The sequence below is a fragment of the Haloterrigena alkaliphila genome (genome assembly GCF_017352155.2).
GTDB classification, from domain to species: Archaea; Halobacteriota; Halobacteria; order Halobacteriales; family Natrialbaceae; genus Haloterrigena; species Haloterrigena alkaliphila.
In genome coordinates this window covers 1797104-1909173 of the sequence record NZ_CP071462.1, presented here as the reverse complement: position 1 = coordinate 1909173, position 112070 = coordinate 1797104, and the positions used below count along the sequence as shown (strand labels likewise).

Here is a 112070-nt window from a genome sequence, read left to right as displayed (position 1 = left end):
CGGGTCGATCAGCGTTTCGATGCCGAACTTCTGGCTTCGCTACCTGCTCCTGCTGGTGTGCTTGCTGTGGCTGGGCATGACACCCATCGCTGGGGCTAGGACCCTCAGTTGCCTCGTGACCGGCGGTCCGCTTGGCAGTCGACTCGGCCATATATTAGCGGGACGATCCCATGCCCTCATTCGCGGCGGGACCGGTGGATTCGTTCAAGGGACCGACAGGCGGAGATCCAGAGCCGTCAACGCAGATCTGGAGCACATGCTGTTTCGCTACTTCCGAGTGAATCGCGTCGGTGACTCGCGGATGGGTTCCGAGAGGGTCGGTGTACTTGACGTCGTCGCGGTCAAGTTCGAGTTTCGCCGGAATCTCCTCTTCGGTCGTAGTGGAGGGGGTGATGAAGACGGGGACTACCACGATCCGGTCGTTAGTGGCATTGTAGCGGGCGCACTCGACGGCAGGGTCTTGCACCAGATATGCGGACGTGACCTCCCCGTAGCCGGTCTGGTCGCGGAGTCGGCGTTCGTGATACTCAATTGTCAACCGCTCGTGGGGCATTGAGCTGCTGCCGAGGCCAACCAAGACGAGAGACACGTCGGGACCAGGTTCGAGTTGTTCGGCGGCTCGGTCGGCTATAGCGTCTGTGATCGCCGGATTCTGACCGATCGGCCCACAGAGACAGGCCGCGTCGCTGATTGCGCTCGCCACTCTGGGAACCGTCGTTCTCGTTTCGTTTGTCTCCACCAGACTCATCGGCACGACGAACACTTCCTCGTCGTTGTCGTCAGTCCGACCATCACCGTCAATCGCGGGGTTCTGGGTTTCATCGAACCGTTCAGCCCGAACCGTGTTTGCGATATCCCGCTCCCGCAGTCGGCCAACGTGTGTCTCTATCGTCTTGTTTGACTCTCCCGTCTCTCTTCCGATCACAATTAGTGTTCCATCGATCATTGTTTTCCTCTATCACGCAGACAATCCTCTTTACGTTATCCCAAATCAGATTGTACAAGGACGTCTGCGTCACCCGTTAACAAATATGTTGGGGACTCCGACCGGTCGGAACGCGGTGGTCGGACGCCAGAGGTAGTCCTTTATTCTGGTTCTCAATCGTTTTCGAGTCCAGTCGTGGTGGGCGGACCCTCCGGCGACTTGGTCACACGTGCAGTCTGGTCGAATGTCCTCGTGCCGGCGTTGGCTGACGGGTCAAACAGGTGGACTGCTGCCTGAATAATCGACCACTTGTCGTAGACCCGGCCTCTCTGAGACTTCGGGTCGGTAGTTCGAGCAGTTCCGACCCCAGGCTTCTGCGAAGAACTCGACGATGTAGCGTTACTCTACAGTCAGCCCGCCGTTGACGTCCAGTTTCGAGAGTACCGTCTCGACGTTTTTCGGTTTCACTTGGTCCGCGTGGGAGTGAATGGACTGCTCATCTCCTTACAAAGTCGGAAGTCGAGATCTGATTCGAGTTCCTCAAGTGATCCTACACTCTCATCAGCACTAAATTCTTCGCTAGTATCTATGCGGGCCAGCGTTTAAGAGGAATTTCCATCAAGATATGATGCTGAAATCACAATACTAGTTCAAAGAATCGGCCGATTTTCGCCTATGAAGTGAAATGAAGGAGGGAATACCTTGAAATGTATCAATGGTTCAAAATATCTTGATCATATTTCTAGGGCATCAATCTCTTTAGAAGGCATCGTCTAGTTTCACAGTTTGAGAAACTGTTAAGTCGTAGAGATAATTTGGCAGGCTACTTGCAGATCTGCTCAGGGAGTGCTGAGTGGCGGAATTGATGAATATTTGGAGCGAGAACGGACGACAACGCCCATCAAGGTGTTCGACATCCGTCGTCACAGACTGGTTGTTCGCTTTGAGAGATACAAGTGACTCTTCGCTTGCTCGATATTAACTGCTCTCACAAGCAATCTGGCACTAGGTACATCCGCTGACAGCGTACCAGATCCGCCAAAGACGAAGCTCTCGGAGATCGCTATTAATGAGGTTGTCAAAATCCACGGAAACTGGTCTTGGGTATACACTGCACTCGACTCACAGCTGATTCTCGATATCGCAGTCTTCGGATGGAGGCCCCTGAAGACGATGAACTATCCCCCCATCCGAATTATATTAATATAACTAAAGTAAAAATTACCGATGAGTGGTGGAGAGCATTCCTTTCGCATGGAATCAGCTTGTCTGAATGCAATCCAATCCTATCACGAGATAACTAGTAAATATAAATTAAATCATCAGGATATATCCTCCACGTCAGAAATGCTTTTGTCCCAAGCGTTGGTCGAACTATTATAGGTCGCAACTTGGTCTACTGTTGACGTTAAATAATCAAGTGAATTTTGTGATAACTCATTCAAATCAGCATAAATGTAGGTGAAATCAGACATGGATTGGATCTGTTCGATAATCTCTGTAATCTCGTAACGTGAGAGGTACTTTTCTATAGTAGTTGCATTAACAAAGAAAACGGTATCAATGTGAGATGGTGCTTGAATACTCTCTATTTCTAATCTTAATTCTTCGAATACACCTTTGGTTCCCATATTATCGAAGGAATCTATCCAGCTAATATTGTGAGATACAGATGAATCGCCAGACTGAATAGTAGATGTGATCGAATCATCTGACTTTTCGTCTATTATATACACTTCCCGCCATATCGGTGCATAAGTATTCATCATTTCGAGAAGCTTCTTAGAGACGTCGGTAGAGTTATCTCCTAATAATAAAGCACTCTGTAGATCATCTATAGAGGTACGAATCCAGTATTCTTCCGCCTCATCGGTGGCCATATCTTCTATTTACACTGGTTTCCTAAAAAACCTTTCTGACTGCGAGAACCTGTCTTTGATGCTCTGGAACTATGAGTAATTAACCTACCCCAATACAGTCTCGCATTCAACAAGGCAGCATGATCTCTATTCCCCGAATATTATCTTGGAATAAAGGGTGAACAGAAACAATGGGAGAAGCATTCAGAATTATGTATAACTCCTTAACGTATTCTATATAGCAGGGCTGCCCAAAAATATGATATCCTCATCTGTGACTGGTAGCGACCGAAGAACCACACCTCTACTACCGGTACTTCCCAATCGATCTGAGAGTCGAAGCTAAAGTATTGCCCTAATGAGGGAAATGGTAAATCAAGTGAATTAGATCAATTTTCCCTAACCAGACGGTGTTCTTTCAGACACGGGCATGAAAGATGTAGCAGGAGACGTTATTAGCCAACTCCCAAGGCTTGGGGCCGAGGGCTCGCCCCTCAGTCCCGACCAGGGGCTATTGACATCCTTGCAACATTTAACTAGACCTCCGTCTGGGAGACGTAAGGAGAATGATCAAGCTTCCAGTGACGATACCATCATGGACTGGCAACACCCTCAATCGAGAAAGGTTTGAATCCGACGCGAATTTCCTACTCATGCGGTTAGCGATGACGATCCTCGGCCGTGACCGGTCGAGGATCGATACCATTGATTCGTCGATAACTCCTACCACGGTACTCACGCAAACTAGAACGGTAAACTCTGTCGAATGAGAGCCCAAGACAGGACGACGACGTATTACCGTTACTGTACGGCGAGCCTCGTCTCGAAGGGAAAACCAGTCCCACTGGCGATGACGTATGTCCGCAGCGACGAGAAGGAAGTTGACGCGGTCGAGTGCATTATCAACCGTCTCACCACCTACCCCTTTGAGAGCGCTCTTCTCCTGGCTGATCGGGATTTCTACAATGAGTTCTTCATTCGCCGGTCTCGGAAAATTGTCTCAATAATTACTTCCTAAAAATAAATATTTCTTTGTGAGATAGTTACTCGAGATTGGCAAAATAACATGAAAAACAAGATCGCGAACCAACTACCTGCATTACCGCTCGTTAGAGCTAACGTGTAGATATCAATTGAGGGGTGTTTTTACAACTAGGAATTAAGTTATTACTGAAATGTCTTGTCCCATGATGGTCTAGGAACAACAGACTGAACAGTTATCTTGCTGGGGCAACAAGTTCGGTTATGTACGGTGTCGTCACGAGGAATGAGGATGAGCTCATGTGGCCGGAATTCGATTACGGCTTTTATGAAGTAAAGGACGTGACCGGTCGGACAACCAATCCAGTCGCATCGGGTACGAACATGATATCTTGCTTCGGGGACAACAAAGCGGCTGAGGCGGACCCGTCGCTGGTTCCCGTAAACGACGCCAACGAGTTAGCGACTCGTGACCGCAGTTACTTCGATTGGGACTATATCTGTCCGAGTCGAGACCAATACCAGGAGCAGCTGATCGAAACCATCGATGATGTCGCTAGCGTCAATCCGGATGTTCGTCTCGATGATATTGGCTTCCCACGACGCGAATACTGTCTCTGCGATGTTTGTCAGGAGAAGTTTGCTGAAAGCTCATACGACGACTGGTTCAAGTGGCGTTCGAGCATTATAACGGACTTTGTCGAAACAGCGGTAGAACACATTCCTGGTCGCGTGTATCTGACGCTCTATCCCGACCCGTATCCCGGCCACCTCTACAAACGAACGGGGATCAACGTTGACGCCATTACACCCTACGTAGATGAATTCGTGGTTCCACTCTACGACTTGTCGTACTCGACCACATACTGGCTCGAGATCATCGCCTCCGGGTTTCAGACACGTGTCGACAATCCGGTTAGTATTGAACTCTATGCAGTGAACATCGAGACAGACAACCTCATTCACGCCACAGAAGTAGCCCAGGAATATGCGAAATGCGTCTTCTTTGCGTACGACGCAGAAACCGCCCGAGACACCATTGAAGCAATCAGTCATGAAGACGACACGGCTGAGTAATCTATTCTCGACGACTGATTTCGACTTCAACCTTCGATGTCCTCGTTCGAACATGCGTTGTGTGAGTGTCAGAAGTACATCGGGATCAAGGACTAGGACGGGGCTACCACGGGCCAACCCTGCGGTGCAACCGCAGGGATCCGCCCACGGGAATTTATCAGTGCGATACTATACGGCGTCTCTGACAGGATCTGCTTGGTCAAATCCAGAACTGAGCCAGACCCAAGTTAAGGAGCCCGATAGCGACGCCTTGCAGTCGCGTGTCCTCAACGCTGACGTCGGTGAGGCTGTGAGCTGCCCACCCTGAAGGGTTGGGTAGCCTGTATCTCGCACGGCTATCGGAACATCTCCTTGACCTGGTAGAACCCTCGACGGTCGATAAGCATCTGTAGTGTGCAGGTATTCCTCGTCAACGTGTGTCTGAAGAAGACCTCAATGAATGAAGGTTAATCCAGTTACTTATGGATTGACTCTTAGTCACTTCTCTACGAACGGTTGTATCAGCCTCCGATTATCCCGATCGAGTCCGCCGGAGTCTCTCCTTTATACTGCTCGACGAAACTATCAGGTCATCTTCCTCTGGTTCGAACGCACTAATTCGAACGACACGGATATCAGGGTGCCCATGTTCAGCGAGCGTCGTTTCGAGTTCGTCAACGTCGAAGGGCTGGTCGTGTCCAAGCGTGATGACATCTGGGTCAATCTGGTTTGCTACCTCGAAAATCGATCCTTCAGAACCGAGAAGGGCCTCGTCAACGACTCGGTAATCGGTAAGACAATAGTAAGTCAACCTACGAATTATCTCGCCTTACACCTCAACCGTTACTGGTGGCCTCCGCCCTGCAGCTCAGTAGGTGAATAATGTGGCAATTGCGGGTGAGGGAGATGGACGCCGAGCGCCATTACCCCGTGTGCGAACAGCACGTAGCCGAGGATAACGAACGCGACGCCGAGGACGCGGTGCAGTCGGGCCCTCCGGATCGGATCGAGTGAGCCGAGCGCGGTTCCGTAGAGAAAGACCGCCGGGACGGTCCCGAGACCGAACGCGGCGAGCGCAGCGATGCCGACCGTGGGAGAACCGACAGCGAATACGTAGACGAACGCCGCATACAGCATCGGGCACGGAACGAGGCCGTGAACCAGACCCAGACCGACGATACCCGGCCCGTCGGCGATGCGACCGAGTCGATTCGAGGCATCGTTCACGAGCCGATCTATCGAAAGTCCCGGGATCGGAAGCTTGTGAAGGACGCTTCCATGCCGGCCGACCACGGAACCGATTCCATGGCAGATGATGAGCACACCGAGGACGACGCCGACCGACCCGCGGATCGCATTCGTAACTGATAGCAGTGTCTCCATCGTCAGATAGAGGACGCTACCTAGCGCTCCGAACAGCCCGCCGAGTGTCGCATAACCCGTCGTTCGGCCGATGTTGAACAGACTATGTTGATATATCGCCCGTGTCGAGAGCCGGCCGCTCGAGGGCCCGCGCGACCGCGCGTCGTCGTACATCGAGACGACTGGGCCACACATTCCGATACAATGGGCGCCGCCGAGAACGCCGATCCCGAAGAACAGCGCTAGGTCGACGCGCGCCAGCATCGCCGGTTCGATCATTGCAACACCTCCCGTCTGATGGGACGAAATGTGAACGAAAGCAGTAGCATGTTGTATGAGCAACTGAGAGAGAAGGGCAAGGAACTCCGTTACCACTCGACAGTTGTCGCCAAGGGAGCGCGTCGAGAACGCCACACGGCGGTCGCTCGATAGACGAAACGACGAACAGTAAAAATGGCCTTCGGATGCGGAGAGCGATCGATTGCGATGACGATCCCGTGCCCTCAGTCGTCGGCGGACGAGCAGCCGTCACCGGACGAACAGTCGCCGTCAGGGCTAGTGATGTCGTACTCGGTGTGACACGGTTCAGGCGGGAGCGAGATCGACGGGTTGCTGTCGAGGAATCCCTCGGGTTTGAGATGGAAGCTAGCGATTTCGACCGGCAGGATCGGCCAGTCTTCCGCGCTCGGAACGTGATTGACCCCCTGCGTGTACCAGACCACGAGGTCTTCGTCGACGAGCGATCGATCCTGTTCCGTCCATTCCGGAAGCCCCACCGTGTCGTCGTTGAGGTTCGGATAGTCACCCGCAGCGAACCGTTCGTCCTCGTCGTACGGCGTCACCCAGAAGTTGTTCTGGATGAATCCCGACCGTTCCATGTAACTTGAGGTCGGTTTCATCGGTGCGGAGACGTTGGTGTGGGGCTCGAGTTTGTAGCCGCAGCTGCGCCCGTAGGAGTTTTCGGTCTCGCTGCTGGCGATCCGCCAGTAGCGTCCGCGGAGCGGATCGATGTCCTGACGCGCCTCGTTCTCACGCTCCAGTAACGTCTCCTTCGCCCGGAAGGCGTTCTTCCGGTTGCGCTCGCTGCCCGTTGGTTCGTTGTGGACCTCGTAGGCACGCATCGGGCTGTCGTCGATGTCGAAGTCCAGTCGGAAGTTGAAGAAGTGCTGGTGGATGGGCGCTTTCACCTGCGGCGCAACGAGCGCGTACTGGCCGTACGTGTCTTCGGCGGTCTCGTCGGCCGGAACGACCCCATTCGAGTCGATGCCGGTCAGTCGGACCTCGGCCTCGATACTGCCGTCGGGGTAGAAGTACCAGTAGAACCCGTAGTCGTAGTTGTACACCGTCGCGATAAAGGAGATGACGAGGCGGCGGCGGCGGCGAACCTCGGTGTGGGGTTTGCGCTCATCGGTGTGTTTCCAGAGGATTCCGTCGTCCTCCTCGTGCATACATATCGCGCTCTCGAGGGTTTCAGCCTCGCCCTCGATCGTGTTCATTTCGACGTCGAAGTACTTCATGACGCCGAGGCAGTCACAGCCCTCGGTCAGCCGGTTGGCCATTCGACCGACGTGGTACTCGCCGATGTCGAAGGCGTTCTTCCAAGAGTGGTTCGGATCTGGATCGCCGTACGGCACGGCCATCTCACAGGCGGACGCGCGGTGGAGAACACGGCGCGATTCGTCGCCGTCGTCGAATTTGACGTCGTGGAAGACGAGCCCCTCGCGGGCGGTCCAGTCGACGTGCATTTCCCAGTCGAGCCACTCGACTTTGTTTCCGTCGACCTCCCAGCTGGGGCCGTCCGGCTGAACGACGTCCAGGTGCTCGTAGTCGTCCCGGGTTTCGACCCTGTCGGCCCGGTAGTCCGCGTCCTCGGGCGGGAGCGGACTGTCCGGATGGGGAACGCCGTTGTCCTCGATCTCGACGACTTCCATTTCGTCGAGGTCGACGAACGCGAACAGGCCCTCGATTGGCCGTGCCCGCCCGTTATCGTTCTCGCTCGTTCGGATCCACGAGATCGCTCGACAGAGGCGTTTCCCCTTGTGTTCCTCCGGTTCGAACCCGCTGGCCGCCCAGGGGTCGACCATGACGTGGTCGAAGTTCTCGACGCCGCGCTTGGCCGCCGCCTCCCGCCACTCGGGATCGTTCTTGACGACCTCGCGGGCCTCCTCGATCTCTTCGGGCATCACCGCGGGCTGGGCCTCGGGCAGGTGCTCGTACTCGAGGACGGTGTTCTCGGTAAGCGAAACGGTCCCCTCGTACGTCTCGCCGTCCTCCCTCGCGACGATCGCCGCCTTTCGATCGAACGTGTCTCCGGGTTCGAACTCCTTAACGACGGCCTTGGGCGGCTCTTCGAGCGTGATGTTGTGGTACTGGATCTCGCTGCCGAGATCCGTTTCCGCCTCGAAGATGTCGGCAGCGGTTTCGATTTCCTCGGCAGTGAGTTGGTCGAGTGGATGGTCGACAGATACTGGTTCTCGTTGCTTACTCATGGTTTGATCTGGCCCGACACTGCACATTCAGTGATTGAACGAGCCGACGAATACCTATCTGGGCGATTTTATATTGGAGGTTGTTTACAACTCGGTTGTAGTAAACGATCGGCGATAGTTACGGGGCCAGCCTCGCAGTGGCGAACAGTCGCCGCTGTCGTCGATCACGGCGGTTCGAGGTCCAATGCCCCGATGAGAGCCAGGACGTCCGTGCGACCGATAGAAACAGGTCAATCGTCTCCTACCTGCGCTACGCCGGACTCCGTCGGCGGATCGATGAGCCTCCCCTCTTCCCCGACCTCGTTGACGTGATCGATCGATACAGAGTGGACGCATCGCAGTACAGATAGAATAAGTTATAGGACGGACGCAGACCAAAAGTTCTCGGTAAAAAAGCCCTGCATGACTACGAGACGATTGTCAACCCATGAACCGTATTACAAAACATACGTAGGTTCTGAATTCATATTACAACCATCTAGCATATGTTTCGTGAGCTAAAGGGAAAATAATTCAAGTCATGGACGAGATCGACGTACTCGTATGGAGAACAAGACGTCGATGTACCTCAAGGAGCTCGGATTATCAGAATACGAGGCACACGCATACGCGTGTCTCTTGCAACGCGGTATCTCGACTGCACAAGAGGTCTCCGACGGCGCCGACGTTCCCCAACCGCGAGTGTACGATGCGCTCGACGAACTCGCACAGAAAGGCTTCGTCAACGTCCAGCCGGGTCGGCCGAAAAAGTTCGGACCGGTCGACCCCGATGCCGCGATCGAGCACTTCTGCGAGTTCAAACAGCGCCAGTACGACGAAGAGTTGTCTCGAGTAGAGCGACTCGGCGAGCAACTCACGGACACCCTTGAGGACAGAACGCGACCGGCGGAACGTTCGGAAATCTGCTGGACGTACTCCGATCGCCACCGTATCCTCGAGAAACTCTGCGAGCTCACGACCACGGCGACGTCGGAGATCAGAATGATAACGACGCCCATCAGCTTCGAACGAATTCTCAACCATCACGTGGAGGACCTGGCACAGAAGGCCGAGGAGGGAGTATCGATTCAGGCGGTCATCTCGGACGACGGAACGGTGTCCGGTTCGATCTACGATCGCGCCGAAGAGATCATGGACATCCGACGGGTCGAAACCATCGAGGGTCGGATCTACCTCTACGATAACGGCCACGTGCTAGTTGCGTTCGCCGCCAGCGATACCGACGGCTACGTCGGTATCTCGACCACGAGCGATACGCTATACAAGACGCAATCACAGCTGTTCGATCTCCTCTGGAAGAACGGACGGAAAGCGAGTTACCGGCCTGCCGGGGCCGCACAAACGGGAGACGACGTCGCCTAATGCTCCCCGATTTTCGAGGCCCAATCAGCGCGCTACGACGTGAGGTCCTCGAACTCGCGGACGCCGGCTTCGGCGACATCTCGATCCTGCTCAACGGCACCGCCACTGACACCGATTGCCCCGACGACCTCACCGTCTCGCTCGAGCGGATAGCCACCGCCGAAGATAACCATTCGACCTTCGTTGGTGTTCTGGAGTCCGTACAGTGATTCGCCCGGCCGAGTCGGATCAGCTAACTCGTGTGTCGGCATTTTCAGCGAGGCTGCAGTGAACGCCTTGTTTCGTGAGATATCGACCGACGCGAGCCACGCGTCGTCCATTCGATGTTGCGCGATGAGGTTCCCTTCAGGGTTGACGACCGTGATGACCATGGGATTCGCTATTTCGTCTGCGCGCTGTTCGGCTGCCTCGATAATCGACGTTGCCGTCTCGAGCGTTACTGCTCGTATCGTTTGTTCTGAGTCCATAGTTTGCTCTGGCTCGATCACCTGACGGTCGTCGAGTGAACGAGCCGACGGTCTACTCTTTAACTGGTTTCGTGATGCCGATTGTTTACCATTCGCTCGTAGTAAGCGGTCACAGGAGAGCACGCAAAATGAGCCGCTATTGTATCGCAGTGAGAGCGACGATACCGAGCTGTAGAGGGGACGTCAGTGATCGATTACGTCTCGACGATCGTCGCGACCGCAAACCGTCGACCCCCGCGTCAAATACGAGGCGCCGGACGAGGCGCGTCCGCCGCCGGTACGTTGGCCTGCATTGACCAGTCGACCGGCGGGCCTGTCCCCGCTCGAGTTAGACCGCGTCGATTCCGCTGGCACCGGTCCGGATCTGATGGGCTTCCTCGACGGGCACCACGAAGATCTTGCCGTCGCCCGGTTCGCCGGTCTTCTCGGCGTCGGCGATGGCGTCGACGACGTCGTCGGCAGGAATGTCCGCCACAACGCACTCGACTTTGACCTTCTGGTGTAGATCGACCGTGTACTCCTCGCCGCGCCACTGGCTCTTTTTCACGGGTTGGGAGCCGCGACCCGAGACGTTGGTGACCGTCAGCGAGGGCGCACCGACCTCGGCGAGCGCCCGTTTGACTGCGCCCAGCTTGTCGGGTCGAATGTAGCCGATGATCAATTCGATATCAGTCATCGCCGGTCACCTCACCGCCGGTTCCGGGCGTCCCGTCGGTACTGTCCGGAACGCGACCGGCACCGGTGACATCGTCGACGAAGTTCGACCCGAACTCGGGGTAGGTTTCGACGCCGTGCTCCGAGGCGTCCAGTCCCTCGACCTCCTCCTCGCGGGGGACGCGAGCCCAACCGAGGGCCTTCAGGATCCCGTAGATGACGAGCGTGATCCCGACTGCCCAGACCGCGAGAACGACGACGCCGGCGATCTGGGCGGCGAGTTGCGAGAGCGAGAACGCCGAGGTCGTGTCGACGAAGGGGACGGCGAGGGCGCTGAGGATGCCAGCGGAGCCGTGAACCGGGAAGACCGCACAGACGTCGTCAATACCAACGCGCTCGAGCAGCTCGAATACCAGCGGGACCTGGATACCGGCGATGACGCCGACCACGAGCGTTCCGGTCCAGCTCGCCACCGCTGCGATAGCACAGACGCTAACGAGACCCGCGAGGAGCCCGTTGGCAGTCATGAGCGTGTCGACCTTCCCGTGACGGGCGTAGCCGACGGCAGCGGCGCCGATACTGCCGGCACCCATCACCAGCGCCGTGTTGAGTGCGACCCGACCCACGTATGCGTAGTCTCCGAGCGCTAGTTCGCCGCCGTCGGAGACCTGGAAGACCTCTACCGCGGTCCCGACGTTGAAGCCGTACCACCCGAACGCGAGGATGAGCGTACCGAGAACCGCGTACGGGAGGGAGTGGCCGGGAATGACGTTTGCGGTCCCGTCATCGTTGTACTTGTCGATCCGCGGTCCGATGACGTATGCGGCGGTGAGACCGCAGAAGCCGCCGGTCATGTGGACGATCGCCGCGCCGGCGAAATCCTGAAATCCGAGCTCCGCCAGGAACCCGCCGCCCCAAGTCAGACCCGTCGCGACGGGGTAGATCAGCGCCCCGACGAACACCGTGAACACGAGATAGCCGCCGAGTTGCGCCCGCTCAGCGACGGCGCCCGAAACAATAGACGCGGCCACCATCGAGAATGCCGCGCCGAACAGCCAGTTTGCCCAGACCGTCGACCCACCGTTAATGTAGCTGAACGCGCCGTCTATGCCTCCGCCAGTCGTGAGTCCGGCGACGGCCGCCGAGACACCGGCGCCGATGACGAAGTAGGAAATAACGCCGACGCCCCACGTGAGCACGTTCTTCGTCAGTTGGTTGGCGACGTTCTTCGAGCGGACCTGGCCGGATTCGAGCATGCCGAAGCCCGCGTGCATGAAGAACACGAGGAAGGCCGCGACGAGGACCCACACGAGGTTGACCCCTTCTGCAACGATCTCCGGATCGGTCTGCAGGGGAATATCTAACATTGACTCACCCGGCACGAGCCGGTCAGACGGAGCTGCCTCGCGGACTGTAGTCCGGCTGACGAGGCTACATCGTCACGTACCGTCCAACAACGTGACGCCCGAGGAGTCGGATCAGCGAACGATACGTATCGGCACCAATTTGATGAACATACATCGTGTTCCCGGAGTGATTTGCCAATCATAGTTTTCTAATGCGCCTTTTTATCTGAATATGACGTCATATCCACCCACATATATCGACGGACGTGAGTTATACGCTGGTCACAACTGGTCAGTAGTAAGTGGGCGACCATAGTATTGTGAATAACAGAACCTATTCAGACCCGGTCTGGCCATTCATGGTGTGGATATATTCTAATATCTAAATATACACTCCTTATGTATGAGTTAGGAAAAATACATCAACTACGGTCAAGTACTCATACCGTCTGGAAACAGACCCGTCGATGTATCTCAAGGATCTCGGGTTATCAAAATACGAGGCCCATGCGTACGTGAACCTCTTACAGTGCGGTATCTCTACCGCTCAGGAATTCTCCGACGGCGCTGATGTCCCCCAACCACGCGTGTGCGACGCGCTCGATGAGCTCTCATGGAAGTGATAATCTAGCCGCTTTCAGCGGTAAGTAAAGGTAACTCACCTATCGCTTCATACAGGACTAACCCAGAACACAATGCGAATATTGGCAGTGAAGGGCTTGGTGGTTCAGAACCTGTCCCACGCCCCCACCCCCTTCATTTCTACTGGACAATATTATCCGTATAAGCCCTGTCGCGTCGATTGATACCCCTCCCTAAACTGTAGCCTATCGTTCCTCGAGAGGTCAATATCGTGCTCAGCCAGCAGTTCAAGCATGCGCTCAATATCACATTCATACCACATGGCGAGAAGTCGTACGTTCTTCTGCGCGTAATCATAGTTACGCTCAAGAACCCTCGCATCCAGTGGATCAACTTCAAGCGGACTCATTGGGAGTTGGATTGGTATCGTGTACCATAAAACGCAGGTGTCATACCATATTCAACTCTGCTAAACTGTCTTCTATTGTATCCTGAACTGAGATTGGCCCTCCGTTCAGTTCGCAGCTGTAGTGTTCAGGTGTTCCTCGTCAAGGTGTGTCTGAAGAAGGGTCTCAGGGAATGAAGGTTGATTCAGTTACTCATGAAGTGAGTCAATGGAACGACTTTGCCAGAAGATAGACTTAAGTCTCCAAAGCCAGTTCTCAGGTGATTAGGCTTAGACGAGGTTGATTTGTCTTCTGAGCAATTTAGGAGGCTAAATTCAGGACCGATAATCCAAACGAAGAGACAGTCAAACCGAAGTTCGGATGCGAAGCAATGTTTATCCGCAGTGTCTTCGACAGACGTGGTATGAGCGATATCGAAGGCCAGGTCATCACGGACGTGCGCCGCCTGGCCGCCGATACTCCCGATGAATTAGCGTGGACCGTCGATGTTTACGACGCATCGATCGTTCTTGAACTCGGTGACGGCTCACTGCTTATCCCCGCCAGCGATATGGAAGGGAATTCGCCGGGAGTGTTCTTCGAGAAAGGCGTCGACGCCTGGGAAGATATTAGTGGCTCGCGTATCCGGGAACTGTCCCCGCTATCTCGGGCGGCAATAGAATATCGTGGATGGACGGATCCGTCCGATTACCGGCCGCCCGTGCTCACGCTCGACACCGGGGAGCAGCTCTACCCCGCCTCAGATCCTGAGGGCAATCAGCGGGGTGTTCTGTTCCGAGTGGAGAACGGGGCGGCCTTCATCGTTGATTTCGAATCTGCGGATGGCGAGTGAAGCCATAAAAAGCGGCCTGACAGCGGTTTTTTCCTCGGATCGTCTTTCAGTCTCGCCATAACCATATCAAGCGTGAGACGGCGTCTCAGGCCGGTTACAGCCCGCACTACGATATAGTCGGTGGTTTTACTTTCACTCTGATTAGCCAAGTCTTATGGGAGGTCCGATGTAATGGACGGTATAAGAATGGCATCGAGTAGCGGCAAAGCAGACGATGTCGAATCATCGGACGGGAAGACGTCCGTTTTTGAATATCGAGGCCTTCAGGATATTCAAAAGGAGATTCAGGAGACCTATATTGCTGACGACCGGCCCTGGGTGATTGGTTATAGCGGTGGCAAGGACTCTACCACGGTGCTCCAGCTGATCTGGTATGCAGTCAAGGATCTGCCGGATGAGAAACAGACAAACCCGATCTATGTGATCTCGAGCGATACGCTTGTTGAGACCCCGAAGATTGTCAACCATATTACATCCACCCTCGAGAATATTAACGAGTATGCAGAGAAAGAGGATCTCCCGTTCGAGGCACAAAAGGTCTATCCTGATGTCAGCGACTCGTTCTGGGTGAATCTCCTTGGCCGTGGCTACCCGGCCCCGAACCAGAACTTCCGCTGGTGCACGGACCGGCTAAAAATTGATCCAGCGGACCAGTTTATCCGGGACAAGGTTTCCGACCACGGGGAAGTGATCGTGGTGCTTGGTGCCCGCAAGGCGGAGAGCGCAACCCGTGAACAGGTCATGAACCTGCACAGCATCGAAGGCAGCAACCTATCCCGGCATTCGAAGTTCGCTAGCGCCTACGTCTACACACCGATCGAGGACTGGCTGGTAGACGACGTCTGGACCTATCTACTCCAGAACGAGTGTCCCTGGGGGAAGAACAACCGGGATCTGGCCGCACTGTACCAAGAGGCTGACGACGAGTGTCCCATGGTGATCGACACGAACACGCCGTCCTGCGGAAATAGCCGGTTCGGCTGCTGGACGTGTACCGTCGTCAGTGAGGACAAAGCGATGGAGAACATGGTTGATGGCGGTGAAGACTGGATGAAGCCGTTGCTCGACTACCGGAACCTCCTAAAGGAAACTCAGGACCCGGACAAGAAGCCGATGTACCGCGAGATGAAGGGCCGAAAGCACGGCTATATCCGGGAAAAGAACAACGGCGGGACCGGTGTGATCCCGCGGGCCTACAAGCTTGAGTTCCGGAAGCATCTCCTCCGGAAACTGTTGGAGACGCAGAAGCAGGTGAACGAACTTCGCGGCGACGAGATGGACTACTTGGAGCTCATTCAGGAAGAGGAGCTCCGGGAGATCCGCCGGCTGTGGCGGCAGGAAGAAGCGGACTGGGAGGATTCTGTGCCCCGGATCTACAACGAGGTCATGGACGATGAACTGGAATGGACTAAAGATGATCTGGGGACGTTTACAGAAGAGGAAGCAGCCGTGTTAGAAGACGTATGTGAGGCCCACGATATCCCACCGAAACTCATCAAACGGCTACTTGACACGGAACTGCAGCACCACGGCATGAAACGCCGGGCGGCCATCTACGACAAGATCGATAAGATCTTCCGCGAAGACTGGCGCTCGATCCAGGAGGTCGCAGCCGAGATCGACGGTGAAGAGCCGGAACGGTGGGAATATGACCTTGAATACGAGGATCTCGCATGAAACTCACACGTGTCCTAATCTCTAACTACGGACCCTACGGCGGCGAAAACCCGTTCAACCTGCAGACGACCGACGACCAGCCGATCGTGCTCTTCGGCGGCAAGAACGGTGCGGGGAAAACCTCGTTCTTCACAGCCGTCCAGCTTTGTCTCCACGGACAGAGCGCCTTTGGTAGTCGGACGAGCCGCAGTGAATACGAGAAACACCTGCAAGACTATCTGCATGAATCGAACGGGCATCAGGCAACAGAGGCCGAAATCACCGTCGAATTCGAGTACGGGAACTTCGGGTCTACCGACCACTACACCGTCACCCGGAAATGGCGCGACCGCGGCAAGAGCATCGTTGAGGATCTAACCATTAAACGGAACGGCAGCCAGCTCTCGGACCTGGAAGAAGACCAGTGGGAGGACTTCCTCAAGGAACTTATCCCCCCGGGCATGTCCGAACTCTTCTTCTTCGACGGAGAGAAAATCCAGCAGCTCGCCACCGCCATCGAAAACGGCGACGACTTTCAGGACTCCCTGTACTCCCTCCTCGGGCTCGATCTTGTCGATCGACTTGACACCGACCTCCAGATCTACCAGACCAACAAGCTCGATGAAAGCGGCCACGAAGAAATCGTGGAGAAAATTGAAGAGCTTGATCAGGACATCGAGGAATACCGAAACGAGCAGACAGAGGTCGAGGAACACCTCGCGGAAAAGACCGCACGACTCGAAGAGATTGAAGCCGAAATCGAGCAGAAAGAGACAGAACTATCGCAGGAAGGCGGTGGGTTCGCCAAAAAACGGGACAAGCACAAGGAACGCCGTGCCGAACTGAACGCCACGATCGAATCCCTGGAAGAAGACATTCGGGACCACGTCCGGGGGAGCTATCCGTTCGCTCTGGCACCCGACCTCTGTAACCAGGTCGTTGACCGGCTTGAAATGGAGTCAGAAGCTACGGCCGAGATCGCCGCACAAAACCGAGTAGTGACCGAATTGGACGAGCTCGCGGACGAGGACGAGGTCTGGGACGGTCTCGATGTCTCCGTCGACAAGTCGAAGGATATCGTCCAGACGCTTCAGTCCGAACTGTTCGATCGACTGGCCGATGACCTTCCGGACGAAATCCGGCTTGCCCGCGAGTTCTCGGAACGCCAACGCCAGGAAATGTATACGGTCGCCGACCGGGCACTATCGGAAGTGCCGGATGAACTCAGATCGATCACGGACGAACTCGAACGCGCCACCCGAGAGCGGCAGGACATCGAAGACAAACTGAGCCGGACACCGGAACAGTCCGTGCTCTCCCCGCTCATCAAAGAAATCAACGACCTCACTGAGGAACGCGGCGAACTCACAACTGAGATCGAGCAGCTCGAGAACCGGCTAGAAGAACTCGAGAACTACATCGGTCGACTGGAACAGGAACGGGAGAACAAGATCGAACGGTACGAGGACCTTGACGATGTCTCCGACCGCGCTGACCTCGCCCAGGACGTCCGGAGCGCCGTGCAGGACTACCAGGACAAACTGGCACAGCAGAAGCTCAAACGGCTGGAATCCGTTCTAACCGACCACTACCTCGCCCTGTCGAACAAGAGCCAGTTTTACGACCAGGTTGAAATCGACCCTGACGAGACCACGATCCAGATCAAAACGGTCGGTGGCGAGTCCAAAAACCAGTCCCAACTGTCCGCGGGGGAACGCCAGATCTTTGCCACGGCCATGCTGTGGGCACTGGCCGATATCTCCGACCGGCCACTCCCGTTCATGATCGACACCCCGCTCGGCCGCCTCGACCAAGAGCATCGGGAAAACCTCGTGCGGAACTTCTTCCCGGACGCCTCACACCAGGTCCTGCTCTTCTCCACCGACACCGAGATCACGCAGGAGTTCTACGAAATCTTGGAAGAGGATATCGCCGCCGAGTACCACCTGACCTACGATGAAGAGATGGGGCAGACACATGTTGAACCAGGATACTTCTGGTCCGACGGCCCCGATGACGTACTCCGGAACGACGATATCGAAATCGATACCGACCACCAGATCCAGTTAGAGGGATTCAACAATGAGTAAAGGCGCTGACTTCAATCGTGTGAAACTCGACAAAGGTGTAACAAACTATCTCCAGTACCTGCAGTCCACAACCGGGCTCACACCGAACTACCTGGCACGGGCCGGCCTCTGTTATTCACTGAGCGAGCCACGCCCTCCAAACCCGGAGGAGTACGATACCGACGGGAAAGCGATCAACCGATACACCCTGCTCGGTGAGCACGATCCATTGTATATCGCGATGGTCCGGCAGCGGCTGATCAATGAGGGCCGGGACCCTGACGAGGAGCTGTATGAGCACTTCGTCGCCCACACAAACCGCGGCATCAAAACCCTGAATGGCCGAATAGACAGCCTCGCAGACTTCTACGAGGTCATTCCCGGTGAGTTAAAGCCCGATGAATAGAACAGAGATGATACCATGAGTGAGAACGTTCCGACACCCATCTATCTCGATCACCACGCGTCTACCCCGGTCGACCAACAAGTGCTCGAGGCGATGCAGCCATACCACACGGAGCATTACGGCAACCCGGCGAACGACACCCATCAGGCCGGCCGCGATGCGAAGACCGGCGTCGAAACCGCCGCCACCCAGGTTGCGGACGCCATCGGTGCCCCGAGTACAAAGAACATTATCTTCACCAGTGGGGCGACGGAGTCGGACAATCTTGCCATCCGCGGCCCGGTCGAGCACGCATTGCAGCAAGGGGAAACCCCACATATCATCACCGCGGTCACGGAACACGAAGCTGTACTCGAGCCCTGTGAGGTATTCGAAGCGGACGGAGTTGATATCACCTATCTCCCGGTCGACGAACACGGCCGGGTTGACCCGGACGACGTACGCGCAGCGGTCCAAGAGGAGACCTTGCTGATCTCGATCATGGCTGCGAACAACGAGATCGGCACCGTGGCACCGCTGGCGGAGATCGGGGAGATCGCTGACGAACACGATATCTATTTCCATACTGACGCGGTCCAAGCTCTCGGCTATCTTGAACTCGATGTTGAGGACCTCGGGATCGATCTTATGTCGATCTCCGGGCACAAGATCTACGGCCCGAAAGGTGTCGGGGCACTGTATGTTCGCCGCCCGCACCCGAAAAACGATATCACCCCGCTCATCCGTGGCGGCGGCCACCAGAGCGGGCTGCGGTCCGGTACGCTCAACGTCCCCGGGATCGTCGGCCTCGGGAAAGCCGTGGACCTGGCCGTATCTAACCAGGACGACCGGGTTGCCCACGTGGAAACCCTTCGCGACCGGCTTTGGGACCAGCTAACCGACCGGCTTGATGACCTGGCATTGAACGGGCATCCTGACCACCGGCTGCCGCACAACTTGAACGTGAGTTTCCGTGGTGTCAGCAACTATCTGTTGACACGTGAGTTAAACCAGCACGGGATCATCGCCGCGGCGGGTGCAGCGTGTTCCACCGCAGAAGACGGAGGAACTACCACGGTCGAAACGTCCCACGTGTTAGAAGCAATCACGGACGACGAAGAACGATTGGAATCCGCAGTCCGCTTCGGTCTCGGGAAGGACACAACCGCGGACGAGATTGACTACGTGGCCGACACCATCGCGGACATCGTCCCAAAGAAACGCCGCGTCCAGCTGTGACCACGCTGGAAGGTGTCTCCCCGAGAAGGCTCGTTTCTCGGCATCTCACGACAGCTGTAGAAGGGCCTTGGCTGTGAGAATATGGATGCCGTTTCTCGAACGCGTACTGTCTACGGGACGAACACCCACAGATTTGTGGAAAAATATCTTTCCGTATCAACGGCTGACCGCTATGGCACGGAATTCTGTGAGGCGCTGGACGGTAAGCGTATTTTAGACATTGGCTGTGGCCCCGGGTCAGACCTTGCAACGTTTACGTCCCGAGGGTATGAAGTAGTCGGCCTTGACGTAGTATCGGCGTTTCTCCAAGTCGTAGACAGGAATACATCAGAATCAGCGGTGGTCCAAGGCGATATGCGGCAGATCCCGTTTCAGGATGCCTCGTTCGACGGGGTTTGGAGTTCTGCCTCGTTCCTCCATATTCCCCGGTCAGATGCGATCCCGACTCTCCAAGAATTCCAGCGCATCCTTTGTGACACAGGGGTTATCTTCCTGTCAGCGAAGCGCGCTCCAGCAGACACAGATCCTGTGGACGACCGCTATTTCGAGTATTACGACGCCGACGAGATACGACAAATGCTATCTGCAGCGGGTTTTGGTCAAATAGCGGTTGAAACGGAGTCCATTTGGGTCACTGGCACTGCACGAGCATAGCAATCACAGGTGGCGGCCAATGCCAGTCTCCTCCATTAGGAGTTTCCGGTGTAAGCGAACGTACTGCCGGAGTTAGAGGGTACCGACGTCGCCCGGTGTTCCGATGGCGTCCGTGAACCGCTCCCGCCACAGGTCCTCGGACGCATCTTCAACAAACCGCACGAAGTCGAGGTCGTCATCTGTTTCCTCATCGAACCGTGCGACACCGGCATCCGCGTACCGGAGTACTTCCTCCCAGGCGTCGTCCTCTTCCATTCCTTCCTCGAGCTGGACGACCTTCGTGATGAAATCGATGGTCTGGCGATGCTTGTTGTCGTCGCTGATGTCCTCGACCCGGCGGATGTCCTGGCCGTAGGCAGCATCGGCATCGACCTTTTCGTCGTGGAGGAAGCCGAGGATAGCTCCGAAGCTGAACAGTTCGTACTGGTATTTGAAGAAGTAGTTATCACTTGCGCTGGGTTCTCCGTCACTACCCGTGTCTTCCTCGTCGGCTTCATCATCTGCATCCTCATCGCCACGGGATGCTTCTGCTCGTTCAACGTACCGGATGTAGATGTGTTGCTTGCCGGTTTTGATCATGCGCGTCATGATTCCACCTCCGCGGCGGCCTCCATGACATCCGGGAGTTCCTTGATCGTCGACGAGCTGAGATCGTCATCCCGGATCGTGATCTCGTAGTGGTCGGCGATGAACTCGGCCATCTCCCCGATATCATCTGTAGAGAGTTCGTTCGGCTGGTAGAGGATGATGACCTGATCACTGAACTCGTGGTAGAAGTCAACGAGGTTGGCCTTGTGCTCCGGATCCAGCCGGCCGATCGGTGTATCGATCACGACAGGGGCGTTCCGCGTCGTGTACTTGCTGAGGCCGGCGATGAACGAGTACGCAATAATCTGTGTCTGGCCGGCACTCGGGTCCTGCTCTTCTAAGCTCCGGGTGGCGTTCGGCGTCTTGACCTGCAGTTCATAGTTTTCCGTGATCTCTATTCCTTGGTAGTAGTCCGGCCGGTTTGTTAGTTTGAGGAACGTCTCTGTTGCGTGGTCCTCGACGGACTTTCGGCGGCTTTCGACCAACTCCTCTTTGATGTCTTCGAACGCTTGTTCACAGCGCTCGGCCAGGGTGGATAGTTCCCGGTATCGTTCCGCTTCGCTGTCAGCCTCTTCCATCCCGGCGATCCGGGTCTCCAGTCGTTGTTTCTCACTGGTGAGTTCGCCCTTCCGCTCGCGCTTCTTGTTTAGCGTCCCTTCGAGTTCTTGGATTTCGTTGTTCAGTTGCGTTTCTTTCTCTTTCAGGCCAGCCTTCGCCGCTTGCTCGATCTCATCGATCTGGGACTGGATCTCCTCGATCTCCGCCTGCGTATCTTCAATGTTTTGGCGAAGACGGCGGATCGTCGCCTGGTACTGCTGATACCGATCCAGTTCGGAGGAGACAACAGTATCGACGTTTTGACAAATTTCCATGAGGGCTGTCAGGCGGCGGCGTTGTGGTGAATGAAGTTTCACATACCGCTCGGAGAGCTGCTGGTGCTTCTCGTCGGTCAACGGCTCCCCACAGATACAGGTATCGCGATCATCATCGTTAATGATCTGATGAAGGACTTCGGCTTCCCCGCTGGCACCTTCAATATCATAGTTATCTCGGAACACCTGTCGGCCACGGGCAGCCATGATCGGGCCCAGTTCCCGGCGGAGCTTGTCCCGCTGCTCGATTGTCTCCTGGAGGTCGGTTTCAGCAGCGTGCAACTCCTCTTGAAGGTCTTGTTTCTCCTGGCGAAGTGGCTCCGTGTCTTGGATTTTATCCAGTTCCTGGCGGACCTCGCGGCGGTTGGCTTTCTTCGTCTCAATCTTCTCTTGGATCTCGGCGATCTCGCCTTCGGTATCGTCACCAATCTCGTCGAGTTCGTCCATCACGTCACGAAGTTCTTCCCGTAACGCTTCGACCTCGCTTGCGGTCGATTCAAAATCGGCGTACTCGCGGTCGAAGTTCCGTTTCCGGTCGTTCAGATCGTCGACCGCGTTCTCGATCTCCTGGATGCCGAGCACGGTCTCGATCGATTCACGCACCGTCTCGTCATGGGACTCCTCGAACCGCTGAAGTTCCTCCGCGTCGAAGAGGAAAAACGGGGCGACGTTCTCCGGGAGAATCCGGTTGATAAACCGGCGGTACTCCTGTTCTTTGGCTCCCTGTTCAACAATGTCCCCGTTCGGTCCCCGGACCTCCCGGTACCAGTTCGCTGCCTGCCGGTCATCGGCCGAATCGACCTGGCTGTAGTTGATACCGCGTTCGATCGTGTAGACCTCGTCATCATGGAGGAACGTCATCTCAACCCGGGTGGTTCCTCCTGACTCCTCGGCAGCGGTGCGGTTGATGTGCTCTGTGTACTCGGCCCGGTTTTCCGCTCCGTACAGACAGAACCGGATCGCGGTAAAGAGCGATGTTTTCCCCGTGTCGTTCTTCCCACGGATCAAGATTAGTGGGTGGTCAGCCTCCGTTCGCGGCTTGATCGTTACTTCGCCGTAGTAGGGCCGGAAGTTTTCGATCGTGAGTTCAGTGATTTCCATAGGTCTGCGGTGTTAGTTGTCGACTTCGTCTTCCAGTAACGCCCTGACATCTTTCAGAATTGATCCCCGTCGGTCCATGTTCACGACCTCACGCTCGGCCTCATAGATCTCGAGGAGAAGTTCAGGCGGTAGATTATGTTCCTCAGCCTTTTCCTGGATAAGCGTCCGCAGTTCGTCGTTGGAAACAGAATCTTGCATGTTAGATGTATGCTAGGTGTTTGAAACTCCGTCCATATGTATCCAACTCTTCTGCTAAACGCTGCTCGACCGAATCCTGGTTCTCGGCTGCTTCCATCAGGATTTTTGCCCGTTCGAGTTCCTGCTTGACCAGAGATCGGGCACGCTCGTCGTCCGGCGGAGCGCCTAGCCCTGGGAGGACGAGCATGTCGTAGATCTGCGCCCGGTCCACGGCCTCTGTCTGGCGGAGTACACGTCCACGTCGCTGGATGAACTCCCGCTTGTTCCGGGAGCTCGCGATGATCACGGCGGTCGAACAGTCCGGGACGTCGACGCCTTCGTCGAGACACTTGATCGCCAGCAGATAGTCGAGGAGATCGTGTTCAAACCGGTAGAACGCCTCGGCCTGTTCCTCCTCCCGGTTGGAGATATATACGCCGTAATCGATGTCTGTATGGGCTTCCAGCTGGTGTTCCAATTCCTCGATTTGCTCGGTGTCCTCGCAGAACACCAGGGCCGGCCGCGGATGATCTGTCGACAGGAACGCCTCGAACCGGTCCGGCTTCCGCGCTGCCGTCTTCTTGATATCGGCACGTTCCCGGAGGAGGTGATCCCGCTGGTTGATAACCGACTCGTCCACCCGATCGTTCGAACTGATCTGCGCCGACAGCCGCTCGATCTGCACCGACAGCTCCGCATAATCCTCGAATTCCTGCGGCGTCAATTCACAGATGATCGGATGATACTCGTACTCCGTCAGGTAGCCATTCTCGATCGCCTCCTGCGTCGTAAACCGGAACGGCTCGTGGCCCCCGAAGTAGCTGTAGATCGCGTTCGTCCCTTCCTCGTCCCACTGCCGGTCCGGTGTCGCGGACAAACCGATTCGGCGGCCGGCATCGATGTCGAAGATCGACTGGAAGGTTGGGGCTCCTGCGCGGTGCACCTCGTCGACGATGAGTTGCAGCCGTTCCGGCGGCACGTGCTTCAGGTAGTTCAGAAACGTCTCGCTTGACGCCGTGTGCAGCGTGGTCAGGACCACGGACCGGGGCAGGTCGTGGACCGCGTCCAATGAGCCGACCCGGAACGGGTCGACCAGCGATGTCATGTTCGCCTTCCAGTCCGTGTCCCCGCTACACTCTTGGATATCGATGTCGGACCCGAACACGGACTGGATCTCCTCCTTCCACTGTTGGAGTAGGACTTTGGATGGGACTACCACCACGGTCAGCCGGACGTCCGCCTGGAGCCGGGCCGCACGGAGCGCGGTCAGCGTCTTTCCAGACCCGGTTGCCATAGCGAACAGTCCCTGGTAGTCGTGGTTGCGCCACCACTGGATAGCTTCCTGTTGGTGATCCCAAAGTTCGATTTCGTCTTCATTTTTCATAGTCCGACTACCGTTGGCTCCTTCTTCACTGAAAAACATCTCGAGCGCTGGCAGACCATCGACCGTACCGGGACTGCACTCTTCCAGTCCAGCCTCGATGGCCTCTGGTAGTTCGCGGACTGTCACCATTGGATCATCATTGTCCCATAGCTGCTCGAACGCCTGTTCCTTATTGTCCACACGTGTGGCCTCGCCCGGCTGCCAGCTCCGGAATACGTCGAACGACTCGTAGTTGTCCGTCCACCCGGCAGCGGTTTCGTTGATCGAACCGCTGAACGCTACCCGGTGCCCGGCATCGTCCCGGATCACGCCGAGCTTTTCATGGTAGAGACGGAACGGATTTGCCTCGTCGCCCTCGGGGAGATACGCGATCCGGATATCCAGCAGGTCCTGCTCTACCATCCACGCGAGGCATTGGAACCGGTCTGTGTTCACGAACTCCAGATAGTCTCCTTCGAAGAGCGTGGCCTCAAGCCGGTCAGCAAGGACAGACTGTTCGGCTTCCCGGTTGTCGGCTGCCTGGAGAGCCTCGATGTCCGCTGGCTTGAGATTCGGGCTCGTAATAAGCCGCATCGATCCGCCGTTCGCGATCAGGCCAGCGATGCCCTGGGCGGCGTACTGTAACGACTTGCTGTCGAAAAAGCCGGCCGCCCGGTCGTATCGAGTACTCTGGCGCAGTGCCGGGATATAGAACTCGTTCAGTGGGTCGTCACCCAGTCGATATTCTTCCTGCAGCTGCAGCTGCCGCAACCCGTGTTCACCGTCTGCAGCTGTATCTGGCCCGCTCATTTGCCTTCAAATCGGGTTGGACCCGTTAATATGTTCCCATACCTGTTATTCCCGGGGCGATGGATCCGTGTGTTTCACCGTAATCCTCGTGGTTTCTTCTCCCTCGTCAGCGGTAAAGGACGTCAACTGTCCTGACAGCGACTCGGGAGCAGTACGATGTCAGCGCCGATGCCGCAGGTGATCCGCTGCGGCTGGTGCTGTGGTTAGGCGAGGTCCGTCGGGTCGACGTTCTTCGCGATGGCTTGCATGAGAGTAAGCGCGGTCTGGTTGAGGTACTGGTTGCGGAGCTCTTCGTCGAGCCCATCCAGTTTGTCCTGGTGCTGCATCATCGTCGCCAGGAACGCGATGTGCGCCATGTACTCCCGCGTGTACCGGTTCAGCACATTCTCGCTGCGCGTGACCTTATCGAGGATCGGCGCGATGTTCTCGTTGAAGAGTGCGACATGAACTTGGTCGCGTTGTCCATCATCGCGTTCGATGTAGTTGACGACGCTGGCCTCGCCGAAGCTGAACGGTACGTCGGTACCGTTGTTCTCATGGGGGATGATCTCCGGCGACACCGAGCCGGACGTTTGGTTGGTCCCAGTATCCCGGTCGATCGGTTCCCCGATCTCGACCGCAGCGGTGTTCGACAGCGAGTCCTCGCCGCCGTTCCAGGTCAGCCGTACCGATATTTCACCGGTCGTGCCGATGTCGATATCGTCGGTGATGTCGAACACCAGGTAGGTGTGCCCGTTCTTCAGCCGACGGCGGGTCTTCTGCGTGAACGCGTCCTTGGTGGCGCCCGTGAACACGGGCGTGAACGTGACGTCGTCGCGTTCATCGAACCGGTCCTGGGCATCGAGTCGGACGTGGAGCGAGAGCGTGCCGCCTTGCCGGGCCGTGATCGCTTCCCCGCGTTCCGCAGCAGGGTTGGCGATTTCGAGCCAGGTCGGTTCCGGCTTCAGGTCGTCGACCGGGTCGGGGACGTAGCCTCCACCGCCGGAGCCCGGGTCCCCACCGGATCCGTCGCCACCGGCCCCGTCACCGCCGTCGGTGCGGGTCCCGTCGCCGCCGGGAACCTCAAGTCCGGGGATGTCGTCGGCCTCGATGTCGAACGTCGACATCAGATCGGCCAGATCTTCGTTGGCCTCGTCAGCGGACTCACCGCCGGACCGAGCCTTCTCGTGGTAGTAGTCGTTCAGTGCCGCGAGCTGGTCATCGGTCTTGAACGCCTCGACGAGCCGCTGTTTCACATGGTCGTATTCCTCGCCTTCAAGCGCGCGGTCGCGCGTGCTCGAGAACACAAGTTCCCGCTTGTGACTGTCGAGGCTGTCGAAGTTCACCTCGACGATGAGACGGTCTTTGATGAAGCCGAGGTTGTTGCCCTCGAGCGTGCGCTTGGTTTCCTCGTGGTGCACCTGGCCGCTCAGCGTGAAGACCATCGGCTGCGACGGGTCCACAAACCGCTCGACGACGTCCCGTTTCTTGTCATCCTGGCCGGACTGGGACGGGTCGACGATCCACCAGCGGACCTCGAGGTCGCCGTAATCGGTGGTCACGTCCATCACGCCCTGGGTGCGCTGACCCTGAGCCATGCCGGCGTCCGGGAGATCGTTATCGACTTCGTCGACGTATTTGGAGTCGTTCAGGAGATGCCGGCCGCCTTTGATAGTGGCGTGCGGGGCTTCGGCCTGTCGGTGGTCCTCGACCCGGATCGGGTAGACGGACGCGAACAGCAGGTGCTTGGTGACACCGGCGACGTTCGACCGCTTGAGTTTGTCGTCGCCGCGTCCCGTGAAGCCGTCGGCGTAGTAGTTGACGAGCCGGACGATTGACCCGCCGCCCTCGAGTTCGGTTGCTGCGGACACTGGAAGCTGCGGGATGGTCCCATCCGGACGGACCGCGTATTCGTACGCCCGGACGATGTCGCCGTCCTCCGTCTCGTGTTCCTTGTTCTCGCGGACGATTGTCCAGCCGACCGGGCCGCCCTCGTGGGACCGAGAGATGATAATCGTGTAGTCGGCGAATCGGAACGAGTTGCTGCCACCCTGACCGAACTTCCCGATGAGGAACGGCCAGCTGTTCTTGTTGTCGCCGTGCAGCGACAGGAACGTGTCCGGGAAGTCGTTGGGGGCCTGTCCGATTCCCTGGTCTTCCAGTTCGATGGTCAGCCCGTTGTCGGCATCAGCGTCGGCCAGCCGGATGGCCGCAAGTTCCGCGAGTTCTCGGACGGTACTCTGGTCGACACCGTCGTAGCCGTCGGCCGGCAGCCCGAGCAGTTCGGAGACGGCATCCCGCGGATTGTCCGGGAGTTTTTCCTTCGCGGTGTCGAGGTCCCCGTACTGCTCGATGACCTCGCGTTCGGTGATGGCGTCGACCATATTGGTTACGCGTTCCATCAGTGCGTTCCGGGGGTTACCTCCCATCTCGACGGTGCCAACGGCGTTCTGATCGCCGACACGAACCCATTTGAGCCCTTTGTCGGCGCGCTGGTCCTCAATGAACGCCTTGACTGCCGCAGCGGAGTCGAGTGACTTGAGGGTAGTGATCGTACGATGCGTGTCGTCGTGCGCGTCTGAAGTCGCCATGTGTGTAGCGTGGTGATTAGTGCGTACGGTGCAGCGACGCGCAACCTTGATAAGGTGAGAAAGCCTAGGGCTAACGTAAGGTGCCGGGGCTTCCTCGGCGCCGCCGTCATCCACGGGCGAACTCTGCCAGGAGGACCCGTGGACTGCGATACTTGCTTTCGGGGACGTCACGTCCCCCTGCCGCCCTCACAACGAGAGCGACATCCGGGAGAATTCGCCGAGAGAAGTTAAGCATTCTGGTGTGTAAAGTTTCTGTGGAATTCAGAGAGCGAGCATCTGAAACTAACCTAACACGGTGGAAGAGGGTTTGTAGGGAGATTTTTCCTCAGAGAAGAAACTGACATCTTGGCCTCAAACTTAGGTACTGTTTATGTACTCCTGCGTCAGGTGTTTGACGGGTGATGGTTATCCGGCCAACAATTAGGGAGTGAAATGCGCGTGAAAGACACGAAACGTAGCCGACCACGTATAACCCACAAGCATATTACACAGATAGAATATCCCTGTAGGACATAAGATTTGGCGTATAGCTTTTCGCACAAGACTAAGGACGGGTAGTCACTGTCTCTTCAAAATATATTCCCTAGTATAACACCGGGAAACTATCGGCTGTGCTTCCAGACGTAGCAAAACATCGTTACTCGTGCCGACCATTGCATTCATACTTTATAGGTACGAATTAAGTAGTGAACGGTGTCAGTGTTCCCTACATACCGTTCTGAGCAGTATTTTAGATGTACCATCTAATGTTTTCCGAGTTAGTTTAGAATTGTTGGGGGTAGGATATAATTCAGTATATTGGTTGGTTAATGCTTGTGACGGCGGGTATCCCGTGATCACTGTCCGTCCAGCGTTTCTCGTCGGAAAGCAGTGCCATGGGCCTACCATCCCTACGTACTGCATGCTATTAATAATTTCTAAATTTGGAACCAGTATCAGATGTCGAATACTGACATTCGGATATCGAACATCGAATTTCGAATTTCGATATCTAGTTTCACTGCCTTTTCAAAAGCTTCCGGTGTTGATCTGATATGGACGGATCTGGACTGGAGCATCCGAGCTTGATCGGGGGAATCTTCGGCGATTTCAGCAGCGAGAACCGGCTGGTCGCGTTCAACCGGTTAGCGCAGGGTGACGATATTGCCACCATCGTGGAAGAGCTCGATGTGACGCGGAGTGGCGTGCAGCACTGGATCGCGGACTGGCGAGACGGCAACTACCTCGAGGAGGATTCCCACGACCTGACAGCGTACGGCCGGGCCGTCCACGGCCTGCTGACCGAGATCGACGCGAAATGCGGCGACCTGGAAGAAGAGGCGTTCGCGCACCGCCTCCGCGACACCCTGACGGAGAGCGATCTCAGCAACGACGACGTCCTCCGGTTCACGATCCGGGAAGCGCTCAGGGACCGTGCGGTCAGCCGCGACGACGCGGAAGCGATCGTTAACGAGGTCCTCGACGAAGCCGATCGTGATCAGGAATGAGCTTTACCGGTCTGATAAAGGAAGAGGATGTGAATCTCAATCCAAGACTCTACCCATTCATGTTGACTGACACTTGATCTGAGCGCTATCGAAGACTGCCAAATCTGTGGAATGACCTTCGGCATATCATTCTCGGGATAGGGAGAGACCTTTAGGCCGGGACCTTACGGGTCATCCCTCCGATCAGATGAACAACCTTTGTTGAGATTTTTTGGTACTGTTCCCCCGGTTTGATTTGTCTTGTGGCGTTTCCGATGCACTCTGTCACCCCTCCATCGTCTGGGTATAGTACCTGTTCTGTTCGATATTCAGCGCGACTCGCCGGATCTCATCTGAAACTGGTAGGACGTTCACCAGGCAGTTTGCATCTATCGTGTCCAAGTGTTTCTCCCTAAAGTGTGTATAAAGAAGGACCTCAATTAATGAAGATTGATTTGGTTACTCATGAAGTGATTCAACGAGATAACTTGGATCGTCAAAACCGATTCACAGATTCAAAACTAGCTCCCATGCGATTGGGTCGAACCCGATTCCCATGAGGCCGAAATTGAAACTGATGAGCGCCACGAAGACGATGTACCCTGCTACTGCTTTACACGCTTGAGCACGCGCAGCGTTGTGCTTCAAGGCGGTGTTCACCTTATCCTGCGCCGATACAATGTCGCCAAGAAGTGGGATCTGTTCTTGGATGCCAGTTCGCGTCTCGTGGGTTGGTTCTTCGTACCCCTCTAAATGCTTCCGGAGCTCGTTCCGGCGCTGTTGTCGCGCCTCTTCTTTCGTGCGCAGGTCGTAGTGCTTGTTCAGCACCTTTCGAGACACGTCCGCGCGTTCGCAGATAGTATCCTTCGATACGCCTTGCTTGAGCTGATGGCAGATACCTCCTCGCCGAACGGGATGAGGCGACACCGCAGACAAGCACCGACTGAGGAGATTGTTGTTGGTTCTAGCATCACACTCATCAGGATCCATCTCATGTGGACACTCTTGCCCACGCCGACACGGCTGGGTGACTCTGTACAGGTCTCGTCGGAGAGTTGATTCCGACACTCGGCCATACTTGGTTGTGAATAGTGGCTTCCGACCGTACTCGTCTTCAACCTCGATTCGTTTCGGGTGTTCGGGATCTCCAGTTCCGTCGATATATCTGTTCAGGATATCACAGAGCCAGTCTGGGAGATTGATTTTCCGTTCGCCACCTTCGCCCTCCACCTCACTTTCGCCGTTCTTCAATGGAGTCTCTTCGTCGGGTCTGTGTTCGAGTTCGATATAACCTTCTTCGCGGTTGTAGCTTTCAAGGTCTAAGGATCGAACGCCGCCGAGGCGGCATAACACCCCCCATATCAACGCGAACTCGGCAAACTCTCGGGGAACATACTCGAATTGATCGTAGTAGTCCACAATCTCTTGTGCCTGCTTTGATGTAATCCGAGTGTACGAGACGATGTCAGACGGGTCGAGATCTGGCAGTTCTATCTTGTCCGCTACCCCTTCGTCGACAATCTCGACCTGTTCGCACCATCTGATCAGTACACGGATATTCGCCAGTTGCCCATGTAGGGTTGCAAGTCCGATGTTCCCATCCTTCTTCCGCCACTGTTTGAACCCGACAAGATCACGCGACGAAAGCTCTGAGAGATCATCGATGTCGACGTATTCGCAGTACTCCAGAAATCTCGTCAAGTCGTACGAGTAGTCTTTGTACGTCCAGTCTGCCCAGTCATCGACGTTCACAGAGAGAAAATACTCAACAACACTCACAGGGTGTTCGCTGGTGAGTTGGCTCTCGCCGTTCCCGACAATCGTATCACCATTCTCTAATTCACGTGACTGTTCTTCAATTCGTGTGGCTAACTTCTCCGGCAGATCCGGAAGAGTCAACTCGTTCTCTTTAGCCCTACTCATCTGAGAGTCACAGAATTGAAATAAGGGTGTACTTTTAAACCCTCGGCTCACAGCCGAACATCACGTTTTGAAGAAGAAAATATCCTCGTAACGATTCACCAGGCAAGCAAAGAGCGATATATTTCGGACCGCGGTAGTGAGTGAAATCACGTAACACACTTCAAATGAAGAGTTTAGCTGGGAATCGCCATCGATCACAATCGCCGCAACATAATTCTGAAGAAATCATTTCATCAGTAGAGATAGCAACTGATGTAGCCACCACGCGCGATGCTTGGAGAACCACTACAAGCATCTTGGAAATCCCGTGTAATCCAAATCGTATCTCAGAAACGGGACTAATATCTTCCTTGTCGAGGCTACTACACGAAATCACCTGTATATCAGTGAAAGAAGCGCCATATCCTCAGTTCTGGTTTGTAACATCGCCCACACTAACCAACAGTAAAATTATGTTTTGGGAAGTGTCTCGGAATGATTTGTCTAAAAGAGGCTCCTAGTGCCATGTGAGGGGGAGTGTTATTGTAGGTTGGAAATCGGGTGGTAGACAAAAGCCTAGCAACACGAGGATCTCTTAGTGGCCTCCGTCACTACTAGAGGCGCAGCGAACGATCGCGTCAGAGACTGACCGATTCTCAGCCACAGGCCCAATCCCTTATCCCTGAATACAAACTAGTTCTATGCAGCACTCATGCCCGATGGCCCTCCAGTCGCACATGCAGACCAAGTCAGACCGTTTCCGTCACGCAGTACAAGCGAGTACGCAGTTCCGACAAAGTACGCCGAGCACCCGGAAAAGACCGAGTTTGGTTCAGTCACGACTCGTTTCGATGACGAAATCGAACTTATCCATCCCGCACCGGACATTGAGACGTTATTCCAGACAACCCATCTGACTGCGCAACTTCATCTTTATAACCGCGACCAGCAGGATCGTGACTGGCCGTTCGCTAACGATGGGGCAACCCTGTATGATCTCGCAATCCTCAATGTCATGGATAAAGTCCTTGACGTTGAGGAGCTCTCACCTGCTTCTCTCGACATTCCCACACGGCGGTTCAAAGTTGTCTTTCTCAAGAGAGCTCGGCAACCCGCGACGCATAAAGGATTCTACGAATACATCAACGGTTTAGAGCCGGTGCTCACCAGACTCGGCTACCGTAGCGCCTCAGATCTACCCGGATCCGAGACCCTCCGCTTAGCGTCGAAAGAGAACGTTCCGAAGGAACTGGACGACTCAGAACAGGACGCGTTTGATGCCGCTGTTGTTCGCGCGATCTATGCTGTGTATCGCAACGGCATCGAAGTCCCCTCATCAGTGAGCGCCACGTACGGGTTCGACGCTGTCACCCCACCACTGTATGAGAGAGCAGTTCCCCGTACAGAGAAGCAAACGGCTCTCCGGAATTGGGTTCAGCTTCTGGTTGACGAAACGGTAGAGCCGCTCACTTTCTATCGTTCCCAACCACGGACGGACTTTCAGCAGTATATAGGGCTTTTCGCCGCATCTGCATTATACGGCTGCGGGGTACAGACCGTCACAAATGTTTCGGACTACAATTATACGCGAGAAGTCATCCCGAAGGGCAGCGGGATTGGGAAGTATATCAGAGATGACGATCTCCCACTGAATGGTGCCCAGGTTGCATTAGAAAACACAGAAAAACAAGCGATAACGGAACAGTTCGATGCCGTTCACCGCGCAACGCTCGGACTCGCAGAGCGGTTCGGATTCTTCCAGAGTCCACGCTCGCTGGCTGTTGACCTATACCGTATCGAATGGAATGGAGCCGAGAACGACGTCACTATCAATCGACCTCCGAAGTCAGAAAATGACAATCGGTCGCAGTGGACATATGCAGTACTCGGCATCATCGATACAGAAGCTCGATTCACACTCGGTACGCGGTGGCTACCGGATAAATCGACGTACCCGAGAGTCATCACCGAACTCGCACCGATTGTGAACGATTTCGTTGCTGTCGAAGCGCTGTATGCCGACAGTGAACTGATCTCAGGAGCCTTGATCGATGCGTTCCGTGGAATCGCAGGCTCCGACTGGGTGGTACGAGCACCCAACCAGAAAGTAATCAAGCTATTGAAAAGATACACACCGGAGAATCATACCGGGTACGTTCCGACGGTTTCGTGGAAGACGTCATCAAAACCCTCTGCCGTTTCATACCCGTACAATAGTAGTAACCCCTCGCTCATCGAGTTCACCGCCCAGGAATTGAAACGAGCAGATCCCGTGAATACTGAAGAACAAACAAAATTCTCAGACTTCACGGATGCTGAAAAATCGTCTGCCTCTTTACCGTCCACACTCTGGGAGCAATTTGACGATCCTGAATCTCTATCAGGTGTCGGCAATGCATCGACACACACAGCGTACCTGACTGACCGCTCGTTACCTGATCGTTCAGGAAGTGGTATTCATTTCCCGTATTATCAACGCTGGGCGATTGAGGAATCGATAAACCAGATTTCGAACGATTTCATGCCGGTCATCAATAGCAGCAACGAGAAGCTTCGACTCTACGGCGTGAACGTCGCTATCCTTTTCCAAAACTGGCATACACTCATCAACCGCGCTCTGTCCCCAGAGCTCGGCCTTCGTCGAACAGTCACGCATCCAGAACTCTTGATGGCTATTCAGGATGTTGCGTTCAACGACACCAATTAGTCTCCGCATGATGAGTGCTCTTCGACTCGTTCTCAACTTTGGAATCTACTTATGCGGTCCAACTGAAGACGACTCGGCTTTGGGAAACTGATTACTGGCGTCCCGGTGTATCGCCGCATCAATGCCCCAGATATTCGACTTCTACTGTACGAATTCGGACTGTAACTTCGAGATGCCGTCCGGCTGGGGATACTACATGTACGCGATTGCGGATGACGACGAACGCGTCCACTGTCCTCATCCCGGAGAGATGAGGCGAGCGCGAGAGGTGATCGGCGAGGACGCATCCCAGGAAGAGATTGACCGTCGCACCGGGTTCAACACGTACTGCTTCTGTATCCACTGTGAAACGCAAGTGGATTTGGACTTGGATAGGGATGAGAAAGTGTGTCCGGAGTGCCGGTCGAACGCAGTCAAGACCATCGATGAGCTCGTTGACGAACAATGCCCTGTCTGTGAAGGTGGAACGGTTATCGCCGAAGACACCGGCACGATCGCATAGAAGAGCGGTAAGAACTTCTGCTCCGTGACCGACACCGGACGATACGTGACCCCGTGGATTTCACGCTCTTGAGCGCGCGCTGTCGTCACGATGTACACAGTGCGGGACATCTGCTCTGTCAGTCCGTGGCGATTCATCGCGCTCCAGTACCCGATGTACATCGGCTCCACGAGTGTTGACGCGATCACGAACTCGTGTTCGGTATACACGGCGTTCTCGCCCGCAGCGAGCGGCAGGATGAGATATTTCCAGTGCGCGATCCGCTCAAGCCAGCCTTTCTCTTTAAGCGCATACGCCATGTCCTTGGCCGACTTCCGCGGGATGTCAAGGGCGTCTCACTAATGCTGATGACCTGTCGGTTCTCGCTTGCGAGTCGTGACAGCGCTTGCGACTCGCGCGTCGACAAGCTCTTCCGTTGAGCTTCTTCGTCGTTTGTTGATCTCATAGCCGCTCAGCATACATAGAACCTAAACCGCCCAAGCCTTCTTGTAAACCTACAGTGGTTGGTTTATAATGCCGGTAAATGCGACTTGGGGCGAGCTGCTAGTCGGTGCGTACCACAAACGGATGAATGGCTGTGAGGTTGTTAGCTATAATAACCGTTCTGAGGAGCGTGGGAACCAGATGGAAGCCGATGTCATCGCCATCGACAATGATCGAGACACAGGCGGACAAAACGTCTACGTCTGTGAGGTGGTGACTCATATGAGTGGGAAACTCTACTCTGGATCACCAGACGAGGGCTGGTGGACTGAGTTCACTAATACCAAAGCCCACCAGTACTCCCTACAAAAACTCCAGCAGAAATTCCGGGAAGATTACCGCTACGTGAACGACACGTTTGCGAACGCCGACGACCATTCATACCAATTCTGGGCACCTGTAGTCACCGGTTGGGAGAGAGGAAGTGGTCTAATCAACGGACTCGAAGAACTCGGAAACCGATTCAAAGACGAGACCGGCGAAGAACTCGAACTCATCATCAATCAAGACTACACCGAACGTATTCAGAATCTCCGCAAAGGAGCAAAAGGAGACACTAGCGATCACGGAGCCCCCGCGTTTCGGTTCCTTCAGATTCTGGAGAACCTAAAGTAAGACAGCACCGCAGCTGAACTCCCACACACTCCGTCGAACACCTCCAAGATGCAGAATACGATCTGGGGGCATCAAAGACGCAAAATGGACAGGCACGTACTGGCGCTGAATTGTTAGTTAGTAGAGGCCGGCTCACCGAACTGCTCTCCGAACTCAAGGAAGTGCTCCTGTAACGTCTGGAACCCATCCGTAATTTCGGGGCCGTTCGTGACCGGGATGTAGAAAATCCCCCAATCGCTATTCCAAACATCGTCGTCGAACTGAATCGCATCCCATCGTGACTCCTGACGCGTTGCTTGCTTCACGCGCTGGTAGTCTTCCATCGGGCAATCCTTGATTTTGTAGAGTACCACGCTTAGTGCTTGATCGCTTGGCTCGTCATGCCCATGGATTTCCGGTTGCGCCCACTCAATAGCGAGATTCCACGTCAGTCGCTCCCCAGACGCGTTCACACGACTCATCTCTGTGTCCATCCGCATATTCCCTAGCGGCGGTGAATTCCGCCGTAAATTCACGCTCTTTTGCGGTGTCGGGTCATCCACGAAAAGCGCCGGCGCTTGTTCAGCAGTCGCTTCTGCGACGTTCCGAATTTCCCGCACCATCTCCGACTCGAACTGATCAACCAACGTCAGCGCTTTCAGAAACCGGTCGTTCTTAATCCCGTTCGTAATGAACTCCTCATTCATGCGTGTCTTCCTCCGTGAGCACCCGCCGTAAATACTTGATTTGTGCTGTCGGGTCAACAGCAGTCAGTTGATGCAAATCCATCCCAGCGATTCGGTCACCCGCCTCAGCCGTACACAGGTCGCTGACGGGGTGAAACCCCAGTAACCGTTGCTCGATCAACGTCACGAACAGGTAAGCACTCGCCTGCCAGTGACTGTCCGATTCTTGGCCCTCACTAAGCAACCGGCGAAGGACTCGACTCACATCCTGCCAGAACCGTACCGTCACCTCGGGTGAATCTCCAGCCTGAATCACGGAGCGCTCATCAATTGGTTGTACCAACTCGTCGCCGAACGTGTACTGGAGCTGCGAGTGCTTGCTTCGCTGGATGAGCAGCTCGTGCGACCAGTCCCGGTCGTCGTGCCGTTCAACCAACTCCGCCGTGTGCGGTGTCTTCCCGTACTGTTCATCGCCTGTTTTCACTTCGATCGATACCGCTGTCCCCGCATATTCGACGAGAATATCCACTCGCCGATTAGACCGTTCGCCGTGAAAGACGACTTCTCGACGGACACGTTCAGGCGCTTGATCTGGCGTTCCAAGTAACGCTGCCGGGAACGCTCCTGCAGACTGCCACAGGAGGTGGGCGAGCCAATGTGACCAGTCCTCTTCATCCACTGTCCGTCGTAATGGCCCTTCAAACGAGCTTTGTGACCGCCAGTCAGCCGTGAGCGGATCGTCATCGAACGGACTCGCACCATCCTCCCACATGTCACTGACCGTTCCCAACAACCGCTGCAGCTCGGCCAACTCGGATTGGTGGTCTTCTACATAACTCGCCCAGAACGAATCGATCTCTTCCCACGCCGTTGATTTCGACCCTTGATCAAGTCGCTGCGTGAACTGGTCCGTACTATGCAACTCATGATCGGCCTTGAACCCATCCCAGAACTGATCGACACTTTCCCAGTGCCGCTGTTTCCACGCTTCGTCAACGCGTCTCACCTGATCGGCTGCGAGAATCATCTGCCGCTCACCAGTAAAAGCATCCCACCAGCGATCCGTTTCCGGCCAGTCATCAACAGATACCGGCAGAGCCATACACACTCCATCGCACGTCTGCGACATAGAACTTACCCGAATACGAAGGTATACCCGAACTGTCGGTTAGACGCGGTCAAACCTCTCGGTGAATTCGACTACAACAAGAGTTCTCTAACGATGAGCGTGAATTGAGTTCGATATCGACGACATCTGTCAGCGGCGACACCAAGTTGTGTTTGCGTCTTTGTTGTCGGTAGAATCAAAACCGATGGTGCTCCAGAGATGGCGGGTCTATTTCTCACGCTGATAGGTAAATCTGAAATATGCCTCTTATCCCCGAGGTATAACTCGTTCCTAGAATTCGATTGGAGTGTATGCGTCTCATGGACTGTCGGGAGTTTCTCTCCCGGTACGCAGCTGGCGAGAGTTACAAACCATATGGCGGGCCTCTCCAAGACGGCACTAACCCTCCATCGGTATTCAATGATCATCAGACAACCATCGGCTGGCCAGCGGACGGGCACGTTATCCCACGAAACAAGTATGAACACCGACTTCGAGACACTACCCCCAATAACAACGAGGTGCATGCTGAGGAGATATTACATTTTCTTGAAGCCGAGTGGGATACCGCAGTCGGCGCATACGGGCTTGATGCTGTTACCGAATACATCCCGTTCCATATCGATGAGCAGTCATACGGTATTTACATTCCACAGCGCTGCATCCGCAGTCTAGGACATTTACTAGACGGTTGGGCACGAAAACTGACAGCGGAACCGGACACCCCGCCTGAATCAATCCATCTTGACGCCACTGCGAACGCTCACTCCCAGTCACCGTTTGAGTCTCTAACCCAAGCATTCGACCTCGCAGAAGAATTGCTCGTCCGGTACCGCTGGGCTGACCACCAACTAGAGTTACTCGCCACACATCTGGCTGACTTCACTGGCAGTGACGCGTACGATGCCTATCACGACCAGAATCGACGGCTCAACGTAGACGAAATCGCTACGCGGTACCGGTTACTCCGGCAGCTTGACCGTAGCACAGCGTGTCGCCGTCTCGCTCCCTCTGGTCTGTATGACCCGTTGCTTCGCCGGATGACTGCGTCTTTCACGAACAACAACGAGAACACTCTCTCACAGCTCAGCAGTGAATCGCCACAGACGCTTCACCGGCAACAGGTCAGCGTGCTATCGTCAGCGTTCGATATCAACACCACACGTTCCGAAGGCTTCCTTGCTGATGAACTTCCCTTCCGCCGGCTTGACCGGAGTGTTCCCGCCCGAATTCAGGTATACATCACACGACGGGAACCTGATTCAGACTATGGCACTATCACGAATCGACCAGGAACTCGCTCGCTTGATTTAGAGCAACGCCCCATTTCTCGGACGGATGAATTTGAGCGGAGCTATCGGAAGGCCGATGGGACACTGAAACGCGATATTGACGATCTTGTCGAAGACATCAGAAACCGGTTCGGGCATTTGACATGGAAGGGTATGAGCTTCGGTCCAAAGGATAAACGATACATCGATGTTACAGGGAGTAAGCGGCTTGTTGTACAAATTGACGACCAGACTAAGGCAGTAACGCTGCTAGACTTCGGTTCTCACGACTTGCCGCGCCAATACGGATTCAACAAGGTCTGATACTTGTCCCATCTCCCGGCATTCGCACTCCCCCTGTGTGTACGGGAGCGGCACATATGCGGTTCTGAATGACGACGATCATCCAGGACTACTGTGGGACGTTGCTGTCGGCCGGGCTACGAAGTAATCGCTGGCCAAGACGTTTCTGAAGACGGACTCACAATATCTCCCGCGGTGTAGTTCGCTCACTCTCACCCTTTTATCGACAAGAAATTTTATACCGAGATGCTCGGGTTATCGGAGCATGACACGCGAATCTTCGGGACAAAAACAACCCAGTAGAGACAACAATCCGCTGCCGAACCTCGTGACGATCGTCGGTCGAGGTGTTCCCTCAAGTTATGAAATTACCGTCGATGGCGAGATCGAGATGTTGGAAGCTGACCACCGCGAAGAAGCGACAATCATCTCCGGCGGGACGGCAGAGAGATCGATTGACGTCGGTGTCCAGCGATTCCGGTTTTCTGGCCTGATGGCGAACGTCCGATTGGTCGATTGGAATGGAGTCGAAGCGCCTGATTCACTGAGTACGCCGACCGTCAATATCGAATACGGCGCCGCCGAGCGATAACGTGGTCAGTCGTCGGCTGGCTGCTTAATCACACGGGCAATCTCGGGATTGCAGTGAATTTGGGTGGCGGGCCCTGGACCTCCACAAGACCGGCGTCCGGCTTGTACTCAATGAAGTTGACCTCAGTCGCTTTCGGGAGATGAGTGTGTTGGAGTTCGATCGCGATATGCTCTTGATCTACTGCAGAGTCGTCCCAGTCAGCTACCGTTTCGACGAATTCGTCGACAGAGACAGGGCGGTTCTGCTCCTTGAGATGAACGTTCCCATCAATACGAATGGAATCAGCATGATCACGCCAGCGATTGCACCGACTTTCAGCCCATTGTTTGGTTCACCGCCTTCAAGGTAGCCGGCGATCGCTCCGCCGAGAATGGTTGAGAAAGGAATGAACGAGAGGATGATGCCGGCGACTCTCCCGATAAGTGCGTTGATCAGGGTGCTTGAGCCGGTATCGTTGGCCGGTGCATCGACTGTAGTGGTCGGAGAGGGATCGGGGACCATGCAAGATGGATTCTGAAGCCACGATAAAAAATATTGATCTTATTAGAAGGTGAACGTGTGCTTGATCTCGGAATCTGTGAGAACTTTCTGCGGTACGATGATGACCGACTGCAACTCGTTGAGTCCGTCAAAGAGGATTTTCCCAATTGTATCAGACGTGCGTAGCCCATCGCCCAGAAACTGAGACGTGTGGATCTCTTCGAGAACAGCTTTCTCCCAGCCCGGGGTGTCTCCATCCGGTAAAACCTCGTCGAGGAAAAACTCGGGGATGTCGAGAAAGAACTCGATGAGGTCTGGTACGAGATCCCATGCAAGATCCTCAATCACCAGATACGCGTATTCATCCCGATGCCCAATCGGCTCGCAATACTGTCCAGTAGCGACTGTACGCTGTTCTATAAATTCCGAGAAGGCGCGGCAGACCAGTGCACCAAACACGGAAGAAGTGTACACCGGATCCGGATCGCTCGCCAATCCATCTGCAGGCCCTGCATGAATCGGTGTAACCGAGAGGATCTGTTCCAGCGCATCAAACCTGACATCTCTAGGTCCCTGTTCGACGCTGAGCAGGAGCCGATAGAACCCGTCAGACTGGATCTCAGCCACCTCATAGTCCTCCAGGAGTTCCTTGATGAAGGTCGCTCGCTGTTCCGGCGGGATATTTTCTGCATCCGCCTCCGATAGCTCCGTACCGCGTTCTGGCGCGTAGTCTTCACCGAGCGTGTAGGTGAGCCCGAGATCGTGAAGGGTCCAAAACTGCGAGGCTTCAAATGCATCTCCTGACTCGAGACCCATCCCCTGGAGAACACGGATGGCGGCTGGTTCAAGCTGGAACGTGTGAGCCGGTGGTGGTGGCGATCGATTCTTAATCTTCACAAACCACGGTGACCGGTCCCCGTCTGATGTTCCTTGACGTTTCCAGAACTTCGGCATCACTGTCTACCTAGATAGCCGTTTGATATGAAGATACAGGTATGATCTACTTTCACCTCCCTTGGCTGGTCTCTTTAACCGTGTAGAATAGACGCCTTCTCATGGCCGAATGGGCAGATTACGTGATCACGCACGTCCGATACAATGAGGACGGTGGCCGGATCAGTGCGGTGAAGCGACGGAAAGATGCCGGAACAACACTGATCGAACCGGAAGAGAAGGACCGGTGGGAGGTGATCATGGGGCTCACAGTTGGTCTCGAATACTGTACCGCCTACAAGAACAGCGACGGTGACTATGTGCGTGACGAGGACATCCACAAGGTTGATGTCATCGACACGACGTATCTCCGGACGGACGGCAACGAAATCGAGCAGGACAACCTTGGAGAACTGCCTGAATTCTGAATCGGGTTCTCAACTCCGATTAGCGTAGAAATCGATCAAGTGCCCATCGTCGTTGTAGACGAGCGACCCTTTCGGATCTCTCTCCACCTGAGAAATATACTCAGAGAATTCGTCCGCAAACCCTGTTGGTGGCGATTCCCACAGCTCTACCGCGCACTCGACGATCTCGTCTTCGGACGCATAGTCGCGGTCAAGTCCGTGGGTAACGCCGTAGAAGGCGGTTTTCGACATTTCACGCAATAGTTTGACGGGTTTCCAGCAGAACATGCAGTTGTGGTACTCCGGCCCGATCAAGACTCCTCGCTCCTGGTGGCGCTGGCAAACGGTCGTATCAAGACTACCGATGTTCCGAAAGTCAACGTCAAACGGTGGTTCGTCACCAACTTTGACTACGAAATATCCGCCATATAGAGTCGTAGCGGCTTTCGAATCATCCCGGTACAGGAATGCGGAATTGAGCATCCGGTCCTTGTACCGGCCGGTGTGCGTGTGGCCGCAGAAGTAAGCCCGGCCCGGGAAATGGTCGATCATCGCCTTCTTCTCTGTATGTGTGACGAGAATATCGTCGGGCGCGACGGCGTCCGGATCCTGGGTAAAGCGTTGGTCTCCCACGGTGACGGAGCCTTCCTGTGGGACATAAGCCCCAACATCAAGAGTGTGGTCAAGATCGCCGTAGTAATCCCGATTTCCGTACACATAGACGAGGCCATTGTCGGCGCGGTCAGCAAGCGTTTCCAGATACGGTTCGACAGCCCGGAGCTGTTCCCCGCCAGTCGCTTTATCCTCGTTGTGGGCGTTCGTGAAGTCGCCGACGTGAACGACAAAGTCGAAGCGCTCGTCCTCGGTATCGGCCACAACCCGTTCTAATGATTCTGTATTCCCGTGGTTGTCGCCCATCACGAGGATCCGCTGCGAGGCCATGGTCTTCCTGAGTCCTTGGCCAAGTATAAACCTACAGTGATGACTCAGTTCAAACACAAGCTACCCGCCTGATCGCAAGCCGTCTGTCTGACTCATGATACATGTCTGACGTACGTTTAAGTCGCGGCTCGAATTACCGCCGATAAAATCCTTCAAACACTGAAATTCACAACAGCCGAAGCGGTTACAACCAAACTCGCGATACCACCAAGACACACCATGAACCCCGACCCTTCCCGCAGTACGACCCTGTCGCGCCGCGCAGTCCTGACCGGCCTCGCATCCATCGCTGCCCTTCCAACTGCAACCAGCGCTGCGAACACGACAGGCTCATTCTCGTTCGGTCAGCCGTCGATCCCCAATGCATTTCGCGGTGAGTCCTGGAAACAGAACGATTTGGGCGAAGACGATAACAACGACGTCGCCTGGATCGGTCAGTCTCTCCAGAACACCACGATGAAGTCCCGTATCGAAAAAGACCTCGGCATCAGCCCACCGCTATGGAACCTGTACACGTGGAACCTTGAGACGATCCGCAGCGAGAAATACATCGACTACAACAGTGACGATGACGGTGGAGGCATTCCACTCCTGAGCCAAGTATCGCTGCCCATCGGACCTGGCTCGGTGTTTATTGACCTGGACGAAATCGACCAGTTTCTCGAGGACAACACGGAGAGTGTGGTCAGTGCCACCGCCGTAGAGCTGTTCACGGATCAGGTCGAGTCGGATTACCCGTTTAGTCAGATCGATATCTGCTCAGGGCTCTACGATGAGGAATGGCTCAGCTGCCGGTTCAACGATGTCAGCTATAGCAACGCCGAGGCCATCCTTGAGGACTCGTTCACCATCACTGCCACGCACACAGCAACAAACGGCGACGAAGAGTTCGAAATTGAGTACCGTGGCTTCCTCGTTGTCCAGACCTACAACCGGGGCGAATCCTATACGGCTGCAGGAGTGGTCTACCCGGAACGGATGGATGACGACGGATGGTGGGGTGACTACGAGTTTGGCGAGTCATTCATCGCCGATAGCCGCGACTTCATGAAGAACACGAAGTAGAAGCACTGGCCGAAAACAAATTTAGAGCGGTAGTTGTTCACGTACCCAGTCCCGAGGTAGCGGTAACCTGATTAGAGTACCATACAGCAGGATACCCCATACGGCCAGTTCGAATACTTCGACCAGCTGCATGGCGAAGAACGCGCCCTCTCCGAAGAAGAGATCGGCGAGATAGCCAAAGTAGCCGCCGGAATTACCGGTCACGTTCAGCGTCTGGTGGATGCCGATCGTCAACAGAATCCCGATCGGTGCGAACGGGAACAGAACCTCATCAGTTGCATCCTTGAGGAAGACAACGCCCAGCATCACCACCATCACGATGAACGCCGTCCAGACGAAGACAGGATCTTTTCGATGAGGCACATCACATCCGTGCTCCCAGCTGGATGGAGCTACTTGAGACCGTAGACAGTGCTAAGCGAGTGTTATTGACCGCAACTCCATTTCGCCGTGACCGGCAGACGCTACCCGGTCGGATGGTGTATCACTATCCCCTGAGCAATGCGATGGAAGAACGGCTGTACCAGCCACTATCTTTGACTGAAGTCTCGACGTATCGCGCTGACGATCCTGATAGAAAATTGGCAGCAACGGCAGCTGTGGCTATTCAATCCTGATGCTATTCAAGAGATTCCGGATTCGATCCACGTATTTAGCGAGCAGGTGGCCAGTGACTCATCGGTACTACCAGACGACGACTCCGGCACGGTAGCGAATCTGGTCTCATATCTACGCGACGGTGTCAACAACTATGGTTTGCTAGGGACGGGCGCACTCGAAAACCGTCCGTACTGGTACCGGCCGGAGAGACAAGCTCCTCCCAGGGTTCTGACTCAAAACGGGAGTCGGGATGGATTCACGTTCCGGCTGAATGAGACGGAGGCGCGAAACATCCACAATTTCGATGGACTCTACGACGTGGCGGTGAACAATACGGGGCTGAAGGCGTTGCTGGCGTATTTGAATAGCGGCGTTGCTGAGCGCGTCGTTCGCAATCACACGCAGACACGGCAAGGTGGCTTTGCAAAACTGGGGTCGGGGACTCTCAAAGAACTGCCTGTAATCAACGTGACCGATATGGACGATAAGATGGTGACTGGCCTTGCTGACTTGTTCGATGCACTACGAGAGACAGATCGACGCGACGGTGATTGCGAGCCCGTTATTAATCGCATCGACGCTGTACTCCAGCAAACCTTGTGATTCAGAGTGCGTCTTTGATTCTTATTCTCGGCTAGGTGACCCCGACACCCCTCCGCGAGAATAGTAGCAAGTCGAGATCGTTACAGTGACTCGCTGTCGGGGCCGTCTCGAACAAGTTTGCACCGACGAGAGTGCGGTATCTTTCCGACACCGAAAGTACGACTGGATGCCGAGGTATTGGGTACGAAGCAGAGGAGGATTTTTGAGCGCAGCCACATGTCGACAATATGTTCCGACGCTCCTTCCTCACGGCCCTCTCGGCAGCCTCGTCACTCCCGTTAATCCCCAATCGACTCGGATCAGACCGCCCGCCAGAAATCCCGTCTGAAGGCAGCCTCATGTTCTGGTACCACTTTTACTCGGCTATCCAGCGTGACCGGCCAATGAGCACCGAACGGGCGCGCAAAAAGACAGTCGAGGAACTGACTCTCCAGAGCCTTACCGACGCCGAAGCCATCCGGCTCTTGGAGTTGGCGAACGAAGGTGAGTACAACACCGACGATATGCCCGAACGGTGGCACGGTGTCTTCGAGGAGATGGAACAGCGAATTTGATCGAGTTTAATCCTGTCGCGCGTGAGATCAGCCCCACGCTCTGATCGTCACCAGCCCAGCACCGGTTACCGACCAAAATCGGAGTCTGGTCAACAGATTCAGAGGATAGTTCGATTGTCAGCCCAACACGGACCCGCAGAATCATTGCGCCCAGCTCCGCAGGCATTTGAACCGTGAGTCTAATTCCGCCTCTCGGAGTTGAATCAAGATTAATTGCGTTACAGATGATGAGTCACTAACACAATTTTTAATAAACGATTTTCCTTTAACCCCAATATTTATCACTCATCCAACCGTTTGAGCTAATCGGAATCCCAAGACGGAGGCGACCCGCGTTCAGAAGTGAATCAACTAAGTGGCGAAATCGAAGGGGCACCTGTTTCTTCGAACGCCGTGAACGGAACTGTCGAGCGCTAAACCCGGTGTTACCGGACGTCTAAGGACCGTTCAGAAGCTGAGTGGGCCAACTCGGATTTGAACCGAGAGCCTCCACCTTATCAGAGTGGCGCTCAACCTAATTGAGCTATTGGCCCGCTTCGCATGCAGTAGTTGCCGGGTGGGATGTTTAAGCGTTTCTTTCTTCGGGGGCCGTGCGAACCGCTACCGGGCGGAGGGGTCGTCGTCGTCGGGCTCGTCGATATCGGACGTGCGTTCGTCGCCGAAATCGATCGTGTACCCGTCCCCACCGGCGTCGTCGACCGTGTAGTCGTCGGCACCGAGATCGTACGTGCCGCCGTCGGTGGACTCGCTCTGTCGGTCTCGAGTCGCCTCCTCGTTGGGGAAGCCGAACGTCCAGACGTTCCCGCTGGCGAAGCCGCCGGTCTTCTTGTCCGCGTAGGGGACGATCACGAACCGCTTGAGCGCGGCCCGGATCGGGATCCGAGTCAGCGGGATGACCAGCAGGAAGCCGATGGCGTCCGTGACCAGTCCGGGCGTGAGCAGCAAGGCCCCGGCGGCGATCAGCAGACCGCCGTCGAGCAGTTCGTTGGTCGGCGGCTTGCCCTCGGCCAGCGACCGCTGCATCTTCCCGATCGTTCGGCGGCCCTCGGCACGCACGAGTAGCATGCCGACGAGCCCGGTCAGGACGACGAGCAGCACCATCCCCACCCAGCCGATGTACGTCGTCTGGCTGACGACGACGGCGAGGATCACCGCGTCGAGAAAGGGGATGAGCAACAGCGCGAAGATCCACCGGAGCATGCCGCGATATAGCCGACGGAGGGTGAAAACACTTTACTCTCGTGTCTCGTTCCGTAATTCGGGAGGTATCGAGCCGTTCCGGGCCTGACAGCCGGTTGACGCCCGAGGCGGGTCGGAATCGAACGAAGGGCTTACCCACGCGACGAGCGAGGAACCGGTATGGACGACCCGACGCGTGTCGAGTGGCGCGAGTGGGGTGGGGACGCCTTCGACGAGGCCGCGGCAGCCGAGGTTCCCGTCTTGCTCTCGCTGACGGCGACGTGGTGTGACCACTGTCACGAGATGGACGAAGAGACCTACGCGGAACCGCGCATCGCGGCGAACGTCAACGACAGTTTCGTTCCCGTCCGCGTCGACGTGGATCGCCACCCGCGCGTCCGCGACCGGTACAACATGGGCGGGTTCCCCTCGACGGTGTTTCTCTCCCCCGACGGCTCGGTGCTGACCGGCGCGGGCTACCTCGGCCCCGACGGGATGCGTCAGGTCCTCGATAGCGTCCGGACCATGTGGCAGACCAAGGGCAGCGGCGCCGGCCGAATTCCGCGACCGCTTCGGGAGGATAACCCGCCCGCGGGCGAACTCACCGCCGATATCGAATCCGCGATGCTCGGCCAGTTGACCGAGGCGTACGACGAGGTCGCCGGCGGCTGGGGGCAGAGCCCGAAGTTCCCGCTGCCGGACGCCCTCGAGTTCGCCCTCAAACGCGACCGGGAGATGGCGTTGCGATCCTTCGACGCGGTGGGCGCGAACCTGTTAGACGAGTACGACGGCGGCTTCTACCGCTTCGCGGCCGAGCGCGACTGGGCCGGCCTCCAACACGAGAAGCTCCTGGACTCCAACGCCGCGCTCGTGCGCGCGTTCGCGAACGCCTACCTGCTGACGGGGAAAGACGAGTACCGCGAACCGGCCGAGCGGACGGTCGACTACCTCACGACGACGCTGTGGAACGACGACGTCGACGCCTTCGCGAACAGTCAGGCGCCCGGCGAGGGCGCCGCCCACACCCTCGACGCGACCGACCGGGCCACCGCGGACGCCCCGCCGGTCGACGCGGGGGTGTTCGCCGGCCCGAACGCGCTGGCCATCGAGGGCCTGCTGACCTACTACGCCTACACCGACGACGAGCGCGCCCGTCGGTACGCGGATCGGGCCCTCGAGACCCTCCGCGAGGAGTTGCTCGTCGACGGCGTCGCCGTCCACGTCCTCGAGGGCGACGCCGAATCCGGACCGAACGACGAACCGATCCCGCTGCTCGCGAACCAGGCCCGAGCGCTGGGTGCCCTCACCACAACGGCGAGCACGTTCGAGACCGACGTCCTGGAGGACGCGACCGCCGTCGCGGACGCGACGATCGACCGACTCCGCGACGGGGACTCGTTCCTCGACGGGCCGGCGTCCGGGGCCGGCCTGCTCGACCGGCCGCTCCGGCCGCTGGATTCGAACGTCGCTCTCGCGGACGCGCTGCTCGAACTGTCCGTGCTAACCGGCGAGGATCGCTACCGGGCGGTCGCCCGAGAGACGCTCGAGGCCTTCGCGGGCGCCAGCGATCGCTTCGGCGTCCAGATGGCCCGCTACGCGACCGCCGTCTCGCGGCTGCTCGAGGGCCCGCTGGTGATCCGCGTCGCGGCCGACCCCGGTTCCGACCTCCACCGGGCCGCCCTGCGGATGGCCGACCACGAGAAGGTCGTCGTTCCCGACGCCGACGACCTCGAGGCCGGACGGGCCCGCGTCGAGCGCGGCGACGAGGTGTCGCCGACCGCCGAAACACCCGACGAGTTGAGCGAACGCGTCCGGTCGGTCCTCGAATAACGTCGACAGAGCCGCTGTGGGCCGCGAGTAACTCGCGTGTCAAACGACCACAGCGTTTATGTTTCTTCGGTCGGTTTTCTCAGCGTATGGCCAGTCTCAGGGACCTCGGGCTCTCGGAGTACGAGGCTCGAGCGTATCGGGCGCTGCTCAACACCGGGCCCACAACGGCCAAGGAGTTGTCCCGCGCCAGCGACGTGCCGATGGGGCGGATCTACGACGTCCTCAACAGCATCGAGCAGTACAACCTCGTCCGGAGCCAGACCGCGAGTCGGCCGAAGAAGTACGTCGCCGTCGAGCCGTCGACGGCGCTGGATCGGCTGCTCGAGGACAAGAAACGCGAACTCGAGGAGAAGGCCGACCAGTACGAGTCGATCGTCGACGACTTGGCCGACGAACTCGACGCCGCCGAACCGGTCGAGGACCAGTTCTGGACCGCCGCCGTCGGCCCGGAGGAGACGGTCGACCTCATGCTCGAGCGACTCGCGGCCGCCGACGACCACATCGTGATGGTATCGGCGGATCCGTCTCCCCAGTGGGACATGCAGGCCGTCAGCGAGGAGGTCAACGCGCAACTCGAGGACGCCCTCGATCGGGGCGTCACGGTCGACCTCCTGATGACCCGTGAGATGGTCGCCTCGATGTCCGAAGACGTGGGCCAGCGCTACCGGGAGACTCTCCAACAGCGCGACGATTTCGACGTGCGAACGAACGACGACATCAGCGGGTCGTTCAACATCATCGATGGCGTGGAAGTCTGCATTCAGGTGCCGAACCCGCTCTCGTCGGGCGACGCGTTCGGCATGATCGACCTGAAGGATCCGGAGTTCGCCGCGAACGTCCACGAGGAGTTCGTCCCGCGGTGGGAGGAGGCCGAGTCGCTCGAGTTCTGACGCGCTCGATTACTCCTCGTCGAGGACGACCGGCACGCTAGCGGCCGCGACGTCGGCCGCGAACTCTCGGGACTCGGCCTCGAGGTCGGGGAACGTGTTGTAGTGGATCGGGAGCGCGAGGTCCGGTTCGATCGTGGCTGCCAACTCGGCGGCTTCGGTTCGGTTCATCGTGAAGTTCGTCCCGATCGGCGGCAGGAACAGCGAGATCGCGAGGTCCTCGTGGACCTCGAGCACGTCGGAGTCCCCCGGCCAGAACGCGCTCGTACCGTTGACGACGAACCGGTAGCCACAGCCGAATCCCTCGGGGTGGATCGGCTCGCCGTCCGCATCGGTGTTGCGCCCGTCGGAGTGGTTGTAGGCCGGGAAAACCTCGAGGTCGACGCCCCGAATCGCGAGTTCGTCGCCGTACTCGACGCGCCGGACGTCGTAGGGGAGCGCCTCGAGGGCCTCGACGTCGCGGCCGCCGTCGCGGATCGCGTCGGCGTCGACGGCTTCGTAGGCGACGACGGTCGCGTCGTCGCTCGCGACCCGGCGGACGCCGTCGGAGTCGTAGTGGTGGTCGTGGGTAATCAGGACGAGGTCGCCGTCGCGCTCGTCGTAGTCTCGGCCGGGCGGATGCGGGCGGTCGCCGTCCCACTCGCCGGTGAGCGTGCCGTATCGGCCCGGGTCGACGTAGACGACCGTCCCCTCGTCCGACTCGATCCTGACGGTGGCGTAGCCGAGCCACGTGACCGTCAACTCGTCGTGGCGTACTGTCACGAGGGGTCGTATCCGAGTCGCACCGATAAAGGTTGGTCTCGCTCGGTACCGCCGCGTTGCGAATCGCTGCGCGACCGATCGGAGCGCGATCAGTCGTCGTCGCCGACTTCCTCTCGCAGGGTACCCATCTCGACTTTCCGCTCGGCGTGGGCGTTGTGCTGGTGGATCGACTCGTCGTTGGACTGTTTCATCGTGATCACCGCGTCGTCGGGGAGGTGGTCGAACTCGTCGACGACGCCCTCGGCGAGCGCGCGCACGCAGTCCTCGACGAACTTCGCGTCGGCGTGGGCCTCGTAGGTCATGTGATCCTCGTCGGGCCGCTTCGCGAGGTTGTAGATCCGGGCGCTCATCGAGTCGCGCGCGATGTCGATGACGTCGTTCAGGTCGACCTCGGGGTCGCCGTTCGACTCGACCGTCAGCGTCGCGTGCCCTCGCTGGGAGTGACCCGGCTGGGGAACTTGCTCGAGGAACTCCGTGATCGTCCCCTCCTCGACGCCCAAGTCCTCGAGCGTCTGCTTCGCGCGCGCTGCGGACATCCCCTGCGAGCAGGGACAGACGGTCATGCCGGTGACGGTGGCGCCGATCTCCTCGCGGGTGCCCTCCTCCGTCGCCGTCGCGGAGGCGACGATGTCGACCGTGTGCTGGGTCTCGCGGTCGCTCGCGGGGGTCTGCTCGCGGCGCATGAACTCCGCTTCCATCGCGACCATCGCCTTCGAGGTGTAGTCGTGTTTCTCGAGGAGCCGTTCGGCGGCGTCGCCGCAGACGTCCTCGACGCGGTAGGCCTCCTCGCGGGTCGCGTCCTCGAGGATCTCGTCGATGACCTCCATGTTACGGCTCATGTCCGCGCCCTTGCGCCAGGCGGGCAGGTCGACGAAGACCTCGAACTCGGCGGTGAGGACGATCGGGCGCTTGCCCTCGCGGGCGATCTTGACGAGTTTATCGACGCCGGTGACGCCGACCTGACTCAGGCCGACGGTGACGTCGGGCGACGACGCCTGCACGTCCGGGAGCTGGTGACTCATTGTCCGCATTCAGGGCAGGCGGCGATTCAACCTTTCGGAACGCGAAGACGTCGGTCGTCGGGGCGCCGGTTCCGCGAACGCCGGCGACTCGAGAACCCCCGCGTACTGCGGTTCAAAATCGAACCGAACGCAGTCCGTAGCCCGTTGGCTCTTTAAGTGCTTCTGGTCACAAGGTGAAGATACGACGGGAGAACGTCCTTCTGAGAGGTTCCGGTTCCGCCAGCCGAGGCTATCGGCGAACTGTTCGTCGTCAGCCCGCTCAGCGAATCGCTCGTTGCCAGCCCTATCGGCGATCCGACCGTCGTCCGTTCGCTCTGTAAACTCTTTAAGTGACTCTGGTCACAAGGTAGAGATACGACGGGAGGTCGTCGCTTCTCGAGGGTCCAGAAGACCAGCGACGACTCGAGCGCGGTCGGGTTTCGGCCGCAACCTTCTCGCACTCGCTCCGCGAACGGTCGAGCGACAGCCATGGCGGCCGTCCCGGACCACATCTACGAGGCCATCGACGACGCGCTGACGTGGATCGAGATCGACCACGGCGTCACCGTCGTCTTCGCCGTCGCCCGCGGGAGTCGCGCCTGGGGCGCGGCAAGCCCGGTCAGCGACTACGACGTCGGCTTCGTCTTCGTCCCCCGGGATCTGCGCCGATACGCCCACCTCGAGGGGCCGACGGAGGTCGTCCTCGAGCAGCGCGACGAGTTCGAGTTTCAGGGGTGGGACGTCCGGACGTTCGCGCGCCTGCTCGGCGACTCCAACGACGGCGCGATCGACGCGCTCCGGAGCCCGATCCGCTACCGCGTCGCGTACGATCCGGCCGACCTTCGGACGTACGTGGAGGGAGCGTACGATCCGATGGATCTCTATCACGCGTGGCGCGGGATCGCGACGAGCAACTACCGGAAGTACGTCTCCCACCACCTGGTGCGCACCGACGACGAACTGTTCCCCATCGTCGAGAGCTACGCCGACGGCTACCTCGTCGAGGCCGACGAAGGGACGATGACCGTTCCGGCCGACGACGAGCGCTTCACCGAGACGCAGACGAAACCCACGGTGAAGCGGAACCTGACGATCTACCGGGCGGCGATGGCCGCGCGATACCTGAAGGCCACCGGGGAGCGAGGCGACCACGAACTGCCCCTAATCGAGTTCGATCGCTTCCTGGACGAGCAGGCGCCCGCGGTCTTCGACCACGACCGGATCGAGCGCGCCCGCGAGTTGCTCGAGCGGAAGCGAGCGGGGGAGGGGGCGGCCACGGTCGGCGACGCCGTCGGTCGCGAGTTCGCCACCCCGCCCCGCGAGATCGATCCCGCGGTCCACGCGCGTAGCGGCCCCGAAACCGACCGACTGGACGGCTTCATCGACGAGATGATCGACGCCGTGGCGTAGTTCGGCCGGATTCGCCTCGAGGGGGATCGTTCTTTAAGTGCTTCTGGTCACAAGGTGAAGCTACGACGGGAGATCGTCGTTCTCGAGGATTCTTCGAGTAATCAGCCTGCGGTGTGAACAGTAACGGAGGCTACGGGGTAGCATCCAATCGTACAGCGATCACGAGACGTGGCCGCCCGCGGCCGGAAGCGTGAAGGAAAACGTCGCACCGGCGCCGGGCTCGGACTCGACGCGGATGTCGCCGCCGTGGCGCTCGACGATTCGCTGGCAGAGCGCGAGCCCGATTCCCATCCCGGCGTGCTCGCCGCGAGAGTGGAGCCGCTGGAACACGTCGAAGACGCGGCTCTGCTGGTCCGGATCGATGCCGATTCCCTCGTCGCGTACCGAGACGCGCCACGCCGACCCGTCGCGTTCGGCCGCGACGTGAATCCGCGGCGGGTCGTCGCCGCTGTACTCGATCGCGTTGTCCAGCAGGTTCTGGAACACCTGCCGCAGCTGCCCGCCGTCGCCGTGGACCCGGGGTAGCTCGTCGCACGTGATCTCGGCGTCGTGCTCGTCGATCTGGAGCTGCAGATCCGCCAGCACGTCGTCGAGTACCGCATTGAGGTCCGTCGGTTCGAACGGATCGCCCTGCGTCTCGATTCGGGAGTACGCCAGCAGGCCGTCGATCATCTCGCGCATGCGCTCGGCGCCGTCGACGGCGTAGGCGATGAACTCCTCGGCGTCCTCGTCGAGTGCATCCTCGTATCGAGCCTCGATCAACTGGAGGTAGCTCGTGACCATCCGCAGGGGCTCTTGCAGGTCGTGGGAGGCGGCGTAGGCGAACTGTTCGAGGCGCTCGTTCGACTCCTCTAGCTCGTCGACCAGCTCCTCTAACCGTCGCTCGTGTTCGACCCGCTCGGTGATGTCCGTGAAAATCACGCCCACCTGAGCCGTCGTCTCGTCGCCGACCGGAAACGCGTAACACTCCAGGATCCGTCCCTGCGCGACGAGTTCGCGTTCGAACGTAACCGGTTCGCCGGTCTCGGCGACGTGATCGTAGGTATCGACCCATTTCTGCGTCGTTTTCGGCACGACCTCCCGAAGAGTCCGCCCGACCACGTCGTCGATACCGGTGTGTTCCTCGAAGGCCGGGTTCGCCTCCACGTACCGGAAGTCGACCGGCTCTCCAGGCGCGTCCAGTTTCTCGATGACGCAGTATCCCTCGGACATCGAGGTGAACAGATCCCGATAGCGCTCCTCGCTCTCCTCGAGCGCCTGCTCGCGGCGTTTTCGCTCGGTGATGTCGGCGATGGCGCCGTTTAGTCGCACCGGCTCGCCGGTCCGATCGTACTCGACCTCGCCGCGGGAAACCACCCACATGACGGTCCCGTCCGCGTCTCGGACGCGGTATTCGGCCGCGAACGTCCCCGTCTCCAGCGCTCGCTCGAGTTGCTCCCACGTGGTCGCCGTGTCGTCCTCGTGGATCGGTTCGAAGAACGTCGCCATCGGGGCGCCCTCCGCTGCCAACTCCGACTCCATGCCGTACGACTCCGCGAGAAATTCGTCGGCGGTGACGACGTTCGCTTGGACGTCCCAGCTCCAGAGTCCGATCGAGGCGGCCTGCGTCGCGACGTTCAGTTGTGCCTCGCGCTCGCGCAACCGGCGGTCTTTGTTCGCTCGTTCGACTGCCGCCGCGAGGATAGACGCCACGCTCTGGACGAAGTTGGCGTCGTGCTCGGTGAACGCTCGGTGGTCGGACGTGAACGTACCCAGTACACCCCACGGGGCGTCGATCGAGCCGATGGGGACGGTGATTCCGCTGACGACGTCGTGGTCGCGCAGCAGGTTGTCCCCGGCAAAGCGGCCTTCGTCACGCAGGTCGTCGGCGATGATCGGCTCCTCCGAGAGCAACGTATAGCCCGCCTGCGAATCCCGTTCCGTAGGGACGCTCGCAGTGCCGACGAGGCCGGCGTCCCAACCAACCCCCTGTCGGAGAACGAGTTCGTCCGCGTCGGGCAGTAACTCGAGCACGTGACAGTACTCGGCGTTCACCGTCTCGGCGACCGCGACGGTCGCGTCGGACAGCAGTTCGTCGAGGTCGTCGGTCTCGAGCGCTCGCTGCCCGAGTTCGGTGATGACCGCCTGCTGACGAACGCGCGGCGACCGTTCGCCATCCTTCCCGACGGATGAATCCATTTCCACTTGTTACCGGCGGAACGGTTGTAAGACCTTCTCATTGCGCTGGCGTCATGTTCCGGTAACGGCGGACGACCGGCGACTCGAGAGCGTCGGAACCACCGTGTTGGGTCGGGGGGGAACGACCGCGCTTCACGTGCATCCGGTCACAAGGTGAAGCGACGACGGGAGGTCGTCGTTCTCGAGGGATCATCGACGGCCAGCCGACGGTCCGCGCAGCGGCCGAACCCGGCGGACTGAGACGCGTGTTCGATTCGAGCCGGTCGCTGCGACCCCCCTTAAGTGCCTCTGGTCATAAGGTGAAGATACGAGGAGCTTTTCGCCGCGTCGAAACCCGAGACGAGTTCGAGAGCCCCGGCTCCGTCCGGTGGTCCCCGACCTGTTCGTCGAACTGGTAGTCCGTCCGAGCGACCGTTCGACTAGGAGGAGCCTTTTTCCGTCTGCCGGTCCGAGCGGGAGGTAATGAGAGACGACGGTGCTGAACCCGGTCCGGACGCCGACCGCGCGGCCGTCGGCGACAGCCCCCGACTCGAGTACGACGATGAACGCCGTCTCGAGAACCGACCCGGCTCCGGATCGCTCTCGCGGGCCGACGTCCAGCGCGATTCGACGGTGCGCCAGTGGGGCGTCGTCACGCCGAGCGCGACCGTCATCGGCCGCGCGGAGTCGCCCGAGGCGGACCTCTCCGAGAGCGTCCGTCGCCTCCACGACGAACAGCACGCCGCGACGCCGGGGTACAGCGAGCGCGCCCACCACCTCGATCGGCTGCGGACAACCCAGGCGCTGTGTAACGCGCTCGACGTGACGCCCTGGCAACGGGACCTCGCGCTGGGCGTCATGGACGAGATCGACCTGACCGAGTTCGGCAGCCAGCGGGCGATCGAGAAGGTCGCGCTGGTGGCGATCCGTCACGTCGTCGACGTCGACCGGCAGCAGTACTTCGGGCTCGACGACATCGACGCCCAGCAGCTCTCGGCCGACCGGATGGAAGAGCTGTTCGGCCAGTACCGCGCCCACGACATCACCGACGAGGAGACGTTCGAGCGCCTCGCGGCCGACTACGGGCTGGACACGACCAGCCTGAACCGCCTCCGGCGCGTCCTCAAGGAGCAACTCGACGACGACCTCCCCGCCTACGGCCGGAACCCGTACCGGGACCCCAACCTGCCGGACGTCACCGAAACGACCGACGCCGGCGAGGGCGGCGTTGCGGCCGGCGAGGGCGCCAACGGAACCTGATCGGCCCGCCCGCAGCGTCCCGGAATCCGTTTGCCCGCAGCGTCCCGGAATCCGTTTGCCCGCAGCGTCCCGGAATCAGAGCCGTTCGCCCGCACCGTCGTCTCCCGTCTCGAGCGCGCTCTCCCGTCCTGATAGCGCTTCGGCGCCGCCGTCCGAGACGGCCACGATACGGCGACCGATTCCGGTTGCCGTCGGCTTTTCCGTCACCGCTGCCTAGCGGGTGTATGTCCGATTCACCCGACCGCCTCGAACTCTACGCCGATTACGTCTGCCCGTTCTGTTACCTCGGGACCCGATCCCTCGAGCAGTACCGCGAGGACCGGGACGAGCCGCTCGTGATCGACTGGCGGCCGTTCGACCTCCGCAGCGGGAAGCGAAACCCCGACGGCTCGATCGATCACGAGGCCGACGACGGCAAGGACGAGCAGTACTTCGAGCAGGCGAAGCAGAACGTCCGCCGCCTGCAGGACGAGTACGGCGTCGAGATGGCACAGATACTGGCCACCGAGGTCGACTCGCTGCCGGCCCAGCAGGCCTCGTGGTACGTCAAGCAGGAGTACCCCGAGCAGTGGGCGGCGTTCGACGAGGCGATCTACGAGGCGCTCTGGAAGGACGAGCGCGACATCGGCGATATCGACGTGCTGGCGGACCTCGCCGAAGACGTCGACCTGCCGGTCGCGGAAATCGAATCGGCGATAGACGACGACGGCCTCCGGACCGAACTCGAGGATCGGTTTCAGGCGGCCCAGCGCCGGGGCATCACCGGCGTACCGACCTTCATCTACGACGAGCACGTCGCCCGCGGCGCCGTCCCGCCAGCACAGCTCGAGCGGCTGGTCGATGGGGCGGAACAGGGTGCACAGCGGTAGCCGGTCGCCCAGCAATCGGCGTTTCTAGTCGATTTTCTCGAGGCTGGCGACGAAGTCTCCCCGCGGGCCGACGAGCCGGACGGGGTCGTCGGCGATCGAGACGGAGACCGTAGCGGGCGGCTCGAGGCGCTGACGGTTCCGGCCGTCGCTGATGGCGTAGGCGGTGTCGGCGTCCGAAACGGTGATCGAGAGCTCGGTGTCGGGATCGACGACCAGCGGCGGCATCGCGTCCTCGGCGGCCATCTGGGTGACGACCAGCGCGTCCGCCCGCGGGTGAACGAGCGGGCCGCGCTCGCTCAGGTTGTACGCGGTCGACCCCGCCGGCGTGGCCACGAGGACGCCGTCGGCGTGGCTCCCGGCGTACCGGCCGCCGTCGACCCGGACGTCGATCGTCGCGCCGCCGCCGTTCCCTCGGCGGGGGCCGTGGACGACGATCTCGTTGAGCGCCGGCTCGAGCGACCAGTCGGCGTCCTCGGGCGTGACCGCGAGCCGATCGAGTTCGCGGGCCTCGAAGGCGTCGCGCTCGCGATACGTCTCGACGAGGTCGGTGACGACGTCGACGGCGTCCGCGGGCGCGACGGCGTTGAGGAAGCCGACTTCGCCGAGGTTGATGCCGAGAATCGGCGTCGAACCGATTTCGCGGGCGACGAACAGCAGCGTGCCGTCGCCGCCGATACTCACGACGAGGTCCCGGTCGGCCATCCCGGCGACCCGGCGGGCGGGCGCGTCGATCGCCTCGCCGGTCAGTTCGTCGACGACGACCGAGGCGGTCGCGTCCGTCTCCCCCCCTTCGCCGCCGCGCTCGAGCGTCTCGAGCAGCGTCGCGGCGAGTCCCTGTGCGCGCTCGTTGTTCCGCTGGGCGACGATTCCGACGGCGACGTCCATCGTCGGCGGCTACCCGCCCCGTCGGCAAAAAGCCACCCTTCGCGGGCGCCGACCCGCGGCAACAACATTCATCGTGGTGGGGCACACTCGGGTAGGTGAACGATCCCGCGACGTTCGCGTCGCAGACCCCGAATGAGAGACGCTACCTCGAATCGTCGGCCGCACGCGTCGATGAGAGGGGCACGAACGACCGAGTCCGGTGCCGGTACCGACCTCGAGCGGAACGGATTCGGGCACGGTCGCCCCGGTGATGCCCGTGAGTGACGAGTCCGACGCCGAACGCGACGGGACAGAGGACTGGTTCGAACGCGCGCTCGCGGACAGCGACGACGCGCCAACGGAGTCGGGTGACGATGCGGCGGCCGAATCCAGGGACGACGCAGCGACCGAATCCGAAGCCGACGCTACGCCAGCGGAACCGAGCGACGCGGCCTCCGTTGCCGACGAATGGGAGATGCTCGAGGGTGCCGCCGATGGCGAGACAAGCGACCATGACGCCGACGGCGAGGCGACCGACAGCGACGACGAAGGCGGCGCAATCGACGAGGGCGACGGCCTGTTCGACGACGACTTCGGCGCGGCGCTCGAGGGCGCCGACATGCCGTCCGTCGGCGACGACGCCGGGCCGGACGGCTTTTCGGACGTCGACTTCGGACTCGAGGGGGCCGACGAACCCGACTTCGACGAGGCGGTCGACTCCGAGCTCCCCCGGCTCGATCTGGGTATCGACGGCCTCGATCGGATGATTCAGGGCGGGGTCCCCGAGCGGTCGCTGATCGTCGCGATGGGCAGCGCCGGGACCGGGAAGACGACCTTCGGACTGCAATTTCTCGCTCACGGGCTGGCGAACGGCGAGAAGGCGGTGTTCATCACGCTCGAGGAGAGCCGCGAGCGCGTGATCAACAGCGCGACCGAGAAGGGGTACGCGTTCGACGAGTACGTCGCCGAGGACCGACTCGCGGTCGTCGACGTCGACCCCATCGAGATGGCCAACAGTCTGACGTCGATCAAGAACGAACTGCCGACGCTCGTCGAGGAGTTCGACGCCTCCCGACTCGTCCTCGATTCGGTCTCCTTGCTCGAGATGATGTACGAGGACCGAGCGACGCGGCGCAACGAGATCTACGATTTTACCCGGAGCCTGAAGGAGGCCGGCGTCACCGCGGTGCTGACGAGCGAGGCCGCCGAGGAGACGCCGTACGCCTCCCGATACGGGATCGTCGAGTACCTCACGGACGCGGTTTTCGTGTTGCAGTACGTCCGCCCGGACGACTTCCGGGAGACGCGGCTGGCGATCGAGATTCAGAAGATCCGGGACGCGAACCACTCCCGCGAGAAAAAGCCCTACGAGATCACGAGCGAGGGGATCTCGGTCTACCAGCAGGCGAACCTCTTCTGATGTCAGCGCACGTCTGAGTTCGGAACTGTTGACGGTTCGCTCTCCCATTCAGTAGTAAATGGGCGTTATGACCCCGTTCGTTGCCCATACTTTTGCGGATATCGCGGTCACGACGTGGTATGGCCCACCGGACTACGGCCGACAGAACACTCCCGCGATCGGAACTCGCGGCGTCTCTCGCGACCCTCTCCGAGGAGTTCGGTAGCGACGCGGAGGAGATCACCATCGACGTCGGCAACAGGTCGATATCGCTCACACCGGCCGACGAGGTCGACTTCTCGCTCGACGTCATCGAACGCTCCTCGTTGCTGCACAGCAGTCGCAAGACGGTCGAGATCGAACTGAGCTGGAGTCCCTGACGGAGTGAGTACCAATGTCTGCCATCGATTCCGCGATCATCTTCGGCCTCAGCCTCGTCGTCGGAACAGTCGCGATACTGGCGGGCGCCCGATTCGTCCTCGATCGGGACGCCCGAATACCCAACGCCGCGTTCACCGCGCTCGTCGGCGCGGCCGTCTGGGCGATCACCAGCTACTTCGTCGGCTGGATCCCGCTGCTCGGCGCGCTCTTGATGCTCGTCGCCTGGGTCGCCGTGATCAACTGGCGCTACCCCGGCGGCTGGGGGACGGCGGCGGCTATCGGCGTCATCGCCTGGGTCGTCGCGGTCGCGCTCCTCTACGCGGCCTCGACGCTCGGCCTCGTCACGCCGGACGCGCTCGGCGTCCCGGGCGTCTAGCGGTGGCTGGCGGACCGCCAGCTGGCCGATCCGCGCCGGACGTCGGGAGCGGTCGGACGGCCCCGCTGACCGTGACAGGCGGGTATTCCCACGCGGGGAGAACGACGGCAATCGCTTTTTCGTCCCGCTCGAGTGTCTCGAGTAGGTTCCAATGTACGAGACGCTCCTCGTTCCCACCGACGGCGGCGAGCAGGCGACGGTCGCCGCCGCCCACGCGTTCGATATCGCGGCGACGCGATCGGCGACGGTCCACGTCCTCTCGGTCGTCGACGACCGCGCGTTTCTGGTGCTCGACGCCGACCGCATCGAGGCGGTCCGCGACGACCTGCGGGCCAACGCCCGCGACGCGATCGATTCGGTCGCGACGGACGCGGCGGGCCGCGGCCTCGAGGTGGCGACGGCCACCGAGACGGGCCACCCCGCCGAGTGTATCGTCGACTACGCCGCCGACCACGAGGTCGACCTGATCGTGATGGGAACGAGCGGTGACGAGTACGAGCGAAACGTCGTCGGTAGCGTCTCCCAGCGCGTCGTCCGCGAGGCGCCCGCGCCCGTCCTGACCGTCGGGCCGGACGTCGACGCCTGACCGGTCGCCGCGGCCGGCCCGATACGTCGGACAGTAATCACATAGATTGATATGTAACCCGTCGCTAGTACAGGAGAGATGCGTCGTTCGCTCGTGATCGGCCTCGCGTTGCTCGCGCTCGCCGTGTTCTTCGTCGGCGGGCCGTCGCTGTTCTTCTCGCCGTCGACCGACAACGTCGCGCCCGACGACCGGGAGATAACTCCGCGGATGACCAGCGTCGAGGACTCCGAGAGCCGGTTCTGGCGCTACCTCAGCCCGCAGGAACGGTTCCAGCAGCGGAGCCCGATCAACGTCATCGTCCGCGGCTCCGTCGACGACGTCGAGCGGGTGCTGACCGAGGCGAGCGACGGCGACTGGTCGGAGATCAACGAGTCCGAACTGGAGGCCGGCCCGGAAACGTACGCGCTCGACGGAGGCGGTAACGAGACGGTCGATGAAAACGAGACGGAAAACAACACGTCCGCCCCGAACGCGAGCGACGACCCCGCCACGAACGCCAGCGAGGAACCCGACGAATCGAACGAACTTGACGGCGGTCCAGCCCTCAACTGGGGGCAGGCCGACGGCGGGACTCGCTACGCCTACGTCGATCCCGGTCCGGACGAGAACGGCTACTGGACGACCGAGACGCGCCAGCTCGAGGACGGCGACTACTTCGGGCAGCGCTACCACATCCGGCTCTACGAGAGCCCCAACGAGGACGACCAGTGGGTGGCCATGCAGACCCACTCGGAGCACTTCGACTGGTTCACGCTCCGCCACCGGGTCCACGGCTCGCAGGACGCCCAGACGAAAGTCGAGAACGACTTCATGGCCCACCCGCGGATCGACGTCCAGGAGGACGTGCGACGGGTGTACCTCGACAACAGGAACTCCGCGGACGCCGACGGCTGGGCGACCGTCGTCGACCTCCGCAGTATGTTCGTCGTCCCCATCGTGCTCGGCCTCGGCGCCCGCAGACGGGTTCGCGCCGCCGCCGGCAGCGGCGAGACCACGGGAGAACGCCTGTCTCGGCGGACGCCCGAGGCCATCGACGACCACCTGACCGACGTCGACCGGCGCCGGATCGCGGCCGCCTACGACCGCCTCGAGATCGGTCACCTCGCGCTCGCCGTCACCGTCCTCGCGCTGTTCCTCGGCGTCCGGACCGCCGGGATCGCCCTCGAGCGACAGGTCGACACCCTCACGCCCCACCAGATCGCCGCCATCCTCTACCCGGTGATCGGGATCGGGATTCCGGCGGCGACGTATCTGGTCGCGGGCACGCTGACCCGACGGCTCGACGCCGCGCTCGTCGCCGCCGGCTCGCTGGCCGCGGCGATCTGGATCGACTACGGGATGCTCGGCGTGGACTCGCTGCCCGTCGAGGTCGTCCTCCAGCGGATGCTCGTCGTCGTCGCGCTCGGGCTGATCGCCGGCGGCGCGGCCAAGCGGGCGACGCGAGAGTCTCGGCTCAACGACATGCTGGTCGCCGGCGTCGCGATGTGGGTGCTAGTGCTGGCCGGAACCCTGCTCGGCTACATCTGAACGGTCAAATCGCGCTCTTTCGGCGCCGAAACGCCGCTCGATCGGGTAGTTGAACCACGCTCTCTCGGTGGCGAGGCCTTAAGGTCTTGCACCGTCGGTATCTATACGAGATGGAAAGCCCCACCCGCCAGCGAAACCGAGATCCGAAATCGACCGAGAAAACGAAGGAATCGAATCCCGAGCGGGTGTGTGACGAGTGTGACGGCGGCACGCTCATCAAAAGCGAGGATCAGGGCGAACTCGTCTGCGATCAATGTGGGCTGATCGTCGAGGGCACGAACATCGATCACGGACCCGAGTGGCGCGCGTTCAACCACTCCGAACGACAGAACAAGTCCCGCGTCGGCGCGCCGACGACCCAGACGATGCACGACAAGGGGCTGACGACCTCGATCGACTGGAAGAACCAGGACGCCTACGGCCGGTCGATCTCCTCGGACAAACGGAACCAGATGCGCCGCCTGCGCAAGTGGCAGGAACGGATCCGAACCAAGGACGCCGGCGAACGGAACCTCCAGTTCGCCCTCTCGGAAACCGACCGGATGGCGTCCTCGCTGGGGATCCCCCGATCCGTCCGCGAGGTCGCCTGCGTCATGTACCGACGGGCGCTCGACGAGGACCTCATCCGCGGCCGCTCGATCGAGGGCGTCGCCACGAGCACCCTCTACGCCGCCTGCCGGATGGAGGGCATCCCGCGCTCGCTCGAGGAAGTCGCCGCCGTCTCCCGGGTCGAGCGAAAGGAGATCGGGCGCACCTATCGCTACGTCGCCCAAGAACTCGGCCTCGAGATGGAGCCGGTCGATCCGAAGCAGTACGTGCCGCGGTTCTGTTCCGAACTCGATCTCTCCGAGGAGGTCGAGGTGAAGGCCAACGAGATCATCACCACGACGACCGAGAAGGGGCTCCTCTCGGGCAAGTCGCCGACCGGCTACGCCGCCGCCGCGATCTACGCGGCTTCGCTGCTCTGTAACGAGAAGAAGACCCAGCGGGAGGTCTCCGACGTCGCGCAGGTCACGGAAGTGACCATCCGGAACCGCTACCAGGAGCAGATCGAAGCGATGGGCATCCACGAGTAATCGATTGTTTGGGTCGCTTTCCGGCCCGCACGAGAAGGCGCGCGTTCATCTCGAAGAGTGGGTGGAGACGCCACTATCGGATTTTCGTTGCTCGAGAAGTGCGCCGGCCGGGAATTGAACCCGGGCCGCGAGCTTGGGAAGCTCGAGTCCTACCACTGGACCACCGGCGCACTGCACTCACTCCGTTCGTTTGCGCGCCGCAACTCGCAAATCCTCCGGATTTGCTCGCCACCGGCGCACCTCGCGCGCCGTGGATCGCAGTTCCGTCGGAACTGCTCACTACGAACGCACTGCGAACACCGACACGTAGCCGGCGGTTTCACTTGAACGTAGCGCTCTGTCTCGAGCCCCATCCGTTCCGACGCGTCGACGATCGGACGGTCGTCCACTTTTTGCCAGTGAGGGGAGGCTATTAGGACGGGCCAGCCGTACGGACAGCCAGACAGATGCTCGACCTTCGCTTCTCAGAGGACGAACTGGAACGGCGACGCGAACACATCACCGCATTCATCCGAGATCAGGTCGACGCCGCGGGTACCGGCGGCGCCGTACTGGGGCTGTCGGGGGGAATCGACAGCACGCTCGTCGCCTCCCTCGCCACCGAGGCGCTGGGCCCCGAGAACGTCTACGGGCTCGTCCTCCCGGCCCGCGTCAGCAGCGAGGGGAACATGAGCGACGCCGAACGAGTCGCGCAGGACCTCGAGATGAGCTACGACGTCATCGAGGTCGAGCCCATCGTCGACGCGCTGTTGTCGGCCTACCCCGAAGCGGAGGGTGACCACGTGGCCGTCGGGAACGCCCGCGCGCGTGTCCGGGGCGTCCTGAACTACCTCGTGGCCAACCACGAGAGTCGGATGGTCCTCGGGACGGGCAACCGCAGCGAGGCCGCGGTCGGCTACTTCACCAAGTACGGCGACGGCGCCGTCGACTGCCACCCGATCGGGAACCTCTACAAGGCGCAGGTCCGCCAGCTCGCCCGCCACGTGGGCGTGCCCGAGGACCTCGCCGCGAAGACGGCCACGGCGGGGCTGTGGGCCGACCAGACCGACGAGGACGAGATGGGCGTCAGCTACGAGACGCTCGACTCGATCCTCGCGACGCACGTCGACGGCCCGCTGTCGGTGGCCGCGACGGCTCGGCTGCTCGAGATCGACGAGGAAACGGTCGAGAAGGTCCGCGGGATGTACGAGGGCAGCGCGCACAAGCGTCAGGTGCCGCCGGCGCCGGAGCCGCTGGACTGATCGCAGCTATTCGGTCTGCGACCGCCACTCGTCCTCGAGGAGCCCGTACCAGTAGGTGTCCTGGTACTCGCCGTCGATGAACACCTCGTCGCGGTGGACGCCCTCCTCCGTGAACCCGACCGACTCGAGGAGTCGTCTCGAGGCCGCGTTGAACTCGAAGACGCGAGCCTCGATCTTGTGCAGGCCGAGCTGGTCGAACCCGTATCTGACGACGCGCTCGGTCGCGTCGGTGCCGTACCCGTGCCGGTGGTGCTCCGGTGCGATCCAGTAGCCGATCTCCGCGCGCTGGGGCTCCCACTCGATCGAGTTGAAGCCGATCGTTCCCACCGGCGTCGAATCGGCGACGATCAGGAGGTTCACCGAGTCGTCGTCACAGACGACGTTCTCGAAGAACTCCCGTTCCTGCGCGCGATTGATCGGTCTCGAGCCGCCGATCGCCCGCCAGACGCGCGGATCGTTGATCTCCCGCTGCAGGAACTCGAGGTCGTCCTCCTCGATCGGTCGGAGATCGACGCGATCGCCGGACAGAAACACTGCGTCTGGCATGGCCCTCCGTTTCGCTGGGGTGACAAAAAAGCTAGTTGTGGTGTGGTAGCAACCAACATCCGCTGCGCGTCACTCGAGGACGGCGTCGATGTCGTCGGCGTGGACCGCGACGAGGTCTCCGAACGCGTCCGCCTCGAGCCGTTCCTGCGTCGCCCGTTCCCGGTCGTCGCGAATCCGTCGTTTGAGGACGGTGAGGGCGTCGTCGGCGTTCTCGGCAATCTCTTCCGCGACCGCGCGCGGCTCGGCCTCGATTCGCGAGATCAGGCCCATCCGCAGCGCCGCCTCGGCGTCGACGGTTCGGCCGGAGAGTGCGAACTCGAGGGCGTCGCCCTCCCCCAGCACTCGGGGCAGGCGGACGGTGCCGCCCCAGGCGCCGAAGAGGCCGAACGTGACGCCGGGCTCGCCGTAGGTCGAGTCGGGCGTCCCCACGCGAACGTCGCAGGCCAGCGCGAGTTCGAGACCGCCGCCGCGCGCGGGGCCGTCGATCCCGGCCACGACGACGGCCGGCGAGTCCTCGATCGTTCGCGCGACGCGCTGGCCCAGCCGGGCGAATTCGATCGCCCGCTCGGAGTCGCCGTCGAGGTCGCCGACCGCCGCCAGATCCGCGCCCGCGCAGAACGCCGGGCCGGCGCCGCGGAGGTAGATTACGCTCTCCTCGGCGTCGTCGACCGCCGCCTCGAGGGCCTCGAGGCCCTCGACGGTGAGCGCGTTGCGCGCCTCGGGGCGGTCGATCGTGACGGTGCGAACGGATCGGTCGGCGTCGGTGGCGACGTCGATCATGTTCGCCAGTCGACCGGACGTTTCCAAAGGTCTTTGGCTCCGCCCTCGTAAGCGTCCGTCAATGGAAACGGCCGATAGCTGTCGGCGTGTCGCCGCCGAGGCCGTCGCGGACGTCGAACCACCCCAGTTGCACGACCTCATCGAAACGACGCTCGACGAGGCCTCGATGGTTCCCGGCGTACTCACCATCGAGAGCGCCGCAGCGATGGCTCCCGACCGAAGAAGCGTTCTCGAGTACGAGAGCGACGGGAATCGAGAGCGGGCAGCCGAGATCGACCGCGGCCCAGACTCCGGCGACCCCGAGACCGATACCGGCGGGATCGCCACCCAAGCGGCCGGGGTCCAACTCATCTACGAGGGGCTGCGCCTGACGCGCTCGCTCGCCCACGAGGAACCCTGGGCCGATCTCGAGGCGGAGCGAGGCGACCTCGAGAACGGCGAGCGGGGCGACCTCGAGATCCTCGCCGCCGACATCCTCGTCGCCCGGGGCTTCTACCTGCTCGCGCGCACCGACGCCGCCGGGAAGGCGGTCCGAACCGTCCAGGCGTTCGGCCGCGACCAGACCCGGCGCGACGCCATCGCCGACGACGAGTCCGCGACCGACGGGGACGCCGGCGTCGATCCCGCGTCCATCGACGCCAACCTCGAGCGGGACATCCTCGAACTCGCCGTCCGCACCGGCGCCGCCGCGAGCGGCGACTCCCCGCCGCCGCGGCTGCTGGCCACCGCCGACGCCATCGCCGACGCCGTCGGCCCCTCGTTCCCGCCGGCCGCCGAGTGTCTCGCCGACCTCGAGCCGTCGCTGTGGGACCGGGCCCTCGAGGACCACACGACCGATCGAGCGACGTCCGCGACGGATCCCTGAACCGAGCGGGCTATCGCTGGCCGCGCCACGCGGACCCACGCCCTGTGGCGGATCGAAAGTCATAAAGACGACTCGAGACAACGAGGAACTGCGCGCCTGGGTAGCTTAGCGGTAAAGCGCGTCCTTGGTAAGGACGAGAGCCCGGGTTCAAATCCCGGCCTAGGCTTTCTCAGAATTCACGCACTCAGCAACTGCGACGAGCGTCAAAAGCGCCGTCGCTTCGATCGAGGCGTAGTCGGCGTTCGTCGGTTCCGTGTCCCGGTTTGTCAGCAGTGGCGTGGCGGGGATTCAACCGTCGCGAAATCGTATCATGGTCCGGACGATCAAACGGCCAGTTCGAACTCGCTTTCAGTACCAGTTATGTCCTCTCACAGCACCGATACGGCCGACCTCGAGGCGACGTACGGAACCGACGAAACCGACACCCGGTCCAGATCGAGACGACTCCTGTCGAGCGTCACCACCCACGCCCGGAACGGACGCCTCCCGCTACTGGCCGGCGCCGGCCTGCTCGTCGGCGCAGTGCGGAACGCGGGACGCGACCGACGCCGCGCCGGCGTTCGCGCGTTCGTCGGCGGCGCGTTGCTCGGCGTCGGCCTCCGGCTGCGCCGCTCGAGCGGCGGGGCGACCATCGTGGAGCTACCCGACTCGTTCACGGAGACCGCCGAGTCGGACGAGGACGCCGCCACCGAGTCGATCGGAATCGGCGACGACGCGGGCGAGACCTCCGACGAGGCCGTGGCCCACCGCGAGCGATCCGACGTGCTCCACGAGTCCGAGACGAACCCCCGCGGCGTCTCGGGGGAGCCGGACGTCGAGACCGAGACCGCCCCCGACGAGGGGGCCGTGCGGTTCACCACGGACCAGACGGAGAACGCGTCGCCGAAGCCCCACCTCGAGGACGCGGACGAGGAAGATCCGCGGCGGCCCGATACCGACGACGAATCGACGCCCGACGACCACGTCGAGGTCGGCCTCTCCGAGGCCGCGATGGCCGACGAAGCCAGCGAGGCGACGGGACCCGATGCCGAGCAGGCGTACCCCTCGCTCGAGGGAACCGATCCCGAACCGATGTCGGAGGAGGCCCCGCCGCGGGGGAACGAGGGCGCCGTCTCGGACCCCGATTCCGACGACGAGGATCTCGAGGACGCCGACGGAGAGCCGCGCTGAGCCCGATTCGGCCGGACACCACCCGACGCGATACCGCCAGCCGACCGACGATCCGAGGAGAACCGGCGAACGCACCGGTCACGATGCAGGAACCACGGTTTAGTGGGTGACCGTTGGACGACCGGTATGGACGAGCTATCGACGGCGGAGTTCGAGTTCGACGCGGAGACGGTGATCGTCACGGGCGCGACCGGCGACGTCGGGTCGTGGGTCGTCGACCGACTGGCCGACCGGGGAGTCGACGTCGTCGGGGTCGACGTCGACCGGCCCGAGGGCGTCCGCGCGAACGCCACCTTTCGCGCCGTCGATCTGACCGAGGGGGTCGACACCTGGGAGACGATTCACGAGGTCGACCCCGACGCAGTCGTTCACTTCGCGGCGCTCTCGGATCCGCTCGAGAACCCGTCGACGCGGCTCTTCGAGAACAACGTCACGAGCGCGTACAACGTCCTGCAGGCGGCCGGCCGCGAGGGGATCGACGTCGTCTGGTCGTCCTCGCAGGCGACCTACGGCGCGCTGTTCGCCGAATCCGCGTGGACGCCCGACTACCTGCCGATCGACGAGGCCCACGAGCGCAGGCCAGAGGACGCCTACGGGCTCTCGAAGGTCTGCGGCGAGGAAATCGCGAAGGCGATCGCCCGCCGGTACGGAATCTCGATCGCGACGATCCGACCGGCGACGATCTTCTCGCCGACGAAGGAGCGAGCGCGCCCGCCCGAGGACGGCTCCGATCTCGCGAGCGAGGAACCGAGCGGGAACTTCGCGTCCTCCGTCGACGTCCGCGACGTCGCCCGGATGGTCGAAGCGGCGCTGGCGGCCGACCTCGAGGGCCACGAGGCGTTCCTCTGCGTCGCCGACGAGAACTACCTCGGGCGGCCGACCGCGGAGATCGTCGAGGCGGTCTGTGGCGACCTGCCCGAGGACTCCTCGCTCGAGGGGAAAGAGTCGGCGCTGTCGAACGCGAAGGCCGCCGAGCTGCTCGGCTGGACGCCCGAGTACACGGTCCACGAGCGGGAGGGGGACGTGTCGGCACCGACCTGGCTGTGAGTCGGCCGACTCAGGGGACGCGACGGAGCGACGACGACTGCGGCCGCCACCGCGACGACCCGTCCTCGTCGCGCGCGATCAGCGTGACCCGCGGCTCGTCGCCCTCGTGGTGTTCGGCGTAGTACAGGATTACCAGATCGGAACACGCCGACAGGAGTTCGTTCGGCTCGAATCGAAACCGGTCCCCCGGACCGGACTCCCCCGCCGGCGACGCGAGGTAGTGTTCGTAACAGAGGATTCCGCCGGGAGCGAGCGCGTCGGTCAGGGCTGACAGACGACCGCGCGCGTCGAAGAAGCGCACCGTCACGAGGTCGTAGACCGCCGTCGGGAAGCAGTAGCTGTCGACGTCGGCCAGGATCCAGTCGACGGAGACCGATCGCTCGTTCGCCCGCTCGCGGGCCTGCGCTTGCGAAAGCTTCGTCATCGAAATGTCGACGGCGTCGACGGTCCAGCCGCACTCGGCGAGGGCGACGGCGTTCCGGCCGGTGCCGGTGGCGACGTCGAGTGCGCGCCCCGGCGAGCGTTCGTCGACGACCGCGCGAACGGCCGGGGAGGGGCCATCGTCCGCCTCGAGGGCCGGTTCTCGTCGCGAGTCCGCGTCGGGTCGGGAGCCGCCGTTTTCAGATCCGGTCACCGGATCGTACTCGCGGGACGCAGTCACTTAGTCCTCGAGTCGATCGTCTCCCTCGAGCACGTGACCACCGATCCCGGAGAGCAGCTACGTAACGTACAGCGAGTAGGCGATCACGAGGAAGCCGACGAGCATGAGGAGGCTCTCGAGCAGGATCCCGGTCATCAGCGGGACCTCGAGCAGTTCGTAGAGGAGGCCGGCCAAGACCAGTCCGAGGGTGACGAGACCGAATCCGGCGGCGAGAAATCCCAGTGCGCGCTGGCGAGTGCGCCGGTAGGCTTTGAACGCGAGGAACGTGATGAGACTGCCCACGAGCAGGATGAGCGTCTTGACGACGGCGAGCGTGATGGCGGTCGACGTTCCCGCGTCGTGGAAAGTCATGGACTTCGTACGTCGAAATTACGAACGGGACCCAAGTAGCTTGCGTTTACGACGAATTCGGCCACCTCAGCCAGCGGCGAATCGGCCGCGCGGGCCGTTCGAGGGGTACCGACGGAACGCCGACAGCGGGTCGCCACCGCTTCCGACCGGCCCTTTTTCTTCGGCGGCGCCGAACCGACGGCCATGTCACGACTGGTCGAACTCGAGGAGCAGGGGCCGCGGAAACTGGATCCGTCGGATATCGACGACGAAAAGGGCGACGTCGCGGTTTGTCAGTGCGGTCTCTCAGAGTCCTTCCCGTTCTGCGACGGGAGCCATCGGCGAACGCGAGACGAGGACGAAGGGACGACCTACGTCTACGAGGACGGCGAGCGCCAGGAAGTCGAACGCGTCGTGACCGACGCGGACGACGAGGAGTAACGGCGGCGCGTCTCCGGTTCTCGATCGACCTTCCCAGCGGCCAGCGTCAAGCGTCAGAGCGACCGCGCGGAGTTACAAACCACCAGCAGGCTGCTGGCGGCCATCGCGACGGCGGCGAACAGGGGGTTGAGAAGGCCCGCGACGGCCAGCGGAATCGCCACCGCGTTGTAACAGAACGCCCAGCCGAGGTTCTGGCGGACCCGCCGGTGGGTGCTCGAGGCGATGTCGAACGTCTCGGCGACGGCCGCGAGGTCGTCGCCGACGATCACCGCGTCGGCCGCGTCGGTCGCGAGTTTCGTCCCGCCGCCCATCGCGATGCCGACGTCGGCGGCGGCCAGCGCGGGGGCGTCGTTGCTCCCGTCGCCGACCATCGCGACCGTCCCGCGGGCCCGAAGGCGGTCGACGGTCTCGGCCTTCGCCGCCGGCGGGACGCCCGCGAACACCTCGTCGACGCCATCGAGCGCGCGGAACCGCTCGGCGGCCGGCCCCTCGTCGCCGGTGAGGACGACGACCTCGCGACCGTCCGAGAGCGTCTCGAGCGCCGCCGCCAGGTCCTCGCGGGGCGAATCGCCGACGGCGACGACGCCGCGAGTCCGGCCGTCCCAGCCGACGGCGACCGGAACTCGCCCCGCCTCGCGGGCGTCCTCGATCGGGGACTCGAGCGCCCCGGGGACCGACAGCCCGCGCTCGCGGAGGGCGTCGGGGTGGCCGACGACGACGCGCTCGCCGTCGACGACGCCGCTGACGCCGCGGTCGAACCGCTCGAAGGACTCGACGGCGCCGGGACAGCCGGCGCCGTTCGCGGCGTCTGCGTCCCGAATTTCGTCGGGATCGCTCGGAGCACCGGAGGCGTCCGCGACCGCACCCTCGGGCGCCGCGTCCGCGACGGCGGCGGCGATCGGATGCGCCGAGAGCGCCTCGACCGCGCCGGCGCGGCGGAGCAGTTCGTCGGGATCGGTGTCGTCGGCCGCGTGAACGGCCTCGACGGCCATCGTCCCGGTCGTCATGGTCCCCGTCTTGTCGAGGACGACGACGTCGACGTCCGGGGCGTCCTCGAAGATGGTCGCCGCGGCGACCACGATCCCACGCTCGGCGGCCGCCTGAACGCCGGCGGCGATCGCCAGCGGCGTCGCCAGCCCGAGCGCGCAGGGACAGGAGACGATGACGACCGTGAGCCCGAGCAGCAGGGCCGCGGACGGACTCGAGCCGGTCGCGAGCGCGACGGCGGTCGCTCCGACAGCGAGGGCGGCGACCAGCGGGACGAAGACGGTCGCGAGCTTGTCCGCGAGGCGCTGGACGCCCGGGCGGGCGCTCTGGATCGACCAGAGCAGCGAAACGAGCCGATCGAGGGTGCTCTCGGCCTCGTCGCCGACCGCGAGGACGAGCGGCGCGTCGGTGACGACGGTGCCGCCGCGGACCGCGTCGCCGACCGCCTTCCCGACCGGCAGCGATTCGCCGGTGACCAGCGACTCGTCGACGGCGGCCGACCCCTCGACGACCTCGCCGTCGAGGGGGATCCGCTCGCCGGGCCGGACGAGGAGCCGATCGCCGGGCTCGACGGCCTCGAGGGGCACCGTCTCGCCGCTCTCGAGGCGGGCCTCGTCGACCTGTCGTTCGGTCAGCTCCGAGAGCAACCCCGTCGCGCGGCGTTTGACGAGTTTCTCGTAGTGGGTCCCCGCGGTGACGACGAGGACGATGGCGACGGTGACGTCGAAGTAGAGGTGGTGCTCCCCGAGGAGTATCGCGAGCGTGCTGTAGCCGTACGATCCCAGCGCGGCGGTCGCGACGAGCAGGTCCATGTTCGGCCGACGCGCCCGGAGACTGACGACGGCCCCCCGGAGGATCGAGGAGCCGGTGTAAAAGAGGATGAACGACGTGAACAGCCAGATGTTCGCCGCGAGGAAGGCGCTCTCGTAACCGCTGAACGCCGCGACCGGTTCGAAGCCGAAGTAGGTCGGGTAGAGAAACAGGATGTACCACACCATGACCATCATCCCGAAGAAGCCCCCGAGCAGGAGCGCGGCGACGCCGTCGTCCGCCTCGCCGCCGTCGCCGGCCGACCGATCGAACGCGGTGTAGCCGTGCCCCGAGACGATCTCGGGGAGGTCCGCGGCCGCGAGCCGGTCGGGATCGTAGACGAGCCGGATCGTGTCCGTCGCGTAGCTGGCCGTCGCGCCCAGCACGCCGCCCTCGCGCTCGGCTGTCGTCTCGAGGAACGCCTCGCAGGTCGAGCAGTGCATGCCCTCGACCGCGAGGAAGGCGTCCTCGCCGTCGAGGTCGTCGAGGTCGCGGCCGTCAGCCGCGCCGGAGCCGTCCAGTCGCGATCGGACCGCCGACTCGTCGGGCGCGTCGTCGGTCCGCTCGAGCGTCCGCGAGACCTCGAGACAGCCGCGACAGCAGTAGCTGCCGTCCACGTCTGGATCGGTGATCGGCTCCGGCGGCGTCGGGAGGTCGCAGAGATCGCAGGCGTCGGAGCCGGACGCGGCCGTCGACGGCGGTTCGGGCGGTCGCACAGACGGTTGCGTGTTTTCAGTCATCGTCAGGAGAGGGGAACGAACGGGAGCGGCAGGTGGGGGAGCTGAATCCCGTACAGCAGCAGTCCGTGCGAGAGCGGGACGGAGCCGAGGACGACGAACGCGACGCCCAGCCCGCGGTGGAGTCGGACGCGCGTCGTGGCCTCGAGACTGGTCAGCACCGTTCCGTAGGCGAACAACGTGGGAATCGTCCCGAGGCCGAGGACGGCCAGCGAGAGCGCCCCCCGCGTCGGCGATCCGACGGCGAACGCGTAGAGGTAGGCCGGGTAGATGATCGGACACGGCATGAATCCGTGGACCGCACCGAGGGCCGCGATCCCCGGCGAGGTCGCGAGTCGATCGATCCGACTCGAGAGCGCGCCCGACAGGCGCCGGAACAGCGCTCCGACGACGGGGAGGTCGTGGCCGGGGACGGCCGTCCGCCCGCGAACGTAGTAGAGCCCGCTCGCGACGATGGCGATCCCCACGAGGATGCCCGTCGCGCCCCTGACGGGGTCGCCGACCGCGGCGATGGCCTCGCTCGAGGCGACCGTCGCGGCGCCGAGGAGCCCGAAGAAGCCGCCGAGTACCGCGTAGCTGGCCGTCCGACCGAGGTTGAACAGCGCGTGCTGACGCACCTCGTAGGCCGTAAGCGTATCGTCGCGGCGCTTGTCGCTGGCGGCGCCGATCCGATCGGCGTAGGTCGTCACCAGCGGCCCGCACATTCCCAGACAGTGGGCGCCGGCGAGCAGTCCGACGACGAAGAGGACGAGCAAGTCCGCGTGCTCGAATCCGATCCCCGGGCCGGCCGCACTCGCGAGCGTCGCGTCAGCGACGAGCCGATCGAGTCCGGGAAAAGCGATGACGGCGAACGGGGACGATGCGAGTGCCATAGCGGTCATCGGAGCGGCGGTCGTCAACGGGCTGTTCCGTTCCCGGAGTGGTCGCCGTGTGCACCCTCGGCCGGCGACATCGCGAGGTACAGCGAGCCGATGATCAGCGCGACGTTGACCGCGCTGACGAGGCCGGCGACCCCCGAGTTAGTGACTCCGTAGACGATGACCGGAACGACCGCGAGCAGTCCGACGGCCGCCGCGTACCGCGGCGTGACAGTCTCGAGCGCCATAACCGTCTCTCGGGCGGTCAACGAGTTAATACCTCGAGAAGTTCCCATCGGTCGGGAATTACGATCGGTCGTAAGTCCTCCCCCTTCCCTATCCACCCGTATGGGTTCGGCAACAGAACGACGGACGACCGATCAGGCCGGCGAAACCGCGTCCGGGGAGACCGGTCCGGTTCGCACGATCGGTCACGACGAGTACGATCCGATCGGGACGCTGATCCTGATCGCGATCTACTTCGTGATACTGGTACTGCTGTGGCTGTTCATGTACTTCGTCGAGTTCCTCGGCAACGGGCCGACCGTGGTCGGGGCGCTCGTGACGGTGGTGGGACTGGCGTGAACATCCACACCTACGAGAAGATCTGGCTGGGCGCGGCGATGGCGTTGATCGTCGGCTTCATCGCGACGATCACGTACGGCGCGGTCGGTCCCGGCATCGCGATGGTCGACGACGACGGCGGGTCGATCGACCCCGGCGAGATCAGCGACCACGAGCGGTTCGGTGACACGGGCGTCGAACACGTCGGCGGCAACGAGTACGAGGTCACCGTCGTCGCGCAGGCGTGGTCGTACTCGCCGAGCGAGATCGAGGTGCCGGCCGGCAGCGAGGTGACGTTCTACGTCACGAGCCGAGACGTCACTCACAGCTTCTCCGTGGTCGGGACGAACGTCAACACGATGGTCGTCCCCGGCCAAATCTCGGAGATGACCGTCGAGTTCGACGAACCCGGCGAGTACGGCATTCTCTGCAACGAGTACTGCGGAGAGGGTCACCACACGATGGAAGGAAAGCTAACCGTCGTCCCGGAAGACGAGTTCGACCTGACCGAACTCTCCGTCGAGGCCCCCGACGAGGTCGAGGCGGGCAACGAGACGACGATCAACGCGACCGTCCAGAACGGCATGCAGACCGACCTCGAGACGACGGTCGCCCTCGAGATCGGCGACCAGCAGTACGAGGAAGCCGTCACGGTCGCCGGAGACAGTAGCGAAACCGTCGAATTTTCGGTCGACACCGCCGAACTGGGCGCGGGAGACCACGACTGGACGGTGACCGCCGACGGCTACGAGGAGAGCGGCACGCTCTCGGTCGTCGACGCGGCGGGTGGCGGCGACGGGAGCGACGGCGGTGGCGACGGCGGCACTGGCAACAGCTCCGCGGAGGGAGGTGCTGGCGATGCGTAACGCCTACATCGACCAGTTCCCGGCCGAAGCCCGGTTGATCAAGGCGGCGTTCTGGAGCTCCTTCATCGCGCTGGCGATCGGCGGCGTGCTCGGACTCGTGCAGGCGCTCCACCGGACGGACGTGCTCCGGTTCATCAGTTCGGCGGACTACTACACCGTGTTGACCGCCCACGGCGTGTTGCTGGCGATCACGTTCACGATCTTCTTCCTCGTGGGGATCTTCACCTGGGCGGTGACGACCAGCCTCGAGCGCGGGGTCGTGGATATCCGCTTCACCTGGTCGTGGTACGCGTTGATGGTGGTCGGCGCGGTGATGGCCGCGATCACGATCTTCGCCGGGTTCATCGAGTCGCCGCCGGAAATACTCGGGTCGGTGCTGAGCGCCGACGTGCTCTTCACGTTCTACGCGCCCCTCGAGGCCCACCCCTTCTTCTATCTGGGGCTGGCGCTGTTCGTCGTCGGCACCTGGATCGCCGGCGTCGACTGGTTCCGGACGTGGTGGGCCTGGCGGGACGAGAACCCCGACGAGCGGATCCCGCTCCCGGCGTTCATGGTGTTGACGACGACGCTGTTCTGGTACATCTGTACGCTCGGCGTGGCGCTGTCGATCATCGTCTTCCTGCTGCCGTGGTCGCTCGGGATCGTCGACTCCGTCAATCCGCTGCTGACCCGGACGCTGTTCTGGTACTTCGGCCACGCAGTCGTCTACTTCTGGCTGATGCCGACGTACATCATGTGGTACGTCATGCTGCCGAAGTTCTCCGGCGGGAAGCTGTTCAGCGACCCGCTCGCACGGGTCGTCTTCGTGCTGTTCCTGCTGCTCTCGACGCCGCTGGGGATCCACCACCAGTATCTGGATCCCGGCATCGCGGAGGGGTACAAGTTCATCGCGATGACGAACACGATGTTCCTGCTGTTGCCCAGTCTGCTCACCGCCTTCACCGTCGTCGCCAGCATGGAACACGGCGCGCGCCAGCGCGGCGGGACGGGACGTCTGGGCTGGCTCACGGCGCTCCCCTGGCGCGATCCGGTGTTCACGGGGATGGCGCTCTCGGGGCTCATGTTCGCCGCGGCCGGCTTCTCCGGCATGATCAACGCGGGGATGAACATCAACTACCTCGTCCACAACACGTGGTGGATCGTCGGCCACTTCCACCTGACCGTCGGCACCGCCGTCGCGCTGACGTTCATGGCGGTCGCCTACTGGTTCATCCCGCAGGTGACCGGCAAGGAGCTGTGGAGTCGTTCGGTCGGACTGGCACAGGTCCTGCTGTGGTTCGTCGGCATGACGTTCATGTCGAACGCGATGCACCGCTCCGGGCTGTTCGGCATGCCCCGCCGGACCGCCGAACCCCAGTACAACGGCTTCGAGTTCGAGCCCGTGGCCGGGACCGTCGCCGAGATCAACGCGCAGGTCGCCCTCGGCGCCGTGTTGCTGACCGTCTCGCTGGCCCTGTTCCTGCTGAACATGGTCGTGACGTCGTTCAACGGCACCAGCGACGCGATTCCGGACAACACCTACGCCGGGGCGCTCTCGGGTCCCGAGGACTCGCCGGCCATCCTCGACAACCTCAAACTCTGGACCACCATCGCCGTCGTTCTCGTGGTCTTCGCGTACACGCTCCCGCTGGCGAGCATCGTCGACTCCGGCGGCCTCTTCGGGCCCGGCATCGACGGCTTCCGGCTCACCATCGCCCCCGACGCGGGGCTCCTCGAGTCCCTCGGAGAGGTGGTCCGGTAGATGCGGATCTCCAAGACCTCGCTGGTCATCGTCGGCGCGCTGCTCGTCCCCGTCGTCGTCGAACTCCGGACGGCGCTCTCGTGGTTCGGGGTCGAACTGTCGATCCTCGAGTCGGTCGCGCTGGCCGCGGTGTTCGTGCTCGCGATCGTCGTCTGGGCGGTGTGGCCGCCCGACGGTGACGCCGAGACGGAGCCGTCAGGTCTCGACTGATCCGCCCCGTCGGAACCGACAACAGCGGCCGCTCACCACGTCTCGATCCGTCCCTCTCGGACGTCCTCCGCACAGCCCTCGCAGTCGGGATGGCCGTCTTCGTAGCAGGCCGGTTGGAACTGCTCGTCGAGCATCGCCGCCCGCCGTTCGGCGTAGCGGCGACAGACGATCTTCGCCCGTCCCTCTTCGTCGGAGGGGAGGCTGCGGGCGTTTCTCGCCACTTCGTAGGCCTCGCGGGCTTCCTCGAGTTGCTCGTTCGTCGAGCCGCGAACCTGTTCGTACTGCTCGCCAGCCTCCCGGAGCTTCGAGCGCAGGAACCGCTCGAGCCGACGACGATCCGCCATTGCCGGCTCGTAGGATCGCGTCCCACATAGGCCCGTCGCTGCGCCACACCCGTTCGGAGAGCGGACGCGACGGACGAGAACGGGTGAACGCCAAGCTGTCCGGGACCACAATCGTTTAGATGACGGCCACACCCACGATGGACGATGGAAGAGCTATCGGATGTCCAGCAGGCGATCGCGACGTCGTCGACGCCCGCCGGGGAGTTCGAACGGCTGTCGCGACGCCGACAGCGGGAGGTGTTCTTTCTCCTTCCGGAGACGGTCCAGCAGTCGCTGGTCGAGGACATGGATCGCGAGCAGTTACGGGGATTCGTCGGGCGGCTCGATCCCGACGAAGTCGCGGACGTACTCGGACTGGCGGACGAAGAGACGCGGACGGCGGTGCTCCGGCAACTCGACGAAGACCGTCGAGAGCGAGCCGAGTATCTGCTCGGGTTCAGTTCCGAGAGCGCCGCCGGTCTCATGCACCTCGACTACGTGACCCTCGAGATCGACCAGGGTCTCGAGGCCGTCGCCCAGCGAGTCCAGCGCCACGAGTCTCGAACCGGCCGGATCCCGACCATCTTCGTCACCGAGGGCGGCGAACTCGTCGGGGAACTCCCCGGACAGGTTCTGGCGATGAGCGACGACGGACCGGTGGAGCTCCGCGATCACGTCTCCGACACAGCGGCGGTCGCGTACGACGCGCCCGACGAGGAGGTTATCGACGTCTTCCGGGAACACCCCGAGAGTTCGGTAGCCGTACTGGACGACGACGGCACCGTCATGGGCGTCATCTACGCCCAGGACCTCCTCCGCGTCGTCGAGGAGGAGGCGACCGAGACGCTCTACGAGTTCACGGGCGTCCAGGAGGAGGAGAGCATCCTCGACGGCCCGCTCTCGAAGGTCCGTTACCGGTACAAGTGGCTGATCATCAACCTCGGGACGGCGTTTCTGGCGGCCGGTGCGGTCGGCTTCTTCGAGGATACGATCGCCGCGTTCACGCTGCTCGCCGTGTACATGCCGGTGGTCGCCGGGATGGGCGGGAACGCCGGCACACAGTCGATGGCCGTCACCGTCCGCGGCATCGCCCTCGAGCAGATCTCGCTGTCGACCGGGAGTCGCGCGGTCGTCAACGAGATCATCGCCGGCGCCGTTAACGGCCTCATCACGGGCGTCCTCGTCGCGGTCATCGCGTCGGTGTTCAACCAGAGTCCGCTGCTCGGCCTCGTTCTCGGCGTCTCCATGGTGTTGAACCTCGTCATCGCCGGCTTCTTCGGGACCATCATCCCGCTGCTCCTCGAGGAGATCGGCAAGGACCCGGCGACGTCCGCGACGATCTTCATCACGACGATGACGGACGTGCTGGGCTTTTTCATCTTCCTCGGGCTGGCACAGTCCGTCCTCTGAGGGGCGGTCCCACCGCCGCTCGCAACTTCGGTACTCGCGGCTTCGGTGCTCGCGGCTTCGGTGCTCGCGGCGCTCGGCGCTCGCGGCACCCACCCCGATTCGCCGTGCGGCGCCGTGACGGCGTCGCGGCGTGATCGTTCCCCACCACCCGGCGATCGACTCCATCACGTCGCCGCCACGCGATCCGATCCGGCGGCGTTCACTTTCGCCCCGGTGCCGGTACTTTAAATACTATCGGGCGCGAAACGAGGTATGCCTCCCAGTGAAACCAAAGAGGAGGCGTGACACAATGAGCGACGTACGACAGCACGCGGACGACATACACGACCAGTTTTCGGACCACATCGACGTCTCCGTCGACGACGTCGAGGAGCGCCTGACCACGCTCGTCGACGAGTACAAGGTACCCATCGACGAGGCACGCCGGAGCGTCACCAACCACTACCTCGAGGAGGCCGGCCTCGAGCGCGAGGACATCTCGCGGGGCGGCAGCGAGGCCGCGAACGTCGAGGACGTGGACGAACCCGAGCAGTGGATCGACCTCACCGCGAAGGTCATCGAGCTCTGGGACCCCCGGAGCGACTCCGTCGCGCAGGTCGGCCTGCTGGGCGACCCGACGGGCACGATCAAGTTCACCAAGTGGGCCAAATCGGACCTCCCCGCACTCCAGGAGGGCGCGGTCTACGAACTCCGGAACGTCGTCACCGACGAGTACCAGGGCCGGTACTCGGTCAAACTCAACTCGACGACCGTCATCGAGGAACTCGACGAGGACCTCGAGGTCGGCGACGACACCAGCGAGATCGAGGGCGCGCTCGTGGACATGCAAAGCGGGAGCGGCCTCATCAAGCGCTGCCCGGAGGACGACTGCACGCGCGTCCTCCAGAACGGCCGCTGTAACGAACACGGCGAGGTCGAGGGCGAGTTCGACCTCCGGATCAAGGCCGTCGTCGACGACGGCATCGACGCCCACGAGGTCATCTTCGACAAGGAGGCCACCGAGGAGCTGACCGGGCTCAGCCTCGAAGAGGCCAAGGAGATGGCGATGGACGCCCTCGACACGACCATCGTCGCCGACGAGATCCACGAGGACATCGTCGGGACCTACTACCGGATCGAGGGGCCGACCTTCGGCCGCTACGTGCTGGCCGACGACGTCGAAGAACTCGACGGGCCGGTGGATGCCGAACAGCTGCTGATCAAAGCGAGGTCGATGTGATATGAGCCAGGCAGAACTCACCCGCGAAGTCGCCCGCCGCGTCTTCGCCTCCGAATTCAACGACTCGACGTACACCTTCAAAGAGAGCGACGACGAGCGCGCGCCCAACTACGCGCTGCTCCCGACCGGCGACCGCGCCAACCGCGTGTTCATCGTCGGTACCCTGACCGAGACCGAAGACGTCGGCGAGGACAGCGAGTACTGGCGCGGCCGGGTCGTCGACCCGACCGGGACGTTCTTCGTCTACGCCGGCCAGTACCAGCCCGAGGCCGCCGCGGCCCTGCGGGACACGGAGCCGCCGGCGTACGTCTCCATCGTCGGCAAACCCCGGACCTACGAGACCGACGACGGGACCGTCAACGTCTCCGTCCGGCCCGAGTCCATCGCGGTCGTCGACGACGCCACCCGCGACCGCTGGGTCGTCGAGACCGCCGAGCGAACCCTCGACCGGATCGAGGCCTTCGAGGAGTGGGAAGCCGAGCAGGAGGCCCCCGAGAGCGGCTCGACGGCGCCCACCAACGAGTACGCCCAGATGGCCCGCGAGCAGTACGACTCGCCGGTCGTCAACTACCGCAATAACGTCATTCAGGCCCTGGAGCAGCTCGAGGACGCCGAAGGCGAGACCGACGACGCCGAAGCCTCGGCCTGAGACGATCGATCGTACTCGGTTCGTTTTTTCGACCGCTCGAGACGACTGGCGAGTGCGAGAGCGGATGCTGTGCCAGCACAGGCGTTACCGGACGGCAGTGCGTACGTATTTTCGATGAACGACACGGACGACGCGCCAGAGCGCAGCGGCGACCGCGCCCGACTCGTCGGACTCAACCACGTCGCCCTCGAGGTCGGCGACGTCGACGAGGCCCTCGAGTACTACGAGTCGTTGTTCGAATTCGACCTCCGGAGCCGGAGCGAGACGAACGCGTTCCTCGATATGGGCGACCAGTTCATCGCGCTCGCGGAGACCGACGCGGCTGGTGAGGAAATCGACGACGCTCGGCACTTCGGACTTGTCGTCGACGACGCGGACCGCGTCGCCGAGCGACTCGAGGACCTCGAGATCGACCGTCTCGACGTACCGGGACTCGAGTTCCGCGATCCGTGGGGTAATCGGTTCCAGATCGTCGACTACGAGGAGATCCAGTTCGCGAAGGCGGATCACGTCCTCGAGGGGATGGGCTTCGGCGGGCTCGAGAAGACCGACGGTGCGCTCGAGGAACTCGCGGAGAAGGGGCTGGCGTCCGATTCCGAGTGATCGCGGCGTCGGGTTCAGCCTCGTTCAGTCCTCGAGCATCGATCCGGTCGCGTCGAACTCGTCGTCGGTGACCTCGTGGCCCGTTTCCGGATATCTCCGCTCGTCGACCGCGGCGTCCGCGCGCTCGAAAACGCGGCCCGTGGCCGCGACGCGCTCGGGGTCGACGTGGGGATCGTCAGCGCCGTAGCCGAGGAGGACCGGCGTCTCCGCGAGCGAGCCGTCGATGACGGTCGATTCGAGTTCGTGGTCCGTTCCGGGAAACGTGCTCGAGAGGACGGCGAGCCCGCCGTAGCGGTCCGGATTGCGTCGTTCGAACTCCGCGACGACGCAGGCGCCCTGCGAGAAGCCGGCGAGGACGGTTCGCTCCGCAGGGATGCCGATCTCGGCCGCCGACTCGAGCGCGGCGGCCACGCAGTCGACGCTCGAAGAGAGCCACGGCTCGTTCTCGGATCGGGATGCACTCGCCCGGCGGGGATACCAGCGGCTCCGTTCGGCCTGCGGGGCGAAGACGGCGAGTCCGTGGCGATACACCGGTTCGAAGAGGTTGACGACGCCCTGGACCGTCGCGCCGAGGCCGTGACAGAGTACGAGCGCGGCCTCGGCGCCGAGCGCCGGCGCACCGGCCGTGAGCAGCGGCTGCCCGGCGTGGGGACCCGAAACCGACTCCATCGGGCGTCCCGAGTCGGTTCTCGTCATCGGTCGGCGTCGACAGTCGCGTCGTCGGTAGTCGAGTCGTCGGTAGTCGCGTCTTTGGTGTCGCCATCGGAACGCTTCGAGCCCGTCGGAACCGTCAGCGCCGGCAGTTGGCTCTCGATCAGGTCCCGGTCCCGTTCGAACCAGTCGGGGAGGTGGAGCGACTCGCCGGGGCCGCCCGTTGGGCCGCTGGCGGCGACGCTGTCAGTCTCGGTCGCGAGTTCGAAGAGGACGCCGCCCGGTTCGCGGACGTACAGCGAGTGGAAGAAGTGCCGATCCTTCACTCGCGAGACGTCGTGACCGCGCTCGTCGAACAGGTCGCGCCACCTGTGGAGGTCGTCCTCGCGCTCGACGCGGACCGCGACGTGATGCAGGGTGCCGGGGCCTTCGCGACCGAACGGGGCGTCCCGGTCGAGGACGTCGACGACGGTGGCGCGGTCCCCCGCGGCCCGGTACCGGATCCGGTCGTCGCGTTCCGCCTCGTACTCGAACCCCAGCGTCTCGAGCATTCCAGCGGTCGCGTAGGGGTTGCCCGACAGCGTCGCAACGCCGTGGAGCGCGCGGATCGCCGCGTCGTCGGGAATCGGCCCCTCGGTCCAGGGCTCGGTGCCGGTCGAGGCGGTCGACACCGGCGCGTCGGATGGGACAGCAACGAGTTCCAGTCGCGTCCCAACGGGGTCCTCGAACCGCAGGAGGCGCTCGTCGAAGCGCTCGAGCGGCCCCTCGATGGCGATTCCGTGATCGGTGAGTCGGTCTCGCCAGAACTCGAGGCACCCCTCGGGGACGGCGAACGCGACCGCGGCGACCTGCGGTTTGCCGACCCGACCCGGTTCGGCGTGGGGGTCGGGAAAGTGGGTCAGCACCGTTCCCGGGGTGCCGGCCGCGTCGCCGAAGTAGAGGTGGTGCTGCAGGATATCCTCGAAGTTCACCGTCTGCGCGACGAGTCGGAGACCGAGCACGCCCGCGTAGAAATCGATCGCCTCCTGTGGGTCCCCGACCAGTCCCGTGACGTGGTGGAGGCCCGGCGTGTCGGTGAGCATGGGCGGTATTGGGCCTCGAGGCGGATATACTGTCTCCCGTCATCCCTTGGACGTTCGCTGCCGGCCTTGGCTGATCGCTGCCGCCCGGACGCAGCTACTGGACCCTCGTCTGACGAACCGTTAAGTATCACGAACGACGAATGAGGGGCAATGGGCAACAAGAACAAGACGATCTCGTTTCGCGTGAACGAGGACGCGTTCGACGCGCTCCAGGATATCGCCGAAGAACGCGACATCTCGTTGTCCGCCGTCTTCCGGGACTACGTCGACCAGCTCGTCGAACACGACGGACAGGTCCAGGTCGTCCCCGAGGAGGAACTCGAGGCGATGGGGAGCGGCGACGACGGAGAGCAGACGTTCCCGCCGACCGTCGAGGTCCCCAAGAGCTTCATTCGCGAACACGAGCGCCTCGAACTCGAGGCCGACCACCTCCGGGAGCAACTCGACGAGTACAAGGGCTACGTCAACGACCTGCAGGACCGACTCGAGGACGAGGAGGACGAGGTCCTGCTGCTCGACGATCTGGACGAGGAGGACGAATCGTACCAGTTGCGATAATAGGCGGAACGATGGCACTACAGCGATCCGATCCAGTGCGGTGGCGCGCGCTGTCGGCGCGCTCTCGCAGTACTCGAGCGCGCCGACGGTGTTGCGCGAGGGATGAGTGAGCGAGCGAATCGGCTGGGGAGGGTGTGGAAATCCCTGTTGCCAGCGGCAGCAGAACTCGGTTCCCTTACCGGTCACTCAAACGCTCGTTCGTCAGCCCGGCTACTGACGGGCAGCCTCAATGCGTAAACAGCCGTTTATCGAGCCAGATTCTGCTTCGCCTGTCGGATCTCGTCGTACTTCTCGTCCTGACCATCGACTCGAGCCAGCCCCTCGGCCGCCTCGAGCGTCCGGACGGCGTTGTCCAGAAACGAGAGGACGTCGCCGGAGTAGGCGTAGACCATGTAGTCGTCGGTCATCACGTCGACGATGGCGTCCGGCCCCAGCCCCTCCGCGCGCAACTCGAGCAGGTACTCCATGAACTTCCGCTCCGCACAGCCGCAGTAGGGGTTGTCGTCGCAGTCGCAATCCAGGAAGTCCTCCGCGAAGTCGAGGACGCGGTCCCGGGTGGCGTCGTCGAGCTTCTCGAGGCCCTGTCCCTGGAAGAGCACGTCCAGCGTCGCTCCCTTGAACGCGCCCTTCGGGATGTTCGTCTCGAGCTGGGAGCTGAGCTGGCGGTGGTTTTTGACGTAGATTTTGTCGGTGATGGCCACGCGTTGGCGTCTCTATGGACGGTGTGCCGAAAAACGTCCCGGTCTCGAGTCGTCGAGGGCTAGCGCGTCATCGTGAGTACAGCCGGAAATCCCCCGGTACGGAGTCGCACGGGATCGTACTCGAGTCGTAACGTATTTCAGTCCGACCGGACGTAATTCTGTTTGCAAGCGTGTCCGGGTTGGGGTAGTGGTTATCCTTCAGCCTTGTGGAGGCTGAGACGCGGGTTCGATTCTCGCACCCGGACTTCCTGCGGCGAACAAATTCGTGAGCCGCAGGAATCCGTCGAGAATCGAATCAGGGAGTGAAGCGAACGCAGTGAGCGGAACGACCGTGGTTCGATTCTCGCACCCGGACTTTTTCAGGCTTCTTCAGTCCTTAGACGCCGGTTTTCGGAGTCAACACATCGAGGACACAAATGACGCCGAAAGCCTGCCAAGTTAGTACGAACGGTCGAATCGACGCTGTCGGGCGATTCCAATCATATCAGGACAAATTCCATTCGGGGGTCCGATCATGACCCTCCCAGAGGACGTCCCATTGGTCATCAGCGACGATCGAGAGTATCTGAACCAACGCCAGTTGGAAGACTACAAACAACACCGGAAGGAAGTTTTGGGTTGGCTATACGACCTCGGTAAGAGCCCGGACGTCGCCGAGGGATACAGTCTTGCTGTGACGCGGAACATGGCATACCGGCTCTCGAAGATCTATCGGTGGTTATGGGACCGGGAAGGGTATACCACGCAACTTACTCACGACCATGCTGACGCCTATCTTCGAGAAATCGCTGGAAGGGACTGGCAAAACTCCAATAAGGCGGAATATCTGAAAGCCCTCAATCGCCTCTTCAAGTGGAAACAGCACGAACGGGGAGAACAACCATGGGATCCGGATATATCCTTCTACCCATCAGGGGATGAGTACCAACCACAGGATTTCTTCACGCTTGACGAACGGAAGGACCTCCGCGAAGCGGCACTCGAGTATGGTTCTGTACCGGCGTATAGTAACCTCACCCCAGAGGAACGCTCGAGGTGGAAAAGATACATCTCGATGATGCTGGAGAAGCCTATGACGGAGGTCACGCCCGATGACTGGGATCGTATGAACAACTGGAAGATACCATCCCTCGTCTGGACCAGCTTGGATACAAGCTTACGCCCCGTTGAGGTGAAACGCGCGGTCGTCTCATGGGTCGATACGAATAATGCGGTACTCCGTATCCCAAAAGAGGAATCTTCGAAGAATCGGGATAACCGGGGATCGATCGACGCTGGCGCTGATCCATACGAGGTCCGGGAACTCTTGTACGCGTTCGCGATCGTTCTCGACAGGTACGGCTGGGACCGTGTAGGCGTGCTGCGAAATCAGTTAGATCACTAGTAGACAGGTGATCAAATCGAGAGTGCGTGCCGATCACCGAATCAGATCAAGAACTGCATCAGCCGTACTTGGACCAACTCCGCGGACGGACTCGAGTCGTTCACGATCAGTTCCTTCTAAGTCGGCGAGATTCTCGTACTCTTGGGCAATTGCTTGACTCGTGGATTCGCCGACACCATTGACATCCTCAAGTATGACTTTGATGCCCGCGTTCTGGCCAGAGAATTCGCTTTCGAACTCAGATGCACTGATTTGTCCTTGGTAAAATTTCGCCTTGAGAGTCTTCTTTCTATGATCTTGAGCGCTTCTATCTATTTTCTTGGCCGTTCTGGATACCTTATCCGCTGTCCGTTTCATCTTGCGGATGTTGCTAAGGAACCCCATATTGGTCAGTCCCACAGTTGGGCTGAAAAATCCCAGTTAGGATTTTTTGCGATTGTCTCTCATCCGAGAACGAAGTGTCACCTCGTGTCTTGCGGTGTCCTAGACTATGTTTCGTTATCGGTGTTCATCACCGGTCTTGTCGGTTCGATTCTCATCTTCGCATACTATCTTGGGCGTCAATCGGGCCGCCGACTGGTCCGGCCACAGGCATCGCTCGAGCCCCACCCCCACCTCGAGCCACTCCTTACGTCACGTCCTCGAGAAACGTCGTCAACCGCTCGACGAAGTAGTCGGGGCGCTCCTCGGGGATCCAGTGGCCGGCTCGCTCGACGACCTCACCCTCGACATCGGTGGCGACGGTTTCCATGTCTTCGATCGGCAGCGTTCGGAAGGACGCCGCGCCACCGAGCGCGAGGACGGGCATCTCGAGCGGGTCCGCGGCGTGCGCACCGTTATTCTCGGCGTCCTCGTCGTAGGCGCGGTAGTACTCGAACCCACCGCGTAGGCCCCCGGCCTGGGAGTAACAGCGGACGTACTCGTCGCGGGCGTCCTCGTCGATCGCCGAGGGATCGTAGGCGCCCTCCTTGTAGAACCACGAGAGGTAGAGTTCTTCGCGGCCGGCGACCAGCCGCTCCGGCAGGTCGCGAACGCCGTGAAAGCGCGTGTGCCAGAGGTGGCGTTTCTCGTCCTCGCGGACGCCCGGGAGCCCCGCCTCGAGGACGCAGAGGGCGTCGACCTCGTCGCGGTACTGGGCGGCGTAGGCGTAGGCCGTCGGCATCCCCCAGTCGTGGCCGACGAGCGCGATCGGCTCGTCGCCGAACCCGAGGTCGTGAACGAGTTCGCGCACGTCGGTCGCGACGGTGTCCTTGTCGTAGCCCGATAGCGGCGCCTCCGAGTCACCCAGCCCCCGCAGGTCCGGGGCGATGACGGTGTACTCGGCGGCGAGGTCGGGGATCACCTCGCGCCACTCGTACCAGGTCTGGGGCCAGCCGTGGAGCAAGACCAGCGGCGGCCCCTCGCCGGCGGTCACGTAGTGCAGTTTGACGCCGTTGACCCGCGCCAGCCCGTGCTCGAGAGCGTCGAAGTCGTCCGAGTCGACCATATGCCATCTGTTCGCACGCGGGAAGGTCACTTTTCGGACAGCAGCAACACTCTACGGACAGCAGCAACCGCGATGCGATAGCACTCGAGGTGTCTCCCGCGAGCGACCCGCTTGAAGACCGAACCTCGGTTCGGCGGCGTACTCAAGCGCCCGCGTTTAGGAGGCGTGTCGTGTACGACGGCGTATGGCGGACGCCAGACTCGGCCGGAGCTTCGACGAGACCCAGCGAAACGCCGTGCTGGCCTGGGTCGTCACGATCGTTCTGGTCGCGTTCGCGATCAGCCACGGCCTCGAGAACTCCTATCGCTGGTTCGTCTTCACCGGCTTCGCGGTCGCGATCGCCGTGCTCCCCGTGGCCGCGTTCCGGGATCCGCTCGCGATGCCGCCCTGGGAACTACTGGTGCTGGTCGCCATCCCGGTCGTCGACGCGACGGTGTTCGGCGAGTCGCCGCTGACGACGGTCGCGACCTACGTCGCCGTGGCTTCGGTGGCGCTCCTCGCGACCGTCGAGATCGATCGGTTTACCGAAGTTCGGATGAACCACGCGTTCGCCGTCGTGCTGGTCGTGCTCACGACGCTGGCCGTCGCCGGCACGTGGAACGTCGCCCAGTGGCTCTCGGACGTGGCGTTCGGGACCGACTACATTCTGGGCGGGCAGTCGCAGGACGCGGCCAACTACGACCTGATGATCGACTTCGCGTACGCGGCGCTGGCCGGACTGCTCGCGGCGGTCCTCTTCGGCCGGTACTTTGCCTACGCTCCGGAGGAGATCGACCGCACGCGAACGTACGTCCCCACCGACGGTGCGTCGGACGGGGACGGCGATGCGCCGGACGAGGGACCAACCGCCGTCCCGAGCCTGATCCGCGACCGACTCGACGTCCCCGATGGAACCGTGGTCGTGCTCTCGCGAGTCATGCAGGCCGCCCTCGCCGTCCTCCTCGTGTACGGTATCGTCGCGCGAGACCTGACGACGGTCTCCAACAGCGCCATCGCGCTCGGGATCACGTTCCTCCCCGCGGTACTCGAGCGCGACCGTCGGCTCCCCCTCGAGCCCGGACTCGTCTTCTGGCTCACCGCGGCGGTGTTCCTGCACGCCTTGGGCTCGGCCGGGCTGTACGCGTTCATCGGCCCGTGGGACAGCCTGACCCACACGATGTCGGCGTCGATCGTCGCCGCCGCGGGGTACGCCGTCGTCCGGGCGATCGACCTCCACACCGACGAGATCTACGTCCCGCCGCGGATGCTGGTCGCGTTCATCCTCGTGTTCGTGCTGGCCTTCGGCGTCCTCTGGGAACTGCTCGAGTTCGCGCTCGACTGGGGCGCACAGCAACTCGGCCTCAGCGCGGTCGTCGCCCAGCACGGCCTCAGCGACACGATCGTCGACCTCGTCTACGACGTCGTCGGCGCCGCCGTCGCGGCGATCTGGGGGTCGTTCTACCTCACCGAACTCTCTCATCGCATCGCCAGTCAACTCGAGAACTGAGTTCGATCGACGACTCGGGGCCCGGACGCTACGCCGACTCGTCGACCTCGATCCCGTCGCGCTCCGCGCGTTCGATCGGATACCGCCGGCCGTCGGCGAGCGCCGCGAGCGCGTCGTCGCCGATCGATTCGACGTCGGCCAGCAGTCCTTCCTCGAACTCGGCGACGAGTTGGTAGGTCAGTTTGCCGTCGTCGGTGACGCCAGCCGGGAGGATCTCCGCGCGGAGTCGCTCCGAGAGGTCGTCGTCCTCGTTCAGTCGCTCCTCGGCCTCGTCGAAGTGTTCGATTCCGCTGCCGACCGCGTGGTGGAACTCCACGAGGGCGCCGTGGGCCCGGCGGAACTCCTCGAGGCCGCGTTCGATCTCCTCGAGGGCGACTCGCTCGTCCTCGGTCGCATCGTCCAGCGCAGTTCGATCACCCATATCGGCCCTCCCACGTCCGGTCCGGTAGGCGTGGGGCCTGAACTGGACGGGACGGACGGGAATCCCGCTGTAGGTGGACTGACGACCGGCGGTCGACGCGCCGAGACGGACCGCGGCGTCGCGACGAGACGCGGCCAGTACCGGTCGTGCGTCCCCGTTCTTCGGCAGACGGCTCGTTCCGGTCGGTCCCGAATCGGTTCGCGTGGTTAGCCGGACGCGAGACCTCTGACGACGCCTCCCGCTCGTCAGAGGTCTTTCCCGGTCGCCTCTTCGGCCGTCTCCTCGACGGTTTCCGACACCGCTTCGTCGGCTCCACCGGAAATGTATCCCTCGATCGCTTCAGCGACTATCTTGAGTACGTTCATGCGTTCGGTTCTCTGTTCAGCGCACAATAAATTAACGTCTTCTTGTGTTTCTCAGATAGGGGGTGAGGACCACGGCGGAGGCGTTCAGTCCGCCGCCTCGGTCAGTCGCTGGACCTCGTCGTCGGACAGCGACAGCTGCGAGGCCGCGACGTTCGACTCGAGGTGGTCGGGATCGGACGTGCCCGGAATCGGGAGGATGACCTCCGAGCGCTCGAGGAGCCACGCCAGCCCGACCTGTCGGCGCGTCGCGTCGTGATCCTCGGCGATCTCGTCGAGGAGGTCGCCGTGTTCGTCCAGATCGTCGCCGTTGATCGGCGCCCACGGGATGAAGCCGATGCCCGCCTCCGTACAGAGCTCGAGGGAGTCGGCGGCGCCGCGGTCGTCGAGGTTGTACCGGTTCTGGACGGTCGCGACCTCGACCTGCTCGCGGGCCTGATCGATGAGTTCGGGCGAGACGTTGCTGAGTCCCACCTCGTCGACGAGCCCCTCGTCTTTGAGTTCCGCGAAGGCGGCGACGGAGTCCTCGAAGGGCGTGTCGTCGTCGGGTCGGTGGAACTGGTAGAGGTCGATGGTATCGGTACGGAGTCGGTCGAGCGAGGTGAGCACCTGATTGCGGATGTAGTCCGGATCGCCGTGGGCGAGCCACTCGCCCTCGCGGTTGCGCAGCAGGCCGGCCTTGGTCGCGACCAGCACGTCGTCGCGGTCGCCGATGGCCTCGCCGATGAGTCGCTCGCTGACCGCGGGGCCGTAGGAGTCGGCCGTGTCGACGAAGTCGACGCCGACCTCGACCGCCCGCTCGAGCACCTCGCGGGCCTGGGCCTCGTCCTCGGGCGGGCCGATGATCTCGTCGCCGGTGATGCGCATCGCCCCGTACCCGAGCCGGTGGATGGTCGTGTCGCCGATATCGAACGTGTCGCTCTCGTTTTGGATCGTGTCGCTGCTCACGGGCGTGCTATTCCCGGCGGACGGATAACCGTTGGCCAGCCAGCAAGCCGTCCCTCGATTCGGCCCAGCGACCCGTCGCGGTGCTGCGAAACGACCGCCCGCGACGCGACCGCGGCGTAGCCACTGCCGACGCGATAGCCACCGCCGACGCGAGGCCGATTCCGACCGCGCGGGTCAGTTTCGCCCGCCTACCATCGCGTTCACCACGGTTCGGAGGCGGTCCCGGGAGGTGACGCGACTCGCCCGCCGGAGAAGCGTCGTCCGCGTGAGAAACAGGGAGATAGCCAGCGCGCCGGCGTACGTGAGCGTCGACAGCGCCACGTGCCAGAGGGCGCTCTCGCCGAGGTCGTAGCCGAGCAGTTCGACGGCCCCGCTCACCCCGACGAGCGAGAACAGGACGAGGGGGTGGACGACGTAGATCCAGACCGCGTGACTCCCGAGCCAGGGCAGCCCCGTTCCCTTCCCGAGGGTCGGCCTCGAGAGGACGTAGACGAACAGCGCCGTCGCGAACAGCGGGGTCGTCGCGGTGTACTTGGTGACGTAGACGCCCTGCGCGATCGAGTCGCCCGTCAGCACGTAGCCGAGGACGTACCGCTCGGCGAGGTGAATCGCGCCGAACGTCACCGTCGCGGCGAGGTACAGCCCGCTCCGGTCGCGGCTCGGCGACCACTGCCACGAGCCGATGCAGTAGCCGACGCTCGTGTAGAAGAACCCGAAGAACAGCGCGTCTCGAGTCACGAACGGGACGTCGACGAGCATCGGGTAACTCTGGTCGAGGATCCCCACGACGTGGAACGTGGCGGCGACCGGCAGCAGGTACCGGGTCTTCTCGACGGCGACGACGGCGTAGACGAGAGCGATCGAAATCGCGAGCGACGGCAGGAACCACAGGAACAGCAGCACCGAATCGCCGTAGTAGAGCAGTCCGAGAGGTGATAGCGCCTCGAGCGCGCGGGCGAGGACGGCACTCGACACGTCGCCGCCCGCTCGAGCGGTCCCGCCCGCGGCCACGAGGAGAACGAGCGGGAAGTAACCCAGCACCGCGTAGCCGTAGATCGAACCGACTCGCTCGAGGTGGGCCCTGACGTAGGCCGCGGGCTCCGTACGCGTACACTTGCGAGCGAAGAGGTACCCTGACGTCAGGAAGAAAAACGGAACCGCGAACCGGCCCACCGTGTCGATGACGAGATTGACGGCGTTCCCGGTCGCACCGAGCCCTCGGAACAGATCGGCGTGGATGGCGACGATGAACGCCATCGCGACGGCTCGAACGGCGTCGATGCTGTAGATCCGTTCGCGCATTGGGCTGTCACTCGGTCGACAACATATGATTCTTTCTTCATTCCGATAGCGGTCGTGGAGACTCGCCGGACACGTGATTTCGGGTCCAGCAGAAGCGCCACCTCCCGAATTTGAACCTCGCCGAGACGTTCCTGCTCGTGGTTCGAGAGAGCGAAGCTCTCTCGTCATCACGAAACGGCTCCGCCGTTTCGATCGACTTCGCTCGCGGGCTGCGACTCGTCTGGTTCAAACCGGTCGGGTTCCATTTCTGTCGCTCACGAGTTGTTCGCGACAGAAATGCCGCCTCCCGGATTTGAACCGGGGACAGCTCGATCTTCAGTCGAGTGCTCTCCCAGTCTGAGCTAAGGCGGCGCATCTCTACCTCCGTCCATGGTATAAAAAAGGATTTCGAATCGGAGCCACCGCGCCGTCGTCCAGATCCGATACCCGATCCGCCCACCATCGGTTCGGTTAGGACACCATATCGATCGGTAACGTGGAGAATACAAACGAGTTTATCAATCATTGACGCCAGTCTGTTGGAATTATAGATATTCAAGACACCCTTTTCCGGTCTGGCGAGTAACATCGTGTTATGGAAGCACTTGCCTCGAGTCAGGAGGAGCAGGAACTCTCTGCAGATACCATCCTCGAGCTGCTGGCTAACCGCCGGCGACGATATCTCCTCTACGCGCTCCGCGGGCAGGAAGACCCGATCGAGCTCTCCGCGCTGGCCGAGCAGGTGGCCGGCTGGGAACACGACGTACCACCGGACGAAGTAGCCAAAAACGAGTACAAGAGCGTCTACGTCTCCTCGGTCCAGTGTCACGTCCCGAAACTGGCCGACGCGGGCGTCGTCGACCACGACGAGGAGAACCACACCGTCGTCCTCGCGAGCAACTTCGACCAGCTCGAGCCCTACCTCCGGGTCGTCGTCAAGGACGAACCGGAGAACTCGACGCTCCACGCCGCCCTCGAACACGAGTCCGGCGACGGGCTGCTGGGCCGGGTTCGGGAGAACGTCGCCCGACTCAAACACTGACGGCCGCGCACGGACACCGACGCTCGATTCGGTTGGCTCGAGGGCAGCGCCGCCGTTTTGCGCCGCGAAATCGACCCGCGGTAGCGACCGGGGACCGATCGTGCTTCTCTCTTCAAAGAGGCATTCTAACGGCTCGATAGCTACTGCGACGCCCCTAGTCCCGCGTTACTCGTCCGTCGCCAGTCAGACAACGGCGTGCATGACCTACTCTAGCCAGTTCGTACCAGCCAGGTGTCGGTTCGTGGAACATCAGTTCCACGTCGCGTCCGCTCACACGGCGTGACCCTGGGCTCGAGGCCGGAACTGGCCTGAACGGAATCCGGAGCAGCTATCTCGCCTACGGTGCGCAATTCCGGTGAAAGACATCGAGACCGCCCGTCCGTCCTTTGCTCGTACTCGCTTTGTACAGTCGCACCCCTTCGATAGCCTCGCCACAGACATCACACGTCATCAGCACCCGTACGCTGTGACGCCCTTAAACGCTGTTGTGAACACGGGAGTAGTAACAGCCGTGTCGCCGACGACCCATCGGACTCGAGACACGAGTGTTCGTGGCCGAGAGACGGGCTCGAGCGGGTTCGAACAACGTCCGAGAACCTCCGCCTGTAGCCAGAATCTCGGTCTCGTTCGAACCGCCCTCCATTTCTGTGGCTCACTAACGTTCGTCCCCGAAATAGGCTCGATCGGGTTCGAACCGAAGCAAAACGGTCGCTCTCGCATTCGCTCGAGCGCTGTGACTTGCAGGGTTCGAACCCGCCACTCGCGTCATATTGCTGCCGCTCACGGATTGTTCGCGACAGCAATAGTGGGCTCGGGCGGGTTCGAACCACCGACCTCGGCCTTGTAAAGGCCGCGTCATAACCAGCTAGACCACGAGCCCGCATCCGAACCAAGTCACCCCGTCCGAATAACCTTTACTTTCTCGCGGCCGAGGAGCAGCCATGGCCCTCGAGCGCGTCCAGAAGGCCCTCTTCGCGGTCGCAGCCGTCGCCGTGATCGCGGTCCTCGTTCTCCAGATGGGGTTGGTCACGCCGCCGTGGACCGTAGACGCGGGCACCGTCCGCGTCGTCGACGGCGAGACCGGCGAGGAACTCGCGACCGTCGAGGTCGAGGTCGCGGACACCCCGAAGGAGCGCTACACCGGGTTGAGCGACCACGAGTCGCTCGAGGCCGGCGAAGGGATGCTGTTCGTCCACGACGACGAGGGCGAGCGAACCTACGTGATGCGGGAGATGGAGTTCGACATCGACATCGTCTTCGTCGACGCCGACGGCGAGATCACGTCGATCGAACACGCCCGCGCACCCGGCCCCGGTGAGGACGGCGAGGAACTCGAGTACGCCGGCACGGCGAAGTGGGTCCTCGAGGTTCCGCGGGGGTACGCCAACGAGACGGGGATGGCGGCCGGCGACCGGATCGAAATCGACTACGAGTGAGACGGCGACCGCCCCCGCGCGCTACTGTTTCGATTCGTAGCAACCCTTATTGGCGGCCGTCCCGGAGGCGAGGACAATGAGCGGGAGTGGCGCCGACTGGGACGAGGACGACCCGTTCGAGGAACAGCGCGAGGAGATCGAGAACCCGATGAAGCGGCTGTTCCTCGAGTACGGACGCAACTACACGTTTCAGGCGGTCGTCGGCGTTGTCGCGAGTACCTTCGCCCGAATTCTGGATCTGCTCCCGCCGATCATGCTGGCGGTCGCGCTCGACGCGGTGTTTCGCGGCGAAACCGAGTACGCGGACGCCCTCCCCTTCGGCGGCGGCCTCGTCGCCCCGTACGTCCCCGCGACGCAGGTCGGACAGTTCTACCTGACCGTCGGCGTCATCGCCGCCGCGTTCTTCCTCGGCGCGACCTTCCACTGGCTCCGCAACTGGGGCTTCAACGCCTTCGCCCAGAACATCCAGCACGACATCCGGACCGACACCTACGACAAGATGCAGCGGCTGAACATGGACTTCTTCGCCGACAAGCAGACCGGGGAGATGATGTCCATCCTCTCGAACGACGTCAACCGCCTCGAGCGCTTTCTCAACGACGGGATGAACTCCCTGTTCCGGCTGGCGGTGATGGTCCTCGGCATCGGCGCCATCCTCTTCGCGTACAACTGGCAGCTCGCGCTGGTTGCCCTGCTCCCGGTGCCGCTGATCGCCGTCTTCACCTACCTGTTCGTCAAGGTCATCCAGCCGAAGTACGCCGCCGTCCGCTCGACCGTCGGGAAGGTCAACTCGCGACTGGAGAACAACCTCGGCGGGATCCAGGTGATCAAGTCGAGCACCACCGAGGAGTACGAGTCCGACCGCGTCGAGGACGTCTCGCGGGACTACTTCGACGCTAACTGGGACGCCATCGAGACCCGCATCAAGTTCTTCCCCGGCCTGCGGGTCATCGCCGGCATCGGCTTCGTCGTCACCTTCCTCGTCGGTGGCCTGTGGGTCTTTCAGGGGCCGCCCGGCCCCTTCACCGGCACGCTGAGCGAGGGCGAGTTCGTCGTCTTCATCCTCTACACGCAGCGCTTTATCTGGCCGATGGCCCAGTTCGGGCAGATCATCAACATGTACCAGCGCGCCCGCGCCTCCTCGGCCCGGATGTTCGGCCTGATGGACGAACCGAGTCAGGTCGCCGAGAACCCCGACGCGCCCGCCCTCGAGGTAACGGAGGGTCGCGTCGAGTACGACGACGTCACGTTCGGCTACGATGAAGACGAGGAGATCATCATCGAAGACGTCGACTTCACCGTCGCGGGCGGCGAAACGCTGGCCCTCGTCGGTCCGACGGGCGCCGGCAAGTCGACGGTCCTCAAACTCCTCCTGCGGATGTACGACGTCGACGAGGGGGCGATCACCGTCGACGGACAGGACGTCCGCGACGTCACCATCGCGAGCCTTCGGGAGTCGATCGGCTACGTCAGTCAGGACACCTTCCTCTTCTACGGCACCGTCGAGGAGAACATCAAGTACGGCACCTTCGACGCCGACCGCGAGGACGTGATCGAGGCCGCGAAGATGGCCGAGGCCCACGACTTCATTCAAAATCTCCCCGAGGGGTACGACACCGAGGTCGGCGAACGCGGCGTCAAACTCTCGGGCGGCCAGCGTCAGCGCATCTCCATCGCGCGGGCGATCCTCAAGGACCCGGACATCCTCGTCCTCGACGAGGCGACCAGCGACGTCGACACCGAGACGGAGATGCTCATCCAGCGCTCGATCGACGAACTCGCCGCCGACCGCACCACCTTCGCCATCGCCCACCGCCTCTCGACGATCAGGGACGCCGACCAGATCCTCGTCCTCGAGGGCGGCGAGGTCGTCGAGCGCGGCACCCACGGGGAACTACTCGAGAACGACGGCCTTTACTCGCACCTCTGGGGGGTCCAGGCCGGTGAGATCGACGAACTGCCCCAGGAGTTCATCGAGCGCGCCCAGCGCCGGCAGGCGCGGACGGAAGTCGACGTGGACGTCGGTGACGATGACGACTGATATGTGATTTTGTTGTAAATTCGTGGATTTTTATTATTTTTGTTTGGTAGGAGAGATATGGCCCCGCGAACACCGTTGTTTGATCCCGCGGAGTACTTCGCTCGCACAAGCCGCGCCACCGCACAGAACAGGGGGATCGGCGTCTTCGTCCTCTTCGTCGTCCTAGAAATCGCTTGGTTGTCCGTCGCCATCAGACTCCTATTCGCTCAGGTGCACGATCTGGGCCCGCGACTCGAGCAGCAGATCATGTCGGCCATCACCGGGATAATCGTGATCACCACGATCGTCATCGTCATCGCGTGGCTCGTCGTCGCCGCGATCATGCATTACGGGACCAGCGGCTCGAACGGTCCGGGAACGTTCACCGACGCTCTCAGCGTCGCCGGTTGGGCCTACGCTCCGGAACTCGTCTCCCTCGTTCCGAGCGCACTCTACGGCTGGTGGACGGTCCGGCAACTCTCGTTCAACGGTTCCGATCCCGACCGGCTGGCCGCCGAGTTCGATAGCGTCGCGTCACAGGCCGGCATGGGAATCGTCCCGATACTCCTGGTGCTCGCGACGACGGTCTGGAGCGTCTACATTCTCACCTACGGAATCGCTGAGACGCACGACGTCCCGGTCGATCGGGCCGTGACTCCGGCGGTCGTCGTAGGGCTGGGTTCGGTGGTCCTCTTTCTCATCAACTGAGTACCAAACCGACGAACATGGCCGTTAGAACGACTCCTGACCTTCCTGGTCGCCCTGGTCCGGCGCGCCCTCGTCCTGTCGCTGCTCGCCCGCCGCGGGCGGGGTGCGGTCGCTGTAGTTCTTCCGTCCGATCGCCTCGTCGCCGACCATGTTCATGATCGCGTTCTCGACCTCCCCGTAATCCTGATACTCCTCGACACCCATCGGCCCGATGAGTTCCTCGAGCGTCGTCGTGTTCCCTTCCATCTCGATCTCCTCGTCGCCGTAGCGCTCGAGGAGTTCGTCCTCGCTCAACGGGTAGTCCGCGGACTCGAGTTCGTCGCCGAGATCGCCGATGTCGACGCCGCTTTGGCGGTCCTCATCAGTCATGTGCGAAGGATTGAGTGCGCCCGCGGAAACCGGTTAGCCCTGCGTTCGCCACCGCTTCCGGAGACTGAACGGGTGTACTGGCGACGGACCGGATCCCCCGACGACCGCGGAACTTTCATGTTCGCTCCGTGGGAGTACTCGCGCATGGACCTACGCGACGCGACGTGGACGGACGTCCGCGACTGCGAGACCGATCTGGCGGTCGTCCCCGTCGGCAGCACGGAACAACACGGGCCCCACGCCCCCCTCGGCACGGACGTCGTGACCGCGGAGGCGGTCGCCGACGCCGGCCTCGAGCGCGTCGAGCGCGAGGTCGTGCGCGCGCCGGCGATTCCGGTCGGTATCGCCGAAGAACACCGCCAGTTCCCGGGCACGATGTGGGTCTCCGCGGACACGTTTCGAAACTACGTGCGCGAGGCCGTCGAGAGCCTCGCCCACCACGGCTTCGACCGCGTCGTCATCGTCAACGGCCACGGCGGCAACGTCGACGCCCTGCGGGAGGTCGGCGCCCGGATCACCCGCGACGGCGACGCCTACGCCGTCCCCTTCACCTGGTTCGAGGCCGTCGGCGAGCACACGGCCGAGATGGGCCACGGCGGCCCGCTCGAGACGGCCCTCCTCCGGCACTGCGAGCCGGAACTCGTCCGCGAGGATCGGATCGACGAGGCCCGCGACGGGCGCGCCGAGAGCTGGGGGGACTGGACGAGCTACGCGAATCTGGCCTACGACGCGGCGGAGTTCACCGACAACGGCGTCGTTGGCGACCCCGAAGACGGGGACGCGCGGCGGGGCGAGGAACTGCTCGAGCTCGCGGCCGACGGGCTGGCGCGGCTGCTCGAGGCGGTCGCCGAGCGAGACGTCTCGCGGCCCCCGCGCCGGGAATAGCGGTGACCTGCGGCCGTACTCACGAGAGCGACTCGACTCGAGGGGTACGACTCGAGAGGGTGCAAAGCGAGGGGTGCGACTCGAGGACGACGGCGAGGAACCGAGATCGGACGCCTGCCCGTTTCGGTGGACCCGTTACTCTTCGTCTTCTTCGGCGTCGTCTTCGTCGGCCTCGGCCTCCTCCTCGGCTTCAGCTTCCTCGTCGTCCTCGTCCGCGTCGGCGTCGGGACCGGCGTCCTCGAGGGTCCCCCGGAGCGCCGGGATCGTCGAGGTGAGTTCGCCGACCTGTTCGCCCGCCTCGGCGATGTCCGTGATGGCCGCCTCGAGGTCGGCGATCTCCTCCTCGAGATCGTCGGCGTCCTCGAAGGCGTCGGCGCGCTGGCCCATCGTGAACCACTTCTTCGCGTCGCGGAGGCTGTCCTCGGCGTCGCCGGCGTCCAGCGCGGAGTTGAGCCCGTTGAGCACGCCGAGCACGTTGTCGGCGTCGGTCTCCCAGATGTCGTCGGCGCCGGGGAGTGCCGCCCACCCCTCCTCGAGCGAGGATTCGACGTCCTCGCGCATCTCGTTGGCGGCCTCGCCGAACAGTTCCTCGTCGTCGCCGAACGTCGCTTGGCTCATGTCATCTCCTTCACGGGGGCTGGGGTTAAAAGGTCGCCCGAAAGTGAAAGTGAAAAGCGACTCGAGCGGATCGATATCGGCCGAATGTCGGCTGTATTTCGAAAACAACGGGACTCGATTTCGACGACTGCCGGGCCGTCTCGTGATTCACGCCCACGCGAATCGGATCTACTCTATATGACTCCGGTCTGGGAACAGGCGTGCGGTGGCGCGCGCTGGTGACCGACCGAGCGAAAGCGAGGGCGGTCAGCGATGCTGCGCGAGGGATGAGCGAGGGAGCGAAGCGACCGAGTGAATCGGCTGGGGAGGGCGTGGCGATTCCCTGTTGCCACGATAGCAAGACGCTTCGCTGCACCCGCCGCTTCAATCGCAGCATCGGTCCATTCGCACGTCGACTGAACGGACTTCTCGAGTCCCACAACTAATTCAGTCAGCTGACGAGTCGCGACCCCGAACCGATTCGACGCGCATCAGCGGGTAGCCGTCCTCCATCGCCATTCGCGTGACGACCTCACAGCCCTCGTAGTCGACTACGATTTCGACCTCGAGGAATCGCCCCGTCAGTTCGGTGTAGTCGGCCGCCGAGTCGGCGAGTTCGGCCTCGAGTTCGTCGGTCCGGACGGCGACGGTCACCTCGGTACAGTGGGGCTGGTTCTCGATCGCTTCTTCCATCGCCCGCTCGAGACTCGCGGCGCTGTCCGGCGAGATCGGCGTTCCGGCGAACTGGTGGTAGAGCGTGCCGAACTTGATGCCGGCCTCGAAGCACGCGGCCTCGGCGTCCGTCGGATCGGACTCGTCGGAATCGGTCGTCATGCTCGAGTGCTCGCGTGCGCTCGGGAAGGGAGTTGCGATGCGCGCGACTCTCGCGGTCGGATCGAAAGGCGGTACGAACGGTGACGAGCCGCCGTCCGAACAACGAGCGGTCTGCGATCGTGGCAACGGGGAATCGCCACGCCCTCCCCAGCCGATTCGCTCGGTCGCCCCGCTCCCTCGCTCATCCCTCGCGCAAGTACGTCGGTCGGCCTCGCTATCGCTCGGCCCCCCGACAGCGCGCGCCACGGCACGAGATCAGCGGGCGAAAGAGAGACGCGGACGAGATACCGATACCGAGAGAACGGCGAACGGAGGAACTCGACGGGAGCGTGCTACCCCCGACCGAACTGCCGCGGAACCGCATGCTTCTTATCGCCGCTTTCCTTTCCACCGAACGAATGGCACAGTCAGTCCTGCTTACTGGGGCTGCGGGGCGGGTCGGAGAGGCCATCCTCGGCGGCCTCGCGGACGAACACGAGTGGCGCTTGCTGGATCGCGATCCGCCGACGGAGGACTACCCGGGCGAGTTCGTCGTCGCGGACATCACCGAGATGGAGGCCGTCCGCGAGGCGATGGACGGCATCGACGTCGTGATCCACCTCGCGGGCGATCCGCGCCCGGAGGCGCCGTGGGACAGCGTCCTGACGAACAACATCGACGGCACCCGGACCGTCTTCGAGGCCGCCGTCGACGCCGGCGTCGAGAAGGTCGCCTTCGCCTCCTCGAACCACGCGGTCGGCGCCTACGAAACCGAGGAGCGCACGCCCGACCTGTACCGTCCACACGACGACTACCTCCTCGACGGGACGGAACTCCCCCGACCGGGCAACCTCTACGGCGTCTCGAAGGCCGCCGGCGAGACGCTGGGTCGGTACTACCACGACGAGTACGATCTCTCGGTGGTCAACGTCCGCATCGGTAACCTCACCGAGGGGCACCCGCCGATCGACTACGAGCGCGGGCAGGCGATGTGGCTCTCCTACCGGGACTGCGCGCACCTGTTCGATCGCTGCATCCGGGCCGACTACGAGTACGAGATCGTCTACGGCATCTCCGACAACGATCGGAAGTACTACTCGCTCGAGCGCGCGAAGGAGGTTCTGGGGTACGAGCCGCGGGACAACTCCGCGCGCCACGACTGAGAGCCGTTTTCGCACTCGAGCGCACGGAGGCGAGAGCCAGCAACCCGTTCCGGCGAGCCACGAGGTTTTGTCGTCGGCCCGTCCAACACTGCCTATGGAGTACACCACGCTCGGATCGACCGGCATGTCCGTCAGTCGCATCGGACTCGGCTGCATGAGTTTCGGCAGCGGCCGGGAGTGGATGCTCGAGCGCGAGGAGAGCACCGAACTGATCGAGCGCGCGATCGACCTCGGGATCAACTTCTTCGACACGGCGAACGTCTACTCGACGGGCGAGTCCGAGGAGATCCTCGGCGACGTCCTCGCCGACTACGACCGGGACGCGCAGGTCGTCGCGACGAAGGTCTACGCGGAGATGGATCCCGACAACCCCAACGCCAGCGGGCTCTCGCGGAAGGCCATCGAGCAGGAACTCGAGGCCAGCCTCGACCGGCTCGGCCTCGAGACCGTCGACCTCTACCAGACCCACCGGTGGGACTACGACACGCCGATCGACGAGACGCTGCGGGCGCTGGACGACGCCGTCCGGCGCGGCAAGGTTCGCTACGTCGGCACCTCCTCGATGTGGGCCCACCAGTTCGCCGAGGCCCTGCAGACCAGCGACCGACTGGGCCTCGAGCGGTTCGCGACGATGCAGAACCACTACAACCTGTTCTACCGCGAGGAAGAGCGGGAGATGCTGCCGCTCTGTGAGAAGGAGGGGATCGGCGTGATCCCGTGGTCGCCGCTGGCCCGCGGCGTCGGCACGCGCCCTCACACCGAAATCGAGTCGACGACGCGCGGGCAGACGGACCAGTACCTCGAGCAGATTCCCTACCTGCAGGGCGGCGGCGAGGAGATCAACGAGCGCGTGCAGGAACTGGCCGCCGAGAAGGGCGTCACGATGGCCCAGCTCAGCCTCGCGTGGCTGCTCCACAAGGACTGGGTCGACGCGCCCATCGTCGGTACGACCAGCGTCGAGCACCTCGAGGAGGCCGTCGAGGCGCTGGACGTCTCGCTGTCGGCGTCGGACATCGCCTACCTCGAGGAACCCTACGAGCCGCTGCCGATCGCGGGCCACGAGTAAGACTCACGGTGATCCACGTTCCTCAGAACAGGCCCTCCACGTCGGACTCGCGGGCCTCGCGGCGGCCGACGTGGTCGGTCAGGCGCTGATAGACGATCCCGCGGTGATCGTCCTCGCGGACGAAGTCGAACAGCAGGCTGATGAACAGACTGCCGTCGTCGCCGGCCTCGAGGTCGCTGCGGGCGTACGCGCGGGCCTGCTCGATCGGTTCGGCGTCGTAGCCCAGTTCCCCGGCGAGGACGGTCGCCGCGATCGCCGTCGGCGCGAACCCGATGTCCGCGAGCGTCGGAACCTCGCCCTCGTGTTCGAGGCGAACCGGTGGCCGGCGCTCGACGAGTTCCGGATCGGCCGCGAGCGCCTCGAGAAACGATCGGACCGGCGAGAGCCGGACATCGCGGTAGTTTGGAGGCAACCCGTCGAGGTACTCGAGCGCGCTGTCGGCCAGGCCGACGGCTCCCTCCCAGTTGCGCTCGCGGGCGTGGTGGACCGCGGCCGTGAACTGGATCAGCCCGTGGAGCAGTCGCTCGTCGTCGGTTCCGGCCTCGAGGTCGAGCCAGTGGGCCTCCCAGGCGTCGTGGGCCGCGTGGTAGTGCCCCGCGTTGTAGATCGCGGCCCCGGCCCGGAGCTGATCGCGCATGGCCGACGTACGGACTCGAGACTCGAGAGACTATCGAACTGGACGCCTCGAGAACCGCGAGTGCCGGATACGAACCGCCTCCGGCAGGGCGGGCAGACAACTGTGAACATAACGGGACGCGCAGCGAGTCCCGACCGGTTATCTTCCGCCACCGGTCACGGCGGTACTCGATCTGTGGGCGCGATCCTACATTATTATGCGGCGGCTTCGAAATCGAACGGTAATCGTTGACAGTGCCCAATGGTCGGTTAATTGGACGCTACCACCGGTTCTACGGTCGTCTGAGGAGGGGGCGATCAATCCTGCCGAGCGAGCCCGATCGTTCCGCCTCGAACCCACCCTCCTCACGGTTCGCTGCGCCCACCGTTCGGTGTCTGCGGTTCTCGGCCCTTCGGGCCTCCGAACCGCGCTACTCACGGGCGCGTAGCGCCCGTTCGTTCGAGGGATCTTCGATCCCTCGTTATTCCTCACGGTTCGCTACGCTCACCGTTCGGTATCCGTGGTTCTCACTCACTACGTTCGTTCCGAACCACGCTACTCCCACCGAAACCGACCGTTTCGTTGCACGACGTCGCCGTCGATCTCGAGGCGCGAGTCCTCGCTCACGTCGGTGATCAGGTCGACGTGGACCGCGGAGTCGTTGCCCGACTCGCCCTCGGGGAGGTTCGCGTCGTAGGCCCGGCCGAGCGCGAGGTGGATCGTGTCGCCCATCTTCTCGTCGAAGAGGATGTTGTCCGTGTAGCGGTCGATCCCGCGGTTCATGCCGATCCCCAGTTCGCCCAGTCGGCGCGCGCCGTCGTCGGTCTCGAGGATCTCGCCGATCACCGCCTCGCCCTGTTCGGCCTCGTAGTCGACCACCTCGCCGGCCTCGAACTCGAGGCGGACGTTTCGGACCGACTCGCCGTGCAGCGTCATCGGGACGTCGAAGGTTACCTCGCCCTCGGTGGCGTATGGCGCGGTGAAGACCTCGCCGCTGGGGAGGTTGTGCGAGTCGTACGCGACCGAGGCGGCGCTGTTGACCGCCGTGCGGCCCTCGATCCGCATGGTGAGGTCGGTGCCGGCAGAGACCAGTCGGACCTCCGACCCCTCGTCGAGCAGGTCCTTCATCCGCGCCATCTCGTCGGCCAGCGACTCCCAGTCCCGGAGGATCGCGCTGTACGCGAAGTCCTGGTACTCCTCGTAGGCCATGGTGGCCTGCTGGGCGAGCGACCGGGTCGGGTGGACCGTCGACACCCAGCGCGTGTCGAGACGCGTTTCGCGGATCCCGGTTCTGGCGCTGCGGTGGGCCCGACGCATCTCGCCGGGTACGTCCGCCGTCGCGCTCGTGTTGCGCCCACCGCCGAGCGAGAGGTAGACGTCGGCGTTCTCGACGAGGGCGAGTTCGTGGGCCGGATCCTCGTCGAAGTCGCCGTCGTGGGCCCGGAGGTAGGCGCGGGTGATCTCGCCCGAACCGTAGGTCGCCAGCAGGTTCGCACCCCGCTCACCGAGCGCCTCGGCGACCGCGACGGCGAGTTCGTGCGCGTCGGGCCCCACGGAGAGGACGACGTTATCGCCCTCCTCGACGCGCGCACTCCAGTCGACCAGTACCTCGGCGTGTTCGCGGACGCGTTCGTCCATACCTGACACTGACGAGCGGCCCACTAAACGCTCCCGTTCGGCGCGTCCGGCGCTCGAGGAGAACCGCGGCGGCGTCGGCGAACGCAGTTTCAGACCGCAGCGGTGTCGTCGTCGGCCGTCGGTTCGCGAGAGCGGACGAGCGAGACGATGGCGTAGACGACCGGCGTATCGAGGACCGCGATGAGGAGTTTCAGCAGGTACTGCCCGAGCATCAGCGCGAGGAGGTCGCCGGCCGGGAGGACCGGACCCACGCCGATCAGCGACGGGGCCAGCGAGAAGGCGACCCCCACGAAGAGGACGGTGTCGATGGCCTGACTGCTGGCCGTCGAGGCGATGTTTCGCAGCCAGAGCTTCTCCCGCCCGGTGTACGCGCGGATCCGGTGGAAGACGGCCACGTCCCAGTTCTGGCTGACCACGTACGCGAGCAAACTCCCGAGGACGATGTTCGTCGAGGCGCCGAGTACGGTCGCGAACTGGTCGGCGGCGCCGGGATCCGCCGCGGGCGCCGCGATCGTCGACCAGACGAGCGCGAGCACGACGACGTTCATCGCGAAGCCGACGTTGACGACCACCTGCGTCGCCCGTCGGCCGTACAGCTCCGCGTAACAATCGCTCGCCAGGAACGTCAGCGCGTAGGCCAGCGCCGCACCGGGCAGCGCCAGCTCCGCGCCGGTGATCGGGAGCGAGACCGGCAGGGAGAACGCGAGCACCTTCGATGCCGTCAACTGCGCCGTCACCAGCGCCGTCACGAACAGCCCGATCAGGGCCACCTGCGCGATCGTGGGCGCGGCCGACGGCTGGGTCTGCGATCGACTCATGCACGTCGCGTATCCATCGAAGCCACCTAAACGATTCGAGACTGCCTCGAGACGCGGGGTTCGCCCGGTGTCCCGAATCCGCGACTCGGGTTCGAACCCGCGACTCGAGGGGACCGTCCGGTCTACTTCCTCCCCACTCGGGCGAGTATCGCGGGCCCGATCCGGAGCGAGCTCGAGCAGCCCTCGCGACTGCGTTCGTTCGACAGCAGCCGTAGCAGTGAACTCGGTATCCGGCTGTCAACCGCGGCGTACACCCGGATATCGGCCGAACGAGCGTTCGGCAGTCGACGGATACGAAGAACACAACCATTATACGTGTCGCAGCGCTCTCTCCGGTTGCAATGGCGAAAGGAAACGTTGATTTCTTCAACGACACAGGCGGCTACGGTTTCATCGAGACTGACGACGCGGACGAGGACGTTTTCTTCCACATGGAAGACGTTGGCGGTCCGGACCTCGAAGAAGGCACAGAGATCGAATTCGACATCGAACAGGCCCCCAAGGGCCCCCGCGCCACCAACGTCACCCGCCTGTAACACGGCTTCGTACGTTCGGTAACGGGTTTCACAGCGATACTCACATTCTTCAGGCGATCACCACACAGCGACGGCCGTCGTCGCCTCGAGTGCGCACAGTCGATGGGTCCGACGACTCGACTCCGCCGACCGTCCGCACGGGAGCGCGTGGTAGGGACAGCCATACCAGGCCACCACGAGTCCGCAACTCAACACCGAACAGTTCGGCCCGCTGGTCGCCGCTGTAGCCACTTCTTACTGTCGGCGGGCGAAACGATTCCTGTCGTTAGCGGAATTAGCCCCTCAAAACGCCCGAGAAACAGTTGATACGAATACGATAACAAATAGTCGGACAGTTGGTCTGTCGGTGTGGTAGCAAAATGGACGATCTGACCGGATTTCAACGCGATCTGCTGTACGTGATCGCCGGAGCCGACCAGCCGTCTGGCCAGGAAGTAAAAGACGAAGTCGAGAAGTATTACAACAGTGAGATCAATCACGGCCGTCTGTACCCCAATCTCGACACGCTCGTTAACAAAGAGCTCGTCGAGAAAGGGCAACTCGACCGACGGACGAACTACTACGCCATCAGCGACGAGGGCTACGAGTCGATCGAACAACGTCGCGAGTGGGAACAACAGTACATCGACTGACGACGAGGTGCGTCACGGCACCGCCGGTCGCCGCACCCCGCAGTCCGACGCCCAGCGAACACCACCCGGTTCGTCTAGCGGGCCGGAGAGGACGCGCGCGACCGCTCCGAACTCGATCGATGGCGCATCCTGCAGCTACGGCTGTCGTTCCGCGGCCCAGATCTCGACGACATCACCGACGTCTCGGAGTGAAACGCGAGTACCGTCGACGAAGAACGAGACCGTCGTCGCCGCGTCCTGATTGAACCGAAAGAGTCGCTCGAGGGCCTCCGGATCGATGATGTCGTACAGCGTGAAGTCCGCCTCGACGAGGTCGATCCCCTGGTGTTCCTCGACGGTCGTCAACACCGCCTCGCTCAGGGAGTGATCGGTGTCCGGATCGAACGTCGTGTGGCCGGCCTGCTGATAGTCCGAATCGTCCACGATCATACGTACAGACCCGCGACCGCTGTAGGTAGTAGTACACACAGCATATGCCGGCACCGTTTCTATTGGTGATCGATCCGTCGTGGGGTTCTCGAGGCGTTCCGGTGGCGAGACCACGGACGTGTAACATCAGGATCCGGGTTCGTTTTCCGTTCTGCTCGTTACGCTTCGCTCCCTATCATTCGCGCGTTGAGCACCTTTTGGCCGACGAATATATGTAGTATAACTCGTTACAAGAGATGTAACGAATGGCCATCGAAGTACGACTTCCACTCCCTGACGAGCAGGTCTTTCGGTACGCAGCGATGGACGAGGCGCTCGAGATACTCGCCCGCAACCCGACCGAAGAGTTCTCGAACCGAGAATTCCAGCGACTAACCGGTTACGGCGGCCCCAGCGTTTCGAAGGCACTCTCCCTCCTCGAGGCGATGGGACTCATCGTCAGGCGCGACGTCGGGAATCGGACCCTCTATCGGATCGACGAACGCCGGCTTCGCGACGCCGACGACCCGCTTCTCGAAATCCCTCAGGCGGAGTTTCGCGAGCCGCTCGGACGATTCGTCGAACGAGTGGACGACGAAGTGCCCTCGATCGCTGGAATCCTCTGCTTCGGCAGCGTGGCGCGCGGCGAAGCGGATCGCGCGAGCGATATCGACATCTTCGTTCTCGTCGGCGAGAACGAGAATCCGGTTTCGGCGCGACGAACCGTCTCGGACATCGCACGGGACCTGGAAGAGGAACCGATCGGCGGCGATCGGTACGAGTTCGAGGTCTTCGCCGAATCGCCCGAGAGCGCCCGCAAGCGCGGCGAGGATTTGCGACCCGTCCTGCAGGAGGGGATTCCCCTCGTCGAGAGCGAGACGTTCCGGCAAGTGAAGCGCGACGTCTTCGGGGTGAACGGATGACGTCGAAGGAACTCGAAGCCGCGCTCGCGGACGCGGAGGACGCCTTCCAGCGGAGGCCCCAGAACCCGGAGGTCGGGCTCGAGCACGTCTCCGATCCGGCCGTCCTTCAGTTGCGGAAGGCGTGTCGACTCCTCGACGCCGCCGGCTTCCTCCTCGATCGGAACGGTCACTTCACCGTCATCATCGAGAGTTCCTTCGTCGCGATCGAACGCTCGATCCAGTTCTACGTCGAGGAGAAGGGGTACGACGTCGCCGGGCAGCGCCACACCGAGGTCTACGAACTGGGTGTACGAGCGGGGCTCTTCTCGCGGGACGTCGCCGAACGGCTCGAAGAGCTCTGGATCGAGAACCGGTCGGAGTCGTACTACCGGACCGGCGTCGCCGGCGAGTACCGGGCGCGGACGATCTACGAGTTCGCGGCGCAACTTCACGACGAGATCGTCCAATTGACCCGGACTCGGGACTGCCTCTGCGAGTGAGCGCAGCCGACCCCCTAAGTACGATAAGGGGACCACAGTTCGGCATGCGTGTTGAGGATGGGGACGAGTTCGTCGAAAGCTTGCTCGAGTGGTACGCCGAAAACGGACGACACGACTTACCCTGGCGCGATCCGGACGCTTCGCCCTTCGAGATACTGATCGCCGAGCTCATGCTCCAGCAGACCTCGGCGGAGCAGTCACCGGCGTCTACGACGAATTCGTGGAGCAGTACCCGACGGCCGGCACCGTTCTCGCGGCCGCGGAGACCGACATCGGTGAATCGATCGAACCGCTGGGGCTGCGAAAACGGACGGCGTACTTCAGGCGCGCTTCCGCCCAGCTCCTCGCGCGTCACGACGGTCGCGTGCCCGACTCCCGATCGGAACTCCTCGGATTGCACGGCGTCGGCGAGTACACCGCCGCCTCGGTGCTGGCCCACGCGTACGGACGGAACGCCTCGGCGGTGGACACGAACGTGGCGCGCGTACTGGCCCGGGTTTTCGGGAGCGAATCGGCGGAACCCGAATCGTCCGAAATGTGGGATCTCTCGGATCGATTGGCGCCCCCGGGCCGGTGCGACGATTTCCTCCACGCGCTCATCGACTTCGGCGCGGCTGTCTGCACGGCGAGGGATCCGAACTGCGAGTCGTGTCCGTTCGAAGCGACGTGCGAGTACGAAACCGAGCGGTCGACCGACGAATGAGAACCGATCGGATACGGATCGGTTCGACGAATCGGTCAGCGGTCGCCCGAACCGTCGCGTAAAATCTCATCGAGTACCTCCCGACACTGCCTCATCTTGTCCTCCTCCGTCCGTACGTCGTAGTGCCGATCGATGACCTTCGGCGAGACGTAACACCGATCGCTCACGACGTCGACCCCCGTTCACCAATTGAACGGGCTCTAAGCGGCGAACGACGCGCCGTTTAAATATACCCCGACGCCGCCCCTTGGATCTGAACCATTCAGAAATCGGATGGGCCCTGACGGAACGGTGTCCGTTCGCGAGATAATTGGTGATCCAGGAATCATCACACGGCGTCGGGATGGAGTCGGATCGGCCGGTCGAAACCCGCCGATCTGGATCCAAACCGTTCAAAATCCGAACGGGCCCGTTCGGCCACGGCGCCGTCGTGCGGTTCGCGGAGATCATCATGAACCTCGAACCGATCGATCCGGAAACGGCGGTAGAGTTGTACGTAGCAGACAGGGAGACCGAGTGCCGGCGGGCGACGATCCGGTCGCACCGCTCTCGCCTCAGCCACTTCACCCGCTGGTGCGAGAAGCGCGGCATCACCAATTGCAACGACCTCACCGGCCGGCTGCTCCACGAGTACCGCATCTGGCGGCGCAACGACGGCGATCTCGCGCCGTCGTCCGAGAGGTGCCAGATGAACACGCTGCGCGTGTTCGTTCGCTGGCTGGGAACGATCGACGGCTGCGATCCCGACTTGCACCTGAAGGTCCGCTCGCCGAAGATCACGCCCGGCGAGCACGCTCGAACGGAGATGCTCGACAGCGAGCACGCCGAGCCCATGCTGGCCTACCTCGAGAAGTACGAGTACGCGACCCCCCAGCACGTCGTGCTGTCGCTGCTATGGCACACCATGCTCAGAGTCGGAGCCGTCGTCGCGCTCGACCTTCGCGACTACAACCGCGAGGAGAACTTTCTCGCGGTCGTCGACCGGGCCGACACCGGGACGCCGATCAAGAACGGCAAGGGTGGACAGCGCCTCGTCGCGCTCTCGGGGCAGATCTGCACCGTCCTGGACGACTACATCCGCGACCGCCGGCAGGAGGTAACGGACGACCACGGTCGGAAACCGCTGTTGACTACCTCCCACGGTCGCATGTCGCGGACGACGATTCGGCGCTACTGTTACGAGTACTCGCGGCCCTGCGAGATCGGTCTCGACTGTCCGCACGGAATGGATCCCGAGACCTGCGACTACGTGCCGATCGACAAAGCTAGCAAGTGCCCCTCGAGCGTGAGCCCGCACCCGTTTCGTCGCGGCGCGATCACGCACTACTTGGCCAACGACGTACCCGAGACGGCCGTGAGCCAGCGGGCGAATGTGAGCCCGGACGTGCTCGAGCAGCACTACGATCAGCGGACCGAGAAAGAGAAAATGGAACAGCGAAGGGAATTCCTGGGTAATATCTGAGACGGCCGAATTACCCGTATTTTCCAGTGAACTCATCCTCTTTAGATCTCTTTAGGAGAGAACGGACGCTCATACAGATGTGGATTGACCGCTGAATTTTTCATCATTTTTCTGTAATGTTCGTCGAGTTGTATTGAATACAGGACGCATATCTGCCAGAGGAACAAGACAGAATGATTGAACAGTACATCAAGGAGTAGAAGGAAATCAAAAAGCGACTTGAGTAACTGCTGAGATGAGTCTTCTTTTCGATTATCTATGCACGTTATTATATATGGATCTGGCTATTCACGTATTCGAGATTCTCCCGGAGGAGGCTTGGTTTTAGAAATGAATATCGAGACTCCTGATAGCTGGTGACTACCCACAAATCCTGCTTTGGAACTTCAAATACTCCGTAAACAGCAGTATCATCTGTGCGGTTCCCATACTTTCTCGTAACTTTCGAATCTCGGTGGGGGATTATCTCTTCGGCCGGGTCACCAACGATGTGATCTATGACCGCTAGCCAAGCATCTTTGCAGCCCGCGATGAAAAGGCTCGGATTGACCATCTTCAACTCGTCGGCGAACCGTGCTCGCCAGTAATCTCGGTCGACATTCTCAAGAATCGAGCCGTCAGGAGATGGTAGTCTGAAGAACTGAGTGTGATAGACGTCACCATAGTAGGAATCCGGCAGATCAGTTCGGGAATCTACGCTTACGTAGTCCTCATACAAGACCTCTTCCTCAGATGGGAGAACGTCGAGGGAATCGCGGAGCGACTCTACGATGGCTTGAGGGCCCGGATTAGATGAATGAGTGAGATACCTGTGGAATTCCCTCGACCATCTCCATGCAATCTCTTCAATATCGCCTTCGGCCTCTCTAATCCTCCCATATTGTCCAGATATGAACTCTTCTCGACGGATCGTCCCTTTCATTCCAGGATTCAATGAAGCATAGGCTATGTCCTGATCCAGCAGCGGTGGGCATTCAAGGAAGGCATCTATGCCGATCTCCTGGGCTTCGAGATACTCGAAAATCGATTGTGGGTCCTTAAGCCGCGAAGTTGCTCCTACAAATTCAAGATACTCCTTTGCCGTGGTTACGTCGTGGTCCTCTTCCAAGATTCGCAGATAATCTTGGAAGAGTTCCTCAAAGTAGGCCTCTGCTCTCGGCGTAATTGCACGCATTATGTCCAGATAATATTGAACATGGATAAACCATAAGGATTTATAAATGCCTATCGAGCCACACTCTGGATACAGCACGCCGAGTCTGACAGAGGGTTGGTAGGTTGATAGCACTCTTACAAGATACACAGCGCATATTCAGCACGAGGTGGAAGCAAACGCAAACAGCTAATTCGTGAAGTATATGCGGTGATGATTCGGTCGAGAAAGGCTCAATAGGCGGGCCAATTGACTCCTATCTCCACACCTATTACGAGGACATCGAAGACCATTACCATATAATATCTATCGGTTAGGTTTCTAGCTGCGGCATCGGGTGCGTGATTTCACTCCGGGGATTTATTTATCCTAAACCTATTTACTGCTGCCATTCAATTCGGTAATAAGATGAGTTCTGACGAAGATATTGAGGGGAGTGAAGAAGAATCTGAAACTACACCTGAAGATAGGACTACAGCAGGTGAAGCGTGGGTCGGTTCTGATGCAACATTCCATACCTACTCTGAAGGTGGTTTTCAGAACAAGAGTGAGATTGCAATAGCTATTGCCGTTGATGACCGAGACCAATTCAATACTAGGTACCGGAGCATCATAGAGGAGAAAGCTAAGGAATATGATTCTTCACCAAAAAGGCCTGTTCTGAAAAGCCACGAAGTTCGTGAGATGGCTTCAGAATGGGACTATGATGGGATTATTTCTGATGTAGTAGAAGATTTATTGAAAATAGATAATATTGCAAATATTCACGTTACTGTTACGAATATAACCAATCAAATGGTGGTGGCCTATCAAGACGACAATGGTCCCCGTGAGCAAATTTCGCGTGATGATCTTCATGGTGAACTTACAAATTATTATCATCTTATCGCTGTCTGGGATTATCTTGATGAATATCGGGACGCACCGTGGGGAACTGATAATGTACTCTTAGATGATTTTGAGGGAAAGGACAACCTCCCTTGGAGACGTACGGGGATAATCTCTGACGAATTGCATGTAATTCCTCAGGGCGACGCAACCTACCCACTTCTATCGCTAGCTGATTTGACTATGGATTATGTAAAAGAGAACGTAGAAAAATGGACTGCATCTGAGATTCGTGATACACTAATTTCGGCTACACCAGATGACACTGCTTACGTGAATACGAAAGGTTTCCACACTCCCGAAGAAGTCAGCGACTTGGTTCCTTTAGCGAGACGGAATATCAATCGCTCAAAACACTATCCTCATCCAATTGTGTTTATTGACCGTGGTGGAATTAGCAGAGATGAATTGACTAATTATGAAATATATCACACTATCGCAGAATATGTTTATGAAGAATCTGGATGTATGAAATTCTTTTCCGAGACCGAAGATGGTGACGTAGTTGAACCTGAAGATTATATTGTGTGTCTTGATGAATCTGACACTCACAAGTACGAAAAGTTTGAGGAATACAATAATTCAGATGACATTATACTCACACCAAGTGAGGCTTTAGAGAAGTTCCACTAAAGGGTGTTGTAAACGAAAAAGGAAGCCCCATTTTGGGACCACCATTCGTCGTCCAGTTCCATTTCGGAACCGGCTCACCACTAACTAGGAGGACGGG

At 61.4% G+C, this 112070-nt stretch carries 109 protein-coding genes, 6 tRNA genes and 3 pseudogenes; 64 read left to right on the top strand and 54 right to left on the bottom strand.

Annotation, left to right across the window (positions count from 1 at the left end; genetic code table 11):
* Positions 1–154 precede the first annotated feature (154 nt).
* On the bottom strand, positions 155–946 hold the full coding sequence (locus J0X25_RS28120; RefSeq protein WP_207290827.1) for a CbiX/SirB N-terminal domain-containing protein: 792 nt from the start codon (positions 944–946) through the stop codon (positions 155–157).
* Positions 947–1760: 814 nt separating this feature from the next.
* Between J0X25_RS28120 and J0X25_RS28115 the strand changes: the two are divergent.
* Positions 1761–2086: pseudogene (locus tag J0X25_RS28115) on the top strand (transposase domain-containing protein); the annotation flags it as partial.
* A gap of 161 nt (positions 2087–2247) precedes the next feature.
* Here J0X25_RS28115 and J0X25_RS28110 read toward each other — a convergent pair.
* Positions 2248–2805, bottom strand: a complete 558-nt coding sequence (locus tag J0X25_RS28110; RefSeq protein ID WP_207290826.1) for a hypothetical protein — start codon at positions 2803–2805, stop codon at positions 2248–2250.
* 1224 nt (positions 2806–4029) lie between these two features.
* Between J0X25_RS28110 and J0X25_RS28100 the strand changes: the two genes are divergently transcribed.
* Positions 4030–4842 (top strand): hypothetical protein, encoded by an 813-nt coding sequence (locus tag J0X25_RS28100; RefSeq protein ID WP_207290825.1) that lies wholly within the window; start codon positions 4030–4032, stop codon positions 4840–4842.
* 822 nt (positions 4843–5664) lie between these two features.
* Here J0X25_RS28100 and J0X25_RS28095 read toward each other — a convergent pair.
* Positions 5665–6459, bottom strand: coding sequence for a sulfite exporter TauE/SafE family protein (locus J0X25_RS28095; RefSeq protein WP_207290882.1), 795 nt, complete (start codon positions 6457–6459; stop codon positions 5665–5667).
* A gap of 227 nt (positions 6460–6686) precedes the next feature.
* Positions 6687–8672 carry a primary-amine oxidase gene (locus J0X25_RS28090; protein ID WP_207290824.1) on the bottom strand — a complete coding sequence of 662 codons (1986 nt, stop codon included), beginning with the start codon at positions 8670–8672 and terminating at the stop codon, positions 6687–6689.
* Positions 8673–9215: 543 nt separating this feature from the next.
* Between J0X25_RS28090 and J0X25_RS28085 the strand changes: the two genes are divergently transcribed.
* A complete protein-coding gene (locus tag J0X25_RS28085) occupies positions 9216–10034 on the top strand; it encodes a TrmB family transcriptional regulator (RefSeq protein ID WP_207290823.1) in 819 nt (272 codons plus the stop codon).
* A 32-nt stretch (positions 10035–10066) separates the two neighbouring features.
* Here the strand turns inward: J0X25_RS28085 and J0X25_RS28080 are convergent, their stop codons facing one another.
* Together J0X25_RS28080 and J0X25_RS28075 are read right to left on the bottom strand one after the other, a co-directional pair.
* On the bottom strand, positions 10067–10501 hold the full coding sequence (locus J0X25_RS28080) for a GlcG/HbpS family heme-binding protein (protein WP_207290881.1): 435 nt from the start codon (positions 10499–10501) through the stop codon (positions 10067–10069).
* Positions 10502–10829: 328 nt separating this feature from the next.
* Positions 10830–12522 (bottom strand): annotated as a pseudogene (locus tag J0X25_RS28075) (ammonium transporter).
* Between the two features lie 446 nt (positions 12523–12968).
* Between J0X25_RS28075 and J0X25_RS40010 the strand changes: the two are divergent.
* Entirely contained in the window at positions 12969–13124 is a 156-nt protein-coding gene (locus J0X25_RS40010) for a helix-turn-helix domain-containing protein (protein ID WP_207290822.1), read from the top strand.
* Between the two features lie 152 nt (positions 13125–13276).
* Here J0X25_RS40010 and J0X25_RS28065 read toward each other — a convergent pair whose 3' ends face one another.
* Positions 13277–13492 carry a hypothetical protein gene (locus J0X25_RS28065; RefSeq protein ID WP_207290821.1) on the bottom strand — a complete coding sequence of 72 codons (216 nt, stop codon included), beginning with the start codon at positions 13490–13492 and terminating at the stop codon, positions 13277–13279.
* Positions 13493–13893: 401 nt separating this feature from the next.
* Between J0X25_RS28065 and J0X25_RS28060 the strand changes: the two genes are divergently transcribed.
* The 6 genes from J0X25_RS28060 (at position 13894) to J0X25_RS28035 (ending at position 20325) form a co-directional block, all read left to right on the top strand.
* Positions 13894–14322 (top strand): hypothetical protein, encoded by a 429-nt coding sequence (locus tag J0X25_RS28060; RefSeq protein ID WP_207290820.1) that lies wholly within the window; start codon positions 13894–13896, stop codon positions 14320–14322.
* A 186-nt stretch (positions 14323–14508) separates the two neighbouring features.
* Positions 14509–15999 carry a DNA phosphorothioation system sulfurtransferase DndC gene (dndC, locus tag J0X25_RS28055; protein WP_207290880.1) on the top strand — a complete coding sequence of 497 codons (1491 nt, stop codon included), beginning with the start codon at positions 14509–14511 and terminating at the stop codon, positions 15997–15999.
* Positions 15996–18068, top strand: a complete 2073-nt coding sequence (dndD, locus tag J0X25_RS28050) for a DNA sulfur modification protein DndD (RefSeq protein WP_207290819.1) — start codon at positions 15996–15998, stop codon at positions 18066–18068. The genes dndC and dndD overlap by 4 nt, the downstream gene beginning before the upstream one ends.
* A complete protein-coding gene (dndE, locus tag J0X25_RS28045) occupies positions 18061–18453 on the top strand; it encodes a DNA sulfur modification protein DndE (protein ID WP_207290818.1) in 393 nt (130 codons plus the stop codon). Before dndD ends, dndE begins: the two co-directional genes overlap by 8 nt.
* A 15-nt stretch (positions 18454–18468) precedes the next feature.
* Positions 18469–19671 (top strand): cysteine desulfurase family protein, encoded by a 1203-nt coding sequence (locus J0X25_RS28040; RefSeq protein ID WP_207290817.1) that lies wholly within the window; start codon positions 18469–18471, stop codon positions 19669–19671.
* Between the two features lie 81 nt (positions 19672–19752).
* Positions 19753–20325, top strand: a complete 573-nt coding sequence (locus J0X25_RS28035) for a class I SAM-dependent methyltransferase (protein WP_207290816.1) — start codon at positions 19753–19755, stop codon at positions 20323–20325.
* Between the two features lie 72 nt (positions 20326–20397).
* On the opposite strand, the gene J0X25_RS28030 is transcribed toward J0X25_RS28035, so the two are convergent.
* The 5 genes from J0X25_RS28030 to J0X25_RS28010 form a co-directional block, all read right to left on the bottom strand.
* Positions 20398–20904: a hypothetical protein gene (locus J0X25_RS28030; protein ID WP_226777002.1), complete on the bottom strand. Its 507-nt coding sequence runs from the start codon at positions 20902–20904 to the stop codon at positions 20398–20400.
* Between the two features lie 5 nt (positions 20905–20909).
* A complete protein-coding gene (locus tag J0X25_RS28025; protein ID WP_207290814.1) occupies positions 20910–22886 on the bottom strand; it encodes an AAA family ATPase in 1977 nt (658 codons plus the stop codon).
* Positions 22887–22898: 12 nt separating this feature from the next.
* A complete protein-coding gene (locus tag J0X25_RS28020) occupies positions 22899–23084 on the bottom strand; it encodes a DNA modification system-associated small protein (protein WP_207290813.1) in 186 nt (61 codons plus the stop codon).
* Position 23085: 1 nt separating this feature from the next.
* Positions 23086–25236: a DEAD/DEAH box helicase family protein gene (locus J0X25_RS28015; protein ID WP_207290812.1), complete on the bottom strand. Its 2151-nt coding sequence runs from the start codon at positions 25234–25236 to the stop codon at positions 23086–23088.
* Between the two features lie 203 nt (positions 25237–25439).
* Positions 25440–27920 carry a hypothetical protein gene (locus J0X25_RS28010; protein WP_207290811.1) on the bottom strand — a complete coding sequence of 827 codons (2481 nt, stop codon included), beginning with the start codon at positions 27918–27920 and terminating at the stop codon, positions 25440–25442.
* A 920-nt stretch (positions 27921–28840) separates the two neighbouring features.
* Between J0X25_RS28010 and J0X25_RS28005 the strand changes: the two genes are divergently transcribed.
* Positions 28841–29293 (top strand): hypothetical protein, encoded by a 453-nt coding sequence (locus J0X25_RS28005; RefSeq protein WP_207290810.1) that lies wholly within the window; start codon positions 28841–28843, stop codon positions 29291–29293.
* A gap of 486 nt (positions 29294–29779) precedes the next feature.
* Here the strand turns inward: J0X25_RS28005 and J0X25_RS28000 are convergent, their stop codons facing one another.
* Complete coding sequence (locus tag J0X25_RS28000; RefSeq protein WP_207290809.1) at positions 29780–31195, bottom strand: tyrosine-type recombinase/integrase; 1416 nt, start codon at positions 31193–31195, stop codon at positions 29780–29782.
* 691 nt (positions 31196–31886) lie between these two features.
* Here J0X25_RS28000 and J0X25_RS27995 point away from each other — a divergent pair.
* Positions 31887–33881, top strand: coding sequence for a hypothetical protein (locus J0X25_RS27995; RefSeq protein WP_207290808.1), 1995 nt, complete (start codon positions 31887–31889; stop codon positions 33879–33881).
* A gap of 121 nt (positions 33882–34002) precedes the next feature.
* Positions 34003–34383: a hypothetical protein gene (locus J0X25_RS27990; RefSeq protein ID WP_207290807.1), complete on the top strand. Its 381-nt coding sequence runs from the start codon at positions 34003–34005 to the stop codon at positions 34381–34383.
* A gap of 11 nt (positions 34384–34394) precedes the next feature.
* Here J0X25_RS27990 and J0X25_RS39905 read toward each other — a convergent pair.
* Positions 34395–34828: pseudogene (locus J0X25_RS39905) on the bottom strand (type IV toxin-antitoxin system AbiEi family antitoxin domain-containing protein); the annotation flags it as partial.
* A gap of 68 nt (positions 34829–34896) precedes the next feature.
* Here J0X25_RS39905 and J0X25_RS27985 point away from each other — a divergent pair.
* A complete protein-coding gene (locus J0X25_RS27985; protein WP_225896753.1) occupies positions 34897–35481 on the top strand; it encodes a hypothetical protein in 585 nt (194 codons plus the stop codon).
* Positions 35482–35594: 113 nt separating this feature from the next.
* Here J0X25_RS27985 and J0X25_RS27980 read toward each other — a convergent pair whose 3' ends face one another.
* Together J0X25_RS27980 and J0X25_RS27975 are read right to left on the bottom strand one after the other, a co-directional pair.
* Positions 35595–36167: a hypothetical protein gene (locus J0X25_RS27980; RefSeq protein ID WP_207290806.1), complete on the bottom strand. Its 573-nt coding sequence runs from the start codon at positions 36165–36167 to the stop codon at positions 35595–35597.
* Positions 36160–37248: a hypothetical protein gene (locus J0X25_RS27975; protein ID WP_207290805.1), complete on the bottom strand. Its 1089-nt coding sequence runs from the start codon at positions 37246–37248 to the stop codon at positions 36160–36162. Before J0X25_RS27975 ends, J0X25_RS27980 begins: the two co-directional genes overlap by 8 nt.
* A 317-nt stretch (positions 37249–37565) precedes the next feature.
* Between J0X25_RS27975 and J0X25_RS27970 the strand changes: the two genes are divergently transcribed.
* A complete protein-coding gene (locus tag J0X25_RS27970; RefSeq protein ID WP_207290804.1) occupies positions 37566–38849 on the top strand; it encodes a type II toxin-antitoxin system RelE family toxin in 1284 nt (427 codons plus the stop codon).
* Positions 38850–39093: 244 nt separating this feature from the next.
* On the top strand, positions 39094–39420 hold the full coding sequence (locus J0X25_RS27965; RefSeq protein WP_207290803.1) for a hypothetical protein: 327 nt from the start codon (positions 39094–39096) through the stop codon (positions 39418–39420).
* A 28-nt stretch (positions 39421–39448) separates the two neighbouring features.
* Here the strand turns inward: J0X25_RS27965 and J0X25_RS40005 are convergent, their stop codons facing one another.
* From J0X25_RS40005 to J0X25_RS27955, 3 genes are read right to left on the bottom strand one after another with little or no spacing between them, the layout of a single operon-like run.
* Positions 39449–39691: a DUF7344 domain-containing protein gene (locus J0X25_RS40005; RefSeq protein WP_425600934.1), complete on the bottom strand. Its 243-nt coding sequence runs from the start codon at positions 39689–39691 to the stop codon at positions 39449–39451.
* Positions 39622–39921, bottom strand: coding sequence for a DUF5518 domain-containing protein (locus tag J0X25_RS27960; RefSeq protein WP_207290802.1), 300 nt, complete (start codon positions 39919–39921; stop codon positions 39622–39624). The genes J0X25_RS40005 and J0X25_RS27960 overlap by 70 nt, the downstream gene beginning before the upstream one ends.
* 42 nt (positions 39922–39963) lie before the next feature.
* Positions 39964–40854 carry a hypothetical protein gene (locus tag J0X25_RS27955; RefSeq protein WP_207290801.1) on the bottom strand — a complete coding sequence of 297 codons (891 nt, stop codon included), beginning with the start codon at positions 40852–40854 and terminating at the stop codon, positions 39964–39966.
* A 101-nt stretch (positions 40855–40955) separates the two neighbouring features.
* Here J0X25_RS27955 and J0X25_RS27950 point away from each other — a divergent pair, with 101 nt between their 5' ends.
* Positions 40956–41261, top strand: a complete 306-nt coding sequence (locus J0X25_RS27950) for a DUF3892 domain-containing protein (RefSeq protein ID WP_207290800.1) — start codon at positions 40956–40958, stop codon at positions 41259–41261.
* A gap of 9 nt (positions 41262–41270) precedes the next feature.
* Here J0X25_RS27950 and J0X25_RS27945 read toward each other — a convergent pair whose 3' ends face one another.
* A complete protein-coding gene (locus J0X25_RS27945; RefSeq protein WP_207290799.1) occupies positions 41271–42182 on the bottom strand; it encodes a metallophosphoesterase family protein in 912 nt (303 codons plus the stop codon).
* A gap of 219 nt (positions 42183–42401) precedes the next feature.
* Here J0X25_RS27945 and J0X25_RS27940 point away from each other — a divergent pair, with 219 nt between their 5' ends.
* The gene (locus J0X25_RS27940; protein ID WP_207290798.1) at positions 42402–43247 is read left to right on the top strand and encodes a hypothetical protein; all 846 of its coding nucleotides are present in this window, start codon (positions 42402–42404) and stop codon (positions 43245–43247) included.
* A 21-nt stretch (positions 43248–43268) separates the two neighbouring features.
* Here the strand turns inward: J0X25_RS27940 and J0X25_RS27935 are convergent, their stop codons facing one another.
* Positions 43269–43610: a hypothetical protein gene (locus J0X25_RS27935; protein WP_207290797.1), complete on the bottom strand. Its 342-nt coding sequence runs from the start codon at positions 43608–43610 to the stop codon at positions 43269–43271.
* Between the two features lie 23 nt (positions 43611–43633).
* Here J0X25_RS27935 and J0X25_RS40000 point away from each other — a divergent pair, with 23 nt between their 5' ends.
* From J0X25_RS40000 to J0X25_RS27920, 3 genes are all read left to right on the top strand, one after another.
* Positions 43634–43864 (top strand): hypothetical protein, encoded by a 231-nt coding sequence (locus tag J0X25_RS40000; protein WP_207290796.1) that lies wholly within the window; start codon positions 43634–43636, stop codon positions 43862–43864.
* Between the two features lie 46 nt (positions 43865–43910).
* A complete protein-coding gene (locus tag J0X25_RS27925; protein WP_207290795.1) occupies positions 43911–44450 on the top strand; it encodes a TaqI-like C-terminal specificity domain-containing protein in 540 nt (179 codons plus the stop codon).
* A gap of 383 nt (positions 44451–44833) precedes the next feature.
* Positions 44834–45004 (top strand): hypothetical protein, encoded by a 171-nt coding sequence (locus J0X25_RS27920; protein ID WP_207290794.1) that lies wholly within the window; start codon positions 44834–44836, stop codon positions 45002–45004.
* Positions 45005–45463: 459 nt separating this feature from the next.
* On the opposite strand, the gene J0X25_RS27915 is transcribed toward J0X25_RS27920, so the two are convergent.
* Positions 45464–45537 (bottom strand) — tRNA-Ile (locus J0X25_RS27915).
* Between the two features lie 67 nt (positions 45538–45604).
* Positions 45605–46204: an FxsA family protein gene (locus J0X25_RS27910; RefSeq protein ID WP_207290793.1), complete on the bottom strand. Its 600-nt coding sequence runs from the start codon at positions 46202–46204 to the stop codon at positions 45605–45607.
* Between the two features lie 159 nt (positions 46205–46363).
* Here J0X25_RS27910 and J0X25_RS27905 point away from each other — a divergent pair, with 159 nt between their 5' ends.
* Positions 46364–48013, top strand: coding sequence for a DUF255 domain-containing protein (locus J0X25_RS27905; protein ID WP_207290792.1), 1650 nt, complete (start codon positions 46364–46366; stop codon positions 48011–48013).
* A gap of 86 nt (positions 48014–48099) precedes the next feature.
* Entirely contained in the window at positions 48100–48903 is an 804-nt protein-coding gene (locus J0X25_RS27900) for a TrmB family transcriptional regulator (protein WP_207290791.1), read from the top strand.
* A gap of 9 nt (positions 48904–48912) precedes the next feature.
* Here J0X25_RS27900 and J0X25_RS27895 read toward each other — a convergent pair whose 3' ends face one another.
* Together J0X25_RS27895 and mptA are read right to left on the bottom strand one after the other, a co-directional pair.
* Entirely contained in the window at positions 48913–49662 is a 750-nt protein-coding gene (locus tag J0X25_RS27895; RefSeq protein ID WP_207290790.1) for an MBL fold metallo-hydrolase, read from the bottom strand.
* An 89-nt stretch (positions 49663–49751) separates the two neighbouring features.
* Entirely contained in the window at positions 49752–50684 is a 933-nt protein-coding gene (gene mptA / locus J0X25_RS27890) for a GTP cyclohydrolase MptA (RefSeq protein ID WP_207290789.1), read from the bottom strand.
* Positions 50685–51152: 468 nt separating this feature from the next.
* Between mptA and J0X25_RS27885 the strand changes: the two genes are divergently transcribed.
* Positions 51153–52073: a nucleotidyltransferase domain-containing protein gene (locus J0X25_RS27885; protein WP_207290788.1), complete on the top strand. Its 921-nt coding sequence runs from the start codon at positions 51153–51155 to the stop codon at positions 52071–52073.
* 159 nt (positions 52074–52232) lie between these two features.
* Here the strand turns inward: J0X25_RS27885 and J0X25_RS27880 are convergent, their stop codons facing one another.
* Positions 52233–54251: an ATP-binding protein gene (locus J0X25_RS27880; protein ID WP_207290787.1), complete on the bottom strand. Its 2019-nt coding sequence runs from the start codon at positions 54249–54251 to the stop codon at positions 52233–52235.
* Between the two features lie 462 nt (positions 54252–54713).
* Between J0X25_RS27880 and J0X25_RS27875 the strand changes: the two genes are divergently transcribed.
* Together J0X25_RS27875 and J0X25_RS27870 are read left to right on the top strand one after the other, a co-directional pair.
* Positions 54714–55490: a DNA-directed RNA polymerase subunit epsilon gene (locus J0X25_RS27875; RefSeq protein WP_207290786.1), complete on the top strand. Its 777-nt coding sequence runs from the start codon at positions 54714–54716 to the stop codon at positions 55488–55490.
* Between the two features lie 224 nt (positions 55491–55714).
* Entirely contained in the window at positions 55715–56359 is a 645-nt protein-coding gene (locus J0X25_RS27870; protein ID WP_207290785.1) for a DsbA family oxidoreductase, read from the top strand.
* A 24-nt stretch (positions 56360–56383) separates the two neighbouring features.
* Here J0X25_RS27870 and J0X25_RS27865 read toward each other — a convergent pair whose 3' ends face one another.
* Complete coding sequence (locus J0X25_RS27865; protein ID WP_207290784.1) at positions 56384–57244, bottom strand: NAD(+)/NADH kinase; 861 nt, start codon at positions 57242–57244, stop codon at positions 56384–56386.
* Positions 57245–57494: 250 nt separating this feature from the next.
* Between J0X25_RS27865 and J0X25_RS27860 the strand changes: the two genes are divergently transcribed.
* The 6 genes from J0X25_RS27860 to J0X25_RS27835 all read left to right on the top strand — a co-directional run bounded on the left by J0X25_RS27860 (position 57495) and on the right by J0X25_RS27835 (position 62568).
* Positions 57495–58643: a KaiC domain-containing protein gene (locus tag J0X25_RS27860; RefSeq protein ID WP_207290783.1), complete on the top strand. Its 1149-nt coding sequence runs from the start codon at positions 57495–57497 to the stop codon at positions 58641–58643.
* Positions 58644–58762: 119 nt separating this feature from the next.
* A complete protein-coding gene (locus tag J0X25_RS27855) occupies positions 58763–59002 on the top strand; it encodes an amphi-Trp domain-containing protein (RefSeq protein ID WP_207290782.1) in 240 nt (79 codons plus the stop codon).
* 14 nt (positions 59003–59016) lie between these two features.
* Complete coding sequence (locus J0X25_RS27850) at positions 59017–59379, top strand: hypothetical protein (RefSeq protein WP_207290781.1); 363 nt, start codon at positions 59017–59019, stop codon at positions 59377–59379.
* A 151-nt stretch (positions 59380–59530) separates the two neighbouring features.
* The gene (locus J0X25_RS27845; RefSeq protein ID WP_207290780.1) at positions 59531–59965 is read left to right on the top strand and encodes a universal stress protein; all 435 of its coding nucleotides are present in this window, start codon (positions 59531–59533) and stop codon (positions 59963–59965) included.
* 78 nt (positions 59966–60043) lie between these two features.
* Entirely contained in the window at positions 60044–61492 is a 1449-nt protein-coding gene (locus tag J0X25_RS27840; RefSeq protein WP_207290779.1) for a hypothetical protein, read from the top strand.
* A 110-nt stretch (positions 61493–61602) separates the two neighbouring features.
* Positions 61603–62568, top strand: coding sequence for a transcription initiation factor IIB (locus J0X25_RS27835; protein ID WP_207290778.1), 966 nt, complete (start codon positions 61603–61605; stop codon positions 62566–62568).
* A gap of 99 nt (positions 62569–62667) precedes the next feature.
* Here the strand turns inward: J0X25_RS27835 and J0X25_RS27830 are convergent.
* Positions 62668–62738 (bottom strand) — tRNA-Gly (locus J0X25_RS27830).
* A 276-nt stretch (positions 62739–63014) separates the two neighbouring features.
* Between J0X25_RS27830 and J0X25_RS27825 the strand changes: the two genes are divergently transcribed.
* Entirely contained in the window at positions 63015–63809 is a 795-nt protein-coding gene (locus tag J0X25_RS27825) for an NAD+ synthase (RefSeq protein WP_207290777.1), read from the top strand.
* 6 nt (positions 63810–63815) lie between these two features.
* Here the strand turns inward: J0X25_RS27825 and J0X25_RS27820 are convergent, their stop codons facing one another.
* The gene (locus tag J0X25_RS27820) at positions 63816–64355 is read right to left on the bottom strand and encodes a GNAT family N-acetyltransferase (protein WP_207290776.1); all 540 of its coding nucleotides are present in this window, start codon (positions 64353–64355) and stop codon (positions 63816–63818) included.
* A gap of 69 nt (positions 64356–64424) precedes the next feature.
* Positions 64425–65135, bottom strand: coding sequence for an enoyl-CoA hydratase/isomerase family protein (locus J0X25_RS27815; RefSeq protein ID WP_207290775.1), 711 nt, complete (start codon positions 65133–65135; stop codon positions 64425–64427).
* Positions 65136–65196: 61 nt separating this feature from the next.
* On the opposite strand from J0X25_RS27815, the gene J0X25_RS27810 reads away from it, so the two are divergent.
* From J0X25_RS27810 to J0X25_RS27795, 4 genes are all read left to right on the top strand, one after another.
* A complete protein-coding gene (locus J0X25_RS27810; protein ID WP_207290774.1) occupies positions 65197–66000 on the top strand; it encodes a DUF7114 family protein in 804 nt (267 codons plus the stop codon).
* Positions 66001–66094: 94 nt separating this feature from the next.
* Positions 66095–66166 (top strand) — tRNA-Thr (locus J0X25_RS27805).
* Between the two features lie 194 nt (positions 66167–66360).
* On the top strand, positions 66361–67170 hold the full coding sequence (locus tag J0X25_RS27800) for an ICP22 family protein (RefSeq protein WP_207290773.1): 810 nt from the start codon (positions 66361–66363) through the stop codon (positions 67168–67170).
* Between the two features lie 126 nt (positions 67171–67296).
* On the top strand, positions 67297–68217 hold the full coding sequence (locus J0X25_RS27795) for an NAD-dependent epimerase/dehydratase family protein (RefSeq protein ID WP_207290772.1): 921 nt from the start codon (positions 67297–67299) through the stop codon (positions 68215–68217).
* A 10-nt stretch (positions 68218–68227) separates the two neighbouring features.
* On the opposite strand, the gene J0X25_RS27790 is transcribed toward J0X25_RS27795, so the two are convergent.
* Both J0X25_RS27790 and J0X25_RS27785 read right to left on the bottom strand, forming a co-directional pair.
* Positions 68228–68851 (bottom strand): class I SAM-dependent methyltransferase, encoded by a 624-nt coding sequence (locus J0X25_RS27790; RefSeq protein WP_207290771.1) that lies wholly within the window; start codon positions 68849–68851, stop codon positions 68228–68230.
* Positions 68852–68935: 84 nt separating this feature from the next.
* Positions 68936–69229, bottom strand: coding sequence for a DUF7521 family protein (locus J0X25_RS27785; protein WP_207290770.1), 294 nt, complete (start codon positions 69227–69229; stop codon positions 68936–68938).
* A 183-nt stretch (positions 69230–69412) separates the two neighbouring features.
* On the opposite strand from J0X25_RS27785, the gene J0X25_RS27780 reads away from it, so the two are divergent.
* Positions 69413–69649, top strand: a complete 237-nt coding sequence (locus tag J0X25_RS27780) for a CDGSH iron-sulfur domain-containing protein (RefSeq protein WP_207290769.1) — start codon at positions 69413–69415, stop codon at positions 69647–69649.
* 53 nt (positions 69650–69702) lie between these two features.
* Here the strand turns inward: J0X25_RS27780 and J0X25_RS27775 are convergent, their stop codons facing one another.
* Genes J0X25_RS27775 through J0X25_RS27765 form a run of 3 tightly spaced genes read right to left on the bottom strand, consistent with a single transcriptional unit; the run spans position 69703 to position 73288 of the window.
* The gene (locus tag J0X25_RS27775; protein ID WP_207290768.1) at positions 69703–72186 is read right to left on the bottom strand and encodes a heavy metal translocating P-type ATPase; all 2484 of its coding nucleotides are present in this window, start codon (positions 72184–72186) and stop codon (positions 69703–69705) included.
* Between the two features lie 2 nt (positions 72187–72188).
* Positions 72189–73064, bottom strand: coding sequence for a sulfite exporter TauE/SafE family protein (locus J0X25_RS27770; protein ID WP_207290767.1), 876 nt, complete (start codon positions 73062–73064; stop codon positions 72189–72191).
* Positions 73065–73078: 14 nt separating this feature from the next.
* On the bottom strand, positions 73079–73288 hold the full coding sequence (locus J0X25_RS27765) for a DUF8131 family protein (RefSeq protein WP_207290766.1): 210 nt from the start codon (positions 73286–73288) through the stop codon (positions 73079–73081).
* A 100-nt stretch (positions 73289–73388) separates the two neighbouring features.
* Between J0X25_RS27765 and J0X25_RS27760 the strand changes: the two genes are divergently transcribed.
* From J0X25_RS27760 to J0X25_RS27745, 4 genes are read left to right on the top strand one after another with little or no spacing between them, the layout of a single operon-like run.
* A complete protein-coding gene (locus J0X25_RS27760) occupies positions 73389–73625 on the top strand; it encodes a hypothetical protein (RefSeq protein WP_207290765.1) in 237 nt (78 codons plus the stop codon).
* On the top strand, positions 73622–74470 hold the full coding sequence (locus J0X25_RS27755) for a cytochrome c oxidase subunit II (RefSeq protein ID WP_207290764.1): 849 nt from the start codon (positions 73622–73624) through the stop codon (positions 74468–74470). Before J0X25_RS27760 ends, J0X25_RS27755 begins: the two co-directional genes overlap by 4 nt.
* Positions 74463–76211: a b(o/a)3-type cytochrome-c oxidase subunit 1 gene (locus J0X25_RS27750; protein WP_207290763.1), complete on the top strand. Its 1749-nt coding sequence runs from the start codon at positions 74463–74465 to the stop codon at positions 76209–76211. The genes J0X25_RS27755 and J0X25_RS27750 overlap by 8 nt, the downstream gene beginning before the upstream one ends.
* The gene (locus J0X25_RS27745; RefSeq protein ID WP_207290762.1) at positions 76212–76421 is read left to right on the top strand and encodes a CbaC protein; all 210 of its coding nucleotides are present in this window, start codon (positions 76212–76214) and stop codon (positions 76419–76421) included.
* Between the two features lie 32 nt (positions 76422–76453).
* On the opposite strand, the gene J0X25_RS27740 is transcribed toward J0X25_RS27745, so the two are convergent.
* Entirely contained in the window at positions 76454–76765 is a 312-nt protein-coding gene (locus J0X25_RS27740; protein ID WP_207290761.1) for a DUF7091 family protein, read from the bottom strand.
* Positions 76766–76909: 144 nt separating this feature from the next.
* On the opposite strand from J0X25_RS27740, the gene J0X25_RS27735 reads away from it, so the two are divergent.
* The 4 genes from J0X25_RS27735 (at position 76910) to J0X25_RS27720 (ending at position 80625) form a co-directional block, all read left to right on the top strand.
* Positions 76910–78154: a magnesium transporter gene (locus J0X25_RS27735; protein WP_207290760.1), complete on the top strand. Its 1245-nt coding sequence runs from the start codon at positions 76910–76912 to the stop codon at positions 78152–78154.
* 289 nt (positions 78155–78443) lie between these two features.
* On the top strand, positions 78444–79373 hold the full coding sequence (locus J0X25_RS27730) for a replication factor A (RefSeq protein ID WP_207290759.1): 930 nt from the start codon (positions 78444–78446) through the stop codon (positions 79371–79373).
* A gap of 1 nt (position 79374) precedes the next feature.
* Positions 79375–80022, top strand: a complete 648-nt coding sequence (locus J0X25_RS27725; protein ID WP_207290758.1) for an RPA family protein — start codon at positions 79375–79377, stop codon at positions 80020–80022.
* A 114-nt stretch (positions 80023–80136) separates the two neighbouring features.
* Positions 80137–80625 carry a VOC family protein gene (locus J0X25_RS27720; RefSeq protein ID WP_207290757.1) on the top strand — a complete coding sequence of 163 codons (489 nt, stop codon included), beginning with the start codon at positions 80137–80139 and terminating at the stop codon, positions 80623–80625.
* 24 nt (positions 80626–80649) lie between these two features.
* Here the strand turns inward: J0X25_RS27720 and J0X25_RS27715 are convergent, their stop codons facing one another.
* A complete protein-coding gene (locus tag J0X25_RS27715) occupies positions 80650–81321 on the bottom strand; it encodes an alpha/beta hydrolase (RefSeq protein WP_207290756.1) in 672 nt (223 codons plus the stop codon).
* Positions 81318–82358 carry a VOC family protein gene (locus J0X25_RS27710; RefSeq protein ID WP_207290755.1) on the bottom strand — a complete coding sequence of 347 codons (1041 nt, stop codon included), beginning with the start codon at positions 82356–82358 and terminating at the stop codon, positions 81318–81320. Before J0X25_RS27710 ends, J0X25_RS27715 begins: the two co-directional genes overlap by 4 nt.
* Positions 82359–82508: 150 nt before the next feature.
* On the opposite strand from J0X25_RS27710, the gene J0X25_RS27705 reads away from it, so the two are divergent.
* Complete coding sequence (locus tag J0X25_RS27705) at positions 82509–82916, top strand: DUF8146 domain-containing protein (RefSeq protein WP_207290754.1); 408 nt, start codon at positions 82509–82511, stop codon at positions 82914–82916.
* Positions 82917–83161: 245 nt separating this feature from the next.
* Here the strand turns inward: J0X25_RS27705 and J0X25_RS27700 are convergent, their stop codons facing one another.
* Positions 83162–83617 carry a DUF5814 domain-containing protein gene (locus J0X25_RS27700; RefSeq protein WP_207290753.1) on the bottom strand — a complete coding sequence of 152 codons (456 nt, stop codon included), beginning with the start codon at positions 83615–83617 and terminating at the stop codon, positions 83162–83164.
* Positions 83618–83790: 173 nt separating this feature from the next.
* Here J0X25_RS27700 and J0X25_RS27695 point away from each other — a divergent pair.
* Both J0X25_RS27695 and J0X25_RS27690 read left to right on the top strand, forming a co-directional pair.
* Positions 83791–83862: transfer RNA gene (locus tag J0X25_RS27695), tRNA-His, on the top strand.
* A gap of 269 nt (positions 83863–84131) precedes the next feature.
* Entirely contained in the window at positions 84132–85001 is an 870-nt protein-coding gene (locus J0X25_RS27690; RefSeq protein ID WP_207290752.1) for a hypothetical protein, read from the top strand.
* Between the two features lie 33 nt (positions 85002–85034).
* Here the strand turns inward: J0X25_RS27690 and J0X25_RS27685 are convergent, their stop codons facing one another.
* The gene (locus J0X25_RS27685) at positions 85035–85385 is read right to left on the bottom strand and encodes a helix-hairpin-helix domain-containing protein (RefSeq protein ID WP_225896752.1); all 351 of its coding nucleotides are present in this window, start codon (positions 85383–85385) and stop codon (positions 85035–85037) included.
* A gap of 244 nt (positions 85386–85629) precedes the next feature.
* Positions 85630–86487, bottom strand: coding sequence for an alpha/beta fold hydrolase (locus tag J0X25_RS27680; protein WP_207290751.1), 858 nt, complete (start codon positions 86485–86487; stop codon positions 85630–85632).
* A 184-nt stretch (positions 86488–86671) separates the two neighbouring features.
* On the opposite strand from J0X25_RS27680, the gene J0X25_RS27675 reads away from it, so the two are divergent.
* Entirely contained in the window at positions 86672–87973 is a 1302-nt protein-coding gene (locus J0X25_RS27675) for a DUF2238 domain-containing protein (RefSeq protein ID WP_207290750.1), read from the top strand.
* A gap of 28 nt (positions 87974–88001) precedes the next feature.
* On the opposite strand, the gene J0X25_RS27670 is transcribed toward J0X25_RS27675, so the two are convergent.
* The 4 genes from J0X25_RS27670 to J0X25_RS27655 form a co-directional block, all read right to left on the bottom strand.
* Positions 88002–88394, bottom strand: coding sequence for a hypothetical protein (locus J0X25_RS27670; protein WP_207290749.1), 393 nt, complete (start codon positions 88392–88394; stop codon positions 88002–88004).
* A 449-nt stretch (positions 88395–88843) separates the two neighbouring features.
* The gene (locus tag J0X25_RS27665) at positions 88844–89704 is read right to left on the bottom strand and encodes an aldo/keto reductase (RefSeq protein WP_207290748.1); all 861 of its coding nucleotides are present in this window, start codon (positions 89702–89704) and stop codon (positions 88844–88846) included.
* A 174-nt stretch (positions 89705–89878) separates the two neighbouring features.
* A complete protein-coding gene (locus tag J0X25_RS27660) occupies positions 89879–91006 on the bottom strand; it encodes an acyltransferase (protein WP_207290747.1) in 1128 nt (375 codons plus the stop codon).
* Positions 91007–91283: 277 nt separating this feature from the next.
* Positions 91284–91357 (bottom strand) — tRNA-Phe (locus tag J0X25_RS27655).
* A gap of 223 nt (positions 91358–91580) precedes the next feature.
* Here J0X25_RS27655 and J0X25_RS27650 point away from each other — a divergent pair.
* Complete coding sequence (locus J0X25_RS27650; protein WP_207290746.1) at positions 91581–92027, top strand: DUF7344 domain-containing protein; 447 nt, start codon at positions 91581–91583, stop codon at positions 92025–92027.
* A gap of 806 nt (positions 92028–92833) precedes the next feature.
* On the opposite strand, the gene J0X25_RS27645 is transcribed toward J0X25_RS27650, so the two are convergent.
* Positions 92834–92907 (bottom strand) — tRNA-Val (locus tag J0X25_RS27645).
* Positions 92908–92968: 61 nt separating this feature from the next.
* Here J0X25_RS27645 and J0X25_RS27640 point away from each other — a divergent pair.
* The 3 genes from J0X25_RS27640 (at position 92969) to J0X25_RS27630 (ending at position 96191) form a co-directional block, all read left to right on the top strand.
* Positions 92969–93463 (top strand): DUF192 domain-containing protein, encoded by a 495-nt coding sequence (locus J0X25_RS27640; protein WP_207290745.1) that lies wholly within the window; start codon positions 92969–92971, stop codon positions 93461–93463.
* A 76-nt stretch (positions 93464–93539) separates the two neighbouring features.
* Positions 93540–95504 (top strand): ABC transporter ATP-binding protein, encoded by a 1965-nt coding sequence (locus J0X25_RS27635; RefSeq protein ID WP_207290744.1) that lies wholly within the window; start codon positions 93540–93542, stop codon positions 95502–95504.
* 57 nt (positions 95505–95561) lie between these two features.
* Complete coding sequence (locus J0X25_RS27630; RefSeq protein ID WP_207290743.1) at positions 95562–96191, top strand: Yip1 family protein; 630 nt, start codon at positions 95562–95564, stop codon at positions 96189–96191.
* A gap of 24 nt (positions 96192–96215) precedes the next feature.
* Here J0X25_RS27630 and J0X25_RS27625 read toward each other — a convergent pair whose 3' ends face one another.
* Positions 96216–96560 (bottom strand): DUF5789 family protein, encoded by a 345-nt coding sequence (locus tag J0X25_RS27625; protein ID WP_207290742.1) that lies wholly within the window; start codon positions 96558–96560, stop codon positions 96216–96218.
* A gap of 144 nt (positions 96561–96704) precedes the next feature.
* Here J0X25_RS27625 and J0X25_RS27620 point away from each other — a divergent pair, with 144 nt between their 5' ends.
* Positions 96705–97445 (top strand): creatininase family protein, encoded by a 741-nt coding sequence (locus tag J0X25_RS27620; RefSeq protein WP_207290741.1) that lies wholly within the window; start codon positions 96705–96707, stop codon positions 97443–97445.
* 135 nt (positions 97446–97580) lie between these two features.
* Here the strand turns inward: J0X25_RS27620 and J0X25_RS27615 are convergent, their stop codons facing one another.
* Together J0X25_RS27615 and J0X25_RS27610 are read right to left on the bottom strand one after the other, a co-directional pair.
* Positions 97581–98063 carry a DUF5790 family protein gene (locus tag J0X25_RS27615; protein ID WP_207290740.1) on the bottom strand — a complete coding sequence of 161 codons (483 nt, stop codon included), beginning with the start codon at positions 98061–98063 and terminating at the stop codon, positions 97581–97583.
* Positions 98064–98489: 426 nt separating this feature from the next.
* Positions 98490–98876 carry a dihydroneopterin aldolase family protein gene (locus tag J0X25_RS27610; protein WP_207290739.1) on the bottom strand — a complete coding sequence of 129 codons (387 nt, stop codon included), beginning with the start codon at positions 98874–98876 and terminating at the stop codon, positions 98490–98492.
* Between the two features lie 398 nt (positions 98877–99274).
* Here J0X25_RS27610 and azf point away from each other — a divergent pair, with 398 nt between their 5' ends.
* Together azf and J0X25_RS27600 are read left to right on the top strand one after the other, a co-directional pair.
* Positions 99275–100018, top strand: coding sequence for an NAD-dependent glucose-6-phosphate dehydrogenase Azf (gene azf, locus J0X25_RS27605; RefSeq protein ID WP_207290738.1), 744 nt, complete (start codon positions 99275–99277; stop codon positions 100016–100018).
* A 94-nt stretch (positions 100019–100112) separates the two neighbouring features.
* Complete coding sequence (locus tag J0X25_RS27600; RefSeq protein ID WP_207290737.1) at positions 100113–101084, top strand: aldo/keto reductase; 972 nt, start codon at positions 100113–100115, stop codon at positions 101082–101084.
* Positions 101085–101106: 22 nt separating this feature from the next.
* Here J0X25_RS27600 and J0X25_RS27595 read toward each other — a convergent pair whose 3' ends face one another.
* The 3 genes from J0X25_RS27595 to J0X25_RS27585 all read right to left on the bottom strand — a co-directional run bounded on the left by J0X25_RS27595 (position 101107) and on the right by J0X25_RS27585 (position 104156).
* A complete protein-coding gene (locus tag J0X25_RS27595; RefSeq protein ID WP_207290736.1) occupies positions 101107–101721 on the bottom strand; it encodes a DUF309 domain-containing protein in 615 nt (204 codons plus the stop codon).
* Between the two features lie 534 nt (positions 101722–102255).
* Positions 102256–103338 carry an aminopeptidase gene (locus J0X25_RS27590; RefSeq protein WP_207290735.1) on the bottom strand — a complete coding sequence of 361 codons (1083 nt, stop codon included), beginning with the start codon at positions 103336–103338 and terminating at the stop codon, positions 102256–102258.
* An 89-nt stretch (positions 103339–103427) separates the two neighbouring features.
* Positions 103428–104156 (bottom strand): queuosine precursor transporter, encoded by a 729-nt coding sequence (locus J0X25_RS27585; protein WP_207290734.1) that lies wholly within the window; start codon positions 104154–104156, stop codon positions 103428–103430.
* A gap of 341 nt (positions 104157–104497) precedes the next feature.
* Here J0X25_RS27585 and J0X25_RS27580 point away from each other — a divergent pair, with 341 nt between their 5' ends.
* Positions 104498–104692, top strand: a complete 195-nt coding sequence (locus tag J0X25_RS27580; protein WP_207290733.1) for a cold-shock protein — start codon at positions 104498–104500, stop codon at positions 104690–104692.
* A 359-nt stretch (positions 104693–105051) separates the two neighbouring features.
* Positions 105052–105324 (top strand): PadR family transcriptional regulator, encoded by a 273-nt coding sequence (locus J0X25_RS27575; RefSeq protein ID WP_207290732.1) that lies wholly within the window; start codon positions 105052–105054, stop codon positions 105322–105324.
* A 135-nt stretch (positions 105325–105459) separates the two neighbouring features.
* Here J0X25_RS27575 and J0X25_RS27570 read toward each other — a convergent pair whose 3' ends face one another.
* Positions 105460–105753, bottom strand: coding sequence for a HalOD1 output domain-containing protein (locus J0X25_RS27570; protein WP_207290731.1), 294 nt, complete (start codon positions 105751–105753; stop codon positions 105460–105462).
* Positions 105754–105998: 245 nt separating this feature from the next.
* Between J0X25_RS27570 and J0X25_RS27565 the strand changes: the two genes are divergently transcribed.
* From J0X25_RS27565 to J0X25_RS27550, 4 genes are all read left to right on the top strand, one after another.
* Positions 105999–106655: a nucleotidyltransferase domain-containing protein gene (locus J0X25_RS27565; RefSeq protein WP_207290730.1), complete on the top strand. Its 657-nt coding sequence runs from the start codon at positions 105999–106001 to the stop codon at positions 106653–106655.
* Complete coding sequence (locus J0X25_RS27560) at positions 106652–107134, top strand: DUF8154 family protein (RefSeq protein ID WP_207290729.1); 483 nt, start codon at positions 106652–106654, stop codon at positions 107132–107134. Before J0X25_RS27565 ends, J0X25_RS27560 begins: the two co-directional genes overlap by 4 nt.
* A 220-nt stretch (positions 107135–107354) precedes the next feature.
* Positions 107355–107837, top strand: coding sequence for an HhH-GPD family protein (locus J0X25_RS27555; RefSeq protein WP_207290728.1), 483 nt, complete (start codon positions 107355–107357; stop codon positions 107835–107837).
* A gap of 451 nt (positions 107838–108288) precedes the next feature.
* Positions 108289–109299: a tyrosine-type recombinase/integrase gene (locus J0X25_RS27550; RefSeq protein ID WP_207290877.1), complete on the top strand. Its 1011-nt coding sequence runs from the start codon at positions 108289–108291 to the stop codon at positions 109297–109299.
* 268 nt (positions 109300–109567) lie between these two features.
* Here J0X25_RS27550 and J0X25_RS27545 read toward each other — a convergent pair whose 3' ends face one another.
* A complete protein-coding gene (locus J0X25_RS27545) occupies positions 109568–110473 on the bottom strand; it encodes a hypothetical protein (protein ID WP_207290727.1) in 906 nt (301 codons plus the stop codon).
* A gap of 387 nt (positions 110474–110860) precedes the next feature.
* Between J0X25_RS27545 and J0X25_RS27540 the strand changes: the two genes are divergently transcribed.
* The gene (locus tag J0X25_RS27540; protein WP_207290726.1) at positions 110861–111973 is read left to right on the top strand and encodes a DUF8203 domain-containing protein; all 1113 of its coding nucleotides are present in this window, start codon (positions 110861–110863) and stop codon (positions 111971–111973) included.
* Positions 111974–112070: the final 97 nt, after the last annotated feature.

Excerpts from the sequence above, each read along its gene's own strand:
- J0X25_RS28120 (WP_207290827.1), bottom strand. The coding sequence starts at position 946 with ATGATCGATGGAACACTAATTGTGATCGGAAGAGAGACGGGAGAGTCA.
- J0X25_RS28110 (WP_207290826.1), bottom strand. The coding sequence starts at position 2,805 with ATGGCCACCGATGAGGCGGAAGAATACTGGATTCGTACCTCTATAGAT.
- J0X25_RS28100 (WP_207290825.1), top strand. The coding sequence starts at position 4,030 with ATGTACGGTGTCGTCACGAGGAATGAGGATGAGCTCATGTGGCCGGAA.
- J0X25_RS28090 (WP_207290824.1), bottom strand. The coding sequence starts at position 8,672 with ATGAGTAAGCAACGAGAACCAGTATCTGTCGACCATCCACTCGACCAA.
- J0X25_RS28085 (WP_207290823.1), top strand. The coding sequence starts at position 9,216 with ATGGAGAACAAGACGTCGATGTACCTCAAGGAGCTCGGATTATCAGAA.
- J0X25_RS28080 (WP_207290881.1), bottom strand. The coding sequence starts at position 10,501 with ATGGACTCAGAACAAACGATACGAGCAGTAACGCTCGAGACGGCAACG.
- J0X25_RS40010 (WP_207290822.1), top strand. The coding sequence starts at position 12,969 with ATGTATCTCAAGGATCTCGGGTTATCAAAATACGAGGCCCATGCGTAC.
- J0X25_RS28065 (WP_207290821.1), bottom strand. The coding sequence starts at position 13,492 with ATGAGTCCGCTTGAAGTTGATCCACTGGATGCGAGGGTTCTTGAGCGT.
- J0X25_RS28060 (WP_207290820.1), top strand. The coding sequence starts at position 13,894 with ATGAGCGATATCGAAGGCCAGGTCATCACGGACGTGCGCCGCCTGGCC.
- dndC (WP_207290880.1), top strand. The coding sequence starts at position 14,509 with ATGGCATCGAGTAGCGGCAAAGCAGACGATGTCGAATCATCGGACGGG.
- dndD (WP_207290819.1), top strand. The coding sequence starts at position 15,996 with ATGAAACTCACACGTGTCCTAATCTCTAACTACGGACCCTACGGCGGC.
- dndE (WP_207290818.1), top strand. The coding sequence starts at position 18,061 with ATGAGTAAAGGCGCTGACTTCAATCGTGTGAAACTCGACAAAGGTGTA.
- J0X25_RS28040 (WP_207290817.1), top strand. The coding sequence starts at position 18,469 with ATGAGTGAGAACGTTCCGACACCCATCTATCTCGATCACCACGCGTCT.
- J0X25_RS28035 (WP_207290816.1), top strand. The coding sequence starts at position 19,753 with ATGGATGCCGTTTCTCGAACGCGTACTGTCTACGGGACGAACACCCAC.
- J0X25_RS28030 (WP_226777002.1), bottom strand. The coding sequence starts at position 20,904 with ATGATCAAAACCGGCAAGCAACACATCTACATCCGGTACGTTGAACGA.
- J0X25_RS28025 (WP_207290814.1), bottom strand. The coding sequence starts at position 22,886 with ATGGAAATCACTGAACTCACGATCGAAAACTTCCGGCCCTACTACGGC.
- J0X25_RS28020 (WP_207290813.1), bottom strand. The coding sequence starts at position 23,084 with ATGCAAGATTCTGTTTCCAACGACGAACTGCGGACGCTTATCCAGGAA.
- J0X25_RS28015 (WP_207290812.1), bottom strand. The coding sequence starts at position 25,236 with ATGAGCGGGCCAGATACAGCTGCAGACGGTGAACACGGGTTGCGGCAG.
- J0X25_RS28005 (WP_207290810.1), top strand. The coding sequence starts at position 28,841 with ATGGACGGATCTGGACTGGAGCATCCGAGCTTGATCGGGGGAATCTTC.
- J0X25_RS28000 (WP_207290809.1), bottom strand. The coding sequence starts at position 31,195 with ATGAGTAGGGCTAAAGAGAACGAGTTGACTCTTCCGGATCTGCCGGAG.
- J0X25_RS27995 (WP_207290808.1), top strand. The coding sequence starts at position 31,887 with ATGCCCGATGGCCCTCCAGTCGCACATGCAGACCAAGTCAGACCGTTT.
- J0X25_RS27990 (WP_207290807.1), top strand. The coding sequence starts at position 34,003 with ATGCCCCAGATATTCGACTTCTACTGTACGAATTCGGACTGTAACTTC.
- J0X25_RS27985 (WP_225896753.1), top strand. The coding sequence starts at position 34,897 with ATGCCGGTAAATGCGACTTGGGGCGAGCTGCTAGTCGGTGCGTACCAC.
- J0X25_RS27980 (WP_207290806.1), bottom strand. The coding sequence starts at position 36,167 with ATGAATGAGGAGTTCATTACGAACGGGATTAAGAACGACCGGTTTCTG.
- J0X25_RS27975 (WP_207290805.1), bottom strand. The coding sequence starts at position 37,248 with ATGGCTCTGCCGGTATCTGTTGATGACTGGCCGGAAACGGATCGCTGG.
- J0X25_RS27970 (WP_207290804.1), top strand. The coding sequence starts at position 37,566 with ATGCGTCTCATGGACTGTCGGGAGTTTCTCTCCCGGTACGCAGCTGGC.
- J0X25_RS27965 (WP_207290803.1), top strand. The coding sequence starts at position 39,094 with ATGACACGCGAATCTTCGGGACAAAAACAACCCAGTAGAGACAACAAT.
- J0X25_RS27960 (WP_207290802.1), bottom strand. The coding sequence starts at position 39,921 with ATGGTCCCCGATCCCTCTCCGACCACTACAGTCGATGCACCGGCCAAC.
- J0X25_RS27955 (WP_207290801.1), bottom strand. The coding sequence starts at position 40,854 with ATGCCGAAGTTCTGGAAACGTCAAGGAACATCAGACGGGGACCGGTCA.
- J0X25_RS27950 (WP_207290800.1), top strand. The coding sequence starts at position 40,956 with ATGGCCGAATGGGCAGATTACGTGATCACGCACGTCCGATACAATGAG.
- J0X25_RS27945 (WP_207290799.1), bottom strand. The coding sequence starts at position 42,182 with ATGGCCTCGCAGCGGATCCTCGTGATGGGCGACAACCACGGGAATACA.
- J0X25_RS27940 (WP_207290798.1), top strand. The coding sequence starts at position 42,402 with ATGAACCCCGACCCTTCCCGCAGTACGACCCTGTCGCGCCGCGCAGTC.
- J0X25_RS40000 (WP_207290796.1), top strand. The coding sequence starts at position 43,634 with ATGGAGCTACTTGAGACCGTAGACAGTGCTAAGCGAGTGTTATTGACC.
- J0X25_RS27920 (WP_207290794.1), top strand. The coding sequence starts at position 44,834 with ATGAGCACCGAACGGGCGCGCAAAAAGACAGTCGAGGAACTGACTCTC.
- J0X25_RS27910 (WP_207290793.1), bottom strand. The coding sequence starts at position 46,204 with ATGCTCCGGTGGATCTTCGCGCTGTTGCTCATCCCCTTTCTCGACGCG.
- J0X25_RS27905 (WP_207290792.1), top strand. The coding sequence starts at position 46,364 with ATGGACGACCCGACGCGTGTCGAGTGGCGCGAGTGGGGTGGGGACGCC.
- J0X25_RS27900 (WP_207290791.1), top strand. The coding sequence starts at position 48,100 with ATGGCCAGTCTCAGGGACCTCGGGCTCTCGGAGTACGAGGCTCGAGCG.
- mptA (WP_207290789.1), bottom strand. The coding sequence starts at position 50,684 with ATGAGTCACCAGCTCCCGGACGTGCAGGCGTCGTCGCCCGACGTCACC.
- J0X25_RS27885 (WP_207290788.1), top strand. The coding sequence starts at position 51,153 with ATGGCGGCCGTCCCGGACCACATCTACGAGGCCATCGACGACGCGCTG.
- J0X25_RS27880 (WP_207290787.1), bottom strand. The coding sequence starts at position 54,251 with ATGGATTCATCCGTCGGGAAGGATGGCGAACGGTCGCCGCGCGTTCGT.
- J0X25_RS27875 (WP_207290786.1), top strand. The coding sequence starts at position 54,714 with ATGAGAGACGACGGTGCTGAACCCGGTCCGGACGCCGACCGCGCGGCC.
- J0X25_RS27870 (WP_207290785.1), top strand. The coding sequence starts at position 55,715 with ATGTCCGATTCACCCGACCGCCTCGAACTCTACGCCGATTACGTCTGC.
- J0X25_RS27865 (WP_207290784.1), bottom strand. The coding sequence starts at position 57,244 with ATGGACGTCGCCGTCGGAATCGTCGCCCAGCGGAACAACGAGCGCGCA.
- J0X25_RS27860 (WP_207290783.1), top strand. The coding sequence starts at position 57,495 with ATGCCCGTGAGTGACGAGTCCGACGCCGAACGCGACGGGACAGAGGAC.
- J0X25_RS27855 (WP_207290782.1), top strand. The coding sequence starts at position 58,763 with ATGGCCCACCGGACTACGGCCGACAGAACACTCCCGCGATCGGAACTC.
- J0X25_RS27850 (WP_207290781.1), top strand. The coding sequence starts at position 59,017 with ATGTCTGCCATCGATTCCGCGATCATCTTCGGCCTCAGCCTCGTCGTC.
- J0X25_RS27845 (WP_207290780.1), top strand. The coding sequence starts at position 59,531 with ATGTACGAGACGCTCCTCGTTCCCACCGACGGCGGCGAGCAGGCGACG.
- J0X25_RS27840 (WP_207290779.1), top strand. The coding sequence starts at position 60,044 with ATGCGTCGTTCGCTCGTGATCGGCCTCGCGTTGCTCGCGCTCGCCGTG.
- J0X25_RS27835 (WP_207290778.1), top strand. The coding sequence starts at position 61,603 with ATGGAAAGCCCCACCCGCCAGCGAAACCGAGATCCGAAATCGACCGAG.
- J0X25_RS27825 (WP_207290777.1), top strand. The coding sequence starts at position 63,015 with ATGCTCGACCTTCGCTTCTCAGAGGACGAACTGGAACGGCGACGCGAA.
- J0X25_RS27820 (WP_207290776.1), bottom strand. The coding sequence starts at position 64,355 with ATGCCAGACGCAGTGTTTCTGTCCGGCGATCGCGTCGATCTCCGACCG.
- J0X25_RS27815 (WP_207290775.1), bottom strand. The coding sequence starts at position 65,135 with ATGATCGACGTCGCCACCGACGCCGACCGATCCGTTCGCACCGTCACG.
- J0X25_RS27810 (WP_207290774.1), top strand. The coding sequence starts at position 65,197 with ATGGAAACGGCCGATAGCTGTCGGCGTGTCGCCGCCGAGGCCGTCGCG.
- J0X25_RS27800 (WP_207290773.1), top strand. The coding sequence starts at position 66,361 with ATGTCCTCTCACAGCACCGATACGGCCGACCTCGAGGCGACGTACGGA.
- J0X25_RS27795 (WP_207290772.1), top strand. The coding sequence starts at position 67,297 with ATGGACGAGCTATCGACGGCGGAGTTCGAGTTCGACGCGGAGACGGTG.
- J0X25_RS27785 (WP_207290770.1), bottom strand. The coding sequence starts at position 69,229 with ATGACTTTCCACGACGCGGGAACGTCGACCGCCATCACGCTCGCCGTC.
- J0X25_RS27780 (WP_207290769.1), top strand. The coding sequence starts at position 69,413 with ATGTCACGACTGGTCGAACTCGAGGAGCAGGGGCCGCGGAAACTGGAT.
- J0X25_RS27775 (WP_207290768.1), bottom strand. The coding sequence starts at position 72,186 with ATGACTGAAAACACGCAACCGTCTGTGCGACCGCCCGAACCGCCGTCG.
- J0X25_RS27770 (WP_207290767.1), bottom strand. The coding sequence starts at position 73,064 with ATGACCGCTATGGCACTCGCATCGTCCCCGTTCGCCGTCATCGCTTTT.
- J0X25_RS27765 (WP_207290766.1), bottom strand. The coding sequence starts at position 73,288 with ATGGCGCTCGAGACTGTCACGCCGCGGTACGCGGCGGCCGTCGGACTG.
- J0X25_RS27760 (WP_207290765.1), top strand. The coding sequence starts at position 73,389 with ATGGGTTCGGCAACAGAACGACGGACGACCGATCAGGCCGGCGAAACC.
- J0X25_RS27750 (WP_207290763.1), top strand. The coding sequence starts at position 74,463 with ATGCGTAACGCCTACATCGACCAGTTCCCGGCCGAAGCCCGGTTGATC.
- J0X25_RS27745 (WP_207290762.1), top strand. The coding sequence starts at position 76,212 with ATGCGGATCTCCAAGACCTCGCTGGTCATCGTCGGCGCGCTGCTCGTC.
- J0X25_RS27740 (WP_207290761.1), bottom strand. The coding sequence starts at position 76,765 with ATGGCGGATCGTCGTCGGCTCGAGCGGTTCCTGCGCTCGAAGCTCCGG.
- J0X25_RS27735 (WP_207290760.1), top strand. The coding sequence starts at position 76,910 with ATGGAAGAGCTATCGGATGTCCAGCAGGCGATCGCGACGTCGTCGACG.
- J0X25_RS27730 (WP_207290759.1), top strand. The coding sequence starts at position 78,444 with ATGAGCGACGTACGACAGCACGCGGACGACATACACGACCAGTTTTCG.
- J0X25_RS27725 (WP_207290758.1), top strand. The coding sequence starts at position 79,375 with ATGAGCCAGGCAGAACTCACCCGCGAAGTCGCCCGCCGCGTCTTCGCC.
- J0X25_RS27720 (WP_207290757.1), top strand. The coding sequence starts at position 80,137 with ATGAACGACACGGACGACGCGCCAGAGCGCAGCGGCGACCGCGCCCGA.
- J0X25_RS27715 (WP_207290756.1), bottom strand. The coding sequence starts at position 81,321 with ATGACGAGAACCGACTCGGGACGCCCGATGGAGTCGGTTTCGGGTCCC.
- J0X25_RS27710 (WP_207290755.1), bottom strand. The coding sequence starts at position 82,358 with ATGCTCACCGACACGCCGGGCCTCCACCACGTCACGGGACTGGTCGGG.
- J0X25_RS27705 (WP_207290754.1), top strand. The coding sequence starts at position 82,509 with ATGGGCAACAAGAACAAGACGATCTCGTTTCGCGTGAACGAGGACGCG.
- J0X25_RS27690 (WP_207290752.1), top strand. The coding sequence starts at position 84,132 with ATGACCCTCCCAGAGGACGTCCCATTGGTCATCAGCGACGATCGAGAG.
- J0X25_RS27685 (WP_225896752.1), bottom strand. The coding sequence starts at position 85,385 with ATGGGGTTCCTTAGCAACATCCGCAAGATGAAACGGACAGCGGATAAG.
- J0X25_RS27680 (WP_207290751.1), bottom strand. The coding sequence starts at position 86,487 with ATGGTCGACTCGGACGACTTCGACGCTCTCGAGCACGGGCTGGCGCGG.
- J0X25_RS27675 (WP_207290750.1), top strand. The coding sequence starts at position 86,672 with ATGGCGGACGCCAGACTCGGCCGGAGCTTCGACGAGACCCAGCGAAAC.
- J0X25_RS27670 (WP_207290749.1), bottom strand. The coding sequence starts at position 88,394 with ATGGGTGATCGAACTGCGCTGGACGATGCGACCGAGGACGAGCGAGTC.
- J0X25_RS27660 (WP_207290747.1), bottom strand. The coding sequence starts at position 91,006 with ATGCGCGAACGGATCTACAGCATCGACGCCGTTCGAGCCGTCGCGATG.
- J0X25_RS27650 (WP_207290746.1), top strand. The coding sequence starts at position 91,581 with ATGGAAGCACTTGCCTCGAGTCAGGAGGAGCAGGAACTCTCTGCAGAT.
- J0X25_RS27640 (WP_207290745.1), top strand. The coding sequence starts at position 92,969 with ATGGCCCTCGAGCGCGTCCAGAAGGCCCTCTTCGCGGTCGCAGCCGTC.
- J0X25_RS27635 (WP_207290744.1), top strand. The coding sequence starts at position 93,540 with ATGAGCGGGAGTGGCGCCGACTGGGACGAGGACGACCCGTTCGAGGAA.
- J0X25_RS27630 (WP_207290743.1), top strand. The coding sequence starts at position 95,562 with ATGGCCCCGCGAACACCGTTGTTTGATCCCGCGGAGTACTTCGCTCGC.
- J0X25_RS27625 (WP_207290742.1), bottom strand. The coding sequence starts at position 96,560 with ATGACTGATGAGGACCGCCAAAGCGGCGTCGACATCGGCGATCTCGGC.
- J0X25_RS27620 (WP_207290741.1), top strand. The coding sequence starts at position 96,705 with ATGGACCTACGCGACGCGACGTGGACGGACGTCCGCGACTGCGAGACC.
- J0X25_RS27615 (WP_207290740.1), bottom strand. The coding sequence starts at position 98,063 with ATGAGCCAAGCGACGTTCGGCGACGACGAGGAACTGTTCGGCGAGGCC.
- J0X25_RS27610 (WP_207290739.1), bottom strand. The coding sequence starts at position 98,876 with ATGACGACCGATTCCGACGAGTCCGATCCGACGGACGCCGAGGCCGCG.
- azf (WP_207290738.1), top strand. The coding sequence starts at position 99,275 with ATGGCACAGTCAGTCCTGCTTACTGGGGCTGCGGGGCGGGTCGGAGAG.
- J0X25_RS27600 (WP_207290737.1), top strand. The coding sequence starts at position 100,113 with ATGGAGTACACCACGCTCGGATCGACCGGCATGTCCGTCAGTCGCATC.
- J0X25_RS27595 (WP_207290736.1), bottom strand. The coding sequence starts at position 101,721 with ATGCGCGATCAGCTCCGGGCCGGGGCCGCGATCTACAACGCGGGGCAC.
- J0X25_RS27590 (WP_207290735.1), bottom strand. The coding sequence starts at position 103,338 with ATGGACGAACGCGTCCGCGAACACGCCGAGGTACTGGTCGACTGGAGT.
- J0X25_RS27585 (WP_207290734.1), bottom strand. The coding sequence starts at position 104,156 with ATGAGTCGATCGCAGACCCAGCCGTCGGCCGCGCCCACGATCGCGCAG.
- J0X25_RS27580 (WP_207290733.1), top strand. The coding sequence starts at position 104,498 with ATGGCGAAAGGAAACGTTGATTTCTTCAACGACACAGGCGGCTACGGT.
- J0X25_RS27575 (WP_207290732.1), top strand. The coding sequence starts at position 105,052 with ATGGACGATCTGACCGGATTTCAACGCGATCTGCTGTACGTGATCGCC.
- J0X25_RS27570 (WP_207290731.1), bottom strand. The coding sequence starts at position 105,753 with ATGATCGTGGACGATTCGGACTATCAGCAGGCCGGCCACACGACGTTC.
- J0X25_RS27565 (WP_207290730.1), top strand. The coding sequence starts at position 105,999 with ATGGCCATCGAAGTACGACTTCCACTCCCTGACGAGCAGGTCTTTCGG.
- J0X25_RS27560 (WP_207290729.1), top strand. The coding sequence starts at position 106,652 with ATGACGTCGAAGGAACTCGAAGCCGCGCTCGCGGACGCGGAGGACGCC.
- J0X25_RS27550 (WP_207290877.1), top strand. The coding sequence starts at position 108,289 with ATGAACCTCGAACCGATCGATCCGGAAACGGCGGTAGAGTTGTACGTA.
- J0X25_RS27545 (WP_207290727.1), bottom strand. The coding sequence starts at position 110,473 with ATGCGTGCAATTACGCCGAGAGCAGAGGCCTACTTTGAGGAACTCTTC.
- J0X25_RS27540 (WP_207290726.1), top strand. The coding sequence starts at position 110,861 with ATGAGTTCTGACGAAGATATTGAGGGGAGTGAAGAAGAATCTGAAACT.